Here is a 115343-nt window from a genome sequence, read left to right on the forward strand (position 1 = left end):
GCCCTGCACCCCGGTTAGCAGGAAAGAGGCGAAAGCCAGCCAGAAAACAGTTCGGTCCCGTTGCCAGTAGGGTAGGGCAAACAACACCGTGCCGAACACGAACACGCCGATCAATGCCCCTACTAGCCGGTTCACATACTCTATCCAGGTTTTGACCGGGTTGAAGTCGGTTTCGATGTATTGTGTAGGGTGAGCAAAGATATCCCCGGCCACCTGGTGGAAGCCCAGCCGCTCTAGCCTGGCCGCCAGCTTTTTGTTTTTCTCCACCCGTTGGGCAGTGTATATCTCCTTGTAGTTGGCGGGCAACTGGCTCACGTGGGTAGGAGGCACCCAGGTTCCGAAGCATTTCGGCCAGTCGGGGCAGCCCATACCGGAGCCTGTGCTTCGGACGATACCGCCGACCAGAATGAGAAAATATACGGCCGCCACCGTCAGAATTCCGACGAAACGAAAGCGGCGCACGAACACTGGGGTTGACATACAGAAAGTAGCTGATTTCTATAAAGCAAACAGTTTGAATCATTCGTTTGCTTCAAAAACAAAGGGAAATCCGTTGTCAGCGCGACTAGTTCGGATTTCCCTTAGCTCAAGTAAATAAAATGGGCCGCCGTGTACACAGCGGCCCATTTTCAGAAGGCTAATGCGCTACGCGCTTACTCCATTTCCTTCTCGTACGGCAGGTTGGAAGACTGCGTCTGCGAGTAGGGTACGTGCTGAGGGATAAAGTCCTCAGCAGCCCCGGGCTTGCTATAGTCGTAGGGCCAACGGTGCACGGCAGGAATAGCACCGGGCCAGTTGCCGTGGCCGGGAACTACCGGCGTCGTCCACTCCAGCGTCGTCGAGTTCCAGGGGTTCTCAGTTGCCCGACGGCCTCGGAAGATGCTGTAGAAGAAGTTGAAGATAAATACGAACTGCGCAAAGAAGGCAATGATAGCCGCCGCCGAGATAAACTTGTTCAGATCAGCAAACTGGCTGAACGTGTCGAAGCCAGTCCAGGCGTAGTAGCGACGGGGGAAGCCGGCAATACCTACGTAGTGCATGGGCAGGAATACCAGATATACACCCAGGAACGTCAACCAGAAGTGAACATAGCCCAGTTTCTCGTCCATCATACGTCCGAACATCTTCGGGAACCAGTGATAAACACCAGCCCACAGGCCAAAGAAAGCCGATGAACCCATTACCAAGTGGAAGTGAGCTACCACGAAGTAGGTGTTGTGCATCTGGATATCAAGCGCCGCGTTACCCAGTACGATACCAGTCAGACCGCCAGCAATGAACAGCGACACAAAGCCAATGGAGAAGAGCATTGCCGTCGTGAACCGGATGTTACCACGCCACAGAGTAGCCAGCCAGTTGAAGGTCTTCACGGCTGAAGGCACGGCAATAATCAGAGTCAGGAACATGAAGACCGAGCCAAGGAACGGGTTCATGCCAGTCACGAACATGTGGTGAGCCCACACGATAAAGGAGAGCAGCGAAATGCCGAGCAGAGAGCCGATCATGGCGCGGTAGCCGAAGATAGGCTTTCGAGCATTCGTAGCCAGAATCTCCGATACCATACCCATGGCAGGCATGATAACGATGTACACTTCCGGGTGACCCAAGAACCAGAACAAGTGCTGGAACAGAATGGGAGAACCGCCCGTGTTGGGAAGCGCCTGGCCGGCAATGTAGATATCGGACAGGAAGAAGGACGTACCAAAAGAGCGGTCAAAAATCAGCAGCAGAGCAGCCGAGAAAAGTACCGGGAAAGAAAGCAGGCCCAGAATAGCCGTTAGGAAGAACGCCCAGATGGTCAGGGGTAGCTTGCTCATGCTCATGCCCTGGGTACGCAGATTGATAACGGTGGTGATGTAGTTTACACCACCCAGCAACTGCGAAACAATGAACAGAGCCATGGACACCAACCACAGCGTCTGACCAGCTCCGGAGCCGGGGATAGCCTGCGGCAAAGCACTCAGCGGCGGGTAGATTGTCCAGCCAGCGGCGGCAGGGCCCGTCTCAATAAAGAGAGAGCTGAACATGACTACGCTCGACAGGAAGAAGAACCAGTACGAGAGCATGTTCATGAAACCCGAAGCCATGTCGCGGGCCCCAATCTGCAGCGGAATCAGGAAGTTGGAGAAGGTACCCGACAGACCTGCTGTTAGCACGAAGAACACCATGATAGTGCCGTGCATGGTAACCAGTGCCAGATAGAACTCTGGATTAAGCTTACCGGCTTCGATCCACTTACCGAGGAAAGGCGAAAGCCACTCGAAAGTAGACTCAGGCCAGCCTAACTGTAAACGGAAAAGGCTCGACAGCGTACCACCAATAATAGCCCAGAAAATACCTGTAATCAGGAATTGCTTGGCAATTACTTTGTGGTCCGTGCTGAAGATGTACTTCTCCAGAAAGCTTTGCTCGTGGTGCTCGTCATGGTGCGCGTGCTCATCGTGCGTGATACCGGGCTCGGTAACACCGGCGCCGCCCTGCACTTGCGCTTGAGTAGGAAGATTAGCAGCCATAGTAGAAGCGTGCAATTAAATGAAGTTAGAGCGAAGCCTTAGCTGCAGCCGGAATCACGGCAGCGGCTTCAGGAGCGGCCGCCTCGTTTCCAGCCAGTTTATCCGACTTCTGTTTAAAGCTAGCCAGCACATCCGGGTTCTGCTCCGAGAAAGATTTTTGCTGACCAAACCAAGCAACGTAGTCATCTGGTTCATCTACCACAATGTTCAGCTTCATGGCAAAGTGACCACGGCCACAGATCTGGTTGCAGGCAAGTTCGTAATTGAACTTAGGGTTACCTGTCTGGGCCCGCATTTCATCAGTGGTTTTAGTAGGCGTAAACCAAAATTTGGTAGGCATACCGGGTACAGCGTACATCTGCACTCGGAAGTGAGGCATGTATACGGCATGTAATACGTCACGGGAACGAATCTTTAACAGAACCGGGTGCCCTTTAGGGACGTGAATTTCAGGAGCTACAAAGTCATCAACTCCATTCTTATCACTCAGATCAAAGCCAAACTCATTGGTAGCGTCGATCAGACGGTAGTTAACAACACCAAGCTTCTGGTCACGACCCGGGTAGCGCACTAACCAGTTAAACTGCTTGCCCATCACCTCTACAACTACTGCGTCTTTTGGAGCAGGCCCGGTAATGCGGGTCCACTCCTTCCAGCCAGCAAACACCAGCCCAGCCATTACGATAGCCGGAATGAGGGTCCAGATAACCTCTATCTTATTGTTGTGAGGGAAAAAGAAAGCCCGCCGGCCTTCCTTGTGCTGATACTTATACGAGTACACAAATAGCAAAATCTGGGTTAGCGTGAATACAATACCCAGAATGATCATTGTGGTCCAAAACATGCGTTCCGTAGCGTGACCATGTACAGAAGCAATGGGCGGATTCATCTTATCGTAGTTGTCGATGAACGACCACGCAAAGGCCGCCCCGCCAACAACAAGGAAGATGATAAACAGGATGGCGTTTACGCGGTTGCTAACCCCTACTTCGCGAGCGGAACTGCCCGAAAAGATAGAAGTTAGAATCTGGAGGCGGAACAGCAGGCCAAACACGACCAGCAGCAACACCAGCACCAGAAGAATACCAAGAGTAGTCATTAGCAGGAGGTAGAAGTGAGTACTGAGAGCGAGAGGTGAGAAGTGAAGGAGCTTCACCCCTCACCTCTCCCAACTCAGCGTCTGAAATCAGGTGGTGTGGTGGACGCTTTCATCCAAGAACGGATGGTGAACCGGTACCAGCGAGGCTTGAGCAAGGCGTTTGGTCATCAGCAGTAAGAAGGCACCCAAGAAGATTAGCGCGGTACCTATTTCAATGATAAACCCATTCTCAGCCTTCATCGTTCCGGGCATAAGCATCAGATAGAAGTCTGACCAGTGACCAATCAGAATGGCGATGCTAACGATTTTGAGCATAATCATCTGCCGCTTGGCATCGCGCGTCATCAGCACTAAGAAGGGGAACACAAAGTTGATAACCAGGTTGCCAAAGAACATCCAAGTGTAGCGGCCATCGAAGCCACCCAACCGCTGGTTGAAGTACACTGACTCTTCCGGTAGGTTAGCGTACCAAATCAACATAAACTGGGAGAACCATACGTACGTCCAGAAGATGCTGAAGCCGAACATGAATTTACCTAAGTCGTGCAAGTGGCCTTCTTTAACGAAGCGCAGGTAACCAGCCTGCTTGAGAAGAATGGTGCACAAGGTTACAGCAGCAATACCCGATACCCACCACGAGGCAAACACATACCAACCAAACATGGTAGAGAACCAGTGCGTGTCTACTGACATAACCCAGTCCCATGCAGCAATTGGCGACGATACTGCGTAAATCACAAGGAACAGCGCCGATACATTGATGCTCTTATGGAAGTACTCAGTACCTCCATTTAAGTCTTCAGCCAATGATAAATCACGCAGACGCTTGGTGAAGAAAGCCCATAGACCCAAAAACAGCACCATGCGGATCAGATAGAAAGGCAGGTTTAGGAAGCCCGACTTACCCGCAATGATTTCGTCGTAGTTCTCGCTGCCTTTGTCCATGATACCAGGCATCGTCCAGTGGAAGATATCATGGTTAATCAGACTGATGGCAAAAATGCCTATCATCAGAATAAGCCCGGGGATAAGCCAAGCGCTTAATGCTTCATTGACGCGCTTTATCAGTACCGACCAGCCAGCATATGCTACGTACTGAATAGCCATGAATACTGTTCCAATGGCAGATACGCCAGTGAAGAACACGTTATTATGCCATAGGCTTACAATCAGGCGCTTCAACCAAGCGGGGCTTCCGTGATGGCCAGCAGCAGGACCAGCTCCGTGACTGGTTGCTTCGTGAGCAGCGGCTGCCCCCTCGTGGTGTTCTGCGCCAATGCCCAAGGCTGCCAGCAGAAGGCCGATTGCCAAAACAATGGCGCCTGCCACAATAATTAAAACAAACTTTTTACGAGCTGACGGCGAAACCTCCAGGTATTCAGCCGTAACGCTTTCGTGGTGCGTCAGAGTTGCCATAGGAGTAGGTTAAAGAGCCGTGCCGTTACGTGCTTTGTCACCCTGTCCGGGAGTTTCCGAAGCTTTGTCGGCTTGCGCTTCCTGTACGGGTGACTGCGTTTGAGAATCGGTAGTTTGCGAGGAGTCAGCTACTGCTGCGTTTGGAGCGCCCGAGGCTTTTAGGAAGTCGGTCATTCCTTCCGGGCCTTTGCCTTGTTGTAGCATCCGCACGTACATGGCAATTTTCCAGCGCTCCTCCGGGTTTACCTGCGAACCATGCGGCATCATACGGCCCTTACCCCACTGAATAACGTGGTAGATGTGGCCGTCATTCATGGTTTTGTAGGCTCCGGTAGAGTAGTTGGGAACACCTTTGAACTTTACACCTACCGGACCCTGACCGTCACCCTGCTCACCGTGACAGTGCTGACAGTTACGCAGATAAAGCGTCTTGCCTTCTTCGAGAGCGTCCTTAGTATAGGAATACGGATTACGAAGCGAGGTTTCAGCTGTGGCTATATCATCCTTGGCGATATGCGAGTAATAGTTAGCCTTACCGCGCGGTACAGTTCCGAGGGCTGGAACACGCATGTTCAGGCCCATCGGATTTACCTTATTCGAGCTCAACTGTTTCAGTGGCTCGTAAGGAATCGGGTAGTACATCTCAGGGGCGTACTCCAGACCAGGATCATCGGCGCGGTTGCAGGCGGTGGTGAACACCGATGCCAGCAGAACCGCCGACGCTTGCAGAGTTACTTTCAGCGAATGCGTCATTAGAACTTGGACATTTCTTTTTGGTTCACCTCCGAAGCACCGTTATCACGTAGCAACTGAGTTAACTTCGTCATATCGGTGTTCTCATTTACCTCAATGGCTACCACAAACTTATCGTCGGTAGAACGGACATCCAGCACGGGAGTCTTCCAGCGTGGATACAGCTTGCTGATAGTATAGAAAGTAATTACCATACCGTGGCAGCAGAACAATACGGTCAGTTCAAATGAAACCGGTATAAAGGATGGCAGCGCAATGTGGGGTTTACCACCGATAATCATCGGCCAGTCGAAGCCCAGCATGTAGATCTGCATCCACAGTGCGAAGCTTAGGCCAGTGAGGCCGAAGAAGAACGCCGCAATGGGCAAACGGGAACGTTCAATGCCGAGAGCATCATCCATCCCGTGGATCGGGAATGGAGTGAAAACTTCGTAGATCTTAACGCCCGCCTCGCGGACGTTTTCAACGGCGTGCAGCAGCACGTCTTCGTCGTCGAAGATGCCGAGGGCGAAGCGCTTAGTCATGCTTATCGTAGTTTACAGAGGCCGAGGCCGGAACTCCGTGGGTGGTAGCGGGCTGAGGAGTATGGTGGTGCGGGTCGTGTCCCGTGTAAGTCGGGCCATTGTCCACCGTGTATTTCAGGACAGACTTCACTTCAGCCATGTTAATCACCGGGAAGAATTTGGCGAACAACAGGAACAGCGTGAAGAACAGACCGATGGTACCAACGTAGATGCCGATATCGATAATGGAAGGCGAGAACATTACCCAGCTCGACGGCAGGTAGTCACGGTGCAGCGAGGTTACAATAATCACAAAGCGCTCGAACCACATACCAATGTTCACGATAATGGACAGCACGAAGGTTAGCGGGATGCTATAGCGTACGCGGCGAATCCACACCAGCTGCGGAGTGATTACGTTGCAGGTCATCATGGACCAGTAAGCCCACCAGTAAGGGCCGGTTGCCCGGTTGATGAAGGCGTACTGCTCAAACTCTACCTGCGAGTACCAAGCAATGAAGAACTCCGTGATGTAGGCTACCCCTACAATAGAGCCCGTTACCATCATGATTTTGTTCATGAGGGCGATGTGCTCAATGGTGATATAGTCTTCCAGCTTGAACACCACCCGGGTAATGAGCATTAGCGTCAGTACCATGGCGAAACCGGAAAAGATAGCACCTGCTACGAAGTAAGGAGGGAAGATTGTCGTGTGCCAGCCCGGTACCACCGAGGTAGCAAAGTCCATTGATACAATTGTGTGTACCGACAGTACTAACGGAGTGGAAACACCAGCCAGAATTAGCGACACCGTTTCGTAACGCGACCAGTGCTTAGCCGAACCCTTCCACCCAAAGCTCAGCAGCGAGTAAGCTACTTTGGCAATGGGACCTTTTGCTCGGTCACGAATAGTGGCAAAGTCAGGTACTAAGCCCGTATACCAGAAAACTAGCGATACGGAAAAGTAGGTTGAGATGGCAAACACGTCCCACAGTAGAGGGGAATTGAAGTTTACCCACAACGAACCAAACGTGTTTTGCAGCGGGAATACCCAATAAGCCAACCAGGGGCGGCCCATGTGCAACACCGGGAACATGGCGGCACAGATTACGGCAAAGATGGTCATTGCCTCAGCTGCCCGGTTAATTGAGGTCCGCCATTTCTGACGGAACAGAAGAAGTACAGCTGAAATAAGTGTACCGGCGTGACCGATACCTACCCACCATACGAAGTTGGTAATATCCCAGGCCCAACCAACGGTTTTGTTGAGACCCCACTCCCCGATACCGTACCATAAGGTCCGGTATACTGAGTAGAAGAATACACCGAGGAGAACGAGGGCAACGCTCAGAGCGGCCATCCACCGGATATTGGGGGCGGCTTCTACCTGGCGCGACACGTCCTGGGTGACGTCGTGGTACGTTTTCCCCCCGGTAACGAGCGGCTCCCGTACAGGCGATACGTGCTGCATAGTTTTTGGACTTAAAGGAGTAGATGGGGAAGGCAATAGTTCGGGACTGTTGCCTTCCCCCGTGGCTCAATTTCTAGGCGTTAAACTCCGACGATTCCGTGTTTCGGATTTTCGTCAGGTACGTGACATTCGGCTGCACGTTGATGGAATCGAGCACGTGGAAAGCACGCTCACCATCCTCACGGCGTAGGATCTGCGAAATGCGAGAGTTGGGGTCCCGCATGTCGCCGAACACAATGGCTTGGGTAGGGCAAGACTGGGCGCAGGCCGATACAACCTCGCCATCCTGCGGACGACGCTTCTGCTTCTTGGCTTCCAGTTTACCGAGTTGGATTCGCTGCACGCAGAACGAGCACTTCTCCATAACACCACGGGCCCGCACCGTTACATCTGGGTTCAGGACCATACGGCCTAAGTCAGTGAACATGTGGCCGTTTACAGTTTCAAACTTCTCGTTTGAATAGTACGAGAACCAGTTGAAGCGACGCACCTTGTAGGGGCAGTTGTTTGCGCAATAACGCGTACCTACACAGCGGTTGTAGGTCATCTGGTTGAGGCCCTCCGAACTGTGAGTGGTAGCTAGTACAGGACATACCGTTTCGCAAGGGGCGTGGTTGCAGTGCTGGCAAAGCATGGGTTGGAAGATAACCTGCGGGTTTTCCGAAGGGTCCTCCATGGCCGCGTACGTATCAAGCTTGCCTTTCGTCTCAAACTCCGTCTTGTGATGGTTAGAGCTATAGTACCGGTCGATTCGCAGCCAGTGCATTTCGCGACGGTTAATTACCTCTTGCTTACCCACTACGGCAACGTTGTTCTCAGCCTGACACCCAATTACGCACGAGCCGCAGCCAATGCAAGAGTTGAGGTCGATGGCCATGCCCCAGTGGTGGTTCTTATACTCATAGTCCTGCCATAGGGAAACTTTGTTTGGCTTTGCTAGACCTTCAGGAGTGGAAATCTTTTCGTATTCCGTTACCTCCTTAGGGTTATCAATATACTGCTTCAGCGTAGCCTCCTGAACCACTTGCTTGCGGTCCATAATAGTATGGTGGGTCTGCGTCTGCGCAATTGGCGACTTAGCACCGGTAGGCGTAATTTGGACGACGTTGCTGTAGACAATGGCATCATTACGCATTGCTACCAGCGGCAATACATTCTGCCCTAGTTCATTGCCTACTTTACCCGCTTTTACCCGGCCATAACCGAGAGCAATGCCAACTGTACCAGTAGCTTGGCCTGGCTGAATCAAGATGGGCAGCTCAACCGATTTACCGTTTACGCTAACCTTCACTACGTCACCTTGCTCCCAGCCTTGAGCTGCAGCGTAGGCACGCGGAACAGTTACGTAGTTACCCCAAGTAGCTTTCGTTACCGGATCCGGAAGTTCCTGCAGCCACGGGTTGTTAGCGAACAGGTTGGAGCCGTTGCCAATACCTACTTTCTCGTAAATAGCCAACTCAATGCCAGAAGCTTTCGGTGCCGACTTGATAGCACTAATAGCGCCATTTACATCGAGGCCAGCGGCGACTTGAGCTACTGGAGCAGGAGACGCAGAACCCGTAGCTACTCCATCGTGCACGGCTTTATCCCAAGCTTTATTAAAGTCGCCACCCAGAACACCCCTCCACTGACTGCGGAGGTAGTTATAGTAGGTAGTAGGGTTACCAGCCCAGGTCAGGAGTGAATCCTGTGCCTGACGGGTAGCGAACAACGGCGTAATGACGGGCTGCGCTAAGCTGAGGAAGCCTCGCTTGGGCTCATAGTCGTTCCACGACTCGAGGAAATGATGGTCGGGTGCCGCGTAAGTGCACAATTCACCCGTTTCGTCGAGGCGGTCGTTCAGCGAAATCGTCGTCCGTACCTTACCAGCTTTCAGAGCTGCCGCCAAATCAGCGCCCATCGGGTGGTCGAACACCGGGTTAGCGTGATAGAAAATCACAGCACCAACTTGGCCTGCACTGATGTCGCGTAGTAAGCGGCTCATCCGGGCATCATCACCCTGCCGAACCATGGAGGGGTTAGCTACGTCTACGGCAGCGGAGCCCAGGTTTTGGTTGATTGCCGCTACCAAGGCTTGTACGGCCGGGTCATTTGACCCCGACACTACCAAGCCCCGAGCACCAGCGCGCTTCAGTTCAGCTGCAGCCGTTTGTACCCGCTTGTCAGTGTAGCTAGAGGCACTGCCCCCCCCCACGACGGTATTGTACACGGCCAGCACCGCTTCGCCCATTTCGGAAGGCTTCAGCGGCACGCGCACATCGGCGTTGGAGCCGGTAAGCGACATGTTGCTCTCGAACTGGAAGTGACGCGACATCGTCTGCTTCTCCTTCGAAACCTTGCGGTTGGTGATGTACTGCCGGGCGTACTCCACGGGAGAAATCCAGGTACCCAGGAAATCAGCACCAAAGCTTACAATCACATCCGCTTTGCTGAAGTCGTAAGCCGGTAGTACCCCTCCGTTAGCGCGCAGCAGTCCTGCAGCCGAGTTCACATCGTACATGATGTGCTCAGTACCAGCAAAACGGGTAGCAAAGTCAGCAATAACCTTCTTGGTAGAAGGGCTGATAATAGTGGGAGATACAATGGCAATCCGACCAGCCCCAGCTAGTGCATTGCGCACTTCCTGGTCAAGCTGGTCTTTATCGATTTTGGCACCCTTCTTAGCAAAGTGCTGCAGGCGGCCGCCATCGTAGAGGCTTAGCACCACGGCTTGGGCCCGGGCCGATAAGCCGCCACGAGTTATGGGCGACTCTGGGTTACCTTCAAACTTGATCGGACGGCCCTCGCGGGTCTTTACCAGGATGCTGTTATAATCCTGACCGTTGAAGAAGGTAGAAGCGTAGAAGTTGGCAATACCCGGATCAACCTCTTCGGGTTTGTTAAGGTAGGGAATAGCCTTCCGGACGGGGGCTTCGCAGCTGGCGAGGGTGGCGGCGGCAATACCGAAGCCCATCAGTTTAAGGAAGTCGCGGCGCGGTGCCACGGTAGCATCAGCACTACCGTTGGATTCCTTTACCGGCAGGAAGTCAGCAAACTCGGTGAGTGCATTCTTCACGAACTCCGGTGAGTTCTCCAGTTCCTCAATTCCCTTCCAGTACTTAGGCGACTCTTGCATCGTGTTTTTGGAACTTAGGGTCTTAGAGACTTAGGGACGTCGATTTTACTTCCAGACAGTCTCTAAGCAGGCTTTTTAAAGGGAAGTGGGGCCTTAGCCGTCCGCACTACTTGGCAGCTTTTCCAAGCGTCGCGCAGGCTAAGACCCTATGATATTAATAGTGGCACTTCGAGCACTCGGTACCGCCATTCGACGACACAGTGAACGGTACAGCACCATTCGCTTTGTCATGCAGCTTCACCAGGTTATCGTAGTAACCGTTGCCTTTCGTGTTCAGCGGGGTCTCGCGGTGGCAGTTGATGCACCACCCCATGGTGAGCGGCGAATACTGGTACACTACATCCATATTCTGAATAGGACCGTGGCAAGTCTGGCACTCAATGCCCCCTACTTGGGTGTGCTGTGAGTGGTTAAAGTAAGCCAAGTCAGGCAGGTTGTGAATCCGAACCCACTGAATGGGCTGCTTCCGCTCGATGGCGCGGTAGATTTTCTTGATTTCGGGCGACTCCGTTTTGATCTGCGAGTGACAGTTCATGCAGATGTTGGCCGAAGGAATGTTGGCTGACTTGCTCTTGTATACCGAAGTGTGGCAGTAAGCGCAGTTGATCTGGTGCTCACCGGCGTGCAGCTTGTGCGAGAAAGCAATGGGTTGCGTGGGCTGATAGCCTTGCTGTAGACCTACACCCATGGCACCTTGAATTGTTTCGTACAAGACAGCCAGCACAAATACTACCCCTACAATGGCCCGTACAGCCGTCGACTTGTAAATTTTCGAGAAGTCGAAACGCTGCTCCAGTACTTCCCGGTCGCGACCATCTAGGTCTTTGCGGCCGCGGAGCACATCCTTCATGATGTTGGCGATGATAACCAACGTCACTACTAGAACAATCAGTACCACTACCAGTACAATAAGCAGTACGTTCATGTACTTGCCAGCACCGGCTTCGGCAGTATCAGCGCCGCCAGCGGGGCCCTGCTCACCGGGTTTAATACCGGTGCCAGATGGATTGCCGGTTGCCGGGTTGGCTTTGCCCTCCTCAGAAGTGATATACGCAACAATAGAGGTAATCTCCTGATCCGACAGCTGGAAGCTGGGCATCTGCTGCTTTTGGTACTGATTGAAGATCTTCACAGCATATTCGTCGCCACTGGCTACAACTTTGCTGGAGTTCTTGATCCATGGAATGATCCAGGACATAGGCCGGCGTTTGGTAATGCCGGCGAGGGCTGGGCCTACTACCACGTCGTTCACGGCGTGGCACTGGGCACAGTTGCCTTTGAAGAGAGCGTCGCCAGCGGCAACAGCAGCAGCATCGCCGCCGCCAGCGGCGGGAGCGGCCGCCGTGGCGGGAGTTGCGGCAGCCGTAGCGCCGGGGGCCACGCCTTCCTTGCTCACACCCGGAGCCGAGCCAACTGCCTGGGCAAAGGAATCACCAAGGCTAGCAACGGTCAGAAACAGAGCGAGAAAAAGACGGGAAAGGGGACGAAGTCGGATGCTATTCATAGCACAATTTGACTGGGAAAAAGAAACGCGGGGGTGCTTCAAGGCCACAAATGTAGGTCGGGAAAGCCATAGAACAAACCTGCTCTGGCTAATTTTCGCCCTTCTCAGCAAGCTTAGAATCATTCTAAAAATGAAGGCTTTCGCTTCTCCTATAAACAAGCTGCACCACTCCTTTACTCAACTTGAAGAGGCTACTAGCAGCTTAGGATAGAGCCTTTTCCTTCTGCCAACTAGTTCCAAAGGCCAAGAGTTTATTTCTGATACTCAAATTTTTAGCTATGGTTATTGTTGTAATTTAAAATAGAGACAGGGAGTAGAGGTTGCTATAAATTCTCTTATCTTTGCCCCTCATTTAGTTTTTCACATAATTTTCACCCCGTCGTAATGGCAGTAAGAAATTACGAGACGGTCTTCATTCTGACTCCCGTGCTGAACGAGAGCCAAGTGCAAGAGACGGTCGAGAAGTTCTCGCAGGTGCTTAAGGAAAATAGCGCCGACATCATCAACACTGAAGCTTGGGGCCTCAAAAAGCTGGCGTACCCGATTCAGAAGAAAAACACTGGGTACTACTTCCTCGTGGAGTTTACCGGTGAAGGCAACATTGTGGATACGCTGGAGCTGGCTTTCCGCCGCGATGAGCGCATTATCCGTTTCCTCACCACGGTGCTGGACAAGCACGCCGTAGCCTACGGTGAGCGTCGTCGTAAGGGCGAAATGAACCAGCAGAAAGCCAAACAATCGGAAGCCGTAGCCCAGTAGTAAAGAAAATGAGCCTCGCCAACGAAAAAATCCACAAGCAGGATACGCGCAAGAAATACTGCCGCTTCCAGAAGAACGGCATTAAGTACGTAGACTACAAAGACCCGAACTTCCTGTTGAAGTTTGTGAACGAGCAGGGCCGCATTCTGCCCCGTCGCATTACCGGCACGAGCCTGAAGTTCCAGCGTAAGGTAGCGCAGGCCGTAGCAAAAGCCCGTCATCTGGCTTTGATGCCCTACGTAACTGATTCGCTGAAGTAACCCGCCAACCGTAGTACTGACATGGAAGTAATTCTGAAAGACGACGTTAAAGGCCTGGGCTACAAGAACGACGTTGTTACTGTAAAGCCCGGCTACGGCCGTAACTACCTGCTCCCGCAGGGTCTGGCTGTTCTGGCCGACAAAACCAACAAGAAGATCGTAGCTGAAAACGTCCGCCAAGCTGCTCACAAAGCTGAGAAGGTAAAGGCCGATGCTCAAGCGGTGGCTGACAAAATCGGTGACGTGGTACTGGATATCCCCGCTAAGGTGGGTGAGAGCGGCAAAATCTTCGGCCGCGTAACCACGCTGCAGCTGACTGACGCGCTGAAGGCCAAAGGCATCGACGTAGACCGCAAGCGGGTTTCGTTTGACTCCGAGCCTAGCGTAGTAGGTTCGTACACGGCTACTGTTGATCTGCACCGCGAGGTAAAGCACAAAGTGCGCTTCAACGTAGTAGCAGAGTAAGCTGCTCGTTATGGCTTATAAAAGCGCCCGGTTGCTTTGGCAGCCGGGCGCTTTTACTTATATACGCGCTGTTCGGGTAGTACATTGGGCAACTACGCCGTGAGACAACGGAGCTTGACAGAGAGAAACATATCAGGCTTTTACTTGCGTATAGCTAGTTTCTACTTATCCGTTTTACCCTCCTGCCATCCCGCTTCCCTACCCCTTATGTTTGGCTGAACGCGGGATGTTGAGTAGGTTGCTTGTCCGTTGGCCTGCCAAAGGCCGTATTAATAGAAATGTTTCGTACTGAACTACCGCTTACGCCCTATCCGCAACAGTTGCCGCTTTCGGCGCGGATACTGACGCTAGGCTCTTGCTTTTCCGATTCCATCGGTTCGCGCCTGCTCGATTTTAAAGTCGCTGCGCTGGTAAATCCTTTCGGAACCGTTTTCAACCCCATTTCGGCTTGTAAGCTGCTGCGTGCTGCCGCCGGAGAAGATACAGATTGGCAGCAGCACGTAGTGGAGGCTCGTGGCCGCTGGCAGAGCTACGATTTACACGCCGAGGTAGGCGCTGATAACCCGGTAGAGCTGCTGCAACGCATTCAGACGCTTACCCGGGAAGCAGGCGTGTTTCTGGCAACTGCCGATGCGGTAGTCCTGACCTTAGGCACAGCCTACGCTTACCGGCTGCGCGAAACCGACGAAATCATCAGCAACTGCCACAAAATTCCGGCGGAAAAGTTCAGCAAGGAATTGCTAACGGCCGACGAGATTATTGCAGCCGTAGCCGAAACGCACGCGTATCTGCGGCGCATTAACCCTCGGCTGCGCTTTATCCTGACAGTGAGCCCCGTTCGGCACGTAAAGGAAACACTGGTGCTAAACTCGGCAAGTAAGGCCATGCTGCGGGTAGCTTGCCATTACCTGAGCGAACTGTTGCCCGATGTATCGTACTTCCCAGCCTACGAGCTGCTGATTGACGACCTGCGCGACTATCGGTTTTACGCCTCTGATATGCTACACCCGTCGGAAGTAGCTGAAAATTACATTTGGGAGCGGTTTACGCGCACATATTTTGATGCGGGGTTTGGGCGCTTTAAGAAGGAGTGGGAAGGTATTCGTCTCGCCCTGAACCACCGCCCGTTGTACGCTGCGGCCACTGAGCACCGGCAATTCTTGGAAAGTACGCTGGAGCGGCTGCACAAAATCAGCCAGCAGGTGGATGTTCGCATGGAACTGCTGCACGTGGAGCGTGAATTGGCAGCGTTGCCTCTTCCCCCTCCCCCACCCGAGCCAGAGGAGTACGATGACGAAGAGGAGCGCATTGACATTGGTAGTTCCGCAGACGCAGCTGACTCGTCGGCTGCGGTTCTCGTGGGTGCTGGGGCTGGGTTGCTGGTAGAACTAGAGCAGGATGTGGAGGAAGAGACTACGGAGGAAGAAATTTCCGCTGAATCAGCCTATGAGCACGCTTACACAGCCTCTTTAGCTGATACTTCCGAGGAGGAAGACGAAACCGACACAGATGAAGCTACTGGTTCCAGCGCCGACAGAGATGAGGAACCGGCACGCAAGAAAAAGCGGCGCTCCCGGGGCGGGGCCAAGCGAACCAAGCGCAAGCACGCACGCTTGGCAGCCGAGGCCGCTGGCTTAACACCTACTGCAACTGAGACTCCGGCCGACGAGCTGACAGCCACACCCGCGCCGGAATCACCTGCTGAGGCGGAGATAATCTACGTCACCGAAAACGAGCTCCGGCGTCCCTCAGTAAGCCCGGCGCCGGTTACCGAATCCGAAGCAGCGGAGCAGCCTATCCCGGATGTTGCCGCGGCAACAGCTGTTATCAGTTCAGACGAAGCTGCTCAGGCTACAGCAGCGCCAGCCCGGCGGAACCGTAATAAACGTCGGGAGCCGCGAGCTGAGCGTCCCGTGCGACCAGCCCGCAAGCCTCTGTATGCCGCTGAGGATACACAGCCTAACGATGAGTCTACTACAGTAGTACCCGCCGAGGTTGTAGATGAACCAACTCAACCAGAGCTAGCTGTTGTTACAGCTTCTACCCCGGTGGAAGCCGAGCAATCCGGCACTGCTGAGTTGCCAGCTCCTTCAGCGACGGAAGTGGTGCCACAGCTTCCCGAAGCAACTTCCGGGGCCGCGGAAGCGCCTTTGGCCCCGCAACATGAACTTCCCGGTTCTTCCCCAACTCGGAGCGGCCGGAGCCGGCGCACGTCGTCTGCTGCTACCACCCAACGGCCCCGGCCTGCTAAAGCTGGTAAGCAAGCTTCTGCCCCAACTCCGCTGCTACCCGCGCCAGAAGCTCCGGCCGGACCACCAGAACCTATTCTACCGGTGGTAGAAGAAACGGCGGCTACCACTCCGGTCGTACCGGCTAGTCCAGCACCCAAATCCAAAAGCCGGCGCCGAGTGGCAACGCCAGTTCCGGAAGCGACACCACCACCTCCGGCAGCTAGTGCCGAGGACGCGACTTCTGCCCCGGCGGCTCCCCCGGCACGTCGGCGGGCTTCGCGTAAAGCCGCGGCTCCGGAACCGGAGCCACCAGTCGCTCCGGAGGCAGCCACTCCCCCCCGCCGGGTTCGTTCGGCCCGTCGAAAGCCGGCAACAGATTCTTCCTCTCCAGAAACCACCTAGTTCAAAACCCGGCCCCCAGGTGCCGGGTTTTCTTTTTACTTGCGGTAAGCCGTTCACTTTGTGGCCCGCTCTCCTTTTCTACCTCCATTTACCCTCGTCCATGGACCGCCGCCCGAACCGCTTGGCTCAGGAAACCAGCCCCTACCTGCTGCAACACGCTTATAACCCGGTTGATTGGTATCCCTGGGGGGAGGAGGCTTTGCAGCAGGCCCAGACTACACAAAAACCGATTCTGGTAAGCATTGGGTACGCCGCCTGCCACTGGTGCCACGTAATGGAGCGGGAGTCGTTCGAGAATCCGCAGGTAGCTGCCGTAATGAACGCGCATTTTGTGTGCATCAAAGTTGACCGGGAAGAGCGGCCTGATGTAGACCACGTATACCTGCAGGCTGTACACGCCATGGGCGTACAAGGAGGCTGGCCGCTGAATGTGTTCCTGACGCCTGAGGCCAAGCCGTTTTACGGCGGCACTTACTTCTCCCCGGGTAACTGGCTGCAGCTGCTCACGAGCATTGGGCAGGGCTTCGCCGGCGAGTACCGGGCGGAATTACATGCTTCCGCTGAGCAGTTCACCCGCGTACTGCAAGCCAGTGAGCTAGAGAAATATCGGGTGGCTGATACAGCCGCGGGTGTATCGGATGAGGAGTTTAAGCTTTTGGTTTATACCCTTGCCGCTGCATTCGACCGGACTTTGGGTGGGCTAAATCGGGCGCCGAAATTTCCGACGCCCAGTATCTGGCGCTTTTTGCTGCACGCGCATGCCCTGAGCCAGAGCCCTACCCTGCTTACGCAGCTTACCCTGACGCTGCGCCATATGGCTTGGGGCGGGCTGTATGACCAAGTGGGCGGTGGGTTTGCTCGCTACTCCGTGGATGCGGAATGGCATGTGCCTCACTTCGAGAAAATGCTCTACGACAATGGGCAGCTTCTAAGTCTTTATGCCGAGGCTTTCCAGGTTACCGGCGAGAAGCTCTACCACCAGGTGCTTTACGATACCGTCGGGTTTCTGCGCCGGGAGCTATTGAGTCCAACGGGCGGATTCTACTCCTCATTGGACGCAGATAGTGAAGGCGAGGAGGGCCTGTTCTACGTCTGGACCCTGGACGAGCTGCGCGACGTGCTAGGGCCTGACCTGGAACTGGCAGCGGCGTACTACGGCTGCACGGCGGCCGGCAACTGGGAGCACGGCCGCAATATTCTGCAGCGGAGCGCCTCCGACGAGGAATTTGCCCGTCAGCACGAACTTACACCGGCGGAAGTGGAAGAGGTAGCACGAGAGTGGCAACTGAAATTGCTGGCGGCCCGCGCGGCCCGGCCTCGCCCGGCCCTCGACGATAAGATCCTCACGGGCTGGAATGCGCTGGCCTTACAGGGCCTCCTGGACGCTTACCGTGCGTGCGCGGAACCGCAGTTCCTGGAATTGGCCCTGCAGACGGCAGCATTTATCCGAGATAAGCTCACCAGCGCGCGGTATTCCTCGCAAGGGTCCTGGCTCGGCTTACTGCGCAGCTTCAAGAACGAACGCGCTACCATTGACGGCTTTCTGGAAGATTATGCCTTGGTTATCCAAGCCTACCTCAGCCTCTACGAAGCAACTTTCGCAGAGGAATGGCTGCAGCTGGCCGCCCAGCTCACGGAAACCACCCTTGCTCATTTCTTCGACCCAAACGAAAACTTGTTTTTTTTCACGGCGGCCGCTCCCGGGGGCAACACCCAGGGCAGCCAGCTTATAACCCGTCCTAAAGAGCTACTCGATAACGTTGTTCCTGCTTCCAACTCCGTGATGGCGCACAACCTGCACCGTTTGGGGCTGCATCTGGAAAGTACCCGTTACCTGGACCTCGCCGCCACTATGCTTCGCCAGGTGCAGGGCCTGGTGCTAGAGTCGCCGCAGAGTATGGCGAACTGGGCCCGCCTGTACACGACACTGCTACGGCCCACGGCCGAGGTAGCCATTGTAGGACCTGACGCCGAAGCTTTTCGCCAGGAACTGAGCCGCCATTATTTGCCCAATACGGTACTGGCTGGTACTGTGGCTGCTAGTCCACTACCGCTGCTGCAAGGGCGCTTAGCCCGGAACGGACACACCACTATCTATGTCTGCTTTAACCGGGCCTGCCAACAGCCGGTGCACTCCGTAGCAGAAGCGCTAGCTCAGCTTTAGCACTGGCGCAGTGGCCGGAACCGACCGCCGGTGTGTTATCTTTACCTTCCGCTTCCAGTCTGATTTCCCCTTGAGCCTTCCGTTTGACTTTGTGCAGCCCCAGCCGGAACCCGCCGCGGACCGCATTACGCTGTTTGCCGACGTGATTCTGCCGCTACCGTTGCCCAAGCTGTATACCTACCGCGTCCCCTTCGAGCTAAATGACCAAGTGGTGATAGGGGGCCGGGTGATTGTGCAGTTCGGGGCTAAGCGGACGCTGAGCTGCATTGTGGCCGCCGTGCACGAAACGCCGCCCAAGGAATATCAAGCCAAGTATATTCTGGAGTTTATCGACGATGCGCCCGTCGTCACGCAGCCCCAGCTAAAGCTTTTTCGCTGGATAGCCGATTACTACCTCTGTACCCTGGGCGAGGTAATCAATGCGGCCTTGCCGTCGGCGCTTAAGCTCAGCTCGGAGAGCCGGGTACAGCTGCACCCAGCCTTTGCTGCAGAGACTACCCCCTACCCCCTCAACGAGCAAGAGCAAAAGATTGTAGATGCCCTGCGCGCCGGTGAAGAGGGCAAGTCCCTGACCTTTACCGACGTGGGCGACCTGCTGGGCATTGCTTCCTTCCATAAGTACATTAAGTCATTGATGCAGAAGGACGTAGTATTTCTATTTGAGCACTTGCAGGACAAGTACTCGCCCAAAGTGGTGAAGAAGGTACGCCTGGCGCATCATCTGGTAGCGGAGGCAGCACTGGAGCAGCTGTTTGCCCAGTTAGCCTCCAAGGCCAAGCAGCTCGACGTGCTTATGCGTTACCTGCAGCGAGTGCCCGTGTATCAGAATGAGCACGCCAACCAGAAGGGTATAGAAAAGGCTGCCCTGACCAGCGCGCCCCACCTCTCTCCTTCCGCCGTCAATACGCTCATCAAGAACGGCATCCTGGAGCAGTTTGACACCATCGTGTCGCGCTTTCCACTGGACGAGGACGACGCAGAGGCTAAAATCCACTTCACCCTGAGCGAAGCTCAACAGGATGCCCGCAACAGCATCATGCAGCAGTTCCAGACCCAGGACATTGTGTTGCTGCACGGGGTGACGGGGGCGGGCAAAACTGAAATCTACATTGACCTGATTAAGCAGGCTCTCGACGGCGGGGGGCAAGTGCTATACCTGCTGCCGGAAATTGCCCTCACGGCCCAGATTGTGACCCGTCTGATGCGCGTGTTCGGCTCCCGCCTGGGCGTGTACCACTCCAAGTTTTCGGACAACGAGCGGGTAGAAGTGTGGAATGGCGTGCTGTCGGGGCGCTTCCAAGTAGTAATTGGGGTGCGTTCCTCCGTTTTTCTCCCCTTCGACAACCTGGCCTTGGTAATTGTGGACGAGGAGCACGAGTCGAGCTACAAGCAGTACGACCCAGCCCCGCGCTATAATGCCCGCGAAGTAGCCCTGATGATGGCCAACTTTCAGGGCGCCAAAACCCTGCTGGGCTCGGCTACGCCGGCCGTGGAAACCTACTACCAGACCCGCACTGGCCGCTACGGGTTGGTATCCCTGACCAAGCGTTTCGGGGAAGCTGGATTGCCGGAAGTAGAGCTGGTGGATACCCGCAAAAGCCGGGAGCAGAAAACCATGCATAACCACTTCACGCCGGAGCTGATGCAGGCCATGGAAGGAAAGCTGGCTGCCAAAGAGCAGGTGATACTGTTTCAGAATCGCCGCGGCTATGCGCCCTTCATCAACTGCCTCGACTGCGGCTGGATTCCGAAGTGTAAAAGCTGCGCCGTGAGCTTGAGCTACCACAAGCAGGCCCACGAGCTGCGCTGCCACTACTGCGGCTACCACGAGCGGATGCCAGTGCAGTGCCCCGCCTGCGGTTCTCGTAACATTAAGCCCGTTGGGTTTGGGACGGAAAAGCTGGAGGACGACCTGAAGGTGATGCTGCCCGAGGCCAACGTGCAGCGCATGGACCTGGACACTACCCGGGCCAAAAACGCCTACCAACAGATTATTTCCGATTTCGAAAAGCAGAACACCAACGTGCTGGTAGGCACCCAGATGGTGACTAAGGGCCTTGACTTTGCCAACGTAAGCCTGGTGGGTATCATCAACGCGGACAGCATCATTCACTACCCCGATTTTCGGGCGCACGAGCGGGCTTTTCAGATGTTTGTGCAGGTGAGTGGCCGCGCCGGCCGGAAGGGCAAGAAAGGGCGCGTCATCATCCAAACCGGTGACCCGGCCCAGGTTATTTTCGACAAGGTGATTCGCAACGACTATCTGGAATTCTACGAGTACGAGATTTTGCAGCGGCGCGAACATGGCTACCCGCCCTTCATGCGCATCATCCGGCTGACGGTAAAACACATGGATGCCGTAGTGGGCGAGCGGGCCGCCATTCTGCTTACCCAGGAGTTAGTAGACCGCCTCGGCCGCGAGGCCGTACTAGGCCCCGAAGCACCCTACATTTTCCGCATCCGCAACTTCTACCTCCAGGAAATTACCATCAAGCTCAGTCGGGAGCATACTGTACTCCGGTCGGCCAAAGCGGACATCCTCGAAGCCATGGACATCGTGCGCGACCAGAAGGAATTCAAGCAGGTGCGTATCGCCGCCGACGTGGACCCCATGTAACACCAAGCTAGTCGGTGGTACAGCAGAGAAGTAGTGCCACTTAGGAACCCATGTAGCGCACTACTCCCACCAGGCCGGCAATAGACAGAATCAAGCCCAGAACGCCAAAGATTACAAGTAGAGAAGGCACTACCCACAGCCCCGTCAGGAGCAGCAGGATTCCGATTATCAGCAACAAGGCTGCCAGCCGCCGTTGCCGACCGCGGACGTTGCCTACTGGCTGGGCGGCCTGCTTGGCTTGTCGGCGCTGCCGAATCCGGCCGTTGGGTCCCTGGTAAAACAGGAGTATCCCCCCGCTTACTACCATGAGCAGGGCCATCACACCCAGCAGTAGACTACCCAAGCCGCTGGATGACACTATTAGGGGAATAAGCAGCCCGCCAGCTATTAACACGGCTCCCAGCGCATTGACCTTGGTTGTTTCAGGGTCAGGCTGGACAGGTAAGCCACGAGGTTGGCGTATTTCGGGCCCAGGGCGAAGGGTATCTGGTGCAGGAGAAGCAGGAACTAAGGCAGCTCGTGGCTCTGGCGCAATTGCTTCTGTAGTACAGTGCCTAACGGCAGCAGGCCCCCCATACCCCATAGCAGGCTTATCAGTTAGGTTGATTTCTTCCGCGTTAGCCTCCAATATGGGCAAACTAGTGGCAGAAGCACTTGCTGCAGCTACTTCCCTGTAAGTGGCGTGGTACGTTTCCGAAACGGGGCGAAAGACAGCTATCCGGCTATTCTGGCAACCAGTTAACAACCAAACTAACAACCCAATGCCTATACAAAAAAAGCGCATGGGCCCAATGTATTCAATATCTATAGAAACACGTAGGCCAGTACAAAAAAATACCCCAGCCTTGGCCGGGGTATTTTTTGTACGTATGGAAGAGCGGCTTATACCTCGTCGAGCAAGCCTAGTACGATGAATACAATACCGATGATGGCAATGATAGAACCCAACAAGCCGCTGATCAGACCCACCAGCAGACCTACCAACACCAGAATGATACCAAGCTTGATGTTGCGGCTGATAGCGTTGGCCTCTTCCGTAGAGGCTGCCTCCGACTTCTTGCTTACCTGAGCTTTGGCAGCCAGTTTATCCGCCTTCTTAGCCAGTTTAGCTACTAAGGCTTTCTGAGCCAGGTTTAGCTTAGGAGCTGACGCAGCGGCAGCCGGAGCCGTTTTGGCTGGGGCGCTGGCCACTGTTTGGCGCGGCGCTACGGGGGCCGGGGTTGCTGCTGGGGTGGGCATAGATGCCGGAGCCTCTACTGCTACAGCTTCCGGAGCCTTGGGCGCAGCCTCTGGAGCTTCTGCGGTGGCTGGAGCCGGCGTTACCACCACTCCGCGCTGCGTGCCGTGGTAGGCCGACGACGAGGTTTTGGGCAGCATAGCATACTCGGCGCGGTTGCAGCTCGTTAGTGCCACTGCTACGGCAGCTACAGCCGTCAGCTTGTGCAGGATTCCGGACAGGTGTTTCATACAAGAAAGGGTTAGGATGAATGGTGTGCAAACGGGACTTGTACGGGCCAAAGTAAAAAACAGAAATAAAAAGCCGGATTAATTCTGTGGTTCTGCTTGCCCTCAAAGGTCTTTCTCTCGGCTACGCAAGCACTTACTGGAGGGTTATTTTTTGTTCCCCCATGCCCCGCCGAACGGTTCCGGGCACACGAATGTTAAGGTTGCGCCGTTTATTTGCACCTGTGCATATGCCCTTTTCACTAAAGAATTTGCTGCCGGTTGGTGCAGCTGGTTTGCTGCTCGGACCCCTGGCCTGCACGCAGCCTCTCACGGAAAGCACCGCCGCTCAACTGGTGGAGCAGCAACGACGCCTGTTACCCGACACCAGCGGGTACGAGCGTCGGGCGCCCCAGGACCCCAATGGCATCAGCACTTATTACATGGGGCGCCAGATTGCCCATGTTATGGGGCATGAAGGAGCTGGCTGGCTGGAGCGTAGCGACCGGCAACAGGAGGAAGGAACGGATATTCTGCTACGGGAACTGCACCTAAAGCCCACGGATGTAGTGGCCGATATTGGCGCGGGTACAGGCTATTTCTCCTTCCGCATCAGCCCCCTAGTTCCCAAAGGCAAGGTGTTGGCCGTGGATATTCAGCCTGAAATGCTGACGGCACTGCGTGAAACGGCTGAAAAGCGGCACATCCACAACGTAATTCCCGTGCGAGGCACCACCACCAACCCCAACCTGCCGGCCCGGGGCGTGGACCTGGTGCTCATTGTAGATGCCTACCACGAGTTCGACCATCCCCGGGAAATGATGCAGGCTATTCGCAGCTCCCTTACTGCTACTGGGCGGGTGGCACTGGTAGAATACCGGGCTGAGGACCCCAAGGTCCCGATTAAGCGCATCCACAAGATGAGCGTGGCCCAGGCCCGCCGCGAAATGGCCGCCGTAGGGCTACGCCTGACCGACTCCGTCGAGACCTTACCGCAACAACACCTGCTTTTCTTCCGGAAGTAAGCGCTTTGCAGCCGCCGCAACCCGGGCGCGGGCCGATGCCAGATGGTATCAGCCCGCGCCCGGGTTTATCTTTGCCGGCCATGACGCCTACTTCGCCCGACCCCCGCCAGCTTTCTATTCACGATTTCACCTACCAGCTGCCGCCCGCCCGGATTGCTACGGAGCCCCTGGCCGACCGGGACCAGTCGCGGCTGCTGCTCTACCGCAGCGGCACCATCACCGACTACCGCTTTGCCCAACTCCCGGCCCTGCTACCGGCACACAGTCTGCTTGTGTTCAACGACACCAAGGTTGTGCGGGCCCGTCTGTTTGCGCGGCGCCCAACGGGTGGGCTGGTAGAGCTGTTTTGCCTGGAGCCTATGGCACCGCACCGCGCCCTTGAACCCGCTATGCAGCAAACGGGTAGCTGCGTGTGGAAATGTCTGGTAGGCAATGGCAAGCGCTGGAAGTCGGGCCCCGTGACGCTGGAATTCACGGTGGCGGGAGAAATGGCCCTACTCACGGCTGAACGAGTGGAGCAAGGCGAGGGGTACGCCCTGATCCGGTTTAGCTGGGAGCCCTCTACCCTGCCATTTGCCGAAGTACTGCGCGAAGCTGGCCACCTACCCCTGCCGCCCTACCTCAACCGCGCTGACACTGATGTGGACGCTGTACGGTACCAAACAGTGTACGCAGCCCACGAAGGCGCCGTAGCCGCCCCCACGGCCGGGCTCCACTTCTCGGAGGCAGTACTGGCTGAGTTAGCGGCTCTTCACGTTCCAACAGCCCGGGTAACCTTGCACGTGGGGGCCGGTACTTTTCAGCCGGTTAAAGCCGAAAGCATGGCCGGACATCCCATGCACGGGGAGCCTATTAGCGTAACGGCAGCTACCCTGCGCCAACTGCTGGACCACCTGCCGCACCCCATTATTCCGGTCGGGACTACCAGTCTGCGGACTCTGGAAAGCCTCTATTGGCTCGGGGCGCAGTTGGTACAGCTACCTACAGCCACCCCCACCTGGCACGTGCAGCAGTGGCAGCCTTATGAAAACCAGGCGGAAGTGTCGGTCAGCGAAGCCCTGAGGGCTCTGCTGCATCATCTGGAAAGCACTGGCTCCGATGCGTTGCACGCCACTACTCAACTGCTGATTGCTCCGGGCTATCGGTTTCGCCTGGTACAGGGCTTGATTACTAACTTTCACCAGCCGGAAAGCACCCTGCTGTTACTGGTAGCGGCCCTTATCGGCCCGGACTGGCGCCATGTATACACGTACGCCCTGGAGCATGATTACCGCTTCCTCAGCTACGGCGACTCCTCTTTGCTATTACCCAATCAGAAGCTTGACTAACTTGACTACGTACCCAGCACTTCAGACTACGAAGGGGTTGCAGTAGTCAGATACTCCTTGGAAGCTGCGGCCGAAGGTGTATTGACAGCTACAAATCAACTGATTACCCTCCCCTGCTTTCCTATTTTGGATAATCTATAAAAGGTCAAGCACCGGTACACATCAGGCTTTGTTTCCAGTTTTTAAACTTTGCTAAAAGGTAAAGCAGGGTATCCTTACCGTTAGTGGAAGGCTCTAGCTATCCTCTGAAATTATTAAGCGTCAAACTACGGTATCACAACCAATTTATGCAGCGCCGTATAAGGACTCAGAATTCTTACCAATTCCAATCAGACTCTCCTCATGAAAAAGATAGTAATGCTGGCCGCCGCCGTAGTTTTCTCGACGGCCGCCTTTGCTCAGGGCGACAAAACCACCGTGCGCGACGAAACGAGCGGTGCCAAAACTACGGTAACGGAGCGCGACAATGGCACCGTGAAAGTGGAAGCTCGCTCGGGCCGCACGAAAGCTGGTGAAAAAGCCTACAACACCAAACAAGACGTGAAGCAGGCTGGCAAAAAGACGGGTACCGTTGTTAAGAAAGGTGCCCAGAAGACAGGCCACGCGGTGAAAAAAGGCGCTAAAGCCGTGAAAAATAAAGCTGAGGACGTAGTAGATTAATCTTGTTGTCCTTCTTACAAAGCAAAGCCCCGCTGGTAATCACCGGCGGGGCTTTGCTTTGTAAGAAGGGGTAGCACTGAAGGTTACTTACTGGCCCACCATAAAAACGGCGTTGCCAAACAGCAACTTTCCTCCTTGCCAGAATGCCCGGAATAATGGGTTATCGGCAAGGTAAACTACTTGCCCCCGGCCCAAATCCTGGCTGCCCAGCACAAATGAGTCGGTGAGGGCCCGTTGGGCTTGGCGGCCCGTAAAGCCAGCGGCGTATGCATTCTTCTTGAGCACTCCCACGTTCCAGCCACCCTGGGGCATGAAGCGGTAATTGGGCGTATCGCGCAGAAGAGCGTAGTACGTGCTGCCGTAGCCAAACGCCAGCGGATGGGTATTGTCGAGCGCCACCCGATACACGCTACCCTGTACCCGCTCGCCAATCTGCTGCCGCTCAGCATCGGAGTAGCGGCGCAAGGCGGCATACGGGTTCGACTTCTTCGCGGCGGTAGTATCAGCCGACTTAGTTTTGAGCAGAAAGTCCTTTTTGCCCGCTAAGAAGCGGGAAGCGCCTTCCAGGGCAATCAGGCGGCCACCGGCCCGCACCCAGGTTTTTACGTTTTCCAGTCCGCGTTCCGTTAGCACGTTGTCGTAGCTGCCATCCGGTAAGATGAGCACATCAAAGGCTCCCAAGGGCACACTGTTGAAGTAATCAGTTCCTAACACCGACACGGGGTAGCCAATCTGCTGTTCGAAGAAGTGCCACACCTCCCCGAAAGCCGTAGCATCAACTCCAGGCCCGGCCAGGATAGCTACTTTCGGCTGCTTCAGGGGCCGCACCGAGCGGGAGCCTAAGTCGCCACCCGTGGTAGAAAGCCCTGATTGCACGGCCTGCACCAACACGCCCGCCGAATCAGCCTGGGCGCGCACCAATTGATCGAAGCGGGCGCCGAGTCGCTCGTTGCCCGTACGCGGAATGATGAGGGTGCCCTGCTGGTATTTCTGGCCTTCGGTTTCGAACGGCTCATCGGCCACCCGCACTTTCACGCCCTGCTGCTGCAAGCGGCCCAGGAAGCGCACATCCTGCAAGCTATTCCAGCGGGCTACGTAGGCGTAGGGCGTTTGCGAAGAGGTAGCAGGCTGGGAGCTGGCAGTAACGGTAGCTTGCTTGGGCGCCGCGCCGTTCGCCTCCACAGTGCTCCGTAGCGCGTACCCTTTCAGGCCGAACGCATACGGCAACGACCACGCAGTGAGGTCGTAAGTCAGGGAGTCTTCCAGGGTAGCCTGGGGCTCGAACAGCACCTTAACCAGCGTCGATTTGGGCTGGTACATGCTTACTACCACGTCGCGAGGCTCAATCTGTACGGTTTCGGTCTGGCCGGTGGCGTAGTTGTAGCCGCGCTGCTTGCTGCGCTTGGTGGCATACCCATAGCTGATTTGCTGGCGGTCCAGGTACTGAGTGAGGGCGCGCACCTGGCCGGGGTCAGCCGAGCCTGCCAGCACGTAGGACTTATACTCGCCGCGGGGCTTGGTGCGCGCGTCGGTATAGAACTTCTGGAATTCCCGTATCAGCTCCTCGTGGCGGTCAGAGGCGGCTTGAAGGGTAGCGAGGCTGGTGGCATGATGGTGCTCGATGCGCTGGGCCAGGGTAAGCGTGTCGCCGTCGGCTTTGGCATAGCTGATACCAGCCGGGCCGCCACCGCCCTGCTCGTAGGTCATGCCAATGGCGCCGTTAAAGGAAGGCCAGGTGTCGCCGTAGAAGGGAGCAAACAGGTCGTAGGTTTCGCGGGTAAAGTACAGCCAGTTGTTTTTATCGAACACCTTGCGGTTGTAGTCCCCGATGATGTTCTGAAACTTGCGTTGCCACTCCGTAAGGTCGGCGTGGAAGGGTTTGGCCGCGGGCGAGAAGTAGTACGGATTGTTGGGGCCCATTTCGTGGAAATCGGCATGAACCTGGGGCAGCCACTGGTTATACACCGCAATGCGCTGGCGGCTTTCCTGTTGGGTTTGCCAGGCCCAGTCGCGGTTCAGATCGAAGTAGTAGTGGTTGTAGCGTCCGCCAGGCCAGGGCTCATGGTGCTCCCAGCTCAGGGCCGATGCGTTAGGCTGCTGGTTAGCTACCCGGTTGTACCACTGGGCGTACCGGTCGCGGCCGTCGGGGTTCACGCAGGGGTCCACAATTACTACCAGGTTCTGCAGCCACTGCTGCATTTGCTGGTTCTGGGGGTTAGCCAAGTCGTAGAGCACCTGCATCACCGCCTCCGACGACACGGCCTCGTTGCCGTGTACATTGTAGCTAAGCCACACCACCGCGGGCTGTTTGGTGGCAGCGCTACCTTTTTCCAGCCCCGCTAAGCGCAGGTTGTTTCGGCGGATATCGTCGAGGTTACTGAGGTTGCCGGGGGTAGCCACGTACACCAGCTCTAGCGGCCGGTTTTCGTAGGTGCGGCCGTAGCGTTGCAGCTTCATCTGCCCGGGGGAGTGCTGCACTACGTGGTCGACGTAGCGAAGCAGCTCGGCGTGAGGAGTAAAGCGGGTGCCCAGCTCATATCCCAGAAATTGGCGCGGAGTGAGCAAGGGGCCTTCGGAGGAAGTAGCCGGCGCTTGGGCAAAGGCCGGTGGTGCCAGCAGCACGCACAGCAGCCATAGCCACGCTGCTCGGAATCGGAGGTTCAGCACAGATGTGAGGGTAGCACCGACCAGGGCCGGCGGGTTGAGGAAAGGTTTGTTAGCCAAAGAAAGCAGAATGTAAGGTCTGTTAAGACAAAAAGATGCAACTGTTGCGCTGTAGCTGCATTTTCTGCTTCGGCTGGTCGGCTCCTGATTGCCACTGCTTAACTTACCGGCGGCTCCGGTCTTTCCTTCCTTTCTATCCTGCACGCACATGCCCTACCCCTACCTTCGCCCTGCCCTACTGGCAGCCCTGCTGGCAACTGGCAGCTACGCCGCCCGCGCCCAGTCGGCAGTGTCGTACCCCTTGCCTTCGGAAACAGATAAGCAGCAGCAAGCCCTCGCCCTTGCTGATACGCTCTACATCCAGCAGCACTACAACAAGCTGGAGTATCAGATTCCGATGCGCGACGGAGTGAAGCTCTATACCGTGGTGTACGCGCCCAAGGATGCGGATAAGGGAAAGTACCCCATTATGCTCAACCGCACCCCGTACGCGGTGGGGCCGTACGGACCAGGCAAATACAAAAAGTCCCTGGGGCCCAGCAGCACCATGATGCACGAGGGCTACATCTTTGCTTATCAGGATGTGCGGGGCCGGTATATGTCAGAGGGTCAGTTTGTGGATGTACGGCCCGAAAAAGACACGTACAAAGGCAAAAACGATATCGATGAGGGCACCGACACCTATGATACCATAGAGTGGCTGTTGAAGCACGGGCCCAGGAATAACGGCCGCGTCGGGCAGTGGGGCATCAGCTACCCCGGCTACTACACGGCAACCGGCTTACTGAGTCGGCATCGGGCCCTGAAAGCCTCCTCGCCCCAGGCACCCATTGCCGACTGGTTCTGGGACGACTTTCACCACAACGGCGCGTTTTTCCTGCCCCATGCCTTCAACTTTCTAGCGTCCTTCGGGCTGCCCCGGCCCCAGCCTACCCCTACGGGCAACCCCGCCTTCCAGCACGGCACCCCCGATGGGTACGACTTCTTTATGCGCCTTGGCCCGCTGAAAAACGCTGATGCCAAGTACTACAAGGGCCAGGTAGCTTTCTGGAATGAAATGACCCAGCACCCGAACTACGACGAGTTCTGGCAGGCCCGCAACCTACGTCCTCACCTCAAGAACCTGAACAAAGGCACGGCCGTGCTTACCGTAGGCGGCTTCAATGATGCCGAAGACCTGTTCGGGGCCCTGAAGATTTATGAAACCATTGAAAAGCAGAACCCCGGCATGCGCAACGGCCTCGTAATGGGCCCGTGGGTACACGGCGGCTGGGCCCGCGGCACTGGCGAAATGGTAGGCAACGTGGCCTATGGCGAGTCGCCCTCTTTGTATTACCAGAAGGAAATTGAGGCGCCTTTTTTCAAAGCCTACCTCAAGGATGGCAAGCCTGCTACTACTCCTGAGGCCACCATTTTCGAGGGTGGCACCAATAAGTGGCGCACATTTGCCGCCTGGCCGCCCACGGAAGCGAAAGAGCGTACGCTGTACTTTCAGCCGGGCGGCAAAATTAGTTTCGAACAACCCAGTGGCGGCGCTGAATTCGACCAGTACCTCAGCGACCCGGCCCACCCCGTGCCTTTCTCTGAGGCTACTACCACTGGCATGACCCGTGAGTACATGACCGACGACCAGCGCTTTGCCGCGCGCCGCCCCGACGTGCTTACCTACCAAACCGAAGTACTTACCGACGACCTCACGCTGGCTGGCCCCATTGAGGCCCTACTGCAGGTGGCTACCACCGGCACCGACGCAGACTGGGTTGTAAAAATCATTGATGTGTACCCCGATAATACGCCGAACAACGCCAGCCTCAACCCGGCAGTAAAGCTTGGTGGGTATCAGCAGATGGTACGCTCAGAGGTAATGCGCGGCCGCTTCCGCAACAATTTCAGCAAACCGGAGGCTTTTATACCTGGCCAGGTAACCGCTGTTCCTTTCACGGTGCAGGACCTGTGTCATACGTTCCGCAAAGGTCACCGCCTGATGGTGCAGGTACAAAGCACCTGGTTTCCGTTAGTAGACCGGAATCCGCAAACCTTTGTCCCCAACATCTTCGAGGCCGATGAAAAAGACTTTCAACCGGCTACCCACCGCCTCTACCACTCGCCGCAGCACGCTTCCCAACTGAAAGTGCGGGTGCTGTAAAGCGGTGAACTGGCCAGTGGAATATGCGACAGGGCCGTTTGCGCACACTGAACATCACACGCACCAGTTCACCGTCCTGCTAGTTCATCTACTACAATCGGGCAACGTTGCTGTAATCCATTTCGCGGGGCTGCTCTTTGAGTTGATACAGCACACTTTCCGCTACCCCCCGGCCAAACAGGCTAACGCCGGCATTGAGTACGGCCAGGGCCGCAGTGCCGGCTGCTACCCACTCAGAAGTGGAGTGGCCGTTGCGTTTTTTGTCGGAGGCCCACTGCACCAGGCACGTGCCTAGCCCGATGACTACCAGCCCTGTCGGGGCGAATACCAACCATTTTGTTTTGTGCGTCATCGGAAGTGGGAAAGAGCTTGGGTGAAACAATTTGCCGGCGCCAGTAATCATCGGCTGCTGACCAGCACGTCAAAATACACAATCGTACCTTTACAGCGTGGGGTTACGTCTGGCCCTAACTATCTTTTGCCCGCCCACCCCCTGAGTCGGCCTTTTTTGCTTCCATATGCTTGCTCCTCCTTACCAGCGGCTCCTGCAGGTGGCCTTTTCTTCCGAGGCCGATGCTGCCCGCTACCTCCACCCTACCACCCTGGCGGCTTACCGTACCTTCGAGCAGGCCTCTCCCCACGACCTGGCTTACCGCTTCGAGCGGGTGCGCCTGGGCGTGGCCCTGGCCTTGATGAAGCTGCTCTCCGACTTGGGCGACCTGGAGGAGGCGCGCCGCGTTATGGATGTGCTGCACCGCGCCCTGCGCGCGCCTAGCGTGGCCGCCATCGACGCTACCATTCACAAGGAAGCCAACGTATTTGAGCAGCTCTACACCAACCTTTACGTGAACGAGGAAGGCGAACAGCTCCTCAACCTCTTTGAGCGTACCCTCGATGCTGACTCCCAGCCCCTCATGGATGAGGCTATCCGCGAAGCACTCCGGCTGGCACCCAAGCTGGACTTTAGCCACCTGAACGAGGAAGAGGAGGAGGAAGAAGACGAAGAAAAGTAGATTCTATATGCATAGGAACGCCCGCTTCGGTTTATCGAAGCGGGCGTTTCTTGTAACTTGGCACTAGGGCAGTTAATATCCCTCGTTTTGCACCAAGTTGGGGTTAGCGTTGATTTCCCGCAGTGGAATAGGGAAAATTAAGCGGGGCGAGTTGTAGGGTAGTGTAACGGGAGGATTACCCAAATCAACCGTTGACTCTTTGTTCCGCTTCAGGTCTCCCAGGCGAAATCCTTCCAGGGCCAGTTCCAGGCGCCGCTCCTTCAGAATGTCATCCAAAGTCAGCGTTGTTAACGGAGCCAGGCCAGCCCGTTCCCGAATGGTGTTAATATCGTCCAGCGGGGCAGCGCCTGCAGTTGTACCCGCCCGGAAATTGCCCTCGGCTCGGTTGAGGTACATTTCTGCCAGTCTGAACAGCTTGATGTTGCCATACAGCACATCGTACTTACCGGAATAGGCAGGTCCACCATCAGGATCAATCAGGATCAGATCCAGCCGCTCATCGCCCGACTCAAACTGATCAATCAGCTGATCATTGATATTCACATCGGCCCGGCGGTTAACGGAGTAGTACGTATTCAACTCGTTAGCCCCACTTTGGGAACTAATCTGAATAGCGAAAATATCCTCTTGTGTGTTACCCAGCAGGTCATTCGACGAGGTGAACTCCTCCGCGTAGCTGGAAGTCAGGGAGTAGCGGCCGGAGCTAATCACCCGATTAGCAGCGGCGGCGGACTCGGCAAACTTGCTTTGCTGCAGATACACCCGAGACAGCAGCGCCGCTACCGAGTACCGGTTGGCAAAGAACCCATTGTTGTTCGCAGGGTTAGCCGTTGTTAGCCGGGCTTCCGCAGTTGTAAGATCCGTTAAAATCTGCGTGTACACCTCCGCAACGGTATTACGGCGTACTTGGCTTTCCCCCGAAATAGCGGTAGTAGGACTCAGAACCAGGGGTACGCCCAGATTGGTCTGCGGATTGCCGTCGTTCCAGTCGCGGGCGTACAACCGAACCAGATCAAAGTACAGCAGAGAGCGAATGAATTTGGCTTCACCTTCTACACGAGCCTGCTTGGCCGGTGTGTCCAGCTTGTCTAGGTTGGCGAGTACGTTGTTGGTGCGGTTAATGACGTCGTAGGCATTGGTCCAGATGGAGGTAACGAAGCCATTGTCCTTGAGTATTTGTTTGCGGGCGGCTTGGTTAGGAGGAATAAATGTGCCCACAAATGAGATTTCGCCGTTATCCGCCAGCAGATCCGACAGCAACTGGATATTGCCCCCGTAGGCATCTGCATTTTGAAGGCCGGTATAGCAGCCAACCAGGGCAGCCTCTACGTCAGCGGAGGTTGTTAGCGCGTTAGTGGCATCAATGCTATCGGTAGGCTCAACATCAAGCTTACTATTGCACGCCGTGAATGATCCTGTAAGCAGACAGGCAGTGAACAGCCCGTACAGTATTTTTTTCATAATGAAGGCTCGCTAGGAAAGTGAAAAGCGCTTACAAAAGCTGGTCGACGCTTTAAAACCCAATGTTTACCCCAATGGTGTAGGTCTTCGGCTGCGGGGCAGTGTAGAAGTCGATACCTTGGTTGATGTTGTTCTGGCTCTGGCTGGCCGATCCGGTTAGGTAGTCGGTGCTTACCTCTGGGTCCCACCCTTTATACTTGGTAAACGTCACCAGATTCAGGCCCTGCACGAACACCCGCGCCGACTGCAAAAACACTTTCTGAGCCCAGGCAGCCGGGAGATTATAGCCGAGCGCTATTGTCCGCAGCCGACCATAGGACCCATCCCGCACGAAACGGGAGGACAAGCCAATGCCATTTCCCCCCAGGTATTCAGCGCGGGGCACATTGGTGATATCGCCGCGCTTCTGCCAGCGCTGCAACTGGTCGCGGGTCTGGTTATCGGGGCCGTTATTAAAGCCCACCGAATAATACTGACCTGCTCCGTCAAAGATGCTATTGCCAAACACGCCTACCAGGGTTGCCGTCAGGTCGAACCCTTTAAACGAGAACGTGTTGGTGAGGCCTCCCGTCCACTTCGGGTTGGGGTTTCCTACTACCACTGAGGTGGCCTCGTTGATGTTGTTGGTAGTGCCACGGTTAGTAGTTCCGTCGGCATTCGTCGAATTCAGATAATACAGCGCGTCGCCATTTTCCGGGTCCACACCTGCGTACTCTGGTCCCACAAATACGCCCAGCGGCTCTCCTTCCTGAGCCCGGCTCAGGAAGCTACCCAGAATGGGAGGCCCATCAAGGTCAGTAATCCGGTTGATGTTGCGCGAGGCGTTAAACGAGGTCGTCCACGTAAAGTCACCCACGAAATTGCGGGTGGTAAGCGAAAACTCAGCCCCGCGGTTGCGTAGGCTGCCGATGTTGCGGAACAGGGAGGTAAAGCCCGTAGTGCCGGGTACCGGACCAAACAAGGCGAGGTCAGTGGTGCGCTTTTCGTACACATCTACTTCCCCGGAAATCCGGTCTTTGAACAAGCCAAATTCAATACCCGCATCGGCTTGCGTAGTAGATTCCCACGTGAGGTCGGGGCTAGCCAGCGAGATTGGCCGCTGCCCCGGAATGCCTACGTAGCCCGAGGTGCCGGCAAATAAAGCGCGCGAGGCAAAGTTTGTGAAGCCTTGGTTACCCGTCCGCCCAATGCTGATGCGAGGCTTTAACATACTCAGCACCGCGTTGTCTTTCAGGAAAGCCTCTTCCGTTGCCAACCAGCCCAGCGAAGCAGCCGGGAAAAAACCGTAGCGGTTATTAGACCCAAACCGTGAAGATCCGTCGTAGCGGGCACTTACGCCCACCAGGTATTTACCCCCGAAGGCGTAATTGGCCCGGCCGAAGTAGGACACCAGCGTGTTGTTGGTGCGGTTAGAGCCCCCGGCAGTGATTAAGCTGGCATTGGCCAGGGTCTTGTAGGCGTCGGAGGCGAACTGAGTGCCAGTAACGTTATTGCTGGTAAGCTGGGCCGACTCAAAGGAAGTACCCAGCGTCAGCTCCAGGGAGTGCTGCTCACTAAACGTGTTGCGGTAAGTGGCAAAGTTGTTGACTACCACCCGGGCATTCGTGGAACGGGCGCTAAAGCCAAAACCGTTGGTAGGCCCCGTGTTACGCGAGGTAATACGCCCTAAGAACTGGTCCTCGCTCTGGTTTAAAACGTCTACCCCTAGCTCGGAGCGGTAGGAAAGCCCCTTCACGATGTCCAGCTGCGCATAAACGTTGCTCAGCGTCCGGTATACAATGGTATTGTACGAACCGTTCTCGATGCTTAACAGCGGGTTGTAATAGAAGGGAAACGTGGTGTTGGGCTCACCGGTAGCAGGGTCCAGAGAACCGCTCAAGAGGTTTGTGCGCGGGTCGATTAACGGAGTGATAGGAGCCAGCGCCACGATTTGCATCGGGTTGCTAAAGGCGTTGTCGTTTGGCAGACGCTGGTTGCGCGAACGAGACAAGGCGGCGTTTATGCCAATAGCAAGCCTATCATTGGCTTTGTGGTCGACGTTAAAGCGGGTAGAGATACGCTCATACTTGTTACCTACAATGATGCCGTTCTGATTGCTGTATTGCCCCGAGATGAAAAACTTGGTTTTTTCATTGCCCCCGCTGGCACTCAGATCATACTGGCTGAACGGAGCATTCTGGAACACCTCATCCTGCCAATCGGTATTGTAGGTCAGCGGATCTGTTACGCCGCCCGCGTAGGTCCGCAAACGGGTTGTATTTGCCGCGGCGGTACGCCCACTGTTGACCAGTGCCTCCGTCAGCAGGGTAACGTACTCCTGGCTATTAAGAAACTCGCGCTTGTGCGTCGGGCTACTCGTACCTGTCTGAAAACCCAACGTAAATCGGGTAGCGCCTGATTTGCCGCGCTTCGTTGTGATGAGCACTACCCCATTGCTGGCCCGTGAACCGTAGATTGCGGAGGCCGAAGCATCCTTCAGTACCGTAATACTCTCAATATCATTGGGGTTGATATCGGCAATGGGGTTGGTGGCTGCCGAAGTTGACGAGAGGTTGTCGGCCAGCACCGGAATACCATCTACCACGTACAGCGGCTGGGTATCGCCACTGATGGAGGAAACGCCCCGCACGCGCACCCGGATGCCCTGGCCCAGCTTGCCGCTGCTATTTTCTATAAATACCCCAGCCGCGCGGCCCTGGATAGATTGTTCGAAGCTCTGGACGGGCTGGTTGCCTACATCCTTGCTGCTGAGCTGCGTTACCGAGCCCGTCAGATCTGCTTTCGACTGCGTCCCGTAGCCAACGACGACGGCCTCGCCCAGCTCTGTCGCGCTGCTTTTCAGCGATACGGCCACCGTCGTACGGTCACCCACTGCCACGTTCTGCGTTTCAAACCCAATGGAGCTGAGCACCAGCGTGGCACCTGGTTGCACCGAAAGAGTAAAGCTACCATCGGTGCCGGTGCTGGTACCATTGGTGGTACCGCGCTCCAGCACCGTTACGCCGGGCAACCCCGAGCCGCTGGCGTCCGTTACGCGTCCGCTCACTGTGCGCGTCTGGGCTGTGGCCGATGTGGCTAGCAGCACCCCACACGCTAGTGGAATGAGGAAATTTTGTTTCATACTGAACCTAGCCCTCCTTAAGGCCGATTAGAGTGAAAAAAGCCGGTCCGCTGTGCCGGCAAAAGCGGAGTTAAGCACGCAAAATACATGCGTTTGTTCTGCTTGCATAGTAAATGCAGACAGAACGGGAGCGGGCGGGAACAAAGGTGCTTGCAATAAGCAATATAAAATCTAAAGTAAGTACCCCGTTTCTTCTAGTAATGGACGCAGTGGTTTTGCTACTCCCGCTGACTACCTTTACTACATTGTCCTCAATATCCATCCCGAAGCCCATGGCTTCCCCTCTTCGAACTTGTCCTACCTAATGCCTGATATTCAGTATATCACGGAGGGTGCGGCCGTAGCCCAGGCCGCTCAGGCCCTGCACCAGCGCGCCCGCCTCGCCATCGACCTGGAATTTGACGATATGCGGCACCGCTACGGCCGCAACTTGGCTTTGATTCAAATTTTTGACGGCGACACCGTTTTCCTTATCGACCCGCTTCCCCTGACCAACCCGGCTCAGGAACTAGAACCGTTGTGGGCCGTCCTGCGCGACCCTGCCGTGGAAAAAGTATTTCACAGCTGTAAGTCCGATATCCTGCTGCTCGATGAGCTGTACGGCGTTCATGTGCGCACTATCACGGATACCAGTGTCCAATATACGCTTTTAGCCGAAGCTGATAACAATATTTCCCTGGGCCGCCTGATTCAGCAGGAGCTGGGCCTGGAAGTAGATAAAGGAGAGCAGAAATCAAACTGGCTGAAGCGTCCGCTTACGGAAGCCCAAATGCAATACGCAGCCAACGATGTGCTCTACCTGTTTGAGCTGACGGACCGCCTGGCCGCTAAACTGGCGGCGCTGGGCCGCAGCAGCTGGGCAGAGCAGGAAAATCGCGCCCTGGAAGAAGTGCGCTACTCCCGCGACGAGCGTCCCTACCTGCGCCTGGCCGGCAAATACCGCATTCAGGCCCAGGAGTTGCCGTTATTCCGGGATTTATTTCTGCTGCGCGACGAGGTAGCTCGCTATATCGACCGGCCAACGTACATGGTAGCCAGCAACGACCGGCTGGCCGAACTAACCCGCCTGCCCGTCACCAGTTCCGGTCATCTGCGCAACGCTCCGGGCTTGCACCCCGAGTTGAAGCGCAGCCCCTTCGCCGAGCGTCTTGTGAACCTGGCTCAGGAGGAGCGGGAGCCGGAGCCGCCGCTACCCGCTGAACAGCGGCGCTTTCCGTTTCGCCGGCGCCTTACCGGAGCCAAAGCCGCCGAAGCAGATGCCCGTGAGGCGCTGCTGATGACGCTTAAAACGCACTTGGCCGAAGACCATAGCCCCATTATGGCTAACCTTGTGCTGAGCAACCGTCTCATTGCGGATATTATTGAGCAGGGCGCCAACCAAACCCTCCGCCCCTGGCAGCATCAGCTGCTGGTAGATACGGCCCAACACCACGGCCTCGATTTTCAGCAAATAGCGCAGCCTTTCGAAGCGAAAGGCTAACAGACCAGCAGCACAGGCAGGCGGGCGAAACGACTGGTTCCGTCCAGCTCGCCTGTGCTGCCGGGCGACTATCTGGCTGCTCAGTGAAGCTTCTCGTTTTGCTGATGCCGGGTAGCGTCGCGCCGCGTTTTTTTCTCCAGGTTACGTTGCAGAGCTTCCGTTAGGTTGACGCCGGTTTGGTTGGCCAGGCATAGTACCACGAACAGCACGTCGGCCAGTTCATCGGCCAGTACCTTATCCTTGTCGGACTCCTTGAAGGATTGCTCCCCGTACTGGCGGGCAATGATGCGCGCGACCTCGCCCACTTCTTCCGTTAGCATGGCCAGGTTCGTTAGCTCGTTGAAATATCGCACACCAGTGGTCTGAATCCACTGGTCTACCGTTTGCTGGGCTTCGTCAATAGTCATAAGGCAAGGGGGTAAAGGAAGAGAGGGCACTTGTGAGGGGTAGGCACGCGCCTACCTGCACTGCCGCCGCGCTACCTGTTAGCTTACCGGCGAATCGAGGACAATGGTTACCGGGCCGTCGTTGAGCAGCTCCACTTGCATGTCGGCCCCGAACTGGCCGGTAGCCACCGGCCGGCCCAGCAATGTTGCTACCTGCTGCACAAACTGCTCGTAGAGCGGAATGGCCACGGGCGGGGAAGCGGCGCCAACGTAGCTAGGGCGGTTGCCCTTGCGCGCATCGGCCAGTAGCGTAAACTGGCTTACGATAAGCACCTCCCCGGCTACGTCCTGAACGGAGCGGTTCATCTTGCCTTCCTCGTCGGCGAAGATGCGAAGCTGCACTAGTTTCCGGGCCATCCAGTCCAGATCCGGAGTTGTATCGGAGAGGGCAAACCCGGCCAGCACCAGCAGGCCCGGGCCAATCTGCCCAGTGACCCGGCCTTCCACGGTTACCCGCGCCTGCCGGACGCGTTGCAGCACGATGCGCATACGTATAGTTTGAGAGGATGAAAAGAGCCGCTGCCGGGCCGTGGCTGGCAACTACGGCCGCAAGTACGCAGGCCGTCGCCGTACTTGCAGCTTTTTCCGGCCGAAAACCGCATATTGCCCGTGCTCCGGGGCTGCGGAGCGGCTTCACCCTTCGTTTTGCCCGGCTTGCTTCTCTCCTTTTCTTCCCGCCTCTTGGGGCTGCTAACCGCCCTGGTGCTGCTAACTATGGTGCGGCTCTATGGGCTGGCTGGGGCGGCCCTGCCCGATTACGACTCGGTGCGGAACTGGCAGATTGTGCAGGAGGTAGCCACGGGGCGCCTTACGCACCTCTTTCACCACGGCAGCCCCCTGTTCTCGCTCGTGTACGCCCCCGTAGCGTGGATAACAACGGACTACCGCGTGTTTCAGCATCTGAACGCCTTAGGGGCAGTGGGGGCGGTGGGGTTGCTTTCCGCTTTTATTAGTCGCGAGGCCCGGCTGCCCGGCTGGCAAGCGGGGTTGCTGGTGCTGCTGATGGGAACCAGCTTGTTGCTGACGTTTTCCGGCCGCGACTTTACCATGAGTTCCTGGAGCCTGCTCTGCTTTGCGGGGCTGTTGCAGGCGTATTACTACCGGCTGCGACGGCCTGCGGCAAACACCCTGTACCGGGCGGTAGGCTGGCTGGTGCTCGGGCTGTGCTTCAATTATAAGTTTTTACTTGTGCTACCCATTCTGGCCGTGCTGGAGTGGTGGCAGGCCGATGGGCTGCTGTGGCGCCATGGGCACTGGTGGCGGGTAGCCGGGCTGATGGCGGCCCCCTACCTGCTGCTTGGTACTGTAGGAGTGCTAGCCGGGCTTCCCTGGTATCTGTGGCCGGCTATTTACTACAAGGTGGCGTTTCCGGACGCGGCGAATGCCGCGGGGCGGGCGGCCACTATCCGCCCCGACGGCCTCTACTACTTACGCTACCTCTGGGAGTTTGAATCGGTAGTGGTATGGCTTGGCCTGCTTGGGCCGCTGCTGCTGCTTCCGCGCTTGCGGCGCGGTACGGCACTACCGCTGGAGGTGTACCTGGCCGTGTGGGGCTGGTGCCTGCTGGCGGGCATGTCATTGCTGGTGAAGGCACCCCGCGGGCTGCTATGGGCCTATGGGCTCTGGTATGCGCTGGCGCTGCTGCAGCTGCGGCGCCTACCCGCGGCGGCTCTGGCGGCACTGGTTCTAACGGCCATCGGGCTGAATGTAGCCCGGATTCAGCGCGAAATTTATGCCTACGCGCCCACTGCCTACCCCGCCGTAGCCGTATGGCTACAGCAGCACCGGGCGGGACCCGTAGCCAGCACCATCGGCATTGGGCTGGCTCCCTTCCGGACCCCGGCTGATTCAGTACAACCGATTTTTTTGCCGCAGCAGGTGCAAGCACTACGCCGCCGGGGCTACCGTTATCTGCTGCTCGATGGGTACTGGCGCGTTGCTAACGTCCGGACCTTGGAGGCTTGGTGGCACCGGCCGGCAGTAGCCGTGTGGCGCGAACCACAGCTCACTTCTCCCCTCCTTTTTCTGGAACACTCCGAATTTACGGGCCTGGGCTACGAGCAAACGCTGCGCCTTCAGCACGCCGCCAGCCGCGACTCTACCCAACTGCGGTTGATAGAGCTGGAATAGGGCGCTAGGCAGATGACGCAGATGTGAAAAAGCCAGCTTAGCTGCCGGGCTGGAAGTCAATGATATTAAGTTTCTGCCTCTGGTTTCACCTTACCGCTTCACGCCTAAGCTATCCAGCCAGTGCTGGTACCGCCGGGCATTGCGCTTGTGCTCGGCAAACGTCACGGCAAAATCGGAGTAGCCGCTACCCCCCGGGCGGGCACAGAAGAACAGGTACTCGTGGTGAGTGGGCTGCAGCACGGCATCCAGGCTCTGGCGGTTGGCGGAGGTGATGGGGCCCGGGGGCAGCCCTTTGTGCTTGTAGGTGTTGTAGGGCGAGTCGACGAGCTTATCCCGGTTCAGTACCCGCCGCACGCCGAAATTGCCGATGGCCCAGAGCAGGGTGGGGTCGGCCTGCAGGCGCATACCGCGGCGCAGGCGGTTGAGGTAGGTGCCGGCAATCAGGGGTTTGTCTTCCTTCTTGGCCGTTTCGCGTTGCACAATGCTGGCCAGCACGTGCACCTCAGTAGGCGTCAGCCCCAGCGAGTCGGCGCGCCGCTGGCGCGTGGGCGTCCAGAACCGGGCGTGCGTGGCCGCAGCAGAATCCAGAAACTGCCGGGCCGAGGTATTCCAGAGCAACCGGTAGCCGCCCGGCAGGAACAGCGTCAGAATGGTGGTAGTATCCAGCTGGTAGCGCCGCTGCAGAAAGGCATTGTTCTGCAACAGGCGGCGCAGCTGCACCGAGTCGGTTTCCAGCTGCCGGGCTACCTGCCGGGCCAACTGGGGTTTGTACTTGAACGCATCGAGGGTAAAGGCCACCGTGTCCTGCTCGCCGCGCAGCAGCATTTCCACCAGGCCCGAGTTGCTTAGGCCCGGGCGCAGCAGGTAGCGCCCCGGTTTCACCTGCGCCGGGTAGGCCCGCCAGCGCGCCACCCGCTCGAAAGTAGTCAGGTCATGCAGCAGTTCATACTTGCGCAAAGAGTCCAGCACGGCCGCATAGCCCGTACCGGTGCGGATGTAGAGGTAAGCCGGCCCGAACGCCGAGTAGCGCACGTTGGGCTTCCAGAGCACGTACCACGCGGCCCCCAGCGCGCCGGCCAACAACAGAAACACGAGCAGCGCGGGCCAGAGCAAACGGTAAAAAACAGGGCGAACAGGGGTAGAAGTCAAGCGCAGGCAGGGAAAGTCCGTTCATCAAAAATAACGGCTCTCAGCCGAAATGCTGCGCTCGCTAAGAATCCCGTTATTTCAGTTTACTTACTGCTAGGCTCCGTTGACCAGGGCCGCTACGGCCGCTTCCAGCTCCTGCTGCCGCTGCCGCCGCTCAATTTCCACGGGGGCCGCGGCGCGCACCTCGCAGTTAGGGATGGTACACCGCTCACAGGTTTCATTTACCTCCCGCTGCAGAATGGTGGCATCATCAAGAAAACGGATTTTCTGGCGCAGGTTATCGTCGCAGAGCAGGCCCACGGTTACGCTCACGGCAGGCTCGTTAGCTGCACCGGCCCGCGCCACCGTCAAACACAAATACTCGTCGTTATTGGGGTAGCGGGAGCGTTGGGCGCCCAGGGTATAGTTGGGCGCGGTGGTTGCGGGCTGCTGGCGCAGCTCGGCAATCATGCGCAGGGAAATCCAGCGGCGGCAGTAGTGCTCGTGCAGCTCGTTGCCGTGGGGGTTGTGCAGGCGCGAGAGGTGCAGCTCCTTGGTCAGCTTGTAGCCGGCCGAGGCATTGGCCTGGTCAAAGCGCAGGAAAAACAGGCTCTGAATGCCGAAGTGGCGGGGCAGCAGGTTGGTGATGCGCTGCATGAACATCTCCGGCGACACGTCATACTTGGCCAGCAGCTCCAGCAGCAGCGTAGGGTCCCACTTTTTAGCCGTGAAGAACCGGGTCAGGTCGCGCACCAGCATTTCCTCCTCCATCAGCAGGGCACCCGCGAAGTAGGAGGCCTTGAAGTTGTTGAGCACCTCCTCGAAGGAGCGCACCGGAAAGGAGGCATTCACGTAGGGCCGCTCGCGCAGGTTCAGATAGTTGAAGGCTACCTCCCGCCCCAACACAAAGCCTTCCTGGGCCCCGCTTAGTCCTTGCCGCAGCAGTAGCCGTTTGTTTTTGGGCTGAAACACAGACCGTAGCCGACCCAGGTGGGCGTATTCAGCCAGGCCAGTACGGTCGAGCGTGTAGCCGTATTTCTCGACCAGCACCCGCTCCAGCTGCCCACGGTCCAGGGGAGCAGCGGCCGACAACTTATGCTCCACCACAAACGTGCGCACATCCTGCTCCAACTCCTCGAAATAGTTGTCGTGCATTTCCTGGAAAGAGCGCAGCGCGGCCAGGAAAAAGTGTTCCTGGCGCATTTCGTAGTTGCGCGCAATTTCGAAGAGGGTGCTGATAAAGGCGTTCATCTTGGCCGGCGCGTCGGCAATCAGCTCCACGATGCGCAGCGGGTCCAGCCCGAACATGTCCAGGGGAAATTCCTTGAGCAAATCCGACTGCAACAGCTCGGAAATGGGCTCCAACCGCCGGCTCAGGGTCAGGGAAGTAAGCTGATCATAGCTGACGCCCAGCACCTTGCTTAAACTCAGTATTTTATCAGCCTTAGGGTATTTCTTCCCCTTCTCAATTTCATTGAGGTAGGAAACCGACACGTCGCAGGCGCGGGCCAGCTCCGCCGGGGTGTAGCCCCGCTCCTGGCGCAGCTCCCGCAACTTCAGCCCAAAAATCAACCGGACAACTTGGCCGTGACTCAGCATACCTAAGTGAAAATTAAGAAATGGAGCCGCCGCAAACGCCCTGGTGTACAGTACGGCCGCACCTTTAACGGCCGGATAACTGCACATCCGGCCAAATAGTATGCGCTACTATGCCCTGTTTGCGGCAGCCAAGAAGGCAAGAACCTATTAAAATCAAAAAACTGCAAATATAAGTACCACGGGCCAGCTATCAGCGGCTTCCCTAAGGGCATGCTACTTTACGGCAGACGGCTATAACTGCTTTTCTACAATACGCTTACCAGCCTTTTTACAGCCGAAAAGCCGCCCCCGTAACGGAGCGGCTTTTCGGCTGGCTTACGGGCAGCCCCAAGCCGGAGCTTACTCAGGAGTTCAACCCGGCGCTACGGGAGGCTGCTACCCCAACGTGCGGGCCTAACGCTATTTTACCGGCCTCAAACACGGGTACCAAGTCGTATTCGTCCTGCCGCAGGCAGAACTCCATGTCCTTGTGGGCCTCCAAGTGGTTGAGGCGGCGCACGTGCGCCGATTTTAGCAGGTAGCTGATGATATCGGGCTGTGCTGCCTGCCACAAATCCAGGGCGGCCAGGGTAGCATCGGAGCTAATGGTATCAAAACTGGCCTGCAGACGGGCAGCCAAGGCCCCGCCGAACAGGGTGTCTTCAAGGCAGAAATTGCCCTTCCAGCCGGCACACACCACCACCACATCTTTGCCCAGTTCCTGTACGTGACGGGCCACGGCGCCCAGGTTGAGAAAGGCTCCTACCAGAGTGGCATCGGCGGCGGCGGACAGGTGCAGAGCGCGGGTGCCGTTGGTAGTAGTAATGGCCACGCCCCGGCCCCGTACGGGCACTACCCCATTCAGGTACCCGTAGGGCGAGTTGCCCAAGTCTACGCCCTCGGCCTGCCGGCCATCCCGCTCGGCGGCCGTGAGGTAGCCCGCGGCGGCTTGGGCCCGGCACGCATCCAGCTCACTGAAGGGCAGCAGGTGCGTAACCCCCTGAGCCAAGGCTGTAACGATGGACGAGGTAGCCCGCAGAATATCCACCACCACGGCCACACGGCCGCGCAGGTCAAATAAAGGCAGCAGCTCGGGAGAAAAGCAGATGTCGAGAGCAGGCATGAAATGTCCTAAGAGTAAAAGAATGTACGCTGGGAGCGAAGGAAAGGCGGCTGAATCGGCCCTGTTATTCTGAACAGGGTGGTGCTCAACTGCAATCTGCGGTCATCCTGCGCATAGCGAAATCCCTTTTCACGCTGAAACAAGCCCGTAATACGGCTTGAACGGAGGGAAAAAGGTGCTTCGCTATGCTCAGGATGGCGGAGAAACTCCCGGGACTAGCGCTTACGCCTCCTCCGTACCTTTTACGAAAGGCAGCTTGACCACCGTGGCGGGCAGCTGCTTGCCGCGTACCTGCACGAAAATCTTGCTACCGGGTGCACTCAGCTCGGTTTTCACGTAGCCTAGGCCGATGCCCTTGCTCAGGCTCGGCGACTGGGTGCCGCTGGTTACCTCCCCTATTTTCTCGCCGGCCTCGTTTACCAGCTCGTAGTGGCCACGCGGAATGCCGGGGCCATCCATCAGGAAGCCCACCAGCTTGCGCTCTACCCCGGCCTGCTTCTGCTGCTTCAGGCTCTCGGCATTGGTGAAGTCTTTGGTGAACTTGGTAATCCAGCCCAGGCCAGCTTCCAGAGGCGAGGTTTCGTCGGTGATGTCGTTGCCGTAGAGGCAGTAGCCCATTTCCAGGCGTAGCGTGTCGCGGGCACCCAACCCGATGGGCTTGAGGCCGTGGGGCTGACCGGCTTCCATAATCTTTTCCCATACCTGCTGGGCGTGCTCGTTGGGCACGTACAGTTCAAAACCGCCCGCGCCGGTGTAGCCCGTAGCGGAGATAATGACGTTAGGAGCGCCGGCAAATGTACCCTGCACGAAGGAGTAGTATGGAATAGCGCCCAGGTCAGTGTCGGTGAGGGGTTGCAGGGCAGCAATGGCCTTGGGGCCCTGTACCGCGAACAGGCTGATGTCGTCCGATACGTTTTGCAGCTCGGCGCCCTCGGTATTGAACTGCTGAATCCAGTTCCAGTCCTTGTCGATGTTGGAGGCGTTGACCACCAGCAGGTAGTCCTCGTCGGCCAGCATGTACACCAGCAAATCGTCCACAATGCCGCCCTCTTGGTTGGGCAGGCAAGAGTACTGGGCCTTGCCGGGCGTGAGCTTGCTGGCGTCGTTGGAGGTCACGCGCTGAATCAGGGGGAGGGCCTGGGGGCCGCGCACCCGAAACTCACCCATGTGGGATACGTCGAAGATACCGACTGCCCGGCGCACGGTGTGGTGCTCGTCGAGGTCGGAGGAGTAGCGCACGGGCATGTTATAGCCCGCGAAAGGCACCATTTTGGCACCTAGCTGCTGGTGCACATCGTTGAGCGGAACGGTTTTGAGCGTTTCAGACATGGGGTGGTCGGTGGAATTCAACATGAGTGAAAAAGCGGCCCGTCTCGTAGCAGGCAGCCTATCGGGCGGGTACCCACCAGGAGGCGGAGCCGTTGGTGGGGCGAAAGTAGCCAATTATGCCGGCTAGCACGGTGGCGTTTGGCTATCTTTGTGAGTACCGCAGTTTGGGCATCACTCTTCTTTCCTGCGGCCTCCTGTTCTGTTTCATGGCGGCTGATAGTGGCTGTCTCTTTTCCCCTCTGCTTGCATGACCGACTCCCTTAAGCAGGATTTTGACTCAGCTCTCGTCAAACACTTGCTGTTCAAATCCAAGCTGCGGTCCTTTCTCTACGGCAATGGCACCAGCCAGGCACCCATCCGCGACCCACTGGCCTGCTCGTTCGGCCAGTGGATTGCTACCCAGGTGCTGCCGCAGTATGGCCACTTGCCCGAAAGCCGGGAGCTGGACCGCCTGCACATCCGTATTCACCAGATAGCCAACCGCCTGATGGACCTGCACCAGCGCGGGCAGCAGGAGGAAGCCATTGCGGGTCTGGCCGAAATCAACGTGCTGGCCGACCATATTACGGTGCTGATGCGTACGTTGGAAGAAAAACTCCGCGCCGGCCAGTAATTGGTCGGCGGCTGCCCCGTTGCCGCCCTGCATGAAGCTGAAACTTTCCACTAAACTCTTCGCTGGCTTTGTAGCTATTTCGGTGCTGTTTGCCGGGGTGGTTGCCATCAATTATCAGCTTTCCCGGGCTGTACTGCGCAACTCGCAACGGGTAGAGCGCTCTACCCGCATTACAAACGAGGCCACTACCCTGCTGCGCAACATCATTGACATGGAAACCGGGTTTCGGGGCTACCTGCTGATCGGAAATGAAACCGTGCTCGACCCGTATTATGAAGGAGAGCGGAACCTGCTGGGCCGCTTCGCGGAGCTGCGCAATGAGCTAACCGTTGGCACCCCGCAGTACGCGCGCATGATTCGGGCTCAGCAGCTGTTTCAGCAGTGGGCCGCCTACTCCCACCTGCTCATCAGTGAGAAGCGGGAGGCCCTGCGCCGCAACCCAAATCAAACCGGCCTCGACCAGCTGGAGCACCGCAACCTGACCACCGACCTGACCGGCAAAAACCTGATGGACCAGATCAGGGTGCTGTTTGGTGCGTTTGAGAAGGTAGAAACCGAAACCCGTATCAAGCAGCGGGGGAAGCTGCGCGACAGTATCCGCGAAACCCGCATTCTATCGGTGAGCATTACCCTGGCCACCATTTTCCTGGGGCTGCTCTACGCCTCTTACCTGGTGCGGCAGTTCTCGCGCCGTATTGGGGGCATGGTGGGCCAGGCCCAGCGCATTGCCGCGGGCAACTACACAGCCCAGGTGCGCGACACGGAGCAGGATGAGCTGACGGAGCTGGCCGACTCGCTCAACACCATGACCGATACCATCAACACCAACATCCAGCAGCTGGAGCGGCGTAACCAAGAGCTGGACCAGTTTGCCTACGTGGTGTCGCACGATCTAAAAGCGCCGCTGCGGGGCATTGAAACTGCCTCCCGCTGGATTGAGGAAGACATGGGCCAGGAGCTGCCCGACCACATCCGGGAGTTTTTGCAGCTGATGCGCACCCGGGTGCGGCGCATGGAAAACCTGATTACCGGCATTCTGGATCTGGCCCGGGCGGGGCGCACTCCCCAGGCCGACGAGCCTGTGTTCGTACGCCAGCTGCTGCGGGAAATCATTGACTCCCTGGAGCTGCCAGCGGGCTTTGAAGTAGAGCTGCCGTTCTACCTGCCTACCCTGCACACCAACCGCGTACAGCTCCAGCAGGTGTTTACCAACCTCATCAGCAACGCGCTGAAGTACCACCACGACCCGGCCCACGGCAACGTGCGCATAGGCTGCGTGGAAGGGCCGCAGTTCTATACTTTCTCGGTAGCCGATGACGGTCCGGGCATTGCGCCGGAATACCACGAGCGAATCTTTGTCATTTTCCAGACGCTCACTGAGCGGGATACGCTGGAAAGCACTGGCGTGGGGCTGGCCATTGTCAAGAAAATTATTGAGCGGCAGGGCGGCACTATCCGCGTTGAATCAACTGAGGGTCAGGGAGCCACTTTCATCTTTACCTGGCCCAAAGAGCGGACGCGCCGCCTCGATGGCACCGCGGCTCAGCCGGCTACTTCCGCCATTGTGCGTTAATTGCCGTATAAAAGCAGGTGCCAGCCGCACCTACCCCGCTTTTCCCATGGCTTCTACATCCGAACAACCCAGCATCCTGCTCGTCGAGGACGACCAGATGGATATCATGAATGTGCAGCGAGAGCTGCGCAAGCACAACGTTGATGTACCGCTGCACATTGCCCGTAACGGCCGTGAGGCCCTAAATATGCTGCGCGGTGAAGGGGGGCAGCCGCCCATTCCGAAGCCCAGCGTGGTCATGCTCGACCTGAACATGCCCCGCATGAATGGCCTGGAGCTTCTGGCTGCCTTGCGCTCCGACCCGGAGTTTGTGGGTCTGAACGTATTTATCACTACTACCTCCGACCTGGAAACGGACCGTCTGAAAGCCCAGGATTTAGCCGTTAGCGGCTACATTATTAAGCCCCTGAGCTTTGATAAATTTGGCGAGGGTGGCACCACCGTTGATGGATTCAGCCTTTTCCTGGACCTGCTGCGGTTGAAAGAGTAGTCAGCAGCTGAACAAGTAAGTTCTTCTGGTCAGAAGAACAGACCCCACAACGCGGCCATCTTTGCTATTTTCTGGCGAAGGCCCGATGAGCTAACAAGCCCCTGACATCTGCCCTGGTGTCAGGGGCTTGTTGCATGGCAAGGGATAGGTGTCAATCGGGACGGATAACGTCACCCGTTCTCCCCACGCTGAAAGTACAATCACGCAGCTCCCAGTTACTTTTTACAGCAGCCGAAACCCCAGGCGGTGATGCTCCGTCGGGCCAAAGTCGCGGATGGCGGCCCGGTGCTGGGGCGTGGGGTAGCCGGCGTTCTGCTCCCAGCCGTAGTGCGGATACTCTAAGGCTAGCGTGCGCATTCGCTCGTCGCGGAAGGTTTTCGCCAGTACCGAGGCGGCGGCAATGTTGCGGTACAGTCCGTCGCCCCCGATAATGCAAGTGTGCGGCAAGGCAGCGTGCGGGCGGAAGCGGTTGCCGTCTACGAGCAGGTGGGTAGGCGTGGGGCACAGCTGGTCGGCGGCACGGTGCATAGCCAGGTAGCTGGCCTGCGCAATATTGATGCTGGCAATTTCCTGGGGCGAGGCTTCGGCTACGGCCCAGGCAATGGCCTCCTGGCATATTTCGACGCGCACCTGCTCCCGGCGCTTGGCTGTCATCTGCTTGGAATCGTTGAGGTAGCGCGGGGCAAAATCGGGGGGCAGAATGACTGCGGCGGCAAATACGGGCCCGGCCAGACAGCCCCGGCCGGCTTCGTCAAGACCGGCTTCCAGGGGCTCACCGGTGTGGGAGGCTAACAACATAGGCCGCAAAAGTACAGGGTAGCCGCGGTACCTACTCTGTTGGGAGGGGGCAAATCAGTGAGTAAATGAACCCGTGCCGGAAAGGGAAAAGCCTCCGCGGTGGCCAAGGCACCCGCGGAGGCTTTTCAAGGGGATATAGTTACTGCGCTCTGGAACTGGCTAAGCGGCTGTTATTGCCGGCTACTTGTGGCTGCCAGCAGTGGAGCCCGCATCCGCCGGGCCCGCCGATTCACCCCGGCGGAAGCCCTGCTTGTCGCGGGGGCCTTCGTCAATGGCGTCGTCCTCGTCAGTGGTGATATAGACGTTGGTCGTGGGGCCGAGGCCACCGGTCTGCTGGGCTAGCTCAGATTCGGCCTGGGCATGTTTCAGGTTGAAAAGGGGGTCGCCGGGTTGGGGCTCGGATACTTGGTTTTTCGGTTGATGGGCCATAAAAAGGAAAGCATCGGTCGGGAAATGAACGGCCGATTACCGTCTCCTACGCATGCGCTAACGGGGAGGTTTACCCCGCCTGCTTACAGGATTTAGGCTCTTGTCGGCAAGCTGGCGGGTAGGCAATAAAAAAGCCGCTGCCCGAGGCAGCGGCCTTTTCCGTCGCGTTGGCCGGCAAATATCATTCATCCACCCTACTCCTTTTGCCGGTAGTCAACACTTCGCGGTACGAGCCTTCCTTTCCATAAACCCTACACGCGCTGAATACTTACTGAGTCAAAGGTAGGATGTCAGCTAGGGTCCGCGCAGCACTACTGGACCAATGGCCTGCTTACCCCGGCCAACCGCCCATTCTACCCGGTCAGGGCTGGCATACGCACGGAAAGCACCCGGCGTCTCCTACCTTTGCGGGCACTTAGCAAACTTCTCGGCTCCTGTAGTATGACTCCTGTATCTGCCCCCGACGTTGATGAAACCCACAATCCCTGGAAGCGCCTGGACTCTGAAATCAAGTACCAGAACCCCTGGATTCGGGTCCGGGAGGATAAGATTATCAACCCGGCCGGCAACCCAGGCATTTACGGGGTGGTATCGATGAAGAACAAGGCCCTGGGAATTATTCCCGTAGATACGGAGGGCAACACTTGGCTTGTAGGGCAGTATCGCTACTCTCTGAGCGAATACAGCTGGGAAATTCCGATGGGGGGCGGCCCGGTTGAGCTGGACATTCTGGAATCGGCCCAGCGGGAGTTGCGCGAGGAAACTGGCCTGCTAGCGGCCCGCTGGACCAACATCATGCGCCTCCATACGTCGAACTCGGTTACCGACGAGGAAGGCTTTGTGTTCCTGGCTCAGGAGCTAACCCAGGGCGAAGTAGAACCTGAAGAAACCGAAGACCTGCGTTTGTGGAAGCTACCACTAGCCCAAGCTGTGCAACTGGTAATGGACAGCCGCATTACCGATGCTATCAGCGTGGCCGGCTTGCTGAAGGCAGCCCGGCTACTAGGTGTGTAGCATCTGGCTCAGGACAGCCCCACGCACCACTGCCGCCAACTGGTAGCCCGGCAGCCGTTTTTGCTGGGTTTCCTACCGTTTGCAGCTGTTGCTGCGTCTGGGCAGCTGCCGTTATCCCCGTATTTTTGCCTGTATGTTGCGCCTGCTTCGCTTTCTTGGCCACCGCTTGTACACCACGTGGGCTACCTTCTGGTTTGTAGCGCCGTTTGTGCTGACCTACCCGCTACAGTGGGTGCTAAGCCAGCGGCCTGGGTGGCACCGCTACCTGCACGCCCTGAACCGTTACTGGAGCAAGCTCTTTATTCGGATGTGGGGCATGCCGGTAGAAACGGTGCGGCGCAATCCGCTACCCGCCGGCCAGCCCTGCGTGTACGTGGCCAACCACAGTTCCTATATTGATATTCCGCTGCTGTTTCGCACCATTCCCGGCTGGCTGAACATCATGGGTAAAAGCTCCCTGGCGAAGGTCCCCGTGTGGGGTCCCATCTTCGAGCGCGCCTACATTACCGTGGACCGCGACAATGCCATGAGCCGCGGCCGGGCGATGGTGCAGGCACGCCGTACGTTAGAGGCTGGTCGGTCGGTAGTTATTTTTCCGGAAGGTGCTATTTCCAAAACTCCTGGTCAGCAGCTGGAGCCTTTCAAAGACGGAGCGTTTCAGCTGGCCATTGCCACTGGTGTACCCATCGTGCCAATTACCATGCCCCTGAACCACCGGTTCATGCCCGACGTTGAGGGACTGCGGGTGCGCTACTCTCCCCTGGCTATTATCATGCACGAGCCCGTTTTTACTACTGGACTTACGGTCGCCGATGTTCCAGCTCTTAAGCAGCGCGTATATGATAGCATTGCCAGTGGATTGCGGCCCGAAGCGGGCGGCATCCCGGAGCCCAGCACGTGGCGCCGGTCCGCGCCGCAAGGCCAGCCCCCGAAGGTGACCACGCCGCCCGCCTCTGTTTCCGGGCAGCCTTAGGGGAGCTGCTACCCTGACGAGCAGCCGAAACCTTTCAAATTCGCATCTTTACTCTTCATTTTTCTCCTGTACCCCGTGAGCACCGACCTTGCTACCCTTCGGAGCCTGGCCCACTTGGCCCGCCTTGAATTCGACGAAACCAAAGAGCAGCAGATGCTCGGCGACCTGAACAAAATCCTGGACTGGGTCGACCAGCTCCGTCAGCTGGATACCACCGACGTGGAACCGCTGGTGCACCTCTCACAGGAAATCAACGTGCTACGCCCCGACGAGGCCCGGAACACAGTAAGCCACCAGGACGGCCTGCGCAACGCCCCGCGCAAAGACTCTGATTACTTCCGCGTACCCAAAGTACTGGACTAGCTGTTGACGCCCGCTTCCGCCACTGTTACGCCCCGCCCGAGCCTGTGGCGCGGGCCGCTTCTGCTTCTTGCCTTGTGCGCCCTGCTAGCCGTGGTGGCGGCGGGCTGGCATTACGTCACCGCCGACGACGTGGTGCTGCCCGTGCGGCCGGTAGCTCAGCTAACGCCCGTGCCTACCACCGTGGCAACCGTGCCCGTGGGCGTAGAGGTGCTACCCGTGCAGGCCAATACCTACCTCGTCACCCAGACCTACGACGTAGCCGGGCCCTTTCTGCGCCCTGAAGCGGCGTTTGCCTTGGTGGGGCTGCTGGGCGTAGCGCTGGCCTATTTCCTGGCAACAGTCAGCAGCTTCACGCGCCCGGCTTTTGTAGTGGGCATGGCATTAGTCATTTTTCTGCTGATGTCGCTTAACGCCGATCTGTTGGGCGTTTTCGACGCGGAACATCAGTACTTTCTGGTACTGAGCCTAGCAGTGCTGGCCCTACCAGCCTACTACTTCCACGCCTTTCGGCCCGACGTCAGGCTGGAGTTGCGGCTGCTGCTTTTCGCCGGGCTGATAGTAGGGTTAGGCACCGTCCTTTTCACGCAGAGCCCCGCGCCAGCGGAGGTAACCGCCCTGCACCTGAGCGGTTTCTTTACCGTGAGCGGGGCCGTGGCGTTTGCTTTGCTGGTGGTGTGGGTAGCGTTTGAGAACGTCTACGGGCTCCTGTGGCTGAATACCCAAGCTGAAACGCCCGCCGGACGATTCGGTTTGCTGCCTTTCTTACTGGCCAGTGGCTTGTATTTGGGCACGCTGCTGCTGTATTACTGGAACAATGGGGAAGTAGAGGTTTTGCCCGGATGGCACCTCGACCCCTTGGTGCTGCTGCTACCGGCCGTGCTCGTTGGCTGGCTCGGGCTGCGGCGCCGGGCTGCTACTTACGGCACCTGGATTCCTTATCAGCCCGGCATGGTGCACCTGTACCTGATTCTGGTGCTACTAGGAGCTGCGGCCCTGGGCTACGCCCTGGCTACCGCCAACGACCCACTGCTGTTGGCCGCCCGCGACTTTACTGCCCTGGCTCTACTATGCGGGGGCGCAGCTTTTCTGTTGTACGTGCTGCTGAACTTTGCGCCCCTGCTGCGGCAAAAGCTACCCGTGCACCGGGTAGTGTACGAGCCCCGCCGCTTCCCCTTCTATGCCATGTATGGGCTGGGAGTTGGCCTACTTGGGCTGGTGCTGCTGCGTAATCAGCTTATCATTTCCGAACAGGTGAGGGCCGGGTACTACAACAACCTCGGCGACTTAGCCCGGCTGCAAAGCGAGCTAACACCCGACGATTTATCGCAGGCTCTGCTGGCGGAGCGCTACTACGCCGAGAGTGATGCGCTGGACCAGCATAACCACAAAGCCAGCTTAGGCCGGGCAGCATTGTACCGGTTCCGGCTGCAACGGCAAAACGAAATCAACATCCTGCGCCGCGCCCTCGGTCGACGGCCATCCGAAAAGATTTCCCTTCGCCTGGCCGCGCTGTATAATGAGCCCCGCGACTTTTTTGACCGCTTGGCCGTACTGCGGGCAGCCCTGAAAGCGGCTCCCCGTAGTGCGCGTCTCAACGGCGACCTGGCCCAGCTCTATACCCGTTCTGCCCTTGCGGACTCTGCCACTTACTATCAGGCACGAGCCGAGGCAGCTGCCCCCGATGACGCCGTACTGCAAGCCAACCAGCTGGCCTACCTGATCCGACAGCAGCAATGGGCAGCTGCTACCAAGCTAGCTCAACAGGCAACCACCGCCTCCGACGACGACGCCTTGCGCAGCAATGCGTTGCTGCTAGCTCGCTTCACCGGCCAAAGTGTAAGTTCCGCTACCTTACCCGACACGGCCGCCCCGCTCACGGCCGCTAGCTTTGCCCGTTTGTACCACGATGGCTTGAACCGTGCGGCGCGCCACGACACCACGCTACTGCCGTTGCTGCCTTATCTGGCCAACCACCCCGAAAATGGCGCCTACCTGGATCAGCTGAATTTTCTGCGCGCTTTTACCCTCCATTATGGAGGCCGGCCGGTGGCCGCGCAAGCTGCCATCCTTCCTCTGGCAACGGGCTCTGGGGCGGCTACCGCGTACTACCAGCAATTACAAGGCCTGTGGTTACTCGACCAGCACTTAGCCGCTCCTGCCGCCAGCCGCTTGGCGGAGGCCCGGCAGAATGGAGCCACTTCGGCTGCTTTACCCGCTGCGTACGCCCTAGCCCTGAGCAACCAGCTCGACTCGGCCCGACGAGTAGCCCGGCAAGCCGCCATCGGAACCGATTTGCCTTCTGTTCAGCCAGCACGGCGTCTTCAGGCAATTCTGGAGCCCGACTTCCAAACCAACCTCCCACAGGCTCCTGATTCGCTCCGAGTCCAGTACGTGGTGCTGCGGGGCGATGAATTGCCAGCCTCTAGGTTGCTGACTGTAGTTGAAGCAATTACCTTACCCACTCTGCGGACGGTAGCCCTTCTGGCCCAGTTGCCCCGGGTTATTCAGGCGGGTCAGTTGGAGGCGGCCCGCGCAGCCTTGGCGCAAGCACCAGGGGTTGCGGCTCCCACAGCCTCCGCCTGGAATGTGCAGCGCGGTGAGGTGTACGCCCGGAGTCAGCAATGGTCAGAACTGCGTCAGCTGGTAAGCCACGGCCGGTTTGAGGGGTTTGACCAGTTTTATCGGCTTTATTTCCGGGCCGTTTTAGCCGAAGCTGACCAACAGCCCAAGCAAGCCGATCAACTGTACGCGCAACTGGTGCGGGAGGCTCCCTTTGTGGAGAACGGGCTGGTAGCCGCGGCCCGTTTCTACACCAATAAGCGTGATTTTTCCGCTGCCTATAATACGCTGCTCCGCGGCATTGAGTACAACCCGGAATCGGCACCGCTGCTGCAGGCATATGCACTGGCCTCTATTCCGGTAGGACTTACTGAATACGCCGCGGCCCCCCTGGCCCACCTAGGGGCATTGCTTTCCCCCGCAGATTACGCTACCTTTCGTAGAGAGTATGAGGCCCGGCGAGCTGCCAACGCCCCTTCCGCCGGCCCCTGGAACTAACCTGCCCTAACTGGTTATGCTGCATCCCGTTATCGAAACCACCGATATTTCCAAGGTGTACCGCATGGGTACGGAGGAAATTCACGCCCTGCAATCGGTATCCATTACTATTCAGCGCGGCGAGTACGTGGCCTTCATGGGCCCCTCGGGTTCCGGCAAGTCAACGCTCATGAACATTGTAGGCTGCTTAGATACGCCCTCCGGCGGACGCTACATCCTCAACGGCAAGGATGTCAGCAACATGACGGACAATCAGCTGGCGGATGTGCGTAACCGCGAAATTGGTTTCGTATTCCAATCATTTAACCTGCTGCCCCGTGCTACGTCCCTCGATAACGTAGCCCTCCCCCTGATTTACGCGGGGTACGGCAAATCGGAGCGTCAGGAAATGGCCCGCGAGGCCTTGCGTAGCGTAGGCCTGGCCGAGCGAGCCATGCACAAGCCCAACGAACTTAGTGGGGGGCAGCGCCAGCGCGTAGCCATTGCCCGGGCGCTCGTGAATAACCCCAGTATTATCCTCGCCGACGAGCCTACCGGTGCCCTTGATACACGCACCAGCCACGAAATTATGGAGCTGTTTGAAGCCCTGTACGTACGCGGCAACACCATTATTATGGTTACCCACGAAGAGGACATTGCGCGCCATGCCCACCGCATTGTGCGCCTCCGCGACGGTCTAATCGAGTCCGACGTAGTTAACAATGACTTGGCGACGCATCAACTAGCCAATCAATAGCCGCGGACCGCAGTACTTAGTGTCGGTGGCTAACATTTGGGGGTGTTTCGTAGTAGTTGGTTTTTCTGAGCCACTCTTTCCCACTCTTGTCTATTGAAAATCTACACGAAAACCGGCGACCAAGGACTTACCTCTCTCATTGGGGGTACGCGCGTGCCTAAATCAAGCCTGCGCATTGACTGTTACGGCACAGTTGATGAGCTGAACTCCTACGTGGGCCTGGTTCGTGACCAGGAGGTAAATGCCGCCCGCCGCGGTCTGCTCAAGGAAATTCAGGACCGGCTGTTTACCATTGGTGCCTCATTGGCTTCTGACCCCGAGAAGTCGAAGATGAAAATCCCCGACCTCCACGCCGAGGATGTGGCTTTGCTGGAGCGCGAAATGGACCGCATGAACGAAGGGCTGCCGGAGTTGCGGGTATTTGTTCTGCCTGGAGGTCACCAGTCGGTTTCCTTTGCCCACGTAGCGCGTTGCGTATGCCGCCGAGCTGAGCGACTGGTTATTCAGTTGCGCGAAGACTCCTTCGTGGCCGACCTAGTGGTTATGTACCTCAACCGGTTATCCGACTACCTGTTTGTGTTGAGCCGCCAGATGTCCCAGGAGTTGCAAGCCGAAGAGGTGAAGTGGGAGCCCCGCATGTAAGGCACTCATCTAAACTAACAAGTGTTCGGAAGAAATTCCGCACCTTTACCCTACCGCTCTTCGTTACCTACCCCACCCTCCCAGCACAACCCGCTTGCGGCCGTTCTTCTTTGCTGAAGTGAACGTTGTGTTACCATCACCCTTTTCCCACCCCACTTTTCATGCTCGACACGTTCACTATTCCGACGCAACGGACAACTGCCTCGCGCCTTCCCGCAGTAGACTTCGACCAGCTCGAATTCGGCAAGACGTTTTCTGACCACATGCTGGTGGTAGACTACCACGACGGCGAGTGGCAGGAGCCGCAAATTATTCCCTACGGCGACATGCCAGTTAGCCCCGCTAACTCGGCTCTGCACTACGGCCAGGCCATTTTTGAGGGCATGAAGGCCTACAAGAATCAGCAAGGCGAAATCTATATTTTCCGTCCCTACGACAACCTGAACCGCCTGAACCTCTCGGCCGAGCGCATGTGCATGCCCACAGTACCGGAGGAGATTTTCATGCAGGGACTCAGCCAGCTTATTCGCCTCGATGCCGAATGGGTGCCTAGCTTCCCCGGTAGCGCACTCTACATCCGCCCCTTTATGTTTGCCACCGACGGGCTGCTGGGCGTACGTCCCTCCGACTCGTACCGCTTCATGATCATCACCTGCCCGGTAGGGCTGTACTACAATAAGCCCCTACGCGTCCGCTTCGAGGAAAAGTACGTCCGCTCAGCGGAAGGAGGCGCGGGGTTTGCCAAAAACGCCGGCAACTACGGTGCAGCCATGTACCCTACCAAACTGGCCCAACAGCAAGGTTATAACCAGCTCATCTGGACTGACGCCTCCGAGCATAAGTACGTGGAAGAGTCCGGCACGATGAACGCCGTGTTCGTCATCGATAACCGCATCGTAACTCCGGCCCTAAGCACGTCCATCTTGGACGGCATTACCCGCCGTAGCATCCTGCAGCTGGCCCGCGACTGGGGAATGCCGGTAGAGGAGCGGAAAGTATCGGCTCTTGAAATTCTAGAAGCTCAAGCCAACGGCACCCTGCAGGAGGCCTTCGGGGTAGGCACCGCGGCTACCATTGCTCCTATTGCCGTTATTGGTTACCAGGGCCAAGACTACACTCTTCCTACCCCCGCTGCCGATGCCTTTTCGCACCGGGTATCCGCCGCGCTGGCCGCCATCCGGAGTGGTGAAGCTGCTGACCCGCATGAGTGGATGGTGCGCGTATAGCGTCCAAGCGTTGTGCTGCTTCAGCCTTTACATGCGGACGGTACCCTTTGGGTGCCGTCCGCGTTGCGTTTTGTCCAAGTGCACGTACCACAGCACCCTTCATGATTTATGCTGACCTTTGTTTGACAGCCCTCATGAAGGCCGCTGTGTTCACCTTATCCTATCATCCAAACTTTTTTCCATGACCTACGACCAGGTGAAGGAGTTGAAGGGCCGCGCTGAGGCCCTGAGGAGGTATCTTTGACTACGATGCCCGCAAAGCTCAGGTAACTGCTACTGAGCAGCAGACTACGGCTCCCGGCTTCTGGGATGACTCCAAGAAGGCAGAGGCCGTAATGAAAGAAATCAAGGCCATAAAAGTCTGGACTGACGATTACGAAGCCGTTGAAAAACTCGTGGCCGATGTGGAAGTGCTTTATGACTTCTACCGAGAGGACGAGGTGGATGAAGCCGAAATGCAACGCGAATTCGACGCGGCCCAGCAGGCAGTAGAGCGGCTGGAGTTTAAGCGCATGCTCTCTGACGAGGAGGATCAGCTATCGGCAATTCTGGAAATCAACCCCGGCGCTGGCGGCACCGAAAGCCAAGATTGGGCTGAAATGCTCATGCGCATGTACATCATGTGGGGTGAAAAACAAGGCTTCACAGTCCGGCAAGTAAGCTACCAACCCGGTGAAGGCGCCGGCATCAAATCGGCGGCGCTCGAAATTGACGGACAGTTTGCTTACGGCTACCTCAAAAGCGAAATTGGGGTACACCGCCTCGTGCGCATTTCTCCTTTCGACAGCAGCGGCCGACGGCATACGTCCTTCGCATCCGTTTTCGCCTACCCCGTCGTGGATGACACTATTGACATTCACATCAACCCCGCCGACATCAGTTGGGACACGTTCCGGAGTGGTGGGGCCGGCGGACAGAACGTGAACAAGGTGGAGACAGCCGTGCGCCTCAAGCACGCTCCCTCCGGTATCGTCATCGAATGCCAGATTGAGCGCAGTCAGCTCATGAACAAAGAGCACGCCCTGCGGATGCTCAAGTCTCGTCTCTACCAGTTGGAGCTTGACAAGCGCAATGAAGCCCGCGCGGTGATAGAAGCCGGTAAGAAGCGAATCGATTTTGGCTCCCAAATCCGAAACTATGTGCTCCACCCCTACAAGCTCATTAAGGATCTGCGGACTGGTATTGAGCGTACGGATGTACAAAACGTCTTGGATGGGGATTTGGAAGAATATATCAAAGGTTATCTGATGCAGAATTGAAGCTACTTGAATAGGATAAAGAAGTATCAACAACAGTATAATTTCCGAGCTGCTAGCTAACACAAAAAAGGGCCGCCAAATTGGCGGCCCTTTTTACATCTGGTCTGGAGCAACAATTAGAATTTGTCCCAGAATATTTTAGTATCCACATTGTCGCCACCGATAGCAGAGGCGGCAGCATTGTAGTTAGTCGTGTTGAGGTTCTGTTCCACGATTGGGTAGAAGAAGCGCTTCGGAATATTCGTCAGTGCTCCGGCAGGCTTAGCCAACTGCGGGTAGTCATAACGCCGCCACTCCCGCCAGGAGTCAACTGGCTGGTTGTAGAGCGCAATCCAGGTTTGCTCGCCAATTACCTGTTTGTAGTTAGCAGAAGTAGGTACCACATCTACGGTAGGTTGGGCCAGATAGGCAGTTGCATCCGCCGTGGTGCCACCCCACTCCTGTATTGAGGCAGTTACCGCGGCATCGTAGTGGCTCTTAGCCGTGCCGGCTACTGTGTAACCACCACGAGCGGCTGCCTCAGACAACCAAAACTCTACTTGCGCATAAGAGAGCAGTACGCCCGGAAGCGTTGGGTCTTCCAGTTCCTCACTTGGCGCCGAGAACGAAGCGTAGTTATTGCTGGTACCATAGACACCGCCCACATAAGCACCATTCTTCGCTTTGAAGTAGGAGCCCAGGCGCGGGTCGTTCAGCGTTTGCAGGCGATTAATAAAGAAGCTCGTGCCGACAAAGTCATTACGACCGCTCTGCACCAAATCCTCGTACAGCGGGTTGGTGTTAGGGTTAGCCCCCAAGAAGGCTAGTTCCGCATTATCCTCGTTAGAAGTAAATACTTTACCTGCTGCCTGCTGCACCATTGTTCTGGACTTTGCAGGATCATCATCCGCAATAGTCATGGCCAAACGCAACTTCAAAGAGTTGGCGAATTTGGCAAAATGGCTTACATCGCCACCGTACAGCAAATCGCCCGAACCCAAGCCTTCTGCAGAGGCATCGAAGTTACCAATTGCTCCATCTAAGCGAGTAATCAGGTCCGCATAAATGGTTTTGGCATCATCGTACTTCGGCTGAGAAGTGTTGAAGTCCAAAGACTGAGAGTAGGGAATATTCCCGAAAGCATCAACCAGGTTAGCCCAAGCATATACTTCCAATACCTCAATGGAAGCTAGCTGGTTTTTCTTAACCGCCGCATTGAGCGCGTTATCCGAATTAATAACGGATTTTGCTTCCTTCAAATCGCGCAGTACATCCCGATAATACGCGTTCCAATAGCCAGTAGGAATGTTACGCGTAACCAAGTCATAAATCGACTCATCAAAATACGTCGTTTCAGCCCAGTACTGCGAAATCAGGCGAAAGATGTTCAGGTTAACGTTGGGGCTAACCACCGTGCGGGTAAGGCTGCGTTCGGCACTGGCTACGAGTGAGCTAGCAGGAACGGCAGTAGGACGCTTGGGGTCAACATTATAGTCATCCAGCGTTTCTACGCACGAGGTAACGAGACCCAGTGCTGGCAGGATGAGAAGAAGAGATTTTTTCATTTTTTTAAGTTCGTTGCGTAACTAGAAGCTCAGACGTAGGTTTCCACCGAACGTTCGCACAGCAGGGAAAGATCCCGAAGAGTAACCTTGGCCAAGGTTACCCGAGCTGAGTGCATCTTCGGGGTCAGCATCCGGCAAGTTTTTGGAAATAATCCACAGGTTGCGGCCTACTACAGAGATTTCTACGCCCTTAAAACGACCAAACTTAGAAACGATAGCAGCCGGCAGAGCATACGACAGAGACACTTCACGCAGCTTCACGAAGCTGGCATCGTACACGAAGGCTGCCGGAGGGTTGCGCAGGTAGCCATACAGGCCGTAGTTGGTGTTGCTTACCCGACGCGTGTTAGCCGTTCCGTCAGTGAGTACGCCCGGCAGAATTACGCCACCACCATTGGCGATAGTGTTACGAGAAGGATTGCCCAGATCGTTATTTTCAGCAGTTTCCGGCGTCAGACCCGTAGCTAGCCCGTAGTAGCGGTCCAGAGAGAAGATGCTGCCGCCGTGGCGAACATCAACCAGGAAGTACAGTCCCACGCCTTTGTAGTTAAGCGTGTTCGAAATACCACCAGTCCACTTTGGGTTTGGGTTGCCGATTACTTCGTTAGAGGTAACCGTCTGTTGGTAATAACCAGTAGAGGCAACCACTTTCTGGCCGTTCAAATACACGAAGTTTTTGCCACGGATAGAACCATACGGTTCACCTACTGTAGCGTTCGAACTCACGCCGCCCTGGTAAGTTGCCAGTACGATGTTCTTCACATCCCCATACAGCGAAAGTACCTCGTTTACGTTACGAGTCCAGTTCGCATTCACTGTCCAAGTGAAGTCTGTCGACCGCAGCGGCGATACGAAGGCTGCCAGTTCAATACCCCGGTTACGCACCTCCCCAGAGTTCACATACCGAGAGTTGTACCCAGTAGATGTAGAGAGCGTTACTGGCAGAATTTGATCAATTGAGTTGGATTGATAGGCCGTTGCTTCAAAGCCAAATCGGTTCTGCAGGAAGTTCATTTCCAGACCTACCTCGGCACTCTTGGTCCGCTCGGGCTTCAGATCGGGGTTGTTCTTGGTGCCAGGCACTGAGAACAGACCAGTCGAGCCGAAGGTTGATACTTTGTCGTAAATATCAAATACCGAAAGAGCCGGAGCACCTTGGCCTACCTCAGCGTAGTTGGCCCGAATCTTACCGTATGACAACCAGGGAGAATCCTTCATTAGCTCCGAGAAGACGAAGCTGGTAGCGACCGACGGATAAATGAAGGTGTTATTTTTCGAAGGCAGGGTTGTGGATTTATCCCGGCGTACGGTAGCGTCCAAGAAAACCATTTCCCGGAAGCCTACGGTGGCGCTGGCAAAAATACCATCTACTCCAACTTGGAGTACGTTTTCGTTAGGCGTCAGCGGATCATTCACCGAGTTGCGCAACGAATACAGGTCTGGAACAATCAGACCGCCGTTGGTAGCAGCTGCAATTGAGCTAACGTACTGACGACGCAAGTTGGCACCGAGCAAACCACGCAAGCTCACAGCATCCGTGATATTTTTCGAGAAATTGCCAATCAGGTCGTAGTTATACTCGCGGGAAGTGCGGTCGTAACGGGAATACTCCGATACGCCTAGGCTACCTACTGCAATACGTTCTTCCTGCAGCTCGTCGTAGGAGTCGGCGCTAACCCGGCCCAGAATGTTAAACCAGTCGGTTACCTTGTACGTGGCGGCTACGTTACCAAAGAAACGGTTCCGGCTATCGGTTTCGTAGTTTTTGTACCGCACCCAATAAGGGTTGTTCCAGTAGATCGGCACCAGATCATTCGGATCAGACCAGTTCCAAGTAACGTTGTCACCTGTGCGCATATACGCATCACGCTGCGCTTTCACGTCTACGTTGGTCTGCCACCACTGGCGGAAGTTGGTAATTACGTTACCGTCGCCGTAGCCAGTGCCGTACCGTCCTTTGCCATCTACCCGGGTATAGTTGATAGAGGCCGAGGTAGTTAGCTTAGGCGACAGATTCAGAGAGCCTGAGAAGTTAACGATGTTCTTGTTGATCTGGCTATTCTCCATGATGCCCTTATCACGGATGTTATTATAGCCAAGCTTAAACGTACCCATGTCACTACCACCGTCAATAGCAATGCTGTTATTGAGCGTTACGGCAGTTTTAAAGAAGCTGTCTGGTCCGTTTTGAGCAGCTACCCATGGAGTAGCTTTGCCGTAGTTGGGTGAAGAAGGATCAAAGGCGTCCCACTGATACACCGACAGGTTAGGATCGAAAGCAGCGCCATAGGAGGCATCTTCCGATGTTGGCACTACAAGGTCACGAACACCGTCTCCGTTGATATCCCGATCCAGGAAATAAGGGTTGTCCTGAGCAGCGGGCACACCCGGTTCGCCGTTGTAATAAGCACCATAGCCAGCACCGTATTTATTCTGGTACTTAATGAAGGTGCTCTTATCAATACGGCCGGCCGTAGCGCCTAAATTGAGGGTTACACCGAAGCCTTTCCGGCCTTTCTTGGTGGTAATCAACACTACCCCGTTGGCAGCCCGCTCACCGTATAGGGCGGTAGCAGCAGCACCTTTCAGAATAGTCGTAGAGGCAATATCGTCCGGGTTAATGTCGGCGGCAGCATTACCGAAATCATAACCGCCACCCCCGGTTTGCTGGGTGGAGCTGTTGGTATTGGCGTTGCTGATCGGTACCCCGTCAACTACGAAAAGTGGTTGGTTATTACCAGTAATAGACTTCGTGCCACGAATTACAATGTTCGTCGACCCCCCTAAGGTGTTGCTCTGCCGGATTTGCACACCAGCTACCTTACCCGACAACCCATTGATAAAGTTAGGGTTACGAGCTTTGGTAATATTTTCTCCCTCAATCTGAGTGGCCGCGTAAGGCAGCGAATTTCTGGTTCTCTCTACGTTTTGCGCCGTAACTACTACCTCTCCAAGTTGCTTAGAGTCAGTAGTTAGACCAATATCAATGGTAGAAGCATCGCCAATTGGACGCTCTATTGGAAGAAAGCCAATAGATGAGAACGTCAGGGTCGTTGCAGATGTAGGAGCACTAATGGTATAAGTACCATCTGAATTAGTAGAAACCCCTATGTTGGTACCTTTCACCAGTACCGTTACACCAGGCAGGCCTTGACCGTTGGCACGGTCTGTGACCCGACCTGAAATTTGGCGATTCTGCGCGGCCGCTTGCTGCAACAAGACGGGCGCGACTAGAGCCGCAGTCAATAAGATTTTCCGCATGTGAGTGAAAAAGAGTGGTGAGTCAAAACTGTGCACTAAGTTAGGATTTACTCTTTAAACTTGAAAGATTTTAAACTTACCTTCTATTCTATAGCTAACTTCTTATTCAGTGTGGGTTTCTCATCATGTTCCTACCTATCATACACTTCCATGCTCACTCGGTGTTATTAACTCGTTTTTCGAGCCGGTCTGATCGTACCTGAGTCGTTGGTTTTAGTTAGTGTCAACAGCTAGTTCTACCCAAGCGGTTGTATCTGCTTTTTCCGGGGGAAGGAGCTTATATGCTGAATCTGATGCACCTTGTGCTAGTTGACCGCCCCCTAGATATTCTCTATATTTTCCTCACGCAAGTACCATACTCTACTACTACCTCCCAGATTGTAGTAAGGTAGTGCACCACGACCTTAACTGCGTAAAGCGCATGATTGCCAGCAAATAGTACACTTAATGCAATACACCTAAACGCACCATTAGGCGAGAGAAGGTAGACCGAGCAGGACTTGCTAGGCACGTTCCGAGATAGCACCAGTGGGGAGCATCACTCAAGCTAATGTCAGCTGCGGTTCTTACCCTGCACTTATCCATATCTGTATTCAGCAACCAAGTATTTAGGTTACACATCCGCAGCTGTGCTTAAGCAAATTTCACTTGTTCCCTTGTCGGTTGCTATTCAACTGAATGGCTTGGTAACCTACTGTGAGCCAGGATGAGTAGCTGCCCTGCCCGCTGTTCCACATGCTTTCTTTTCTAGCTTCTAGAGGATGTCGTTCTTCCCACACCACCTATTCACTAATTGGAGTATTTTATTATACGGCTGTACTAGTATTTGCCCTCTCTAATAGCCCTCAGCTAACAGCTTAGCTCATTGCTCAAGGTATTTGTTCACGGTAACCTGCCTTAGCTTATCACCTAGTACCCTACAAGTACATATATAATGTTCACAGAATTATAGACAAAATCATACAGGCTCGAATAAAGTTAGTTTATACTATATAAGGAATGCACCTCATTATAGCTGTAAGGCTAAGATATAGGCGTAGCTGTTATGCTATTATATAACTAATTATATTTTATATATTACTCAACAGCTAACCATTTATATATGCTATTGACTACTAAGCTCTTAGCACAAGCTTCCGCACTGTACTTACTTTCCCTGTACGCCTTATATATTCATTTAAAGAAGATACGACAGGACAAACAGGTATAACCACACATGTTTTTCTTTACATAATATAAACTATATAAAAATATTTATACAGCTAAAAATGTAGTTACACCCAGCTTTTAGATTGATTCGCCCTGAAAAACAGCTCATTCATCCAGTTATTGACGAAAGTTTGAATTTTTAATTTTTATGTCACTATTTTAGTGAAAATTAAAAAAACGCTCCGTTTAGAAGCAATTTCTTCAACACACCTACCTATTTCATGAAAAGAAGGATACTTCTTGCTTTACCTGCTGTTGCTCTTACAGTCACCCAGGTATATGCACAAACCCGCACTGTTTCAGGCAGAGTAACAGATCGTACTAATGGGGAAGGTCTGCCTGGGGTAACGGTACTGGTGAAAGGCACCACCGTAGGGGTTTCCACTAATTCAGATGGCAGCTTCACTCTTACCGCCCCTACTTCAGCTACTACTCTTACCTTTAGCTCTGTCGGCTTTCTTCCAATAGAGCGGCCCATTACCGATGGCACTATCTCAGTTGGCCTTTCTCCTGACAGCAAAGCGCTAAGTGAAGTGGTTGTGGTTGGCTACGGTGAGCAATCTAAAAAGCTGACTACTGGCGCCATTACCCAAGTAGCATCCAAAGACTTTGAGACGCAGCCTATTGCCAGTGTAGAACAGGCCTTGCAAGGCCGGGCTGCTGGTGTACAGGTATCTTCCAACTCGGGCACACCGGGTGGAGCAATTTCAGTTCGGGTACGAGGTAACAACTCTATTTCTGCTAGCAGTGAACCTCTCTACGTAGTAGACGGGGTACCAATTAACTCGGGCAGCTACTCGAATATTGGGGTGGGTAATCAGGGCTTAAATGCCCTATCAGATATTAACCCTAACGATATAGCCTCCATTGAGGTATTAAAGGATGCGTCGGCGGCAGCTATCTATGGTTCCCGTGGAGCTAATGGTGTGGTGCTGATTACAACTAAACGGGGTGCTTCTGGTGCCACCCGCATCAGCTATGATGGTTACATCGGCACGCAGCAGACAATTAAGCGCCTCGACCCACTTAACGGCCAGGAGTCACAGGACTTAATCAACGAAGCTCGAGCTAACGTAGGCCTGGCGCCTCGTTACGTAGCAGCTAACGCTACAGCTCAGCAGAGCCTATTTACCGGAGCCAACACGAACTGGCAGGACGAAATCTTCCGTTCCGCGCGCATACAGAGTCACACTGTTACGATGTCGGGCGGGGATAACAAATCGCGCTTCCTGGTATCGGGAACGTACTTTGACCAGGAGGGCGTCATCATTGGTTCGGGCTTTAACCGGGGTAGCATCCGCTTGAACCTTGACCATAACATATCCGACCGGGTAAGAGTGGGGGTAAGCCTGACTGGTAGCCGTTCTCTTTCTCAGCGTCAGAACAACGACAACAACATTTATGGGGTACTAAGCACAGCGTTACTGCTAGGCTCACAAACCCCCATCTATAATGCAGATGGCACATTTGCACGAGACCGGTTCTCTTCAGTTGAAAACCCTGTAGCAGCTGCTACTCTGCCCATCATCAATGCCCGTAACAACCGTGCTATCGGTAATATCTATGCCGATGCCGAGCTATTGAAGGGTCTCCGTTTGCGTACGTCTCTTGGTGGCGACTACCTCAACCTGAAAGAAGACCGGTTTGTGCCTAGCACAGCGCTGCAAGCAGTCGGTAGCAATGGTCTTGGCAACGCCAACAGCCGCTACGATATAGGCTGGATCAATGAGAACACGTTAACCTACAACCGGAGCTTAGGCGACCACTCGCTTACTCTGCTATTAGGGCAAAGCTCTCAGAAATCGGTGCAACAAGGCATTATTACAAACGTGACGGGCTTTGCTACTAACCGTATCCGCCAACTCTCTGCTGGCTCGGTGAAGGTTGATGCTTCATCAGACGAAACGCTTTGGACCTTGCTATCGTACTTTGGCCGCTTAAACTACAACTACAAGGGTAAGTACATCTTCCAGGGCTCTTTGCGCCGCGACGGCTCGTCGCGCTTCGGAGTCAGTAACAAGTACGGGTGGTTCCCGGCAGCTTCGGTGGCTTGGCGCGTAGGTGAGGAAGCGTTTTTACAGGATAATGCCCTCATTTCCGAACTTCGCCTACGTGGTGGCTACGGCGTAGTTGGTAACTTCGAGATTGGCAACTTCGCCTCGCGTAACCTGTATGGCGTGGGCGCTGCCAACTTGGCCAACTACAATGCAGTCGCAGGTATTGCTCCTACTCAACTAGGGGTAGAGGACTTAGGATGGGAGCAGACGCAAGAAATAAACGTAGGGATGGACCTTGGCGTGTTAGACGACCGGATCAACCTTACGATTAACGCCTTCAACCGTAAATCCAATAATCTGCTGCTAAACCGCCAACTGCCGCTTACCTCTGGGTTTTCCAACATTACTCAGAACATTGGTGACTTGCGTAACCGCGGGTTAGAGTTTGAGCTTACTACGCAGAACGTACGCACCAAAGATTTCACCTGGACTACCAGCTTTAACACGTCCCTTATTCGCAACCAAGTAACCCGTCTGGTAAATGATGCGGCGTTTGGTGCTGGCTTTGCCAACTGGGTACAAGTAGGAGCTTCACTGGGCAGCTTCCGCGGTTATGTGGTTGACCGCATCTATCAGAACCAGGATGAGATCAACGCCGATAACGCACTGGCGCGGCAGAGTACGGGGCGTCCAACGGCCAACTACCAGTCACCCGATACGAAACCTGGTGACATTCGCTTTAAAGACTTAAACAAAAATGGCATTCTGGATGCAGAAGACCAGAAGCTCATCGGCTCAGCCCAGCCTAACGCCAGTGGTGGCATTACAAACTCGTTAGCTTGGAAGGGGTTGGAGCTCAACTTCTTCTTCCAGTTTGTATCGGGCAACGAGATTTACAACAATACCCGAGCATTTGGGGAAGGAATGTCCGGACAGTTTGGGCAATTTGGCGCCGTGCGTGACCGGTGGACTACTTCTAACACCGACACAGACATTCCACGCGCTGCTTGGGGTGACCCTAACGGCAACGCCCGGGTTTCAGACCGGTGGATCGAGGATGGCTCTTACATACGGTTGAAAACCGCAACCTTAGGGTACACCCTTCCTGCTAAGTGGATTCAGCCTGCTCACCTACGTTCGGCACGCGTGTACATTGCTGGTCAGAACCTGCTCACGTTTACCAACTACTCAGGCTTAGACCCGGAGGTAAATACCTTCAACGCGAGCAACACTTCACAGGGAACTGACTTCCTGACCTTCCCACAAGCCCGCGTATACCAAATTGGGTTGAACCTAGGCTTCTAATTTTCTCCTTACGACCTTCTTTTCTAATGAATATTCGCTCTAAACTTTGCACTCTTGCGCTGCTAGGCCTGCTAGGCTTGACAAGTACAGGCTGCTCTGACTTTCTGAACCCCGAGCCCCTGAACTCTATTGACCGTGACGTAGCTTTCACGGATTTAGCGGGAGCACAAGGCGCAGTTGTTGGTTTATATGGCAACCTTACCAGTGCTAATAGTCTGGGCCTGCGGGTACCTGCTTTTGCGGATCTGCTGGCAGACAACCTGGACCACACTGGTACTTTTCCCTCTTTTGCGCAACTCAAATCGCGTAATCCCTTGCCGGATAACGCAGAATTGAACAGCATGTACAGCTCGCTGTACTCGACTATCAACCGGGCAAACAACATCATTGCTCAGATCCCGAATACAACCGGCATATCGGATGCAGTGCGAGGACAACTGATTGGCGAGGCGCAGTTTGTGCGGGCCTATTGCTACTTCATGCTCACGAACTACTGGGGTGATGTAGCATTGGTTCTAACCCCTACAACCACACCAGATAATACGCTTTTTGTATCTCGGGCCCCACGGGAACAGGTGTACAACCAGATACGGGCTGACTTAGATGCGGCCGAAGGTGTGCTACCCGCCGTGAACGTAGGGCGTGCTACTCGGTGGGCCGCCATAGCTCTGAAATCTCGCTTGGCTCTGTATCGTCAACAGTGGGCTGATGCCGCCCGTTTTGCTGATCAGGTAATTGCCGGACCCTTCACGCTGGCCTCTACGTACCGGGCTGCCGTTGCCACCCGTAACCCTACCGAGTCTATCTGGGAAATCCAGTTTGATGCTCAAGTACAGAGTTCCTACGCCTTTTTCATGCTTCCTACGGCCAATGGTGGACGTTTTGAGATGAGCCCGGGCGGACAGCGGGCTACCTTGCTTGCAGCCTACGAAACCGGCGACCAACGCCGAGCTGCTACCATATCCGACGGCAATTTTCAAATAGTAGGCCGGACCGGGACTGTAGCACAAGGCAACCAAATTAAGTATTTCGATCCAGGCACAGGTACGGATAACTTTAAAGCTATTCGCTTGGCCGAGATGTACCTCAACAGTGCCGAGGCCAAAGCACAACAACAGGACATAACCGGAGCGTTGACTGCTCTTAACCGGGTACGAACGCGCGCAGGCCTGCCAGCCCTGCTTGAAACAGGTCTTACTCAGGCTAACCTATTGGCGGCAATTGCGCGTGAACGGCGGGTGGAACTTGCTCTGGAAGGGCATCGGTGGTTCGACCTGATTCGCACAGGTCAGGCTCAATCTGTATTAGGTATCACTGATGCGACCCGTCTGTTGATGCCTATTCCTTTCCGCGAGATTGTGAATAACCCTAACATGAAGCAGAATCCAGGTTACTAAGCATTACCTCCGTATAAAAAAAGCCCTACCCGAATCCGGGTAGGGCTTTTTTTATACGGAGGTAATGCTTAATACAACATCTTCATTCGCAGCGGCCGGCTGCTGCAGCCACGCTATAATCTTCTCCGCTACCTCTGCCGGGGAAGCTAACTTACCTTCGGCATGGAAGCCAGTGAATTTGGCGGCTTCGCTGAAGCTATGGGCATCAGCCGCGCGGATGTGTTCCTGCATGGCCGTATCGAGGATGCCGGGGGAGAGGCTGCGGATGCGGATACCAGTGCCGCGCAGGTCCTGTTCTTTCTGGGCAGTGCGGGACAGGGCGTCGAGGGCGGCTTTGGAAGCGGAGTAAGCACCCCAGCCGTCTACGGCCCGCTGAGCGGCGCCGCTGCTGATATTGAGAATGGTGCGCGGCACCGACAACGCTCCGTAGGCGCTTAGAAACGTATTCATAAGCATAGCTGGCGCCACAACGTTCACGTCAAACACGAACTCAAAGTGCTCGTTCTGATGCTCCCCGAGGTAGCCTATTTCTCCGAGTACAGCTGCATTATTGACGAGCGTGACGCTCTGAGCATCGTGCCACTGCGGGAAAACCTTGTGCAGGTTATTCTGCACAGCGAGCATATCTGATAAATCCAAAGGCTGGTGGCAGTACCGCTCGTGCTCAATAGTAGCGTGGCGAGATACGCCAATGACTGTGGTATCGGGCTGGCGCAGGACCATTTCGGCTAAGGCTTTACCCAAGCCCCGGCTGGCGCCGGTGATGATGTAATAGTGCATGGGGGTAGTAGGGTAGGAACGACAGATACTGAAGCGTACGGGTAAAAACGCAAAAGAGGCTACCTGGGTAGCCTCTTTTGCGTTTTTACAGCAGTGGAGCCAAGGTAGCGCCGCTGCTCAGAGAATATATTGGCTTAAGTCACGGTTGCGTACCATGTCCCGCAGCCGCTCCTCTACCATTTCCCGGTTTACCAGAATGCGGGCATTGGGGCCAATGCGGTCAGGCACGTCGAAGAGGATGTCGTTGAGCAGGCGGCTCATCACGGTGTGCAGGCGGCGGGCCCCTATATTTTCTACTTCGCTGTTCACCTCAAAAGCAATTTCAGCCAAGCGCTCCAGGGCCGAATCGTCAAACGACAGCCCTACGTTCTCGGCCTGCAGCAAGGCCTCGTACTGCTTAGTAAGGGCATTTTTAGGGTCTTTCAGAATCCGGAAAAAATCTTCCTTGCTCAGGCTCTGCAGCTCTACCCGGATGGGGAAGCGGCCTTGCAACTCCGGAATCAGATCAGAGGGCTTGGATACGTGGAAGGCACCGGCAGCAATGAACAGAATATGGTCGGTGTGGATGATGCCGTACTTGGTGCTAACGGCCGAGCCCTCCACAATAGGCAGCAGGTCGCGCTGCACGCCCTCCCGGCTTACGTCGGGGCCTCCTCCGCCCTTGCTGCTACGGCTGGCGACTTTGTCAATTTCGTCGATGAAAATGATGCCGGCGTTTTCGGCGTGGCGAATGGCTTCGTCTTTCACCTCGTCCATATCAATCAGCTTTGCCGCTTCCTCATCGAGCAGAATCTTACGGGCTTCAGCTACGGTCACTTTGCGCTTGCGAGTCTTTTTAGGCAGCATGGAGCCCAGCATATCCTGAATGCCGGCCATGCTGGCTTCATCGATGCCGGCCGGGCCGCCAACCACCCCGATGCCAGGGGTATTGCTTTGCTGCACGCGGATTTCAATTTTGCGCTCGTCCAGCTCGCCGCTGCGGATTTTCTCGCGAAACCGCTCCCGGGTACGCTCATTCAGTTCGTGGTCGGAGTCGGGTACCTCATGGGGAGCCGTGGTGGGGAAGCCCAGGGCCGGCTTGGGAGTAGCGGCGGCCGTCGTAACTGGCGGAATGAGAATGTCCAGGATCAGGTCTTCGACGGCCTGGGCAGCCTGAGCCTTTACTTCTTCCTTGCGGCGCTGCTTCACCATGTTCACTGACTGCTCCACCAGGTCGCGCACCATGCTTTCCACGTCGCGGCCTACGTAGCCTACCTCTGTGAACTTGGAAGCTTCGACTTTAGTAAACGGGGCACCGGAAATACTGGCTAGGCGGCGGGCAATTTCGGTTTTGCCTACCCCCGTGGAGCCAATCATGAGAATGTTATTGGGCACAATTTCGCGCTGCATGTCGGCGGGGGCGTGCAGGCGGCGCCACCGGTTGCGCAGGGCAATGGCCACGTGCCGCTTGGCTTCGTGCTGGCCAATGATGTATTTATCGAGTTCGGCCACAATCTGGGCCGGGGTCAGAAACTCAGCAGAGTCGAGCATAAGAAAGAAGGGTAAGCAGATCAGAGCAACGAAGGAATACTACCCCCGAAGCTTGCCAAAAGTTTACGCTTAGCCACTACCCCTTGCCCGCAGGACGCGCCTCCCTCCTACCGTAATCAGCAGGTGTGCGGCTCAGGCAATGGTAGCTACTGCGCTTTTTTGAACAGAGAATCAAGATTTCGGGCAATAGTGAAATAGTTGGCTCCGCCCGATGCATGGTAGCCGGCGTGGGTGTAGTCTAGCTGAAACTGGCTTACCCGCAGCATTACCCCGAAAGAGAAACCAGCGCCGCCGGATGTATTTTCCAGCCGCAGCTCACGGCGCTGCAAGTGGTTGTAGCCCAGCCGCACGTTGAGGTTCTTGCTTAGCAGCAACTCGCCCCCAACTACAAAATGACGGGCAATTTTATCGCCCAGGCTCTTCTTCGGGACGATTTCCTCGCCGTTTTCGTCAAGCTGCCCCCGCTGGTTAGGGTCGAGGTACACGATATCGAGGCGCTGCAGGTGGTGGGCCGTGAACGAGAAGCGAAACGGCAGGTGCTCGGGCTTAAAGGAGGTACCCAGCTCCACATCCAGGGGCATGGGTTCCCGGCTGGCTCCATCGTAAGGCTTGAGCTGGATGCCGGCGTTGCGCACCACCAGGCCCACGGTAAACTCCTGCTCCGGGTGCTTGAACAGCCCACCCACATCGGCCAGGGCTGCGTAGGAGTGGTTGCCGGCAATGCCCGAGCCAGCTAGCTTCAGAGTGCCGGCCAGCGTGAAGGCGCCGCTGGTATAGGAGTCGGCGATGCTCAGGGCGTATTCATTCACCGAGAACTGGACCAAGGGGTTACCCGCCGCATCGAACTGCTCGAAGCTGCCGTAGTTCAGGTAGGTGAGGCCCACGCCAAACCGGCCGGCGTTGGCCGTATTAAACACATAGGCCGCCGTGGTCTGCTTGATGTCGGCCAGGTAGTCCACATAGCCCAGGGCGAGGCGGCCGTCCATGTCGGCGTTCAGCAAGGCTGGGTTGCCGTAGAACATGGTGCCATCGGCGTCGCGGGAGGAAACGTTGACGCCACCCAGGCCCGCCAGTTTAGCACTGGTAGGCAGGTTCAAAAAGGAGAAAGCCTGCTGCCCGCCAACCTGGGCCTGCGCCCGAACGGGCCAGCCGGCGCCAAGCGCAACAAAGGGGAGAAGGTACAAGCTACGGCGTACGAATCGAATCATCAGGGGAAAGATAGCGCGGGTTACCCGATAAGACGCCTGGTTTTGCGGCTTTATTGCGCGCACCTACCAGAGAAAATAAAGGTGCCCTACCCTTGCCACGAGGCGCCAAGGTAGGGCACACAGAACTTAACTTACTTCCACGCTTGGCATGGGCGGTGCCGGAGCTTCATCGCGCACCACCAGCTGCATGGGGTGAGCTACCTGCTCTTCCAGCAAGGCCACGCGCAGCACATCGTCCACGCGGTCGGCGTAGTGGATGGTCAGGTCCTTAAGGTACTCAGCCGGAATTTCGTCGATGTCCTTGCGGTTTTTAGGGCACAGGATAATGTCGCGCACCCCGGCCCGCTTGGCCGCCAGAATCTTCTCCTTAATACCTCCTACCGGCAGCACCTTGCCGCGCAGGGTAATTTCGCCGGTCATGGCTAAGTGGCTGCGCACTTTGCGCTGGGTGAACACGGAGGCAATGCTGGTGAAAATAGCAATGCCCGCGCTGGGTCCGTCCTTGGGCACGGCCCCCTCGGGGAAGTGAATGTGCAGGTCGTACTGGTCGAAGAGGCGGTAGTCGATGCCCAGTTCCTCGGCCCGGCTGCGCAGGTAGCTCAGCGCCGTCACGGCCGATTCCTTCATCACGTCGCCGAGCTGCCCGGAGAGGGTCAGCTTACCCCGGCCCCGGCTCAGCAGGCTTTCCACGAACAGGATGTCGCCGCCTACGCTTGTCCAGGCCAGCCCGGTTACCACGCCCGCCGTTTCGTTGTCCTGGTACTGGTCCCGGTCGAAGATGGCGGCCCCGAGGATGCGGGTAATATCCTTGGGTTCCAGCGTGGCGGGAAAGGCTTCTTTCAGAGCCTTGCTCTTGGCCACGTTGCGTACCACGGCCCCCAGCTTGCGCTCCAGGCTCCGGACGCCACTCTCGCGGGTGTAGTCATCGATGACGCGCTGCAGGGCGGCCGTGCTGATGCCCGCGTCTTTGGCTCCCAGGCCGTGCTCGTGCAGCAGCTTGGGCCAGAGGTGCTTTTTGGCAATCTGGGTTTTCTCCTCCAGCGTGTAGCCCGTGAGGTCAATGATTTCCATCCGGTCGCGCAGGGCCGGCTGAATGGTATCCAGGGCGTTGGCCGTGGCAATGAACAGCACCTTGGACAAGTCGTACTCTACCTCCAGATAGTTGTCGGTGAAGGTAGAGTTCTGCTCGGGGTCCAGCACTTCCAGCAGAGCCGAGGAAGGGTCGCCGCGGAAGTCGGAGGCCAGCTTGTCGATTTCGTCGAGGACAATGACGGGGTTGGAAGCTCCGGCTTTTTTAATCTGGGAAATGATACGGCCCGGCATAGCGCCCACGTAGGTTTTGCGGTGCCCCCGGATTTCGGCCTCGTCGCGGACCCCGCCTAGGCTCATGCGCACGTACTGCCGGCCCAGGGCTTTGGCAATGGAGCGCCCCAGGGAGGTTTTGCCCACGCCAGGCGGGCCGTAGAGGCACAGAATCGGGGCTTTCAAATCCTGCTTGAGCTTAAGTACGGCCAGGTACTCAATAATGCGCGCCTTCACCTTTTCCATGCCGTAGTGGTCCTGGTCGAGGATTTTCTGGGTGCGCTTTAAGTTAAAGTTGTCCTTGGTGTACTCGTTCCAGGGCAAATCCAGCAGGAACTCCACGTAGTTCAGGCTCACAGGATACTCGGCCGCCTGCGGGTTGATGCGGGTCAGCTTGTCCAGCTCTTTGGTAAAGTGCTTGGCTACGGCCTCGGGCCACTTTTTATCCTTAGCCCGCTGGCGCAGCTTTTCCACTTCCTGATCGGGTCCGTCGAAGCCCAGCTCATCCTGCAGCACTTTAATCTGCTGGCGCAGGAAGTAGTCGCGCTGCTGCTGGTCGATGTCGGTGTGGACCTTGGTGTGGATTTCACGCTTGATTTCCAGCAGCTGAATTTCCTTCAGCATCAGCTCCAGCAGCTGGGTACCGCGCTCCACCCCGTCGTTGATTTCGAGCAGCTGCTGCTTGATGCCTACCTCCACGTTGATGTTGGAAGACAGGAAGTGGGTCAGAAAGGAAGGTGACTCAATGTTATCCAGAGCCACCTGGGCTTCCTGCGGGATTTCGGGGTTGAGCTTGAGCATCTTGGCCGCTGCCTCCTTCAACGACGATACCAGGGCCTTTACTTCCTTCGACTGCTTATTGGGGAAGGCCTCGGGCGAATAGCTCACGCGCGCCGTGAGGTAGGGTGTGCTTTGCACTTCGGCTTCAATGCGGAAGCGCGACTGGCCCTGAATAATAATGGTGGTGTTGCCATCGGGCAGCACCAGCAGCTTCAGGATTTTGGCCATAGTGCCTACCTGGTACAGATCCTGCAGGGTAGGGTCGTCGCTCTGGCCGTTTTTCTGAGCCACCACCCCTACAATTTTGTTGCCGCGGTAGGCCTTGCGCACCAGCCGAATGCTCTTCTTGCGCGTGACCGTGACGGGAAGCACTACCCCCGGAAACAGCACCGTATTGCGCACGGGCAGCAGGGGCAGCACCTCCGGCGATTCGTCGGCGCTCAGGGTCTGGTCGGGGTCAGCGGCCACGATGGACACCATTTCTTCGGAATCTTCAGCCATCAGCAGTAAAGAAGAGAGTGGTGACTTGGGTGATTTATATTGACTCATGCGAGGGAGTAACGAAAAAAGCGAAGCCACGTGCCACAATGACAGAGCCATGGCGTAGCTTCGGTTTTAAACGCGGGAGGAGCGTCGAAGGTACGGATTCGGCAAGTGCCGTGCCACCGCCGCTAGCCGCCACATCGGCAGAAGCCGCCTACTGCCGCCAGCCCAAACGCCCTCCGGCCCGCTATGGCGTTAACGCAGCTCTTTCCCGGGACATATAAAGGAGCATCCAAAAATTCCTATTTTTGATGCTGGCCGGCTTCCCACCGCTTTCGTGCTCTATTCTAGCTATGCTCCGCTTTTTTCGCTACCCCCTCCTCTATCTGCTACCGGCCCTGCTGTTTTCCCTGACGGTGCAGGCCCAGCAACAAAGCGGCCTACCAAATGCCCAACGCAAGCTAACGGCCAAAGTTATCCGCAATGCCCGGGCGCGGACTGACGCTACCCCGGATTTTCCGAATATCAACCGCCTGGCGTATTTCGAGGATAAAAAGGCCCTGCGGGAAATTCAGCGGGCCGAAAAGCGCAAGAATTGGAATGCCGCCCGCAACCTGCTGGACGTGTACGTGAGTCGGTTTGGCATCGAGAACTTCTACAAGGATACGGGCCTGCTCTGGCGCCTGGGCCAGCTCTGGGAAAAAGCCGGCAACGAGGAACGGGCCAAAGCGTACTACCGCCTCGCCCTCAAGCACCGCCGCCAGGACCTGAAAAAGGTGCAGCTCTACTACGACTCTCTGGAACAGAAGGCGGCCGAGTTGTACGTACCGCTGAAAACGTACTATGATATTGTAGAGTATCGCAAAAACATTGCCGCCTTCCGCCCCCCCAAGGGCGTGTACACCAGCATGGGCGACGCCATTAACTCCCAGGTGGAGGACTACGGCCCTACCCTGAACGCAGACGCGGACCTGCTCATCTTCTCCTCTAAGCGCAAAACGCGCGGTATCAATAACATCGTAGACGAGGACTTGTACACGGCGCGGCGCGAAAATGGCCTCTGGACGGAAGCCGAGCCGCTGCCCAAGCCCATCAACTCGGCTTACAATGAGGGCTCCGCCTGCATCAGCAAGGATGGTAAAACCTTGTTCTTTGCCCGCTGCGAGTGCCCTACCTGCCACGGCAACTGCGACCTGTACGTGTCTTCGTTCAAGGACGGGCAGTGGACCACGCCCAAGAGCCTGGGGGCCGGCGTTAATTCCACGGCCTGGGACTCGCAGCCTACCCTTTCGCCCGGTGAGGATACCTTGTACTTCGCCTCCGACCGGCTGGGCGGCTTCGGCCTCTCCGACATCTGGTACACCGTGAAGCAGAAAAACGGGCAGTGGGGCAAGGCCCAGAACATGGGCCCGGTGGTGAACACGCGCGAGAGTGAGGTCAGCCCCTTCTACCACCCGCTCTACCACGTGCTGTACTTCAGCTCGCGCGGGCAGCTGCTCAACTTCGGCGACTTCGACATCTATAAAACCTACCGGGTTCGGGGCCGCTGGCAGGAACCCATCAACATCGGGCCCCTCGTGAACGGCAAGGGCTCGGAGTACTATTTCACCATTGATTCCGACTCCAAGAGCTTGTACTACGCCCGCTCCGAGGAAAAGGAAATGAAGAACCTCGATTTGTTCTCGTTTCCCTTACCTATGGAGGCCCAACCCCTGGCTACCACCCACGTGGCGGGACTGTTGGTAGACTCCGTCAGCCAGAAACCGCTGAACGGCATCGTCAGCATCATCGACACGGACAACGGCATTGAGGTAGCCAGCAAGTACCTGCGCGATGATGGCTCGTTTGACTTCGACCTGATTGAGGGCTCGCACTACGTAATGCTGATTCAGAGCCCCGACTTTTTCAGCGTAGAGAAGAAGTTTGCCCTGCAGGGCGACACGGTGATGAAGCTGATGACCAACTCCATCGACTACAAGCTGCCGCTGATTTTCAAGAACATTGAGTTCGATCAGGACAAGGCCACCATCCGGGCCAGCATGCACCCCATTCTGGACCGGATTGCCGTGTTTCTGGTGGACCACCCCACGTTCCGGCTCAGCATCTCGGGCCACACCGACAGCAAGGGCGACCCGGACTTTAACATGACCCTCTCGCAGGATCGGGCCGAGGCCATCCGCCGTTACATTGAGCAGAAGGGCAAGCTCAAGCCCAACCGCATCGAGAGCATGGGCTACGGCAGCACCCAGCCCCTGAAAAACGAGGTAACGGAGGAAGACGCCCGCACCAACCGCCGCGTAGAGTTCCGCCTGATCAAGCCCGAGAACGAGCAGAAGGATGCCGGCGGAGGTGGGTGGTAATGTTATGGCGAGGCGAAGCCTTCTTTCCTTCACGAAATACTACCCTTGAAATGTGACAAGCCCTTACCGCCGTGCTGGAAGTAAGGGCTTGTCTCGTTATCAGGCTAATCACAAAAGCGAAAAAGGAGTGCTTCGCTCCGCTCGCAATGACACTCCCTACCACTTCAGCGGCTGACTTTCCTCGCCCTCGCGGAAGAGCAGACTTTGCTTTTTACCGCGGGCGTCGAGGTTGACGATGTTCATCTGGTCCGGGAAAAGGTTCAGCAAGAGTTGGTGACGCAGGCTTACGCTCGTGGCGGAAGCCGGCAGCGGGGCCGTGAAGTACAGCCAGTAGGAGTCCGTTTCCTTCTGCAGGCCCACCAGCGTGAGCGGCAGCGCCTGCCCAGGACGGGCGCTGAATTGCACCGAGCGACGCAGCAGGTCCATCAGCAGCGGGTCGAGCTGAGGCCGGGGCAACTGGTCGGTGCGCACGGGGGTAGGCTTCCCAACGGACAGCCCCTTTTCCAAGTCGTCAATGAAGATTTTCAGGGCTATTTCCAGGCGCTGCTTCTCGGGGTTGAAGCGCACTTCCATAATGCTGGCGTGGTAGGCGTGCGCCCAGGCCAGCCCCTGCCCTGCTACGAGCAGGACAACGACCAGCAGAAAACGACGAAGGCAGTGAGAGGAAAGCATGGCAAAAAAGAGGATGACCGCACGGAAAGGTTGCAGACCAGAAGTACTATAAAAGCCGTGCCACCTCGCGGCAGCACGGCTTCCCTGTAGCCTCGCTCCGGCCTGCGCCAGCGGTTTACTTACCGAAGGTTTTCAGCAGCGGGTTGATGATAAGCACGAACGCCATCAAACCCAGAATCAGCATCATACCTACTTTCTGGGCATTTTCCAGGAATTTATCGGAGGGCTTGCGGCCGGCTACCATCTCGTAGAGCAGGAACAGGACGTGGCCGCCATCGAGGGCGGGAATCGGCAGCAGGTTCATGAAGGCCAGCACCATCGAGAGCATTCCCGTGAGCGTCCAGAAGCGGAACCAATCCCACTTGCCGCCGTACTGCTGGGCAATTTCGATGGGGCCCCCGATTGATTTACGGAAAGAAGCCTCACCCCGGAAAATCTTGGCAAACGCTTTTATTTGCGTGGTTACTACCCCGAAGGCCTGCTTGGTACCTGCCGGCACCGACTCGAGCAGGCCGTATTGCCGGGTAGCGTACTGTAATAAGGACTTGGGCAGGAAGCCGATTTTGCCGTCCTCATCTACTGTCACGTTCAGCGTAACGGGCTGCTTGCCGCGCTCTACCTGCACGGGTACGGTTTTGCCGGCGTGGTCTTTCAGGGCTTTCTGCAGCTCCGGGAAAAAATGAATGGGCTGGCCCGCCACGGTCAGAATCCGGTCGTTGGGCTGCAGGCCGGCTTTGGCGGCGGGGCTGCTGCCTACTACCTGGTCTACCACGAAGGGGTCGAGGGGTAGCACGAAGGCTGCTTGGCCTTCATCGGCCAGACGGTCCATGAAATTGGCTGGCACCGGAATGTCCACGATCTGCCCGGCCCGGTCGACGGTGTAGTAGGCGTTGGTGCCCAGTACCACTTCGGGGCTGTACACGTCGTTGAACTCCGTGAACGGCTGCCCGTTGATCTTCACAATTTTGTCGCCGGTGCGGAAGCCGATTTCTTTGCCTAGCTCGTTGGGCACTACGCCGTAGCGCACTTCGGACGCCGGCAGGTAGCTTTCGCCGTACTTGAAGGTGATGAGCGAGAAAATGACAATGCCGGTAATGACGTTCATGATGATGCCGCCCAGCATCACAATCAGGCGCTGCCAGGCTGGCTTGGCCCGAAACTCGTTGGGCTGGGGCTCGGCCGCGAGGCTGTCGGCATCCTGGGTTTCGTCGATCATGCCGTGGATGGCCACGTAGCCGCCCAGCGGAAACCAGCCCAGGCCGTACTCCGTTTCGCCGATTTTCTTTTTAAAGAGGGCGAAGTTGAGTACTCCGGGCAGGGGAAACAGGAAGTCGAAGAAGATATAAAACTTATCGACCCGGATTTTGAAGTATTTGGCTGCTGCAAAGTGTCCGAACTCGTGCAAACCAACCAGAATGGAAAGGCCCAGCAGCATCTGCCCGGCCATGATAAGTCCTTCCAAAGGGGGTAGGGGTATGTTAGGTGATTAGGTAATAAGCAAGCGTACTGGTAGGCCTGGCGCGGTAGCAGACATCCTGGCGTTCTTCCCGGCAATACCACGCCGAATACAAACAACGCACCGAAGGCGCCGCTAGTGCCCATTCCGGCCAGGGTGTCAGGCGCGGGCGCCCACCAGCTCCTGGGCAATGCGGCGCGTCTCGCGGTCCGTTTGCACGTAGTCGTCCAAGCTCGGGGCAGCAAGGTACGAAACCCGGGCGAGGCTGGTTTCTACCACCTCCGACATTTCCAGGAACCCGATTTCGTCGCGCAGGAAGGCGGCTACGGCTACCTCATTGGCCGCATTGAGTACGCAGGGCGCGTTGCCCGCCCGCTGCATGGCCTCAAACGCCAGAGCCAAGTTGCGGAAGGTGCTAGTATCGGGCTGTTCAAAGGTGAGCTGGGGGTAGTCGAGGAAGCTGAAACGTGGGAACTGGCTGGGCAGGCGCTGCGGGTAGCCCAGGGCATACTGAATGGGCAGCTTCATATCGGGCAGACCCAGCTGGGCCTTCAGGGAGCCATCCTCGAACTGCACCAGGGAATGAATGATACTCTGAGGGTGTACCACCACCTCAATCTGGTCGTCGCGCAGACCAAACAGCCACTTGGCTTCAATCACCTCCAGGCCCTTGTTCATCAGCGAAGCCGAGTCGATGGTGATTTTGGCACCCATGTCCCAGTTGGGGTGCTTCAAGGCTTGAGCCTTGGTTACCAGGGCCAGCTGTTCGCGGGTGCGGCCCCGAAACGGTCCGCCCGAGGCCGTCAGGATTATCTTTTCAATGGGGTTCTGCTCTTCTCCCACCAAGCACTGAAAAATGGCCGAGTGCTCCGAGTCGACGGGGTAGAGCCCTACCCCGTGCTCTTTCACCAGCTCGGTAATCAGCTGCCCAGCTACTACCAGGGTTTCTTTGTTGGCCAGGGCAATGGTTTTGCCCGCCCTGATGGCGCGCACCGTGGGCAGCAGTCCGGCGTAGCCCACCATGGCCGTGAGCACCACGTCGGCATCGTCGCGGCCGGCTACATCGGCCAGGCCCGCCGCGCCGGCCAACACTTCGGTTTCGGGCTGGGTAGCCAAGGCGGCTTTTACGGCAGCGTACTTGGTTTCGTCGCCAATGACGACGGCGGCGGGCCGAAACTCGCGGGCCTGCTGCACCAGCAGTTCGGCATTGGCGTGGGCCGACAGCGCCGTGACAGTAAACCGGCCGGGCTGGCTGCGCACCACATCCAGGGCCTGGGTACCGATGGAGCCAGTGGAACCAAGAAGGGTAACGCGCTTGGGAAATTCAGAGGGCATAGAGAAATGGTGTGGGCAGGTAGCTACAAAAGTAGCGCGAACTTCCCGTTTGGCTTACGGGCACGCTGCGCCAGGCAGCGGACCTTAGCTTTGCGCTTCGTGCACCTGAAACAGCACCCGGCGCCCAGAGTACTCGGCACTCATTTCCTCGTCTACTTCCGGGGTAGTTGGGGCAGCTTCCTGCGGCTTCTGCGCTGCCGGGTCGGGGCGCTCCAGGCCCATATTGCGCAGCTCCTCGTCGGTAAACTGCTCGTAAAAGTCCTCGTCCAGCTCGTCCTCATACACGGTAGCCGTCGACTGGTAGTCGAGGCCAACGGCTTGTCCTTCCAGGAAAAACCGGCCACTACCGCTCATGCTGAAATCACCGGCGCTGGGCAGGTCCAGCTGCTCTGTCAGATAGTGCTCCAGGCCATAGGGAAAGTCATTGGTTTCGCTGTACTGGCTTTCCAGCTCTTGGTTATCCACACTGGTGTACACAAACGATTCGTCGCCGCCGCAGTCCCAGCGGACGGTTACGGTGTGGCCGGCCTGGAGTAGCTGCACGAGGTGGGCTTTAGTCTGGGGTTGGTTCATGTGCGGGAGCGTGTTGGCGCAGCCAGGCCAGCTCTTTAGGGTCGGGCCGGTACTGCCAGGGGTAAGAAAAGGGGAAAGACTGCAGGCTATCGGCTACTGCTGGCGCAGGGTGCAACTGACGCGCCAGCTCTTCGGCAGCGGCCAGGCCCAGCAGTTGCTCGGCCAGGTACACCCCAAAGGTGCTGGTAGTAAGCAAAAGGGCCGAGCGCAGGCCCGTGCGCAGGTAGGGCCGCAGCACAAAGGCGCGCAGCTCCGGCTGGGCGGCGGGCAGCAACTCATCGGGCGTGGGCGCCAGCGGAGCCAGGGTAGCATCGGCGTGGCGGAGCCACTCGCAGAGGGTGGGCACGCGGCCCAGCAGGTCTTCCTTGCAGTGCTCGGCAGCTACATCGCGCACCAGCACCGTGCGGCCCGCCGAGTTCAGCACAAAGTCGCCGAGCAGCTCCGTAGCCCACTCAATACCCAGGGTATGGTGCAGTAGCAAGCGGTGCCGGATGTGGAAGTAGAATAGCTTGCTGCTATCCATGAACCGGTGCACGGCCACGTAATCGGTTGGCTCGCCGCCAAATTTGCGTTGGGAAAGCAGGCAGTGCTTCCAGATGTCCATAAAATAAGTAGCAAGCTGATAAGTGGCGGCTTTGGGGAAGCTCCGCGGCTAATAAGTTGATGCGCATCCGTGCGTGCAGCAGTGCTGAAATAGCCAATTAGTCCACGCTTTCTATGCGCAGGGGCTTGCCATTAAACACGACCTGCTCGCCGGCCTGCCGGCCGCTGAGCGTTACCGCTACTGGCGCCGCGGCCGATACTGCAAAGCACTCCTGCCCGTCCAGCGTGAGTTTGCCGGCGCTAATGCTGATGTAGAACCGGCCCATACTCGTGCGTACCAAAGCGCCGGGCCGTACCGTGTCGCAGGCAGCATGGGGGTTGATGCGCTGCAGCTCGCCCAGCAGCTGGCGGGCCTGCTGGAGCTGCACGGCATTTCGGTCCCGCTCGTTCTGGGCCATGGCGCGGCCGGTTTCGTACTTGTCGCCGGCGCTGCTCTTGGTTTCGGAGTTGGCCGATTCCTGGGCGGCAGTAATGGCAGCCTGGCAGGCTTCAATGCGCTCCTGCACGTAGGCGAGACAGAGGGCGTGGAGGTGGGATTTACTCATTAGCTGGTTTGGGCCTGCTAGATAGGCAGAAGAAAGGCAGTACAGAAAATATACACGAGCGTCCTGTCGAACTTGTTAGGATCTGCCGCTCTGTTCTTCCCTATTTTATCTCCACGTTTACTACTACCGGAAAGTGGTCGGAGGGGTAGAGGCCGCGCATAGAATCGGTCAGGACGGCATAGTTAAGTACAGTGAATTGCTTGCTCAGGAAGATGTAGTCAATACGATCCGTCAGGGGGGCGTCGAGCTTGAAGCCGGTGAAGGTGCCCACGGGGCCGTAGGGTGGTTGCTTGGTGGTGCGGTAGGCGTCGTTGAGCACAGCTTGCATGGTCTGGATCTGCTCGGTATCGGGCGTGGAGTTGAAGTCGCCGACGCAGATGACGGGCGTGTTTTTCGCAATTTCCCGAATCTTCTGCACCATCAGCCGGCCCGATTGACGGCGGGCCTCCACACCCTCGTGGTCGAAGTGGACGCTAAAAAAGAAAAACTCCTGGCTAGTCTTCAGTTCCTTGAATTTAGCCCAGGAACAGATACGGTTGCAGCACCTGGCATCCCACCCCTTCGAGGGAACATCCGGCGTCTGGCTCAACCAGAAGTCACCGGTTTGCAGGAGTTGGAGGCGGCTTTTCCTGTAGAAGATGGCCGAATGCTCGCCCGCTTCCTTGCCATCGTCGCGGCCGTGGCCCACGAAGGCGTATTCCGGTAGCTCCGCTACATCTGCCAGCTGGCCGCGGAAGCCTTCCTGGGTACCAAACACATCAAAGCTGTGGTAGCGCACCAGGCTTTTCACCATTTCCCGGCGGTTAGGCCAGGCATTCACTCCGTCGCTGGCTACGTTCAGGCGCAGGTTGTAGGTAGCAACGCGCAGTGGGGGCAGCCCCGCTTGTTGAGCGTAGGCTTCACTCGCCCATAACAGGGCATGTAGCAGCAGGCAGACAAGAAAGCGCATAACCTAGCGGGGTAAGGATGGCATCAAATTACACTTTATCTACTTTTTGCATCTGCTACAACTGGCGCTTGTAAAGCGGCTTGCACCTTTGCTGCCCACTGCTCCTGCTGCGGCTGAAGAACAACGACTGCAAAGCCGTAACGCTTTCCTTCTAGGGCTACCCCTTCCGCATCGTCTATCAGCAAACCAATGCCAAACGTAGGCGGATGCCTGGTACAACTCACGGCCGCTTCCCGCGCATGACGGGTTTGGTTTATACCTGCTGCAAGCTCAATCCCGTGCAGCCAGAAGAGCAGTCGGATATACCACTTCCTACGAAAAGAGGTCGTATATACCCATATCGTCCAGCCGCGGGCCACCCCGTATTCAGCTACCTCTACTATTCCTTTCCGCAATGAGTCACTGCCCAGCAACCTGGCCCGGAAAGGCCGGCGGGGCTGCTCCAGCGGGACCCCGCAGCCGCACTGATTTACCGTATTGCCGAGGTCGAAAGCAACTCGCATTTAAGGCAGACCACCGGGCGGCTAGTTAAAAAGCCGCCCACCAGGCCGACAGCCGAAAGGCACACTATATAGCCTAACCGCGTGTTTCCGGGCAAGTTTTGCTTTCTCTGAAAGCAGGTGAATACCCCACCAACTGGTTGCCCCGGCAGCCCTAGTATGCTAAAGCCCCAAAACGCAGACCGAAGGTAGGCCAGAACTCCTCTGGCAGCACTTGCTGCTGCGCGGGGCTACCCAAGAAGAAAAGGGCAGCCCTGATGCCCGTAAGCAGTGCCAGAAACCCGGACACTACAGTAGTAGCACTAGCCATCAGCTACCCAGCAACCCCTCCGCTACGGTTCTATCGTTGCTGAGCCGGGGCACTTTGTTTTGGCCGCCGAGCTTGCCCAGGCTTTTCATGTAGCGCTGGAAAGCCCCGGTGGGCAAGGGCGTGAGGTGCAGCGGGGCCAGAATGTTGCCCCGGAGCAGGTCGTCGTAGTACACGTTGCGGCGGCGCAGGCCCGTATCCAGGGAAGCGGCAAAGGCAGCAGCGTCGTGAGGGGGACGGGCAAACTCGATAAGCCACTCGTGCTGGGAAGGCACGGCGGGGTCGTTGCTTACGCGGGGGGCAACGGTGAATTCTACTACCTCTACCTCGGGGTGCTGGTGCATTGCTTCGCGCAGGGCGTGCTCTACCTCTTCCCCGATGACATGCTCCCCGAAGGCGGAGAGAAAGTGCTTGATGCGGCCCGTCACGACGACACGGAACGGGTATTTCTGGGTAAAGCGCACCGTGTCGCCGAGGCTGTAGCCCCAGAGGCCAGCGTTGGAGCTGAGCACTACCGCGTACTGCTTATCCAGCTCTACCTCCGCTAGGGTAAGGCGGGGCGGGTTCGGCTCAAAGAACCGGTCGGCCGGAATAAATTCGTAGAAGATACCAGCATTCAACAGCAACAGCAGGCCGGGGTTACCAGGCTGGTCCTGGAAAGCCAGGAAGCCTTCGGAAGCTGGAAACAGCTCGATGCTGTCCACGGGCCGGCCAATGGTATCGAACAGCTTTTTGCGGTAGGGCTCAAAGTTTACGCCACCGTACACAAACAAATCGAACTGCGGAAACACCTCTCCTACCGGCCGGCCGGTGCGCTGTACTATTCTGTCAAAGTACATCTGCACCCAAGGTGGAATCCCCGAAATCAGGGTCATGGGCTGGGGTAGTGTTTCCTCCACGATGCGGTCCAGCTTGGCTTCCCAATCTTCGATGATGTTGGTCTGGTAGCTGGGCAGTTGGTTGCGGCGCAGGTAGGCGGGCACGTGGTGGTTGGCAATGCCCGAGAGGCGCCCGGTATGGATACCGCCTACCGTTTCCAGCTCGGGGGAGCCTGATAGAAAAATCAGCTTCCCATCCAGAAACCGACTTTTGCCCGTGGCGTGCACATACTGGAGCAGCGCGTCGCGGGCTCCATTGATGTGGTTGGGGATGCTGTCTTGGGTAATCGGGATGTACTTGGCCCCGGAGGTAGTGCCGCTGGTTTTAGCCAGGTAGAGCGGCTTGCCGGGCCAGAGCACGTCCGGCTCCCCGGCTTTTACCCGGTTGAAATAGGAACTAAGGCCTTCGTAGTCGCGGACGGGCACGCGGGCGGCCAGGTCCTGGGCAGTGCGGGCTCCCGGCAGGTCATGGTCGCGGCCAAAAGCGGTGCGGGCCCCACAGGCCAGCAACTCCCGTAGCACCTGCTGCTGCGTGCCGATGGGGTCCTGCTGCCACCGCCGGTATTGCTGCGTGATGTAGGCGGCCAAAGGCCGGCTCAGGGTGGATTTCAGGCCCATTGACAGGGAAAATAGAAAACTGGTGAATTACGACGCTTCTTTCTCACTCCGAAACGTAAGGTCAAAGGTACGTGCTACCCCGAAATGGATGCGCAACGCTTTCCATTGGGCGGAGCCCATCCTTACGCCTTACTTTTCGTACCTACCTCAACCATTCACTCTTTAGTTTCTTTACTCATGATTAACCAGCGTGGCAATGCCGTATGGAACGGCGACATCAAAGGCAGCGGCAGCATCACGACCCAGAGCGGTACCGTATCAGCGCCGTACTCAGTAGGCGCCCGGTTTGAAGGACAGAAGGGCACCAATCCCGAAGAGCTGATTGGGGCGGCTCACGCCGGCTGCTACACCATGTTCCTGACCAGCATTCTAACCAAAGATGGCAAGCAGGTAAAGCAAATCCGGACGGAGTCGAAGGTTACGCTGGACACGTCGGGGGAAGTGCCCAAAATCGTGAAGATCAGCCTCACCACGGAAGGCGAGGTAGAAGGCGTATCAGCGGAGGAATTTCAGCAATACGCGCAAACAGCCAAGGAAAAATGCCCGGTTTCGCAGGTGCTGAGCGCCGTGCCCGAAATGGAGCTGGTGGCAGCCACCCTCAAGTAAGCTCGTCGGCAGGAGCCGGTGTATGGAGTAGCAAGGCCGCTTGCGTATGCACCCGGCAACGGCGTACTGGTAGTGCATTTCGAAAAACGAGGAGCGAAAACAAACAACGAAAGCCGAACCTCTTACTTTTGCGGGTCCCCGCGACTTCAATGCCCTTATGCATCCTGATTCTACCCGTATTCGTCTTCAGCCCGCCAACACCCAACGAATTCCCTTTCTGGGTCAGCTTTTCCTGGGCCTGCTCTGGATTGCCTACACGGTGTCGCTTATTGTAACCGGCGAGGGCGCCAGCGACATGCACTTCCTACACTACGTATTCCTGGTGTTCAGCCTGATTTACCTGGGCTACGTGCTGGTACACAACGCGCCGGTTTTCGGCACCCAAAGCTACCTGGAGTTTACCCCCGCTTACATTGTGCACAAAGACGGGCTATTTCGGCCTAAACAGGCTTTTCCAGCCGAAGATATTGTGTCGCTGGAATTGGTGCCGCAGCAGTTGCGCGTGCAGCTGAAAGAAGGTAGTACCTATACCATGAGCCTGCGTCAGGTAAAGGGCCCCAAACGTAAGCGGCTAATGCGCGAACAGGTTCGGGCGTTTGCCTCCAAACACAGCATCCCCTTGCGCGATACCCAGGCATAGGCCGCACGCGGGCGCTTACTCACCGGATTCGAGTGCGTTGCTGAGTAGCTTTTAGGCTACGGGTGCCACCTCGCACTGTGCACCAACGCTATCCGCTAAGATTAAGAAAGCCCCCGCTACCTGCGGGGGCTTTCTTGTTGGCGTTCGTGCCACCCTGCCGGGTAGGAGGTGGCTAGTAAAGTTCTACTTCCCTGCTTCTACTTCCCGGCAAATTTTTTCCGCAGCTCGGCAATGGTGCCCCGGAAGGCTTTATCAGAGTCAATCAGGTCCGAGACGGTTTGCACGGAGTGAATGACGGTGCTGTGGTCGCGGCCGCCGAAGTGGTGACCTATGCTTTTCAGGGAGTGGGTAGTATGCTCCTTGGCAAAATACATGGCTACCTGCCGGGCCGTTACTACCTCTTTCTTGCGGGTTTTAGCCTTGAGCAAATCCAGCGGCACCCCAAAGTACTCGGCGCAGGTTTTCTGGATAAAGTCCAGGTTTACCTCGGCCTCCACTTCCTCAATGATGTGACGCAGGGCCTGCTTGGCCATTTCCAGATCAATCTCGCGGCGGTTAAGGCTGCTTTGCGCTACCAGCGAAATCAGCACGCCTTCCAGCTCCCGCACGTTAGTATTCACTGAGTGCGCCAGATACTCTACTACCTGCGGCGGAATGTCAATGCCATCCTGCTGCATCTTGTTCTGGATGATGGCCATGCGCGTCTCAAAGTCGGGGCTTTGCAGGTCGGCGGTGAGGCCCCACTTAAAGCGGGACAATAGACGATCCTCCAAGCCCACCAAGTCGCGAGGCGGGCGGTCGGAGGTCATCACAATCTGCTTGCCCGCCTGGTGCAGGTGGTTGAAGATGTGGAAGAACATCTCCTGGGTTTTGTCCTTGCCCGAGAGGAACTGCACGTCGTCCAGAATCAGAATATCGACCAGCAGGTAGAAGTTGGCAAAATCCTGCACCTGGTTGGAGCGCAGGCTCTCGATAAACTGGTTGGTAAACTTCTCGGCCGAGACATACAGCACGAACTTATCGAGGTTCGTGGCCTTGATGTGGTTGCCGATGGCCTGCACCAGGTGGGTTTTACCCAGCCCTACCCCACCGTATACCATCAGGGGGTTGAAGGAGGTAGTACCCGGCTTATTAGCCACGGCAAGTCCAGCCGAGCGCGCCAAGCGGTTACAGTCGCCCTCGATATAGTTCTCGAAAGTGTACGTCGTATTCAGCTGCGACTTTAGGTAGTCGCGCTCAATGGTTTTGCTGGCCTCGAAGGGGTTGCGCAGGGTAGGCGGCGCCGGGGCGGGGGCCACGGAAGCCGCGGCTGTGTTGCGCGCCGACGCCGTCATGGCGCTGGCCGCCATAGCTGTGGCCGCGGGCGTGGCTACGGCGGCTGGCCCGGCGGCTTTGCGGGTGGTAGGCAAGTTGAGGGTACGCGGCTTGGTTTGGGCGTTGCCCTGGTCCACCACAATACTATACTCCAGCCGCCCCTCCGGCCCCAACTCCTGGTGAATGGCCCGCTTCAGCTCCTCTACGTAATGCTCCTCCAGAAATTCGTAGAAATACGTACTGGGCACCTGAATCAACAGGACGTTATGCTGCAGCTGCACCGGCACGATGGGTTGAAACCATGTCCGGAAGCTTTGCTCACCAATCGTTGCCTTGATGACGCGAAGACAGTTGGCCCATACGGTTCGACAATCCTTCAGCATCAATCAGATAGGGCAAAAGCAACGGGTGTGCAGGTGAGCGGAATAACAGGCCAGCCACGGGCCCGGCAAGGCCCGTTTTTTTAGGGGGAGACAAAAATGTGGAAAAGTCAGGAGACAAAAAAACCCCCCACCTCTTGCATTTTATGCGCTTTTAGCAGAAGCCTAGCTCTGCTGTAATCGGAAGTTGCCTCTTTGCCCTTACGCAGCTTGTACGGGTACTACGGAGGTAGCGGCTACCGTTGGCTGCCGGGTACCCCGCTCAAATGAGTAATCCAGGCGGCCTAGGTTGATGCCCGACCAGCCGACTTGGTTCACGAGCGTGGTGCGGCCGTTGGGGCTGGCAATGGGCTCCGGCTGGTCGAGGAAGGTGTGCGTGTGGCCCCCTAGGGTCAGGTCGATGCCGCTGACCTGCGCGGCCAGTTTCCGGTCGTCGATTTTAGCGCCTTCGTACTTATAGCCCAGGTGAGACAGGCAGATAACCAGGTCGCACTTCTCGGAGCCGCGCAGCTTAGCTACCATCTCCTTGGCAGTGGCTACGGGGTCAAGGTACTTGGTGGCACCAAAGTTTTTATCGGCTACCAGGCCGGCCAGCTCAATGCCCAGCCCGAATACGCCGACCCGGATGCCCTGCTTCTCGAATACCTTATACGGCTGGAACTTGCCAGCTAGAAGGGTCTGCGAGAAATCGTAGTTGGCAATGAGGAAGGGAAACGTAGCGTTCGGCAGCTGCTTCTGCAGTCCCTCCAGGCCGTTATCGAAGTCGTGGTTGCCGAGGGTGCTGGCGTCGTAAGCCATCTGGCTCATGAGCTTGTACTCCAGCTCGCCCTGGAAGAAGTTGAAGTAGGGCGTACCCTGCCAGATGTCGCCGGAATCCAGCAGCAGCACGTTGGGTTCCTGCTTCCGGATTTGCTCAATCAGCGTTGCCCGCCGGGCCATGCCCCCCAGGCCAGCCCACTGAGCCGCATTGTCGGGGAAGGGCTCAATGCGGGAGTGCATATCGTTAGTATGCAGAATGGTCAGGCGGGTAGCTTTTTTATCGGCGGCGGCTGTAGGCAGAGCCGAAGCCCCTAGCAGGCCCAGTGTAGCGGCTCCCAGGCCGGTATGTTTCAGAAATTCGCGACGATCCACGGCAGGAATGTACTAAATGTGGTTGAATGTGCGGAAGGTGGAAATGCGCTTGGAGCTACCGGAAAGAGGAGCCAGATGTGCGTTCATCCAGCTCCTATTTACCTACATTTCTTACACTAGAATTTCACCCGGCCCTCTACTTTGGCCTCAATAGGCTTGCCTTGCTGGGTTTGCTCACGCATGTAGTCGGCAATGGCCGAGCGGAGCAGCACGCCGGTGCCACGGGGCTTGAGGGCTTTGAAGAACGTCAGGTTGTCGCCGCCGCCAGCCAGGTAGTCGGAAATAGCAATGGTGTAGGTTCGGGAGAGGTCAAGCGGCTGCCCGCCAATGCGCACATCCTGGGGTTTGCCTTCGGCCGAGGCTGTATACACGGCACCGGAAACCGGCATTCTCACGCGAGCGGCGTAGTCGAACAGCTGTTGCACCACCGGGCCGGGGGCATCCAGCACTACCAACTCATTCTCGAAGGGCATCAGCTCAAACACGGAGCCCAGCGTAACCGGTCCGGCCGGAATGGGTGCCCGCAGACCGCCATTGGTCATCACGCCTAGGTCCAGGGACTGCTTCAGCTCCCGGCTGGCGCGTATGCGCTGGATATCCGCCACCAGGTTGGATAGTGGTGACTCGCCGTTGTTTTTCACAATAGCTACCGGGGCCTGCCCCAATACGGTTGTCATCTGCTCGGTTACGCGCTGCCGATACGGGGCAATAGTGGCGGCAGCCCGCGGGTCGTCGGGGATGGATTTGCCCACGGGCTGGGCCGTAACAGGCGCCAACTGGGCCTTGGGCAAATAGGCCCCGCGCTGGCAGGCGGGGGCCAGGGCCACGGCCGTTAGCAGGCTCAGGGCAGCCAGGCGAGAACGAAGAAGTTGCATTGGGCTAGATAGAAAAGGAACGCGTGCGGCAAAGGTAAGGCGACACCGCGGGAGTTAGAAAGAAACTCTGCTATTCGCCCACAGCCCAGGCAGGCAGTGGACGCTCACGAAAACTCCCTGCCGGCCTGGGCGCTGTACTCGCTATTGCCCGACGATTTACCGGCCAAAGGTGTAGCTGGCCAGCAGTGCAATGCCCTGAGAGCCGGAGATAGTATTAGCCGCCGCTGACGTGTTATCGAGCTTATCCAAACGGCCTTCCAGGTTTATGCTGCCATAAGAGCCCGTAGGAATCGAGACGCCTACCCCGAATACGCCCCCAATGTTGTACGATTTTAACTCAACAGGGCTTGCGGAAGGGGCCGAGGAGAGGCGAGGCAGATAATCCGTTTTTTCGGCATCGCGCTGGATGTTTTGCTTGTACACGAATCCAGCCTGTACATAGGGCCGCACGCCCCCTTGGGTCAGGCTATACCGCAGTAGCACCGGGACCCCAATGGAGGCAACCTGCACATCCAGGGTGCGCTGGTAACCGGCTCCGAGAGTCCCCTCGGCCTCATAAGACAAACTGTATTTTTGCTGGGTGTACCAAAGCTCCCCTACAAAAGAAAGATGGGGACTGAAATACGCAGGATGAATCTGGACTCCGGCCCCCACCGAGGCAAGAAAGTCGGAGGTGAGGTCATACGACTTACCGTCCTGATAGGTAGCGGTAGCGTGGTATGCACCGCCCGAAACGCTGAACAGCAGCTTGCCGGTTCGCTGTGTAATGGTGCGTTGCGGGCCACCCACACAGCTGTTGTAGGCAGCTACCGTTTTCGTCAGCTGTGCTTCCAGAAGCTCCAGGCCTGGCAGCTTGGTTTGTACTGCCGGACAGTCGGCCATCAGTTGCCACAACACGTTGCGGAAGGCATATACCCGGGTGCTCACTTTATGTTCAACCCGGGTTTGTGGGTTGATTTGCAGAACAGTGGTATCTCGCTGCACTAACGGCTGGAGCAATGCCGAACCGGTGGTCTGGGCGTAGTAGTGCTTAGCTTCTGTTTCGTCCGTGTATCGTACTAAGGAAAGCTTGCCCTCGGCAAGCACCTGCATGAATACCAGCGTGGGCGCAGCGGTGGGCAGGGCCAGGGCCCGGTAGACCCCGCCTGCTGCGAAGCCGTACGCACGTACATCGGTAGGCTTATACTCCGTGGGGGGAGTCTTCGGGGTGGCGCGGAAACGGCAAAGTGTTGCGCCGCGCAACTCTCCTCGGGTGTCCACTTCTCCACGTAGCGTATCGCCGCTGAGTGGCACTACATAACCGGCTTGAAAATTACTTTGGGCTACTGCTGTAGCGGTTACCGTCAATACCGGCAATAAGAGTAAACGTTTTTTCATGAATGTCCGAACAATAGGAAGCTCGCTGATACAGATGTTTTTTTCACCGAGACCTCAAAAGTACAGCCAGACAGCGCTGCGGCAAGAACAAGAAGCGGGCAGCGGCATTCCCATCCCGAACCGGTATCTTTAACCCGCCTCTCAGGGCCTTCCTTTTCCCACCCCACCCCGCCGCATTATGGCCGATTCGCCGCGCCCTGCGCCTGTTTCGTTTTCTGAGTTTGATGCCGTTACTACCCAGCAATGGCAGGAGCGCATTGCCCGCGACCTGAAAGGCAAAGCGCCCGCCGACCTCGTCTGGCAGACCCCCGATGGCTTTCCAGTGCAGCCGTTCTACCACCAGGAGGCTCTGCACGAGCTAGGAGGCGCCCCCGTCCCCCAGGTTCGGTCCTCGCCTCACTGGCGCAATGTGCCCACGTATTCGGTGCCCGCCCTGGAACGAGGCCGGGCCACTATTGAACGGGCCGCCGACGGCTTGACCCGCGGTGCCGACGGGGCTCACTTCGTGCTGGCTCACGCCGAGGCCTTCGACCTGGAACTTCTACAGCAGCGCCTGCCTCTGTCTGACGCTTACGTGGGCTATACCGTGCGGAGCGGCATGGATGTTCTGATGCAGCGCCTCGCTCAACTACGGGTAGCGCCCCGGGGGTTTGTGGTTTCTGACCCCATCACCCGCCACGCCCCCGACCTGGCGGCCCAACAGGAAGATGTACGCCAAGCTATCCGCCTGAGTCGGGACTGGCCCGAGTTTCGGGCCTTAGGACTTGATGCGGCCTTTTATGGCAACCGCGGCGCTACCGCCACCCAGCAAATTGCCTTCACGCTGGCCACCGCCGCCGCTTACCTGAGCACCCTGCCCACCGCGGACCTGTCAGTGGACGAAGTGGCGGGCGCCTTTCACTTCCACGTAGCGGTAGGCCCCAACTACTTTTTTGAAATAGCAAAATTGCGCGCCCTGCGCCGGCTGTGGGCAACGCTGCTGCACGCCTACCAACTGCCTGCTGAGTTAGGGCAGCGGCTTACCATTTTTGCCAGCACGGCCACCTGGAGCCAGACTACCCTGGATCCGCACACGAACCTGCTGCGTACCACCACGGAGGCCATGAGTGCGGTACTTGGGGGGGCCGATGCTATCAGTGTAGGCGCGTTCGACTGCCTGTTTCATGCCCCCAACGAGTTTGCCGAGCGCCTGGCCCGCAACCTGCCCGTGCTGCTGCGCGAGGAAGCCTACCTTGATAGGGTGCAGGACCCCGCCGCCGGCTCCTACTACCTCGAAACCCTTACCGACCAGCTCAGCCGCGAGGCCTGGGCCTTGTTTCAAAAGCTGGAAGCCGCCGGCGGACTACCTGCGGCTACGGGCCTCGTGATGCAGGAGCTGCACGCCTCGGCGCAGGCCCAGTTCCGGCGCATTGCCAACGGTGAGCAGGTGGTAGTGGGCACCAACAAGTTCCAGAACCCCCACGAGAAGTTCGACTACAATCCCAAGCGCCTGCTGCGCAGCCGGGAGTTTGACAGCACCCGGGCCACCTACCCCACGGAGGTACTGCGGCTGGCTACGGCCCTGCACTTTGAGCGGCGGGAAAAGCGCAAGAAGCGGGCGGCTCTGGTCCTGCTGGGCGCCCACACCAACCAAATCATTCTGGAGTCTTTCCTGCAGACCCTGCCGGAAACAGAGCGCATAGAGCTGCGCGAAGCGCACCCGGAAGGCACCTTGTCAGTTCTGTTTTCCTCCGCCGAGGAGGCCACCCTGATGTACGCTACCCCCGAGCAGTTCGGCCGCCTTTCCCGGGCTATCAGCCGCGTGCCCATCGACGAGCCCAATTTCATTCCTCCAGCCTTGCTCACCGCCGACCTGGCTACCATGCAGGAAGCGGTACACGTGTTCGGCTTCAAGGAATTTACCGTGCGGGGCTACAGCACGGAAGACGTGCTGGCGAGGCTTCAAGGCAAAAAGTAGATTCAGAAGTAACCGCTCATAAATCAGCTGTCGTCCTGAGCATGTAGCTTGATGCCCCACATGCTCAGGATGACAAACGGCGTTCCTGACGCTATTCACCTCACCACCCATGAAGCCCGACTTCTCCACCATATCCTACGACGCAGGCCAGCTACCTGCGCCGCCCGCTGAAGCTGCTGAAACCTCCACCCCCGAGGGCATTGCGCTCAAGCAGTTCTATACCCCTCAAGATGTGCAGCACCTCACGCACCTGGGCTTTGGGGCCGGGCAGGCGCCGTATTTGCGGGGGCCCTACAGCACCATGTACATCCAGAATCCCTGGACCATCCGGCAGTACGCGGGCTTCTCCACCGCCGAGGAAAGCAACGCTTTCTACCGCCGCAACCTGGCCGGCGGGCAGAAAGGTCTCTCGGTGGCGTTTGACCTAGCTACTCACCGGGGCTACGACTCTGACCACCCGCGTGTGGTAGGCGACGTGGGCAAGGCCGGCGTGGCCATCGATTCGGTAGAGGACATGAAGCTCTTGTTTGATGAGATTCCGCTGGATCAGATGTCGGTGTCGATGACCATGAACGGGGCGGTGCTGCCCATTATGGCCTTTTACATTGTGGCGGCGGAGGAACAGGGCGTAACGCCCGATAAGCTGGCGGGCACCATTCAGAATGATATTCTGAAGGAGTTCATGGTGCGCAACACCTACATCTATCCGCCTCTGCCGAGCATGCGCATCATTGCGGATATTTTCAGCTACACGGCGCAGCATATGCCCAAGTTCAACAGCATCAGCATCTCGGGCTACCACATGCAGGAAGCCGGGGCTACCGCTGATCTGGAGTTGGCCTACACCTTGGCCGACGGGCTAGAGTACGTGCGGGCCGGGCTGGCGGCAGGCATGAAGATTGACGACTTTGCCCCGCGCCTGTCGTTCTTCTGGGCCATTGGCATGAACCACTTCATGGAAATTGCCAAGATGCGGGCCGGCCGTCTGCTCTGGGCCAAGCTTATCCAGCAGTTCGAGCCCCAGAACCCCAAGAGCCTGGCCCTACGCACGCACTGCCAGACCTCGGGCTACTCGCTCACCGAGCAGGACCCCTTCAACAACGTGGCCCGCACCTGCATTGAGGCCATGGCGGCGGCCCTGGGCGGCACCCAAAGCCTGCACACCAACGCCCTCGACGAGGCCATTGCCCTGCCCACCGACTTTTCGGCCCGCATTGCCCGCAACACCCAGCTCTACATCCAGCACGAAACGGACATTACCCGCGTGGTGGACCCCTGGGGTGGCTCCTACTACGTGGAAACCCTCACCCACGAGCTGGCCGACAAAGCCTGGGCCCTCATTCAGGAGGTAGAGGAGCTGGGCGGCATGGCCAAGGCCATTGAAACCGGCCTGCCCAAAATGCGCATCGAGGAAGCCGCCGCCCGCAAGCAGGCCCGCATCGACTCGGGCAAGGAAATCGTGGTAGGCGTGAACAAGTACCGCGTGGACGAGGCCACCGACATTGAGGTGCTCGACATCGACAACGCCGCCGTGCGCGAGTCGCAGATTGGGCGCCTGAACCAGACTAAAGCCACCCGCGACAACGCCGCCGTGCAGCAGGCCCTGGAGGCCCTCACCGAAGCCGCTCGCTTAGGAAATGAGGAATCAGGAATGAAGAATGAGGAACTGAGAGAGGCTAATCATTCTTCATTCCCCACTCCTAATTCCTCATTAAACCTACTGGCCCTGGCCGTGCAGGCCGCCCGCCTGCGTGCTACCCTCGGTGAGATTTCCGATGCTCTGGAGAAAGTATACGGCCGCCACCAGGCTACCATTCGGGCTATTTCGGGCGTGTATTCTCAGGAAATGAACTACGACGAGCAGTTTGCCAAGGCCCGCCAGATGGCCGACGAATTTGCCGCCCGCGAAGGCCGCCGCCCCCGTATGATGGTGGCCAAAATGGGCCAGGACGGCCACGACCGGGGCTCCAAAGTAATTGCTACCTCCTTCGCCGACGTAGGCTTCGATGTGGACATTGCGCCCCTGTTCCAGACGCCCGCCGAGGTAGCCCGCCAGGCCGCCGAAAACGACGTGCACGTAGTGGGCGTGAGCAGCCTCGCCGCCGGCCACAAAACCCTGATTCCGCAGCTCATTGAGGAGCTTCGGCAGCTCGGCCGCGAAGACATCCTAGTCATTGCCGGCGGCGTCATCCCCGCCCAGGACTACGACTTCCTCTACAACGCCGGGGTAGTTGGCGTATATGGTCCCGGGACGGTTATTGCCGTAGCCGCGCAGGAGATTTTGGAAAAGCTTGGGGAGTAATTAAGAAATAAATTTTTCTTATTCCATTATCATCTTCAGATGAGCAAGCAAATAAAGATTGAGCTGTTTACTTTAGAGAAGATCAATACTAAGGTAAAATCTGCTAGCAGAATATGCTTTGAACAAGGCTGCAATAACCATGCAATCAATTCTCACATCCTACAGAAGAATGGCATATTAAGTACCATTACAACTAATGGGCATTTGTATACACTCAAAGCTAATATAGTAGAAGCAAAAGCTAAATTCACTAAGACTGGACTCAACAACGTTTTTACATTTAAGGGGTTTTGCAATAAGCATGATACATTATTATTCGATTCCATTGAAAAGAACGAACTAGATATAAGCCAGTATAAAACAAAAGTATTACTGAGCTATAGAGCTGTACTTAATGAACTAAGAAAGAAACAAATAAACATTGATCATTATAACGGGATAAAGGATTCTTCTACCCTGAAGGAATTAGCGAGAAGAATGCCCTTGGACATTCTTATAAACAATGAAACGTTAGCAGAAGCCGACTTACAAAGATTATCTAACCTAATCAGGGAAGATATTGATCATGGCACTGAGAGCTTCCACTTCGCTACTTATTCCATCCCTAAAGTTGAAGTATGCACTTCAGCTACTTTCAATACTGAACTAAGAAATGAAATGATTTTGAAACGATTATCTGGCCGCTGGAACGAGCCTGTTAATAGCTTAATATTCAACGTTATTCCTCATGGAGACAAAACCGTTGTTATACTAGGATGTCATAAGCCTATATTAGATAAATGTTTATACTTCTTCTTAGAGCTTGCTAAAGACCCATTAAAATTCATAAGTGATACTTTTATAAAAAATATAGAAACTTGGGTATGCTCACCCGAATTTTACTTTAAGCAAATAAGACCGAGGGAAAAAGGAATAGTAGATGAGTTTAGCCTATACCCACAACAGAGAGACTACACTTATCCAACCAGGATATACCTATTTAAATAATACAATATGTTTTGACAACATCATGCGCATTGACGAAATAGACCAAGAGGACGCTGACATTGATTACTTCGCTACCGATGCGGCCGGGCATATCGTGCACGTAGCTTCCGGCGGCGGAATACTGCCCGAATCGGTGGCGGCTTCCCAGGAGGTGCTGCTGGAGCTGCACCAGTATTTCCTGACGCTGCCGGAAACCGATTCGGCGGTGGCGGCGGGCGTAGCCGAGGGCACGGATGAGGGTAGCTACCAGGGCTTCGCACGCTACGCCCGGCGCGGCCTGTTCTCCTTCGCCAAAACCCGCCTGCACGAGCGCGCTGATACCCGCTACTACGTAGTGGCCCGGCCCCTGCAACCCCTCACGGTAAACCAGTTGCCCAAGTACATTGCTACCCTGCTGCGCCGCACCCAACTGCCCGGCCCGGTGGCGGAGCAAGCTACCCTCGATGTAGCAACGATTTTATAGTGCACCTCCTGGAAAGTGTCATCCTGAGCCCTAGCGAAGGACCTCTACAGAAGGTAACTACTACCCTAACGAAGCGGTAGAGGTCCTTCGCTAGGGCTCAGGATGACAGATACTTTTTGGCTTCCTGAACAGCCCAAAATCAAACCGGCCCGCCTCTAGCGGGCCGGTTTGATTTTGGGCGGGGTAATTACTTGATTTTGCTACCTTAAGCGTCTTATCCTAAGCGACCTAGGCCGCAGTACTGGGGCTACCCTGCCCGGGCGTCCGTGGGTCGTTGTATTCGTGCTTCCTTGTCCTACCCCCTTTCTCATGAGCCAACTTCCTTCCCTTCCTTCCCGCCGCGAGTTTATGAAGCAGAGCGCCGCCGCTGCGGCCACCTTCATGATTGTGCCGCGCTTTGTGCTGGGTGGCAAAGGCTACACCGCCCCCAGCGACCAGCTCCTGATTGCCGGCGTGGGGGTAGGCGGCAAAGGGGAAAGCGACCTGGCGTCGTTTGTTAAATCGGGCAAGGCCCGGATAGCCTACCTCTGCGACGTGGACGACCGGCGGGCTGCCCGCGCCGTGCAGGCCTACCCCCAGGCTAAGTACTATAAAGACTGGCGGCAGATGCTGGAAAAGGAAAGCAAGAACTTCGATGCCGTATCGGTGGCCACGCCCGACCACAACCACGCCGCCGTAACGCTGGCCGCCATGCAGCTGGGCAAGCACGTGTACGTGCAGAAACCCCTCACCCACGACCTCTACGAAGCCCGCGCCCTTACGGAAGCCGCTAAGCGCCACAAGGTGGTTACGCAGATGGGCAACCAGGGCGCCTCCGGCGACGGCGTACGCCAGCTCCAGGAGTGGTACGACGCCAACGAAATAGGCAAGGTGCACACCGTGTACTGCTGGACCGACCGCCCCGTGTGGCCCCAGGGCATTGCCTGGCCCACCACGGCCGGCAGCGTGCCCAAGGAGCTGGATTGGGACCTGTGGCTGGGCACGGCTCCTTACCGGCCCTATGTCGATAAACTGGTGCCCTTTAACTGGCGCGGGTGGTGGGAATACGGCACCGGCGCCCTCGGCGACATGGGCTGCCACCTGCTGGAAGCGCCCTTCCGGGTGCTGGGCCTGCAGTACGCCAGCTCCGTGCAGGCCAGCGTGGGCAGCGTGTACGTGGATGAGTTCAAGCGCGGCTACTTCCCCGAGAGCTGCCCGCCCTCCAGCCACGTTATCCTGAAGTTTCCGAAAACCGATAAAACCAAGCACGAGGTAACGGTGCACTGGATGGACGGCGGCATTCAGCCCGAGCGCCCCGAGGAACTGGGCCCCAACGAGCTGTTCGGCGACGGGGGCAACGGTATTCTGTTCGTGGGAACGAAGGGCAAGATGATGGCCAGCACCTACGCCGCCGACCCACGCCTGCTGCCTACCTCCCGCAATCAGGAGGTAAAGGTGAAACAGACCCAGGCCCGCGTGCCGGGCGGCGCCGAAGGCCACTACGCCCAATGGGTAGAGGCCTGCCTGGCTGGCCACGGCAACCACTACGTCAGTGCCCCCTTCGAAACGGCTGGCCCGCTGACCGAGGCCCTGCTGATGGCCAACCTTGCCATTCGGGGCTACGATTTGCAGCGGCCCAAAACCACTGGCTCCGGCGTCGACTATCCCGGCCGGGGTGTTGAGCTGGTCTGGGACCCGAAGCAGCTACGCGTTACCAACTTCGACGAGGTAAACCAGTTTGTGAAGCGCACCTACCGCCCGGGCTGGCAGTAGTACCAACGACGACCGGTTCTAACCAGCCGCTGCGGCAGTTGGTTAGAACCGGTCGTCGTTGACTTCTATCCAAAAGTTGTCGGGGTCCTGCAGGTACACTTGCTTCACGCCATCAGGGCGGGCGGTGGTTTGCTTGGCCTCTCCGGTCCAGCTGCTGTAGCGCGTCGCCGACTGATCTAGGCGGGCCATGAACTTCCCGAGGTCTTTCACCCGAAAGGCCAGGTGCGTGTCTTTGGCGTGGTCTTCTACCCGGGCAGCGCCCTGAATAAGGTGTAGCTGGCTGTGCGGCCCCATCCGAAACCACGCGTGCCGCCCATCGTGGAAAGGCTCCGGGATTGGCTTTAGCCCCAGCACATTCTGGTAGAATGCGGTGCTTTTCTGCAGGTCATACACGTACAGCGCTACGTGGTTTACAGCCGGGCGTACCTGGGCTGCTACCTTGCCAGCGCCCATCAGGGCCAGTGCCAAGGCTGTGGTACCAAGAATCCTGTTGCGGGTCATTGAAATCGTCACGGTGATTGACACAGTATAAGGTCGGCAGAATTGTTGCCCCGCCGGATAAGTACGCTATTTCTCGGCAATTCCAGTAGCATAAGCTACTTCCCAGCGCGCTCAGCGCTTAGCGCTGCTGTTGCAGCCACTTCACGGCTTCGGCTTCGGTTTCGCAGAACTGGTAGGTTAACCGTTTTTTATGTGATTCGGCTGTAACTGACTTGGAGGCCAGACGGGCAAATACATCCAGGGGCAGGAGTACGGCAGCGTAGCGGTACGGGCCTTCGCCTACGGCGCGCGGCAGCCATTCTTCCAGCACCCAGGTGCGCTCGGCTTCCGTGAAGGCCGTCAGGTCCCGTTGGTCGGCCAGTAGCTTGCTCCACTGGCGCAGCCGGAAGAGGCGGTCGAGCTGGCTGAGCACGGCCCGAAAGTCCTCGGGCTTCCGGATTCCCTTGTGCCACTTTACTACGGCAAACCCTTCGGGGCTCTCACAAATGCGGGCCGCGGCATTTTCAAAGTAAACAGGCGAGGCCAACGACATACGGAGGAGGGCAAGGGGTAGGGAGCCAATCAAATATAGGCGGAAGAACACAAGGTACCGAGCAAGCGAAGACCCTGGCAGCCTGGGCACGGAGCACGCCCTGGTGCCCGGCGATGCACCGTACCGCGGCTCTTGGCGGTAAAATCGGCGCGCAGGCTTGGGCTTGCGTATAGGGGTAGGAAAACCCCAGCACCTATGGAACCAGATACTTTTTCAACCGGGCCGGCGGGCGTGTACGCACAGATTGAGCACAAGGGCCAACACCTCACGGTGGTGAAGCTGCAGGAAGCCTACGCCGACGACCCTGCTACCCTGCTCCACCAACTCACGGCCGCGCTGGGCCTCTCCCCGGCCGCGCTGCTGCTGGTGCTACCCTCCGAGGGAAAGCCGCTGCTGGGCCAGGGTCCAGCCGAAGACCTGTACAACGATTTTCTATCAACCAATACGGCCGCCGTGGTAGAGCAGACCTGGAAGCCCCTGGAAAAGCACGGGTAGGTAGTGGTACTGGTTGGGCTCAACCAGAACGTTATGTCGAGCCTGTCGAGACATCTCGCTTGCTGACGTTTTAATGCTAATCCAACGATTCAAGCGAGATGTCTCGGCAAGCTCGACATGACGTTCACTTACTCCATATCTTCTACTTCCTACCCTCTTCATACACGCAAAAGCCTCCGGTCGCGCTGTGCGGCCGGAGGCTTTTCCTTCTTGGTCCAAAAACTACTCCTGGTTGCTGGCGGTGTTGTTGCGGCCGGAGAGCACGGCGACTAACACGCCGCCGGCCAGGGCCGCGAAGGCTCCCGCCATAACGGGGTGCAGGCTGGCGCGGGTGTACAGGCTCTTTTTCATGACGTAGCCCGGATGGTCGCCGTGGACTTTACCGTCGCGAACTTCAGGGCGGTGCAGGGAGCCGGCGGGGTGGCGCGGGGCCTCGTCGCGGGTTTGCAGCTTCATGTTTACTTTCTCGTTCATGAAGTCCATGGCCCGGGGGAAGTGCTTGTTCATCGAGCTGAACATCTTGCCGCCGCCGCCAATGTACACGTCGCGCTCCGGGTGCTGGGCAGCGTGAATAATGGCGTGGGCTACTTCCTCGGGCTCGTACACGGGTGGGGGCAGTTGGGGCTCCCGGTCCATGTAGTTGCGGGCGTGCTGGGGGAAGGGCGTGTTGATGGCGGCCGGCTTAATCAGCGTTACCGACACAGGCGCGCCTTCTTCTTCCAGCTCAATGCGCAGGGCATCGGTGAAGCCCTTGATGGCGTGCTTGCTAGCCGAGTACATGCCTTGGAGCGGAAAGGCAATATCTGAAGCCACGCTCCCCAGGTTGATAAGTGCGCCCCCGCGCTGCTTTAACAGCTTTATAGCTTCCAGTGAGCCGTTCACCACCCCCCAGTAGTTGGTGTCGAACATGCGGCGGCTGTCCTCGTCGCTTACTTCTTCCAGTCGGCCCCAAATGGAAGCCGCGGCGTTGTTGATCCAGGTATCGAAGCCGCCGAACCGCTCCTGGGCCGTAGCGGCAATGCGCTGCACGTCGGGGATACGGGCTACGTCGGCTACCACGGTAGCTACCCGGCCGCCCCGCTGGGTTAAGTCGGCAGCTACGCGGCGCAGGTCTTCCTCGCTGCGGGCGGCCAGTACTAGCCGGGCCCCGGCCTCGGCAGCCATGCGGGCCGTCGCCAGTCCAATACCGCTGGTAGCGCCGGTGATTACCAGCGTTTGTTGTTTCAAGGGTTTGAGTTTCATAGAAGTGCAGGATTAGATGCTCAGGTCATCTTCCCATACGCGCATGGCTTACCCACGGCCACCAGAGGCCCAAATTATGCCGTTCTGCAGCCATTTCCGTACTACCCCGGATGCTAGGGCCGCCGCTCCAAAGCGAGAGAAATTCCAGAACGATGGGCGCTATCCAACCCCACACCAGTACTGCCGGCAACCCAGTTCGCTCTGAGCTACCCCGCCCGATGGGAGGAACTCCCCACTGCCTGGGGCAGCTTTTTTGCGCCGGGTTCCGGAGCCGCCCTACCCTGACCAGGCTGCTGGGGCGGCTCTGGCGGCGCCACTACTCCTGGGGCAGCAAGTCCAGAGCTGTATTATTGCCCTGCTGAATGGCTAAGTCGCGGGCGGAGAGGCCCCGCACGTCGCGCAGGGTAGCATCGGCCCCGGCCTTGAGCAAGACAGGCACTACGTTGTGACGGCCGAAGAGGGTAGCAAACATGAGGGCCGTGCCGTCGTTGCCGTTGCGGGCGTTCAGGTCGGCGCCGTTGTCGATAAGCAGCTGGGCAATTTCGGGGTAGCCCTTGAAAGAAACCCCCATCAGGGCCGTGTTGCCGCTGGCATCGTGCACATTAGGATTGGCCCCGGCTTCCAGCAGCAGCCGGGTGGCTTCAATATGCCCGTCGTAGGCGGCCAGAATCAGAGGCGTGAAGCCACGACCATCCTGGTAGTTTACATCCACCCCCTCGGCCAACAGGCTTTTAATGGTGTCAACGTCGCCCATGCGGGCCGCGTTGGTGAGCAAATCTTCGGGACGGGACGAGGTAAACGACATGAGAACGTAAGGTTAGAGGTGAGCAACTATAACACGGCACCCGGGCAGAGGTTGGGCTGCGCGTCCGTGGGGCCGCCGCTACGGGTTCGGCGGGGCACCCCGGCGGCCCGGGAGGAGGATACGGGACCCACCGATAAATGGCTGCCCGGTTCAACCGTAAAAATCCAACGGCCGCTGACAAAACCGGTGGTTGCGGGTTATGCTACCTCCTACGTTTCTTCCATATCCGCATTTTGCATGGACTTACAACTCACCAATAAGGTAGCCCTGGTTACGGGCTCCACCGCCGGCATTGGGCTGGCTATTGCCCGCCGCCTGGCCGCCGAAGGCGCCGAAGTTATTCTGACCGGCCGCACGGAGGCCCGCCTGCAAGAGGCGCGCGCCGCTATTCTGCAGGAAACTTCCGGCGCGAAGCTGCGCACCGTGGCCGTTGATTTCAGCCGGGCCGAGCAGGTGCAGTACCTGCTGCTGGAAGTGCCCAGCGTGGATATTCTGGTGAACAACGTGGGCATCTTCGAGCCCAAGCCTTTTGCCGAAATTTCCGATGAGGACTGGCTGCGCTTCTTCGAGGTAAACGTGCTGAGCGGGGTGCGCCTCTCGCGCCAGTACTTTCCCCAGATGCTGCAGAAAAACTGGGGCCGCATTCTGTTTATCTCCAGCGAATCGGGCCTGCAGATTCCGGAGGAGATGATTCATTATGGCACCACCAAAACCGCGCAGCTGGGCGTGGCCCGCGGCCTGGCCGAACTGACCAAAGGCACGGAGGTTACCGTCAACTCGGTGCTGCCGGGCCCTACAGCCTCGGAAGGAGTAGAAGAGTTTCTGCAGAAGCTGGCTGGTGAGGGCAAAACCCGCGAGGAGGCCGAACACGAGTTCTTCCGCGACGCCCGCCCCTCGTCCCTGCTCAAGCGCTTCATCACTACCGAGGAAATTGCCAACATGGTAGCGTACCTGGCCAGCCCCCTCGCCATTGCTACCAACGGCGCCTCCGTGCGCGTCGACGGCGGGGTCATCCGCAGCATTGGGTAGCCAAAAGAACCTGGGTAAGGTATCAGTCAAGCCTTAACACCCGGGGCGCAGTGGCTGGTGCGGGCTTTTACCCTACCGCCCGCACCAGCCACCGCCGCACCCAGCCCAGCCGGCTGGCCGCAAACGCTGCTTCCACCAGCCAGGGTGCCCGTGCCAGCAGCCGCATGAGCCGGTAGCGCCGGGCCAGGTTGTGGCCCAGACGCCGGTGAACCGCCTGGTCGTAGGCGCGCAAGGCAGGGGCGCTAAAGTCGTGGCAGAGGCAGGCCCGTTGGGCATGCTCAGCCGCCAGCAGCCCGCTGATAACGGCTTTATCAATACCATGGCCCTGCAGGGGGTCGATGAGGGCGGCCGCATCGCCGCAGAGCAGCACCCGGGGGCCGGACAACGGGCGCACGGTGCCCCCCAGGGGCAACCCAAAGCCCCGCACCGGCCCTACCTGGCTCGCTGCGGCAAAGCGCCGGGCCAGGTGCGGATGGGCGGCCAGCAGCTCCTGAAGTACCTGCTTGAGGTCTATCTGCTGGCGCGCTATATCCTCCGAGAGCATTCCGAATCCGACATTGTACAGGCCGCCTCCTACCGGAAATACCCAGCAATAGCCGGCCCGGTAGCGGCGCAGAAACAGAAAGTCGCTGGTGGTAGCTGGGGTATCCTGCACCCCGCGGTAGTAGGCCCGCACGGCGGCGCAGTGCCGGGCGCGGTTGAGCGGCTGCGGCAGCAGGCTGCGGGCCACCACGGAATTAGCGCCGTCGCAGCCGATGACGAGGCGGGCCCGTAGCTCGGTTAAATCGGAAAGCTGCACCACCGCTCCCTGAGCCGTTACCCTCACGGTTTTCACTGGGCTTTGTTCGAGCACCACGGTAGTGGTATGGCGTCGGACCAGGGTAAGCAGGGCCTCGTCGAAGTGCCGGCGCGGACTGTTGAAAGCTGGTGCCTGCCACTCCACGCTCAGCTCCGCCCCGGCCGGCGAAACCAGACGACTAGTGCGCACGTCGGTGCGGTGGTCCTGGGTAAGGGTGCGCAGCTCGGTGGCATAGGCCGGGTTCAGGCGGGCCAGGGCTTTGAGAGTAGGGCCTGGAATGGCATCGCCGCACACTTTGTCGCGCGGGAACCGGGCCTTGTCGAGCAGGGCCACCCGCAAACCGCTGCCGGCCAAGCCGAGCGCGCAGGCGGTTCCAGCCGGCCCGGCCCCCACAATCAGCACATCGTATTCCGCGCTACAACTCACTCCCGAAAGTACGCAGGCTGGCTTGATAGATACCCGATTTTCATTTGGGCCGGCGCATTTCCTGCTGGCGCATGGGCATGGCGTCAATAACGGCGGACAGCTGCTCCGGCGTGAGCGGGCGGGTAGCGCGCTGCTTCACGCCTCCATCCTTCCCTATCAGCAGCACCGTGAACTCCGTAGCTGCTACCCCTAGCTGCTGGCGAAGGTAGCGCTGGTCGGGGGCCGGCAGGTGGGCGAAAACGGCTTCCCGTACCAGCAGGTCCCGCTCGCGCAAAGCAGGCTGCGCCTTAGCCAGCAGCTGCCGCTGGTGGCCTAGCTCCGGATGCTCGGGGGTAGGCGCGCACACGAGCAGTACCCGGTTCTGCCACTGGCTGGCTTTGATGGTGGCAGCCAGGGAAACGGCGGGCAAGGATTGTGCCTTGGCCATTGCACAACTCAGCACCCCGAGCAGCCCCCACAGTAATCGAGTACTCATAGTTTAATCAGGTAAAGCCCAGCAGCCGGTTGTGGCCGCGGCCCAGCTCTGCATACGTAGTTACCGGGGTATGTGGCTGGGGGCGGCGGGCGGGGCCGGCACTACCCCAGCCAGCCAAGCAAACACGCGCTGGTAGGCGTCGGTGCGTACCAGTGGAGCCGATAGAAACACGTCGTGCACAGCTCCGGGTACGGCCCGCACCGTTACCCGCTGGCCCAGGCGGGGCGCCAGCGCCCGGATATGGTCCACATCGAGCACAATGTCGGTGCACTGAACGTCCGGGTGCCAGGCACTACCCCCGGTGGTACGGTCGGAGTGCAGCACCAGCACGGGCTGGGTAATCTGTAAGCCCCGCCGTACCCGAGCCTGTCCCCGCCGGATAGCCCGCAGCCAGCCGGCATTTACGGGAAATACGTGGTTGGGCTTCCAGGCCAGGTTATACTCCCAGTGGCCCCGGTAGGCGCGGTGCAGGCTCTGCCCGTACGTGTCGGGCAGGCCGGCAGGCAGGGGTAGGTTGGGCCAGCGGGCCCCCAGCGCTACAGCCGCGGGCACGGCCACGTGCCGCCGCAACCACGATTGATGTAGCTCCAGGAACGGACTGTTCAGCACCAGAGCCACCAGCTCTGGCGGCCGGCGGTGGGCTGCGTACAGGGCCGCAATAAGCCCGCCGGTGGAGTGGCCGCTAAGTACTACGTCGGTCCAGCCTTCGGCTTGCACCTGCTTAAAGGCTGCATCCAAGTCCAGGAAGTACTCGGCTATATCCCGCACATTGTTGGGCCGCTGGTGGGGCAGCAGGGCCCGGCCGTACTTGCGTAACTCCAGGGCGAAGAACTGGTAGCCGTGCCGGGCATACTCCGCAGCCATTTCGCGCTGAAAAAAGTAGTCGTTGAAGCCGTGTATGTACAAGGCTGCCCGGTGCGCCGGGGCCGGCAGCTTCCGGCGGTGGCGCACCAGCACGGCATGCACCGCCCCTTCGTAGTCGGGTGGCTGGGGTAGCACCAGCTGGTCGAAATCGACCCCCAGCGGGTCGGGCTGGTAGATGGCGGGGGTAGCGGCAGCAGAAACGGACGACATACCAGTAGTACGGAAGAAAACCCCGGAACGACGGCGCGCCAAACATCCTGGGGCCACTGCAAAGCACACCGCTATATAGGGCTGTCTGTATACTAATACCTGCACTGTGGCCGTTCAGCTAGCTCCCGCGGGGCACCCGCTTGCCCAGCCCCGACTTCTCTTCCGTTATGCGCCCATTGCTTCTGCTAGCTGCCGCTTTGCTGGTGGCCCTGTATGCCCGTTCCTCGGCTCACCGACCCGAGCCAAATCCGGCCTTTCGATCCAACCAGCTCCGTTTCCCGCGTGTGCGCTCCGCCTACGAGCAGCACGAAGCCACGACCCAGGCACTGCTACGCCGGCATGGCCTGGCCCCCGAGCAGCTGGAGCTGTTCCTGCGCGCTTTTAAGGTAGGCCGCCGCCTGGAAGTGTGGGGCCGCAACCACGGGGCCAGACAATTCGTGCTGCTGCGCACGTTCCGGCTGGCGGGTACTTCGGGCGGCCTCGGCCCTAAGCGGCAGGCCGGCGACGGACAGATACCGGAGGGCTTCTACACCATCAACCGGTTTAATCCGGACAGTAAGTACTACCTCTCGCTGGGCCTAGACTACCCCAATGCCGCCGACCGCCACCGCAGCGGCACCCTCGACCCGGGCAACGATATTTTCATTCACGGCTCCAACGTAACCGTGGGCTGCCTGCCCATCACCGATGCGGGCATCCGGGAGCTGTACGTGCTGGCCGCCGAGGCCACGGCGGCCGGTCAAACGGCCATTCCGGTTCACATTTTTCCCTTCGAGCTAACGGCCGACAATCTGGCCCGCCGCCTGGCTAGTCGGCACCTGGCCTTCTGGCAGCAGCTGGCGGCGGGCTACCAGCAGTTCGAAGACACTCACCAGCTTCCTACCGTCCGGGTGAACGATGCCGGAATCTATGCGGTGCAGTAAGCTCAATGCTATTACTCAACGGGTAATCTGCTACTGTTCAGCGCATACTATTAAAAATAAATTAAAATAATTATACTATGCATATTTTAAATACATTGATTGACCTATCTCACACAACCAACACATTCTATGAAAAAGAACTCTTACCTCGTGGTAGCTGCTCTGGCTATGCTGACCACCGCGCTGGGTAGCTGCTCGGAGAAAGAAGCTGTTGTAAACAAACAGCAGGACATCAGCGCCGATGCGCTCAGCCAGATCCGGCAGCTTGGCTTCAGCGCCGCCAACGTACAGCGTGATGAGGATGGCAACTACGTAGTAGAAGGCGACATTGTACTATCCGCGGCCGATTTGAGCAGCCGCGCGGCCGTGCAGCTGCTGCGCGTGGGTCAGGCCGAGCAGTACCGCACCACCAACCTGGTAACGGGCTTGCCGCGCACCATTACCGTGAGCATTTCCAGCCAGCTGCCCAGCTCCTACGTGGCTGGCCTCGATGAGGCCATTGCCCGCTACAATGCCCAAAACCTGCAGCTCACGTTCACGCGGGTGTCGTCGGGGGGCAACATCAGCATTGCGCGCGGCAACGGCAGCTACCTGGCTTCGGCCGGCTTCCCGACGGGCGGCAACCCCTATGGGGAGGTGAAAGTTAACTCCCGCGCCATCGGCAACGCGCCGGCGCAGGCCTACCTGGCTACCATTTTAGCCCACGAAATCGGGCACTGCATCGGCTTCCGCCACACCGACTACATGGACCGGAGCTACAGCTGCGGCGGCGCCACCTCCAACGAGGGCGCCAGCACGGTGGGCGCCATCCTGATTCCGGGCACGCCGGCTGCGGCCGACCCCAACTCCTGGATGCTGGCCTGCATTGGCACCGGCCAGAGCCGCCCCTTCAATGCCAACGACCGCACGGCCCTCAGCTACCTGTACTAGCCCGGCCACCCTACCCCGGCGCCCGAGAAACGGGCGCGGGTATGTACCTTGCCAGCGCCGACGCGGACTTGCCCGCGTCGGCGCTGTTGCAGTATGCCCGATTTTCCGATTCCCAAAAACCTGCGCGACTCGGCCGTCCTCGTACCCGTTTTCCGCGATGCGCAGGGCGAGATACAGGTAGTGATGGTGCGCCGGGCGGCGTTTGGCGTCCACGGCGGCCAGCTGGCTTTCCCCGGCGGCAAGCACGAGCCCACGGACGAAAGCCTGCAAGCCACCGCCCTGCGCGAAGCCTTCGAGGAAGTGAGCCTGCCCCCGGCGCAGGTAGACATATTGGCGGCCCTGCCTTCCCAGGCCATACCCACCGGCTTCCGGATTGCGCCCTTCCTGGGCCGCATCCGCCGGCCCGCCGCCTGGCAGTGGCAAACTGCAGAAATTGACGAGGTGCTGGAAATTCCGCTGCGCCACCTGGCCGATGCCGCCAACCACACCCAGGAAACCTGGGAGCTGGCCGGCTGGCCCGGCCCCCGCCTGGTGCCCTTCTACCGAGTTGGCGCGGGCTACCAGCTCTGGGGGGCCAGCTACAACATTCTTCGCCCCCTTATCCCGCGCCTGCTGGCCGGCGAGTGGGAGGTGTGAAGCCCTGATTCCGTGATTGAGCGAGAACCAGTGGGGCAACAACGCTTGCCTTCCGGCACCCAAGACCTCTACAGGGGCTAACGGCTGCTTCCCCGCCGAAGGGTAGCGCTTCTTTGCTTGCGCTCCGGACGACAGAACCTGAAACCCACTACTTCGCTCCATCATGACCCTACCCCATCACAATTGGCACGAAATTGCGTTTAGGAAGCTTAATCCAAGCTTTTGACTTTTTATGAAACGACTTTCATTTTTGCCGCTGCTGCTGGCGCTGCTGCTGCCCGGCGCGGCCCTGGCCCAGCGCGAGCAATCCATCTGGCTCTTCGGCCAGCAGGCGGGCCTCTCGTTCCCGGCCGATGGAGGGGCCCCTACCCCCCTGCTCACCAGCAAGATGACGACCTATGAAGGCTCGGCAGTAGCAACCAACCAGCAGGGCCAGCTGCTGTTCTACACCAACGGCGAGTTCGTCTTCAACCGCCAGCACCAGGTGATGCCCAACGGCAAAAAGCTGATGGGCTCCAACTCCAGCACCCAGAGCGCCCTCATCGTGCCCGACCCCGGCAGCGGCAACGTGTTCTACGTGTTCACGGTGGGCGCTCAGGGCGGCCCTAATGGCCTGCGCTACTCCGTGGTGGACATGACCCGCGAAAATGGCCTCGGCGACGTGCCCCGCTCCAACGCCCTGCTCATTACGCCCGTGGCCGAAAAGCTGGCCGCCGTGCGCCACCAGAATGGCCGCGACGTGTGGGTGGTGGCCCACCGCTGGAATTCCAACGCCTTCGTAAGCTTTCTGGTGACGGCCGACGGGGTGCAGAGCAAGCCCATTATGAGCAACGTGGGCAGCATGCACGCCGGCCCCGGCCGCAACGCCATCGGGGCCATGAAGTTCTCGCCCGATGGCCGCAAGCTAGCCGTGGCCCTCTGGCGCGAGGCTAATAAGTACGAAGTATTCGACTTCGACCGCGCCACCGGGCAGGTGCGTAACGTGAAGTCATTTGCCCCCTACCCGGAAGCCTACGGCGTCGAATTCTCGCCCGATGGCAGCAAGCTCTATGGCTCCAGCAACGGGGAAGGCGGCGGGGAAGCCCAAATCTTCCAGTTTGATCTGAAAACGGGCAAGGCCACCGTAGTAGGCAAATCGGCTAACCGCAAGGTAGGCTCCCTGCAGCGCGCCCCCGACGGCAACATTTACGTGGCCCGCGAAGACAACCTCTTCCTCGGCATCATCCAGAACCCCAACTCCGAGGCGGCCAAGTACCTCGACAACGGCCTCAAACTCGGCGGCCGCCGCAGCAAGCTTGGCCTGCCCAACTTCATTACCGAGCCGGGGAAGTAATGGGGTGGTGAAATGGTGAATGAGTAAGTGAGTGCATGAGTGAAGTACTGTCAGGGCGAGGCTTCCAAGCCATCCGCCCTGACACAGCGTACTACCCCAGAAATGTGACAAGCCCTTACCTCCGTGCTGGAAGTAAGGGCTTGTTATGCTATCAGGCTGGTCATATGGAGAGGAAGGATGGCTTCGGGCCTCGCCCTGACAGTACTTCACTCATTCACTCACTTACTCATTCACCATTTCACTACTCATTCACTATTTCACCACCTCACCACTACTGGGTTTTGCCGCCCAGCTTAAAGCGCAGGAAGCCGCCGGCAACCGAGAGGTAGGGGTTTTTCGAGCTTACCAGACCGGCTACGTCACGGGTGCTGATGCCGGCTTCGTACACGTTGGTAGCCAGGGTGAGGCCCAGGGGCACGCTCACGCCGTAGCCCGCGCCGCCGGTCAGGCCGCTGCTCAGGCGCAGCCAGCGGGTAGGCTTGTAGTCGAGGCCGGCGCCCACGAAGGGGGTAGTGATATTGCCCGCCACGTTGTTGAGGGGCAGCGTTACATCAAGGCCATCCTCGAAAAACTCGCTGATGCGCAGGCCCGCGCCGGCGCGCAGCTTGGTGGGCAGCTCGGCCCGGCGCTCCTGCCCGGTTTGGTAGGTAAAGAGGCTATCGGAGCCGGTGGCGAAGATTTCGGCGGCTTCCTTGATGAAGTTGTAGGAGCCAATACCCTCCGATTTCAGCCGCTTCAGCTTCTGGTCGTTGGCCGTGAGCAGGTTGCCCTCCCAGGTCATGTGGCCGATGTCGGTAACGGCCAGGCCCAGGCGCACGGCCTTGCCCGCCTCTACGGCCAGGCCCAGATCGAAGCCGTGCCCTTTGCCCACGGGCTGCAAACCGTTGGCTCCGTCGCGCAGGTTAAAGCTCGGATTGCTGGCCATGCCGCCGTAGTCGAGGTCGAAAATAGGCGACATGGAGCTGTAGGCGCTCAGGTCGCCGGGGCGCACCCGGATATCCACGATGCCTACCCCCTGAATGTAGCGGTAGCCGGCTCCGGCCGAGAGTTGGAACAGGGGCAAGTCAATCAGGCGGGTGCCCCAGGCCAGGTTGAACTCGTTAAGCACGGAGAGCTGCAGGTCGGTGCCGGCCAGGGCCTCGGTTACCAGCGGCAGGTTGCCGGCCGCGGCGGAGGCGTAAATCGGCGCGTTGCGGCCCAGGAAGGCAATTTCGGCGGCGTTTTGGTTCAGGGCCACGTGGCCGGCCGTACGCACCCGGTTGCTGATGGCAATGCCCCCGATGACGGGCAGCTGCACGGCCAGGCCCAGGGTAGTAGCATCGGCGTTAAAGTTGAGGGCGTTGTCTGAGGTGAAGGCCCGGGCCAGCTCCTGCTTGTCGGCCAGCGTGAGGCCCTGGCTGGTGTTGAAGATAAACTTGCGCAGCTGTTGGCGCGTGAGCGACTGGGAGCCGGCCCCCGCTCCGAACTCGCCCACGGTAAAGGCCACCGTGGCCCCGCCTACCCGGCCCAGGTTGGCGGGGTTGATGCCGATGGCCTGGTAGTCGGTGGCGAAGGTAGTGGCTACGCCCCCGCGCCCGGTGGCCGTAAAGTTGCTCAGCTCGTTTTGCGCGTACACCGGCAGGGTGCTGCTCAGCAGCACTGCCGCCACGAGGGAGAAGACGTTTTTGCCCATACTTACGGAGGAGTTGAGCCGGGAGCCGGGCCATGTACCCGGACGGCTATTTTTCCAAATGTACGATATGGGGTAGTTTGCGGCCGTATTACCCGGTCAAGGGCACTCATTTCTCGGTCGGCTCCGTTTTTACTTCCATGGCCAAACGCTTTTCCGCTTCTGAATACACTGAGGGCATCCTCTCGGGCAACCGCGTGCTGCTCAGCCGGGCCATTACGCTGGTGGAAAGCACCCTGCCCTCCGACCAGGCCCTGGCCCAGCAGGTACTGGATGCGGTGCTGCCCCACGCCGGCCGCTCGGTGCGGGTGGGCATCACGGGGGTGCCGGGGGTAGGCAAAAGCACGTTCATTGAGGCCCTGGGCCTGCACCTGGTGCGGGAGCAGGGCAAGCGCCTGGCCGTGCTGGCCGTAGACCCCAGCTCCCAGCGCAGCGGCGGCAGCATCCTCGGCGACAAAACCCGCATGAACGAGCTGGCCGCCCACCCCCAGGCATTTATTCGCCCCTCCCCCGCCGGGCGCAGCCTGGGCGGCGTTACGCGCAGCACCCGCGAGGCCCTGGTGCTCTGCGAAGCCGCCGGCCACGACGTTATTTTCGTGGAAACTGTGGGCGTGGGTCAGAGCGAAACGGCCGTGCACGGCATGGTCGACTTCTTTCTGCTGCTGATGCTGGCCGGCGCCGGCGACGAGCTGCAGGGCATCAAGAAAGGCATCATGGAAATGGCCGATGCCGTGACCATCACCAAGGCCGATGGGAGCAACGAGCAGGCCGCCCGCCGGGCCCGCGCTGAGTACCAGAACGCGCTGCACCTGTTTCCGCTGGCGCCCAGCGCCTGGAGCCCGGTGGTTACTACCAGCTCAGCCTTGTCTGGAGCGGGCGTGCCGGAAGTGTGGGAGGTTATTGCCCAGTACGTGCAGCAAACTCAGGCCAGCGGCTACTTCCAGCGCCGCCGCCAGGAGCAACACCTGCACTGGCTCCACGAAACCATCCGGGAAGCCCTGGAAACCCGCTTTTACGCCCGCCCCGAGGTAGCCGCGCAGCTGCTGGTGCTGCGCCGGCAGGTCATGGATGGCCGCAAGTCCGCCTTCGGGGCAGCCGAGGAATTGCTAGGGTTGTAGAAACTGCCGGGCTTATAAAACTATCATTCTGCGCAGCAGGCAGAGACGAGAAAATTGAGGAAGCCTGCTGCTGATGAGCCCCAGCTCCATGCTGAAGCTCGGATGGACAGCTTGCGGTTAAGCCCGTACTTCCAGCACCACTACCAACGCGTTGTTGCTCAACGCTTCCAGCTCGAATTGCTCTGCATCCCACAGGGCCAGCCCATCCTTAGCGTGCAGCAGGCGGCCTTCCGCCTCAAAAGCACCGGCCAGCACGTAGGTAAACAGCAGGGAACTAGGGCTAGCCGCCCGGTACACCGCCTCGTGGCGGCCCGCAAAACGACCCAGGCTCAGGGCAAACGGTAGCTGGCTCGTCTCCGGGCTGGAGCCCGACACTATGCTGGCCAGCGCGTTTTCTAACTCTTCGAAGGCATACTGAAATACGGTGGGCCCAGCGCTGATGGGCAGCTCGGCGGCCAGCCAGAGGTGCAGAAAGCTAACCGCTTCGGTGGCGTAGGGGTTCCGCAGCTCCAGGGTGGCGCCCGGAGGTAGCGTACTTACGTGCACGTCTTCTACCTGCACCAGCGCCGTGTGGCCCCGCGAATCCTGGTATGCTACCTCGCCGGTTAGGGGTAGCAGCACGAGGTGCGTAGCCCGGGGTACTAGAAGCGTAACGGCCTGGCCGGGCAGCAGCGTTTCCTCATTAAATGCCAACAGCCGGCCCACGGCAGGGCGCTGGGTAGTGGTATACTCAGCAAAGGAAAGCACACTGCTACGGCTCGACTGCGGGGTCGTAACTGTCCCGTGCTGGTCGGCGAGGTAGATTCTTCCGGGCGTCTGCTTCATGAGGGGTTACCGAGGGGGGTGCAGGGCATGAATACTGAGGTAGGGCTGAATCTGGAACAAGTGCGTGAGCACCTCACCCCCAGCCGGGGCCGCCTGGTCCGCTACCAGCAGGTAGCTCCCGATGGTATCGAGCCAGGTAAGGGGCTCGGCGTAGAAGCTGATGGCCACCTGGTGGCGGGCCGGGTCCTGGAGGTCGGAGTTGATGATTTCAAACTGAAACTGGCTGAATTTCAGGAAATGCTTCCCCAGGTTGTTCACCACGTCGGGCACGAGGCCCTGAAGCTGCTGGACGTAGCCCCGCGCGGCCGCACTCACCAGAAAGTGCAGCTGCTCGGCGCCCGGGGCGTGATGCAGCAACTCGCCAAAGGTGCGGTGCCGGCGCTCCGGATTGTAGAACTGAGCCTGCAGACGGAACTCAGCGTAGGTATCCTCGAACACCAGCTTCTCCCAGGGCCGCGCCGAGCTGCTGGTGATGATTTTGCGGTAGCAAAGGGTAATTACCCGCTCGTGGTGGGCCATAATAGAAAGTACAATCAGCAGTACAGGGGTAGCCGCCCCGCAGCGGGGCGGCTACCCCAAGGGGGCCGGCGCAGGCAGCTTTACGCGGGTACAGCAAACGTAATGGACAGCTCAAA

At 57.6% G+C, this 115343-nt stretch carries 93 protein-coding genes (2 of these 93 cut by a window edge); 41 read left to right on the forward strand and 52 right to left on the reverse strand.

The annotated features are described in order from the left end of the window. From K3G63_RS09935 to K3G63_RS09975, 9 genes are all read right to left on the reverse strand, one after another. Positions 1-480: the beginning of a heme A synthase gene (locus tag K3G63_RS09935; RefSeq protein ID WP_220613980.1), read on the reverse strand. It extends 603 nt beyond the left edge of the window; 480 of the gene's 1083 nt are visible here — the first part of the coding sequence; its start codon is at positions 478-480; its stop codon lies off the left edge, out of view. Positions 481-653: 173 nt separating this feature from the next. Continuing rightward, positions 654-2513, reverse strand: a complete 1860-nt coding sequence (locus K3G63_RS09940; RefSeq protein WP_259404401.1) for a cbb3-type cytochrome c oxidase subunit I — start codon at positions 2511-2513, stop codon at positions 654-656. 25 nt (positions 2514-2538) lie between these two features. Beyond that, on the reverse strand, positions 2539-3612 hold the full coding sequence (locus K3G63_RS09945) for a cytochrome c oxidase subunit II (RefSeq protein WP_220613981.1): 1074 nt from the start codon (positions 3610-3612) through the stop codon (positions 2539-2541). A gap of 87 nt (positions 3613-3699) precedes the next feature. Continuing rightward, positions 3700-5028 carry a quinol:cytochrome C oxidoreductase gene (locus K3G63_RS09950; RefSeq protein WP_259404402.1) on the reverse strand — a complete coding sequence of 443 codons (1329 nt, stop codon included), beginning with the start codon at positions 5026-5028 and terminating at the stop codon, positions 3700-3702. 9 nt (positions 5029-5037) lie between these two features. Beyond that, the gene (locus K3G63_RS09955) at positions 5038-5781 is read right to left on the reverse strand and encodes a cytochrome c (protein ID WP_220613982.1); all 744 of its coding nucleotides are present in this window, start codon (positions 5779-5781) and stop codon (positions 5038-5040) included. Then, complete coding sequence (locus tag K3G63_RS09960) at positions 5781-6305, reverse strand: DUF3341 domain-containing protein (RefSeq protein ID WP_110977108.1); 525 nt, start codon at positions 6303-6305, stop codon at positions 5781-5783. Before K3G63_RS09960 ends, K3G63_RS09955 begins: the two co-directional genes overlap by 1 nt. Next, positions 6298-7755 (reverse strand): NrfD/PsrC family molybdoenzyme membrane anchor subunit, encoded by a 1458-nt coding sequence (gene nrfD / locus K3G63_RS09965; protein ID WP_257883299.1) that lies wholly within the window; start codon positions 7753-7755, stop codon positions 6298-6300. Before nrfD ends, K3G63_RS09960 begins: the two co-directional genes overlap by 8 nt. Before the next feature lie 73 nt (positions 7756-7828). Then, a complete protein-coding gene (locus K3G63_RS09970) occupies positions 7829-10870 on the reverse strand; it encodes a TAT-variant-translocated molybdopterin oxidoreductase (RefSeq protein WP_220613983.1) in 3042 nt (1013 codons plus the stop codon). 154 nt (positions 10871-11024) lie between these two features. Further along, positions 11025-12374 carry a cytochrome c3 family protein gene (locus tag K3G63_RS09975; protein ID WP_220613984.1) on the reverse strand — a complete coding sequence of 450 codons (1350 nt, stop codon included), beginning with the start codon at positions 12372-12374 and terminating at the stop codon, positions 11025-11027. Positions 12375-12758: 384 nt separating this feature from the next. Here K3G63_RS09975 and rpsF point away from each other — a divergent pair, with 384 nt between their 5' ends. The 6 genes from rpsF (at position 12759) to priA (ending at position 21272) form a co-directional block, all read left to right on the forward strand. After that, positions 12759-13133, forward strand: a complete 375-nt coding sequence (gene rpsF / locus K3G63_RS09980; protein WP_220613985.1) for a 30S ribosomal protein S6 — start codon at positions 12759-12761, stop codon at positions 13131-13133. Positions 13134-13141: 8 nt separating this feature from the next. Beyond that, positions 13142-13393, forward strand: a complete 252-nt coding sequence (gene rpsR / locus K3G63_RS09985; protein ID WP_044002832.1) for a 30S ribosomal protein S18 — start codon at positions 13142-13144, stop codon at positions 13391-13393. A gap of 21 nt (positions 13394-13414) precedes the next feature. Continuing rightward, complete coding sequence (gene rplI, locus K3G63_RS09990; protein WP_220613986.1) at positions 13415-13858, forward strand: 50S ribosomal protein L9; 444 nt, start codon at positions 13415-13417, stop codon at positions 13856-13858. 278 nt (positions 13859-14136) lie between these two features. Further along, entirely contained in the window at positions 14137-16491 is a 2355-nt protein-coding gene (locus K3G63_RS09995; RefSeq protein ID WP_220613987.1) for a GSCFA domain-containing protein, read from the forward strand. Positions 16492-16591: 100 nt separating this feature from the next. After that, on the forward strand, positions 16592-18655 hold the full coding sequence (locus K3G63_RS10000; protein ID WP_220613988.1) for a thioredoxin domain-containing protein: 2064 nt from the start codon (positions 16592-16594) through the stop codon (positions 18653-18655). Positions 18656-18725: 70 nt separating this feature from the next. Further along, positions 18726-21272, forward strand: coding sequence for a primosomal protein N' (priA, locus tag K3G63_RS10005; RefSeq protein WP_220613989.1), 2547 nt, complete (start codon positions 18726-18728; stop codon positions 21270-21272). 40 nt (positions 21273-21312) lie between these two features. Here priA and K3G63_RS10010 read toward each other — a convergent pair whose 3' ends face one another. Both K3G63_RS10010 and K3G63_RS10015 read right to left on the reverse strand, forming a co-directional pair. Continuing rightward, a complete protein-coding gene (locus tag K3G63_RS10010) occupies positions 21313-21630 on the reverse strand; it encodes a hypothetical protein (protein WP_220613990.1) in 318 nt (105 codons plus the stop codon). A gap of 524 nt (positions 21631-22154) precedes the next feature. Then, positions 22155-22739 carry a hypothetical protein gene (locus tag K3G63_RS10015; RefSeq protein WP_220613991.1) on the reverse strand — a complete coding sequence of 195 codons (585 nt, stop codon included), beginning with the start codon at positions 22737-22739 and terminating at the stop codon, positions 22155-22157. Positions 22740-22966: 227 nt separating this feature from the next. Here K3G63_RS10015 and K3G63_RS10020 point away from each other — a divergent pair, with 227 nt between their 5' ends. From K3G63_RS10020 to K3G63_RS10030, 3 genes are all read left to right on the forward strand, one after another. Beyond that, positions 22967-23740 (forward strand): class I SAM-dependent methyltransferase, encoded by a 774-nt coding sequence (locus K3G63_RS10020; protein ID WP_220613992.1) that lies wholly within the window; start codon positions 22967-22969, stop codon positions 23738-23740. A gap of 80 nt (positions 23741-23820) precedes the next feature. After that, the gene (locus K3G63_RS10025) at positions 23821-25068 is read left to right on the forward strand and encodes an S-adenosylmethionine:tRNA ribosyltransferase-isomerase (RefSeq protein ID WP_220613993.1); all 1248 of its coding nucleotides are present in this window, start codon (positions 23821-23823) and stop codon (positions 25066-25068) included. A 342-nt stretch (positions 25069-25410) separates the two neighbouring features. Beyond that, positions 25411-25728, forward strand: a complete 318-nt coding sequence (locus K3G63_RS10030; RefSeq protein ID WP_220613994.1) for a hypothetical protein — start codon at positions 25411-25413, stop codon at positions 25726-25728. A gap of 87 nt (positions 25729-25815) precedes the next feature. Here the strand turns inward: K3G63_RS10030 and K3G63_RS10035 are convergent, their stop codons facing one another. Continuing rightward, positions 25816-28350, reverse strand: coding sequence for a M14 family metallopeptidase (locus K3G63_RS10035; protein WP_409070869.1), 2535 nt, complete (start codon positions 28348-28350; stop codon positions 25816-25818). A 250-nt stretch (positions 28351-28600) separates the two neighbouring features. Here K3G63_RS10035 and K3G63_RS10040 point away from each other — a divergent pair, with 250 nt between their 5' ends. Continuing rightward, positions 28601-30538: a CocE/NonD family hydrolase gene (locus tag K3G63_RS10040; RefSeq protein WP_220613995.1), complete on the forward strand. Its 1938-nt coding sequence runs from the start codon at positions 28601-28603 to the stop codon at positions 30536-30538. A 91-nt stretch (positions 30539-30629) separates the two neighbouring features. Here the strand turns inward: K3G63_RS10040 and K3G63_RS10045 are convergent, their stop codons facing one another. Continuing rightward, the gene (locus K3G63_RS10045; RefSeq protein WP_220613996.1) at positions 30630-30890 is read right to left on the reverse strand and encodes a hypothetical protein; all 261 of its coding nucleotides are present in this window, start codon (positions 30888-30890) and stop codon (positions 30630-30632) included. 166 nt (positions 30891-31056) lie between these two features. Here K3G63_RS10045 and K3G63_RS10050 point away from each other — a divergent pair, with 166 nt between their 5' ends. Next, on the forward strand, positions 31057-31551 hold the full coding sequence (locus K3G63_RS10050; protein ID WP_220613997.1) for a hypothetical protein: 495 nt from the start codon (positions 31057-31059) through the stop codon (positions 31549-31551). A gap of 72 nt (positions 31552-31623) precedes the next feature. On the opposite strand, the gene K3G63_RS10055 is transcribed toward K3G63_RS10050, so the two are convergent. Together K3G63_RS10055 and K3G63_RS10060 are read right to left on the reverse strand one after the other, a co-directional pair. Continuing rightward, a complete protein-coding gene (locus K3G63_RS10055; protein WP_220613998.1) occupies positions 31624-33012 on the reverse strand; it encodes a RagB/SusD family nutrient uptake outer membrane protein in 1389 nt (462 codons plus the stop codon). 52 nt (positions 33013-33064) lie between these two features. Then, complete coding sequence (locus tag K3G63_RS10060; RefSeq protein WP_220613999.1) at positions 33065-36133, reverse strand: TonB-dependent receptor; 3069 nt, start codon at positions 36131-36133, stop codon at positions 33065-33067. Positions 36134-36437: 304 nt separating this feature from the next. On the opposite strand from K3G63_RS10060, the gene K3G63_RS10065 reads away from it, so the two are divergent. Continuing rightward, a complete protein-coding gene (locus K3G63_RS10065; protein ID WP_220614000.1) occupies positions 36438-37613 on the forward strand; it encodes a ribonuclease D in 1176 nt (391 codons plus the stop codon). Between the two features lie 80 nt (positions 37614-37693). On the opposite strand, the gene K3G63_RS10070 is transcribed toward K3G63_RS10065, so the two are convergent. After that, the gene (locus K3G63_RS10070) at positions 37694-38020 is read right to left on the reverse strand and encodes a nucleotide pyrophosphohydrolase (RefSeq protein WP_220614001.1); all 327 of its coding nucleotides are present in this window, start codon (positions 38018-38020) and stop codon (positions 37694-37696) included. 78 nt (positions 38021-38098) lie between these two features. Further along, on the reverse strand, positions 38099-38548 hold the full coding sequence (dtd, locus tag K3G63_RS10075; RefSeq protein ID WP_220614002.1) for a D-aminoacyl-tRNA deacylase: 450 nt from the start codon (positions 38546-38548) through the stop codon (positions 38099-38101). 165 nt (positions 38549-38713) lie between these two features. Between dtd and K3G63_RS10080 the strand changes: the two genes are divergently transcribed. After that, positions 38714-40189 (forward strand): hypothetical protein, encoded by a 1476-nt coding sequence (locus K3G63_RS10080; RefSeq protein WP_220614003.1) that lies wholly within the window; start codon positions 38714-38716, stop codon positions 40187-40189. Between the two features lie 90 nt (positions 40190-40279). On the opposite strand, the gene mltG is transcribed toward K3G63_RS10080, so the two are convergent. The 4 genes from mltG to gcvT all read right to left on the reverse strand — a co-directional run bounded on the left by mltG (position 40280) and on the right by gcvT (position 45347). Next, a complete protein-coding gene (mltG, locus tag K3G63_RS10085; protein ID WP_220614004.1) occupies positions 40280-41302 on the reverse strand; it encodes an endolytic transglycosylase MltG in 1023 nt (340 codons plus the stop codon). Positions 41303-41431: 129 nt separating this feature from the next. Next, complete coding sequence (locus K3G63_RS10090; protein WP_220614005.1) at positions 41432-42916, reverse strand: helix-turn-helix domain-containing protein; 1485 nt, start codon at positions 42914-42916, stop codon at positions 41432-41434. 343 nt (positions 42917-43259) lie between these two features. Then, positions 43260-44018: a 2-phosphosulfolactate phosphatase gene (locus K3G63_RS10095; RefSeq protein ID WP_220614006.1), complete on the reverse strand. Its 759-nt coding sequence runs from the start codon at positions 44016-44018 to the stop codon at positions 43260-43262. A gap of 222 nt (positions 44019-44240) precedes the next feature. Then, positions 44241-45347, reverse strand: a complete 1107-nt coding sequence (gcvT, locus tag K3G63_RS10100) for a glycine cleavage system aminomethyltransferase GcvT (RefSeq protein WP_220615077.1) — start codon at positions 45345-45347, stop codon at positions 44241-44243. Positions 45348-45594: 247 nt separating this feature from the next. Between gcvT and K3G63_RS10105 the strand changes: the two genes are divergently transcribed. Genes K3G63_RS10105 through K3G63_RS10115 form a run of 3 tightly spaced genes read left to right on the forward strand, consistent with a single transcriptional unit; the run spans position 45595 to position 48023 of the window. Further along, positions 45595-45960, forward strand: a complete 366-nt coding sequence (locus K3G63_RS10105) for a CZB domain-containing protein (protein WP_220614007.1) — start codon at positions 45595-45597, stop codon at positions 45958-45960. 31 nt (positions 45961-45991) lie between these two features. Continuing rightward, complete coding sequence (locus K3G63_RS10110; RefSeq protein WP_220614008.1) at positions 45992-47533, forward strand: ATP-binding protein; 1542 nt, start codon at positions 45992-45994, stop codon at positions 47531-47533. A 46-nt stretch (positions 47534-47579) separates the two neighbouring features. Further along, the gene (locus K3G63_RS10115; RefSeq protein WP_220614009.1) at positions 47580-48023 is read left to right on the forward strand and encodes a response regulator; all 444 of its coding nucleotides are present in this window, start codon (positions 47580-47582) and stop codon (positions 48021-48023) included. Between the two features lie 222 nt (positions 48024-48245). On the opposite strand, the gene K3G63_RS10120 is transcribed toward K3G63_RS10115, so the two are convergent. Both K3G63_RS10120 and K3G63_RS10125 read right to left on the reverse strand, forming a co-directional pair. Continuing rightward, on the reverse strand, positions 48246-48821 hold the full coding sequence (locus tag K3G63_RS10120) for a ribonuclease HII (RefSeq protein ID WP_220614010.1): 576 nt from the start codon (positions 48819-48821) through the stop codon (positions 48246-48248). Positions 48822-49001: 180 nt separating this feature from the next. Next, the gene (locus K3G63_RS10125) at positions 49002-49250 is read right to left on the reverse strand and encodes a hypothetical protein (RefSeq protein ID WP_220614011.1); all 249 of its coding nucleotides are present in this window, start codon (positions 49248-49250) and stop codon (positions 49002-49004) included. A gap of 441 nt (positions 49251-49691) precedes the next feature. On the opposite strand from K3G63_RS10125, the gene K3G63_RS10130 reads away from it, so the two are divergent. From K3G63_RS10130 to prfB, 8 genes are all read left to right on the forward strand, one after another. Then, the gene (locus K3G63_RS10130) at positions 49692-50264 is read left to right on the forward strand and encodes an NUDIX hydrolase (RefSeq protein WP_220614012.1); all 573 of its coding nucleotides are present in this window, start codon (positions 49692-49694) and stop codon (positions 50262-50264) included. A 133-nt stretch (positions 50265-50397) separates the two neighbouring features. Next, on the forward strand, positions 50398-51237 hold the full coding sequence (locus K3G63_RS10135; protein WP_220614013.1) for a 1-acyl-sn-glycerol-3-phosphate acyltransferase: 840 nt from the start codon (positions 50398-50400) through the stop codon (positions 51235-51237). A 75-nt stretch (positions 51238-51312) separates the two neighbouring features. After that, positions 51313-51600 carry an Asp-tRNA(Asn)/Glu-tRNA(Gln) amidotransferase subunit GatC gene (gene gatC / locus K3G63_RS10140; RefSeq protein WP_220614014.1) on the forward strand — a complete coding sequence of 96 codons (288 nt, stop codon included), beginning with the start codon at positions 51313-51315 and terminating at the stop codon, positions 51598-51600. 3 nt (positions 51601-51603) lie between these two features. Beyond that, complete coding sequence (locus tag K3G63_RS10145) at positions 51604-54657, forward strand: lipopolysaccharide assembly protein LapB (RefSeq protein WP_220614015.1); 3054 nt, start codon at positions 51604-51606, stop codon at positions 54655-54657. A 16-nt stretch (positions 54658-54673) separates the two neighbouring features. Beyond that, complete coding sequence (locus tag K3G63_RS10150) at positions 54674-55393, forward strand: ABC transporter ATP-binding protein (RefSeq protein ID WP_220614016.1); 720 nt, start codon at positions 54674-54676, stop codon at positions 55391-55393. A 93-nt stretch (positions 55394-55486) separates the two neighbouring features. After that, positions 55487-56035, forward strand: coding sequence for a cob(I)yrinic acid a,c-diamide adenosyltransferase (locus K3G63_RS10155; protein WP_220614017.1), 549 nt, complete (start codon positions 55487-55489; stop codon positions 56033-56035). A 161-nt stretch (positions 56036-56196) separates the two neighbouring features. After that, a complete protein-coding gene (locus K3G63_RS10160) occupies positions 56197-57261 on the forward strand; it encodes a branched-chain amino acid aminotransferase (RefSeq protein ID WP_220614018.1) in 1065 nt (354 codons plus the stop codon). Between the two features lie 181 nt (positions 57262-57442). Continuing rightward, positions 57443-58520, forward strand: a protein-coding gene (prfB, locus tag K3G63_RS10165; protein WP_220614019.1) for a peptide chain release factor 2 whose coding sequence is annotated in 2 segments (ribosomal slippage) — positions 57443-57502 and positions 57504-58520 — 1077 coding nt in all. Because the reading frame shifts where the segments join, the coding sequence is not laid out codon by codon here. 116 nt (positions 58521-58636) lie between these two features. On the opposite strand, the gene K3G63_RS10170 is transcribed toward prfB, so the two are convergent. Then, positions 58637-60064: a SusD/RagB family nutrient-binding outer membrane lipoprotein gene (locus K3G63_RS10170; RefSeq protein WP_220614020.1), complete on the reverse strand. Its 1428-nt coding sequence runs from the start codon at positions 60062-60064 to the stop codon at positions 58637-58639. Between the two features lie 21 nt (positions 60065-60085). Further along, on the reverse strand, positions 60086-63325 hold the full coding sequence (locus K3G63_RS10175; protein ID WP_220614021.1) for a SusC/RagA family TonB-linked outer membrane protein: 3240 nt from the start codon (positions 63323-63325) through the stop codon (positions 60086-60088). A 1430-nt stretch (positions 63326-64755) separates the two neighbouring features. Between K3G63_RS10175 and K3G63_RS10180 the strand changes: the two genes are divergently transcribed. Both K3G63_RS10180 and K3G63_RS10185 read left to right on the forward strand, forming a co-directional pair. Continuing rightward, entirely contained in the window at positions 64756-67836 is a 3081-nt protein-coding gene (locus tag K3G63_RS10180) for a TonB-dependent receptor (protein ID WP_220614022.1), read from the forward strand. Between the two features lie 26 nt (positions 67837-67862). Continuing rightward, positions 67863-69233: a RagB/SusD family nutrient uptake outer membrane protein gene (locus tag K3G63_RS10185; RefSeq protein ID WP_220614023.1), complete on the forward strand. Its 1371-nt coding sequence runs from the start codon at positions 67863-67865 to the stop codon at positions 69231-69233. A 51-nt stretch (positions 69234-69284) separates the two neighbouring features. On the opposite strand, the gene K3G63_RS10190 is transcribed toward K3G63_RS10185, so the two are convergent. The 4 genes from K3G63_RS10190 to lon all read right to left on the reverse strand — a co-directional run bounded on the left by K3G63_RS10190 (position 69285) and on the right by lon (position 75334). Beyond that, positions 69285-70013: an SDR family NAD(P)-dependent oxidoreductase gene (locus K3G63_RS10190; protein WP_220614024.1), complete on the reverse strand. Its 729-nt coding sequence runs from the start codon at positions 70011-70013 to the stop codon at positions 69285-69287. A 117-nt stretch (positions 70014-70130) separates the two neighbouring features. After that, a complete protein-coding gene (gene hslU / locus K3G63_RS10195) occupies positions 70131-71543 on the reverse strand; it encodes an ATP-dependent protease ATPase subunit HslU (RefSeq protein ID WP_220614025.1) in 1413 nt (470 codons plus the stop codon). A 146-nt stretch (positions 71544-71689) separates the two neighbouring features. After that, positions 71690-72751, reverse strand: a complete 1062-nt coding sequence (gene porQ, locus K3G63_RS10200) for a type IX secretion system protein PorQ (protein WP_220614026.1) — start codon at positions 72749-72751, stop codon at positions 71690-71692. A 126-nt stretch (positions 72752-72877) separates the two neighbouring features. Then, entirely contained in the window at positions 72878-75334 is a 2457-nt protein-coding gene (lon, locus tag K3G63_RS10205; protein WP_259404404.1) for an endopeptidase La, read from the reverse strand. A 335-nt stretch (positions 75335-75669) separates the two neighbouring features. On the opposite strand from lon, the gene K3G63_RS10210 reads away from it, so the two are divergent. Beyond that, entirely contained in the window at positions 75670-77676 is a 2007-nt protein-coding gene (locus K3G63_RS10210; protein WP_220614028.1) for an OmpA family protein, read from the forward strand. A 156-nt stretch (positions 77677-77832) separates the two neighbouring features. Here K3G63_RS10210 and K3G63_RS10215 read toward each other — a convergent pair whose 3' ends face one another. From K3G63_RS10215 to K3G63_RS10250, 8 genes are all read right to left on the reverse strand, one after another. Further along, the gene (locus tag K3G63_RS10215; protein ID WP_220614029.1) at positions 77833-78348 is read right to left on the reverse strand and encodes a DUF6702 family protein; all 516 of its coding nucleotides are present in this window, start codon (positions 78346-78348) and stop codon (positions 77833-77835) included. 115 nt (positions 78349-78463) lie between these two features. Continuing rightward, complete coding sequence (rseP, locus tag K3G63_RS10220; protein WP_259404405.1) at positions 78464-79810, reverse strand: RIP metalloprotease RseP; 1347 nt, start codon at positions 79808-79810, stop codon at positions 78464-78466. A 153-nt stretch (positions 79811-79963) separates the two neighbouring features. Continuing rightward, positions 79964-81139, reverse strand: coding sequence for a 1-deoxy-D-xylulose-5-phosphate reductoisomerase (locus K3G63_RS10225; RefSeq protein WP_220614030.1), 1176 nt, complete (start codon positions 81137-81139; stop codon positions 79964-79966). An 84-nt stretch (positions 81140-81223) separates the two neighbouring features. Continuing rightward, a complete protein-coding gene (locus K3G63_RS10230; protein WP_220614031.1) occupies positions 81224-81712 on the reverse strand; it encodes a hypothetical protein in 489 nt (162 codons plus the stop codon). Next, positions 81693-82316: a DUF6915 family protein gene (locus tag K3G63_RS10235; RefSeq protein ID WP_220614032.1), complete on the reverse strand. Its 624-nt coding sequence runs from the start codon at positions 82314-82316 to the stop codon at positions 81693-81695. The genes K3G63_RS10230 and K3G63_RS10235 overlap by 20 nt, the downstream gene beginning before the upstream one ends. 97 nt (positions 82317-82413) lie before the next feature. Continuing rightward, positions 82414-82860 (reverse strand): 3-oxoacyl-ACP synthase, encoded by a 447-nt coding sequence (locus K3G63_RS10240; RefSeq protein ID WP_220614033.1) that lies wholly within the window; start codon positions 82858-82860, stop codon positions 82414-82416. Positions 82861-82960: 100 nt separating this feature from the next. After that, complete coding sequence (locus K3G63_RS10245) at positions 82961-83809, reverse strand: endonuclease/exonuclease/phosphatase family protein (RefSeq protein WP_220614034.1); 849 nt, start codon at positions 83807-83809, stop codon at positions 82961-82963. An 809-nt stretch (positions 83810-84618) separates the two neighbouring features. Beyond that, entirely contained in the window at positions 84619-86112 is a 1494-nt protein-coding gene (locus K3G63_RS10250) for a GH3 auxin-responsive promoter family protein (protein WP_220614035.1), read from the reverse strand. A 177-nt stretch (positions 86113-86289) separates the two neighbouring features. Between K3G63_RS10250 and K3G63_RS10255 the strand changes: the two genes are divergently transcribed. Both K3G63_RS10255 and K3G63_RS10260 read left to right on the forward strand, forming a co-directional pair. Continuing rightward, on the forward strand, positions 86290-86718 hold the full coding sequence (locus tag K3G63_RS10255; protein WP_259404406.1) for an OsmC family peroxiredoxin: 429 nt from the start codon (positions 86290-86292) through the stop codon (positions 86716-86718). A gap of 157 nt (positions 86719-86875) precedes the next feature. Further along, complete coding sequence (locus K3G63_RS10260; protein ID WP_220614036.1) at positions 86876-87358, forward strand: hypothetical protein; 483 nt, start codon at positions 86876-86878, stop codon at positions 87356-87358. A 197-nt stretch (positions 87359-87555) separates the two neighbouring features. Here the strand turns inward: K3G63_RS10260 and dnaA are convergent, their stop codons facing one another. The 4 genes from dnaA to K3G63_RS10280 form a co-directional block, all read right to left on the reverse strand. Then, positions 87556-89055, reverse strand: coding sequence for a chromosomal replication initiator protein DnaA (gene dnaA / locus K3G63_RS10265; protein WP_220614037.1), 1500 nt, complete (start codon positions 89053-89055; stop codon positions 87556-87558). Between the two features lie 198 nt (positions 89056-89253). Beyond that, positions 89254-90183, reverse strand: a complete 930-nt coding sequence (locus K3G63_RS10270) for a bifunctional UDP-sugar hydrolase/5'-nucleotidase (RefSeq protein ID WP_220614038.1) — start codon at positions 90181-90183, stop codon at positions 89254-89256. Between the two features lie 116 nt (positions 90184-90299). Next, complete coding sequence (locus K3G63_RS10275) at positions 90300-91058, reverse strand: 5'-nucleotidase C-terminal domain-containing protein (RefSeq protein ID WP_220614039.1); 759 nt, start codon at positions 91056-91058, stop codon at positions 90300-90302. A gap of 156 nt (positions 91059-91214) precedes the next feature. Beyond that, entirely contained in the window at positions 91215-92435 is a 1221-nt protein-coding gene (locus tag K3G63_RS10280) for a porin family protein (protein WP_220614040.1), read from the reverse strand. A 178-nt stretch (positions 92436-92613) separates the two neighbouring features. Here K3G63_RS10280 and K3G63_RS10285 point away from each other — a divergent pair, with 178 nt between their 5' ends. The 5 genes from K3G63_RS10285 (at position 92614) to K3G63_RS10305 (ending at position 99896) form a co-directional block, all read left to right on the forward strand. Next, a complete protein-coding gene (locus tag K3G63_RS10285; RefSeq protein WP_220614041.1) occupies positions 92614-94392 on the forward strand; it encodes a methylmalonyl-CoA mutase family protein in 1779 nt (592 codons plus the stop codon). Positions 94393-94501: 109 nt separating this feature from the next. Next, positions 94502-96694: a methylmalonyl-CoA mutase gene (scpA, locus tag K3G63_RS10290; RefSeq protein ID WP_220614042.1), complete on the forward strand. Its 2193-nt coding sequence runs from the start codon at positions 94502-94504 to the stop codon at positions 96692-96694. A 39-nt stretch (positions 96695-96733) separates the two neighbouring features. Next, a complete protein-coding gene (locus tag K3G63_RS10295) occupies positions 96734-97681 on the forward strand; it encodes a hypothetical protein (RefSeq protein ID WP_220614043.1) in 948 nt (315 codons plus the stop codon). Between the two features lie 22 nt (positions 97682-97703). Then, positions 97704-98144, forward strand: a complete 441-nt coding sequence (locus K3G63_RS10300) for a hypothetical protein (RefSeq protein ID WP_220614044.1) — start codon at positions 97704-97706, stop codon at positions 98142-98144. A gap of 309 nt (positions 98145-98453) precedes the next feature. Continuing rightward, on the forward strand, positions 98454-99896 hold the full coding sequence (locus tag K3G63_RS10305) for a Gfo/Idh/MocA family protein (protein WP_220614045.1): 1443 nt from the start codon (positions 98454-98456) through the stop codon (positions 99894-99896). Positions 99897-99938: 42 nt separating this feature from the next. Here K3G63_RS10305 and K3G63_RS10310 read toward each other — a convergent pair whose 3' ends face one another. Together K3G63_RS10310 and K3G63_RS10315 are read right to left on the reverse strand one after the other, a co-directional pair. Continuing rightward, positions 99939-100421, reverse strand: coding sequence for a VOC family protein (locus K3G63_RS10310; RefSeq protein ID WP_220614046.1), 483 nt, complete (start codon positions 100419-100421; stop codon positions 99939-99941). 94 nt (positions 100422-100515) lie between these two features. After that, complete coding sequence (locus tag K3G63_RS10315) at positions 100516-100929, reverse strand: hypothetical protein (RefSeq protein ID WP_220614047.1); 414 nt, start codon at positions 100927-100929, stop codon at positions 100516-100518. A 195-nt stretch (positions 100930-101124) separates the two neighbouring features. Here K3G63_RS10315 and K3G63_RS10320 point away from each other — a divergent pair, with 195 nt between their 5' ends. After that, complete coding sequence (locus K3G63_RS10320; protein WP_220614048.1) at positions 101125-101424, forward strand: hypothetical protein; 300 nt, start codon at positions 101125-101127, stop codon at positions 101422-101424. Positions 101425-101646: 222 nt separating this feature from the next. Here K3G63_RS10320 and K3G63_RS10325 read toward each other — a convergent pair whose 3' ends face one another. Both K3G63_RS10325 and K3G63_RS10330 read right to left on the reverse strand, forming a co-directional pair. Then, positions 101647-102666: an SDR family oxidoreductase gene (locus tag K3G63_RS10325; RefSeq protein WP_220614049.1), complete on the reverse strand. Its 1020-nt coding sequence runs from the start codon at positions 102664-102666 to the stop codon at positions 101647-101649. Positions 102667-102982: 316 nt separating this feature from the next. Beyond that, complete coding sequence (locus K3G63_RS10330; protein WP_220614050.1) at positions 102983-103471, reverse strand: ankyrin repeat domain-containing protein; 489 nt, start codon at positions 103469-103471, stop codon at positions 102983-102985. 237 nt (positions 103472-103708) lie between these two features. Here K3G63_RS10330 and K3G63_RS10335 point away from each other — a divergent pair, with 237 nt between their 5' ends. Further along, a complete protein-coding gene (locus K3G63_RS10335) occupies positions 103709-104500 on the forward strand; it encodes an SDR family NAD(P)-dependent oxidoreductase (RefSeq protein WP_220614051.1) in 792 nt (263 codons plus the stop codon). A 67-nt stretch (positions 104501-104567) separates the two neighbouring features. On the opposite strand, the gene K3G63_RS10340 is transcribed toward K3G63_RS10335, so the two are convergent. Genes K3G63_RS10340 through K3G63_RS10350 form a run of 3 tightly spaced genes read right to left on the reverse strand, consistent with a single transcriptional unit; the run spans position 104568 to position 107274 of the window. After that, positions 104568-105725, reverse strand: a complete 1158-nt coding sequence (locus tag K3G63_RS10340) for an NAD(P)/FAD-dependent oxidoreductase (RefSeq protein ID WP_220614052.1) — start codon at positions 105723-105725, stop codon at positions 104568-104570. Between the two features lie 40 nt (positions 105726-105765). Beyond that, entirely contained in the window at positions 105766-106200 is a 435-nt protein-coding gene (locus K3G63_RS10345; RefSeq protein ID WP_220614053.1) for a DUF4174 domain-containing protein, read from the reverse strand. 60 nt (positions 106201-106260) lie between these two features. After that, complete coding sequence (locus tag K3G63_RS10350; RefSeq protein WP_220614054.1) at positions 106261-107274, reverse strand: alpha/beta hydrolase; 1014 nt, start codon at positions 107272-107274, stop codon at positions 106261-106263. A 167-nt stretch (positions 107275-107441) separates the two neighbouring features. On the opposite strand from K3G63_RS10350, the gene K3G63_RS10355 reads away from it, so the two are divergent. From K3G63_RS10355 to K3G63_RS10370, 4 genes are all read left to right on the forward strand, one after another. Beyond that, positions 107442-108197 carry a murein L,D-transpeptidase family protein gene (locus K3G63_RS10355; RefSeq protein ID WP_220614055.1) on the forward strand — a complete coding sequence of 252 codons (756 nt, stop codon included), beginning with the start codon at positions 107442-107444 and terminating at the stop codon, positions 108195-108197. 129 nt (positions 108198-108326) lie between these two features. Further along, entirely contained in the window at positions 108327-109127 is an 801-nt protein-coding gene (locus tag K3G63_RS10360; RefSeq protein WP_220614056.1) for a M57 family metalloprotease, read from the forward strand. Positions 109128-109220: 93 nt separating this feature from the next. Further along, positions 109221-109763, forward strand: a complete 543-nt coding sequence (locus K3G63_RS10365) for a CoA pyrophosphatase (protein ID WP_220614057.1) — start codon at positions 109221-109223, stop codon at positions 109761-109763. 232 nt (positions 109764-109995) lie between these two features. Continuing rightward, positions 109996-111096 carry a YncE family protein gene (locus K3G63_RS10370; RefSeq protein WP_220614058.1) on the forward strand — a complete coding sequence of 367 codons (1101 nt, stop codon included), beginning with the start codon at positions 109996-109998 and terminating at the stop codon, positions 111094-111096. A 271-nt stretch (positions 111097-111367) separates the two neighbouring features. Here the strand turns inward: K3G63_RS10370 and K3G63_RS10375 are convergent, their stop codons facing one another. After that, positions 111368-112768 carry a DUF5723 family protein gene (locus tag K3G63_RS10375; RefSeq protein ID WP_220614059.1) on the reverse strand — a complete coding sequence of 467 codons (1401 nt, stop codon included), beginning with the start codon at positions 112766-112768 and terminating at the stop codon, positions 111368-111370. A 137-nt stretch (positions 112769-112905) separates the two neighbouring features. Between K3G63_RS10375 and meaB the strand changes: the two genes are divergently transcribed. Beyond that, positions 112906-113883: a methylmalonyl Co-A mutase-associated GTPase MeaB gene (gene meaB, locus K3G63_RS10380; RefSeq protein ID WP_220614060.1), complete on the forward strand. Its 978-nt coding sequence runs from the start codon at positions 112906-112908 to the stop codon at positions 113881-113883. Between the two features lie 117 nt (positions 113884-114000). On the opposite strand, the gene K3G63_RS10385 is transcribed toward meaB, so the two are convergent. The 3 genes from K3G63_RS10385 to K3G63_RS10395 form a co-directional block, all read right to left on the reverse strand. Further along, on the reverse strand, positions 114001-114708 hold the full coding sequence (locus K3G63_RS10385) for a hypothetical protein (RefSeq protein ID WP_220614061.1): 708 nt from the start codon (positions 114706-114708) through the stop codon (positions 114001-114003). Between the two features lie 6 nt (positions 114709-114714). After that, the gene (locus K3G63_RS10390; RefSeq protein ID WP_220614062.1) at positions 114715-115227 is read right to left on the reverse strand and encodes a hypothetical protein; all 513 of its coding nucleotides are present in this window, start codon (positions 115225-115227) and stop codon (positions 114715-114717) included. A gap of 80 nt (positions 115228-115307) precedes the next feature. Beyond that, positions 115308-115343: the final stretch of an intradiol ring-cleavage dioxygenase gene (locus tag K3G63_RS10395; RefSeq protein WP_220614063.1), read on the reverse strand. It continues 696 nt past the right edge of the window; the window shows 36 of its 732 coding nt (coding positions 697-732); its start codon lies beyond the right edge, outside the window — the gene reads right to left on this strand; its stop codon occupies positions 115308-115310.

Origin of the sequence: Hymenobacter sp. HSC-4F20, from assembly GCF_019599275.1 — a bacterium.
Lineage (GTDB): Bacteria > Bacteroidota > Bacteroidia > Cytophagales > Hymenobacteraceae > Hymenobacter.

Excerpts from the sequence above, each read along its gene's own strand:
- K3G63_RS09940 (WP_259404401.1), bottom strand. The coding sequence starts at position 2,513 with ATGGCTGCTAATCTTCCTACTCAAGCGCAAGTGCAGGGCGGCGCCGGT.
- K3G63_RS09945 (WP_220613981.1), bottom strand. The coding sequence starts at position 3,612 with ATGACTACTCTTGGTATTCTTCTGGTGCTGGTGTTGCTGCTGGTCGTG.
- K3G63_RS09950 (WP_259404402.1), bottom strand. The coding sequence starts at position 5,028 with ATGGCAACTCTGACGCACCACGAAAGCGTTACGGCTGAATACCTGGAG.
- K3G63_RS09955 (WP_220613982.1), bottom strand. The coding sequence starts at position 5,781 with ATGACGCATTCGCTGAAAGTAACTCTGCAAGCGTCGGCGGTTCTGCTG.
- K3G63_RS09960 (WP_110977108.1), bottom strand. The coding sequence starts at position 6,305 with ATGACTAAGCGCTTCGCCCTCGGCATCTTCGACGACGAAGACGTGCTG.
- nrfD (WP_257883299.1), bottom strand. The coding sequence starts at position 7,755 with ATGCAGCACGTATCGCCTGTACGGGAGCCGCTCGTTACCGGGGGGAAA.
- K3G63_RS09970 (WP_220613983.1), bottom strand. The coding sequence starts at position 10,870 with ATGCAAGAGTCGCCTAAGTACTGGAAGGGAATTGAGGAACTGGAGAAC.
- K3G63_RS09975 (WP_220613984.1), bottom strand. The coding sequence starts at position 12,374 with ATGAATAGCATCCGACTTCGTCCCCTTTCCCGTCTTTTTCTCGCTCTG.
- rpsF (WP_220613985.1), top strand. The coding sequence starts at position 12,759 with ATGGCAGTAAGAAATTACGAGACGGTCTTCATTCTGACTCCCGTGCTG.
- rpsR (WP_044002832.1), top strand. The coding sequence starts at position 13,142 with ATGAGCCTCGCCAACGAAAAAATCCACAAGCAGGATACGCGCAAGAAA.
- rplI (WP_220613986.1), top strand. The coding sequence starts at position 13,415 with ATGGAAGTAATTCTGAAAGACGACGTTAAAGGCCTGGGCTACAAGAAC.
- K3G63_RS09995 (WP_220613987.1), top strand. The coding sequence starts at position 14,137 with ATGTTTCGTACTGAACTACCGCTTACGCCCTATCCGCAACAGTTGCCG.
- K3G63_RS10000 (WP_220613988.1), top strand. The coding sequence starts at position 16,592 with ATGGACCGCCGCCCGAACCGCTTGGCTCAGGAAACCAGCCCCTACCTG.
- K3G63_RS10015 (WP_220613991.1), bottom strand. The coding sequence starts at position 22,739 with ATGAAACACCTGTCCGGAATCCTGCACAAGCTGACGGCTGTAGCTGCC.
- K3G63_RS10020 (WP_220613992.1), top strand. The coding sequence starts at position 22,967 with ATGCCCTTTTCACTAAAGAATTTGCTGCCGGTTGGTGCAGCTGGTTTG.
- K3G63_RS10025 (WP_220613993.1), top strand. The coding sequence starts at position 23,821 with ATGACGCCTACTTCGCCCGACCCCCGCCAGCTTTCTATTCACGATTTC.
- K3G63_RS10030 (WP_220613994.1), top strand. The coding sequence starts at position 25,411 with ATGAAAAAGATAGTAATGCTGGCCGCCGCCGTAGTTTTCTCGACGGCC.
- K3G63_RS10040 (WP_220613995.1), top strand. The coding sequence starts at position 28,601 with ATGCCCTACCCCTACCTTCGCCCTGCCCTACTGGCAGCCCTGCTGGCA.
- K3G63_RS10045 (WP_220613996.1), bottom strand. The coding sequence starts at position 30,890 with ATGACGCACAAAACAAAATGGTTGGTATTCGCCCCGACAGGGCTGGTA.
- K3G63_RS10050 (WP_220613997.1), top strand. The coding sequence starts at position 31,057 with ATGCTTGCTCCTCCTTACCAGCGGCTCCTGCAGGTGGCCTTTTCTTCC.
- K3G63_RS10055 (WP_220613998.1), bottom strand. The coding sequence starts at position 33,012 with ATGAAAAAAATACTGTACGGGCTGTTCACTGCCTGTCTGCTTACAGGA.
- K3G63_RS10060 (WP_220613999.1), bottom strand. The coding sequence starts at position 36,133 with ATGAAACAAAATTTCCTCATTCCACTAGCGTGTGGGGTGCTGCTAGCC.
- K3G63_RS10065 (WP_220614000.1), top strand. The coding sequence starts at position 36,438 with ATGCCTGATATTCAGTATATCACGGAGGGTGCGGCCGTAGCCCAGGCC.
- K3G63_RS10070 (WP_220614001.1), bottom strand. The coding sequence starts at position 38,020 with ATGACTATTGACGAAGCCCAGCAAACGGTAGACCAGTGGATTCAGACC.
- dtd (WP_220614002.1), bottom strand. The coding sequence starts at position 38,548 with ATGCGCATCGTGCTGCAACGCGTCCGGCAGGCGCGGGTAACCGTGGAA.
- K3G63_RS10090 (WP_220614005.1), bottom strand. The coding sequence starts at position 42,916 with ATGCTGAGTCACGGCCAAGTTGTCCGGTTGATTTTTGGGCTGAAGTTG.
- K3G63_RS10095 (WP_220614006.1), bottom strand. The coding sequence starts at position 44,018 with ATGCCTGCTCTCGACATCTGCTTTTCTCCCGAGCTGCTGCCTTTATTT.
- gcvT (WP_220615077.1), bottom strand. The coding sequence starts at position 45,347 with ATGTCTGAAACGCTCAAAACCGTTCCGCTCAACGATGTGCACCAGCAG.
- K3G63_RS10105 (WP_220614007.1), top strand. The coding sequence starts at position 45,595 with ATGACCGACTCCCTTAAGCAGGATTTTGACTCAGCTCTCGTCAAACAC.
- K3G63_RS10110 (WP_220614008.1), top strand. The coding sequence starts at position 45,992 with ATGAAGCTGAAACTTTCCACTAAACTCTTCGCTGGCTTTGTAGCTATT.
- K3G63_RS10115 (WP_220614009.1), top strand. The coding sequence starts at position 47,580 with ATGGCTTCTACATCCGAACAACCCAGCATCCTGCTCGTCGAGGACGAC.
- K3G63_RS10120 (WP_220614010.1), bottom strand. The coding sequence starts at position 48,821 with ATGTTGTTAGCCTCCCACACCGGTGAGCCCCTGGAAGCCGGTCTTGAC.
- K3G63_RS10125 (WP_220614011.1), bottom strand. The coding sequence starts at position 49,250 with ATGGCCCATCAACCGAAAAACCAAGTATCCGAGCCCCAACCCGGCGAC.
- K3G63_RS10130 (WP_220614012.1), top strand. The coding sequence starts at position 49,692 with ATGACTCCTGTATCTGCCCCCGACGTTGATGAAACCCACAATCCCTGG.
- K3G63_RS10135 (WP_220614013.1), top strand. The coding sequence starts at position 50,398 with ATGTTGCGCCTGCTTCGCTTTCTTGGCCACCGCTTGTACACCACGTGG.
- K3G63_RS10150 (WP_220614016.1), top strand. The coding sequence starts at position 54,674 with ATGCTGCATCCCGTTATCGAAACCACCGATATTTCCAAGGTGTACCGC.
- K3G63_RS10160 (WP_220614018.1), top strand. The coding sequence starts at position 56,197 with ATGCTCGACACGTTCACTATTCCGACGCAACGGACAACTGCCTCGCGC.
- K3G63_RS10170 (WP_220614020.1), bottom strand. The coding sequence starts at position 60,064 with ATGAAAAAATCTCTTCTTCTCATCCTGCCAGCACTGGGTCTCGTTACC.
- K3G63_RS10175 (WP_220614021.1), bottom strand. The coding sequence starts at position 63,325 with ATGCGGAAAATCTTATTGACTGCGGCTCTAGTCGCGCCCGTCTTGTTG.
- K3G63_RS10180 (WP_220614022.1), top strand. The coding sequence starts at position 64,756 with ATGAAAAGAAGGATACTTCTTGCTTTACCTGCTGTTGCTCTTACAGTC.
- K3G63_RS10185 (WP_220614023.1), top strand. The coding sequence starts at position 67,863 with ATGAATATTCGCTCTAAACTTTGCACTCTTGCGCTGCTAGGCCTGCTA.
- K3G63_RS10190 (WP_220614024.1), bottom strand. The coding sequence starts at position 70,013 with ATGCACTATTACATCATCACCGGCGCCAGCCGGGGCTTGGGTAAAGCC.
- hslU (WP_220614025.1), bottom strand. The coding sequence starts at position 71,543 with ATGCTCGACTCTGCTGAGTTTCTGACCCCGGCCCAGATTGTGGCCGAA.
- porQ (WP_220614026.1), bottom strand. The coding sequence starts at position 72,751 with ATGATTCGATTCGTACGCCGTAGCTTGTACCTTCTCCCCTTTGTTGCG.
- lon (WP_259404404.1), bottom strand. The coding sequence starts at position 75,334 with ATGGCTGAAGATTCCGAAGAAATGGTGTCCATCGTGGCCGCTGACCCC.
- K3G63_RS10210 (WP_220614028.1), top strand. The coding sequence starts at position 75,670 with ATGCTCCGCTTTTTTCGCTACCCCCTCCTCTATCTGCTACCGGCCCTG.
- K3G63_RS10215 (WP_220614029.1), bottom strand. The coding sequence starts at position 78,348 with ATGCTTTCCTCTCACTGCCTTCGTCGTTTTCTGCTGGTCGTTGTCCTG.
- K3G63_RS10225 (WP_220614030.1), bottom strand. The coding sequence starts at position 81,139 with ATGCCCTCTGAATTTCCCAAGCGCGTTACCCTTCTTGGTTCCACTGGC.
- K3G63_RS10230 (WP_220614031.1), bottom strand. The coding sequence starts at position 81,712 with ATGAACCAACCCCAGACTAAAGCCCACCTCGTGCAGCTACTCCAGGCC.
- K3G63_RS10235 (WP_220614032.1), bottom strand. The coding sequence starts at position 82,316 with ATGGACATCTGGAAGCACTGCCTGCTTTCCCAACGCAAATTTGGCGGC.
- K3G63_RS10240 (WP_220614033.1), bottom strand. The coding sequence starts at position 82,860 with ATGAGTAAATCCCACCTCCACGCCCTCTGTCTCGCCTACGTGCAGGAG.
- K3G63_RS10245 (WP_220614034.1), bottom strand. The coding sequence starts at position 83,809 with ATGCGCTTTCTTGTCTGCCTGCTGCTACATGCCCTGTTATGGGCGAGT.
- K3G63_RS10250 (WP_220614035.1), bottom strand. The coding sequence starts at position 86,112 with ATGGGCCTGAAATCCACCCTGAGCCGGCCTTTGGCCGCCTACATCACG.
- K3G63_RS10255 (WP_259404406.1), top strand. The coding sequence starts at position 86,290 with ATGATTAACCAGCGTGGCAATGCCGTATGGAACGGCGACATCAAAGGC.
- K3G63_RS10260 (WP_220614036.1), top strand. The coding sequence starts at position 86,876 with ATGCATCCTGATTCTACCCGTATTCGTCTTCAGCCCGCCAACACCCAA.
- dnaA (WP_220614037.1), bottom strand. The coding sequence starts at position 89,055 with ATGCTGAAGGATTGTCGAACCGTATGGGCCAACTGTCTTCGCGTCATC.
- K3G63_RS10275 (WP_220614039.1), bottom strand. The coding sequence starts at position 91,058 with ATGCAACTTCTTCGTTCTCGCCTGGCTGCCCTGAGCCTGCTAACGGCC.
- K3G63_RS10280 (WP_220614040.1), bottom strand. The coding sequence starts at position 92,435 with ATGAAAAAACGTTTACTCTTATTGCCGGTATTGACGGTAACCGCTACA.
- K3G63_RS10285 (WP_220614041.1), top strand. The coding sequence starts at position 92,614 with ATGGCCGATTCGCCGCGCCCTGCGCCTGTTTCGTTTTCTGAGTTTGAT.
- scpA (WP_220614042.1), top strand. The coding sequence starts at position 94,502 with ATGAAGCCCGACTTCTCCACCATATCCTACGACGCAGGCCAGCTACCT.
- K3G63_RS10295 (WP_220614043.1), top strand. The coding sequence starts at position 96,734 with ATGAGCAAGCAAATAAAGATTGAGCTGTTTACTTTAGAGAAGATCAAT.
- K3G63_RS10300 (WP_220614044.1), top strand. The coding sequence starts at position 97,704 with ATGCGCATTGACGAAATAGACCAAGAGGACGCTGACATTGATTACTTC.
- K3G63_RS10305 (WP_220614045.1), top strand. The coding sequence starts at position 98,454 with ATGAGCCAACTTCCTTCCCTTCCTTCCCGCCGCGAGTTTATGAAGCAG.
- K3G63_RS10315 (WP_220614047.1), bottom strand. The coding sequence starts at position 100,929 with ATGTCGTTGGCCTCGCCTGTTTACTTTGAAAATGCCGCGGCCCGCATT.
- K3G63_RS10320 (WP_220614048.1), top strand. The coding sequence starts at position 101,125 with ATGGAACCAGATACTTTTTCAACCGGGCCGGCGGGCGTGTACGCACAG.
- K3G63_RS10325 (WP_220614049.1), bottom strand. The coding sequence starts at position 102,666 with ATGAAACTCAAACCCTTGAAACAACAAACGCTGGTAATCACCGGCGCT.
- K3G63_RS10330 (WP_220614050.1), bottom strand. The coding sequence starts at position 103,471 with ATGTCGTTTACCTCGTCCCGTCCCGAAGATTTGCTCACCAACGCGGCC.
- K3G63_RS10335 (WP_220614051.1), top strand. The coding sequence starts at position 103,709 with ATGGACTTACAACTCACCAATAAGGTAGCCCTGGTTACGGGCTCCACC.
- K3G63_RS10345 (WP_220614053.1), bottom strand. The coding sequence starts at position 106,200 with ATGAGTACTCGATTACTGTGGGGGCTGCTCGGGGTGCTGAGTTGTGCA.
- K3G63_RS10350 (WP_220614054.1), bottom strand. The coding sequence starts at position 107,274 with ATGTCGTCCGTTTCTGCTGCCGCTACCCCCGCCATCTACCAGCCCGAC.
- K3G63_RS10355 (WP_220614055.1), top strand. The coding sequence starts at position 107,442 with ATGCGCCCATTGCTTCTGCTAGCTGCCGCTTTGCTGGTGGCCCTGTAT.
- K3G63_RS10360 (WP_220614056.1), top strand. The coding sequence starts at position 108,327 with ATGAAAAAGAACTCTTACCTCGTGGTAGCTGCTCTGGCTATGCTGACC.
- K3G63_RS10365 (WP_220614057.1), top strand. The coding sequence starts at position 109,221 with ATGCCCGATTTTCCGATTCCCAAAAACCTGCGCGACTCGGCCGTCCTC.
- K3G63_RS10370 (WP_220614058.1), top strand. The coding sequence starts at position 109,996 with ATGAAACGACTTTCATTTTTGCCGCTGCTGCTGGCGCTGCTGCTGCCC.
- K3G63_RS10375 (WP_220614059.1), bottom strand. The coding sequence starts at position 112,768 with ATGGGCAAAAACGTCTTCTCCCTCGTGGCGGCAGTGCTGCTGAGCAGC.
- meaB (WP_220614060.1), top strand. The coding sequence starts at position 112,906 with ATGGCCAAACGCTTTTCCGCTTCTGAATACACTGAGGGCATCCTCTCG.
- K3G63_RS10385 (WP_220614061.1), bottom strand. The coding sequence starts at position 114,708 with ATGAAGCAGACGCCCGGAAGAATCTACCTCGCCGACCAGCACGGGACA.
- K3G63_RS10390 (WP_220614062.1), bottom strand. The coding sequence starts at position 115,227 with ATGGCCCACCACGAGCGGGTAATTACCCTTTGCTACCGCAAAATCATC.